The sequence below is a fragment of the Tenacibaculum sp. genome (assembly GCF_048269885.1).
Lineage (GTDB): Bacteria > Bacteroidota > Bacteroidia > Flavobacteriales > Flavobacteriaceae > Polaribacter.
On the sequence record NZ_JBLWTZ010000002.1, the window covers coordinates 173014 to 288356 of the forward strand.

105 protein-coding genes, 2 tRNA genes, 1 pseudogene and 1 riboswitch (1 of these 109 running past the window's edge) are annotated in these 115343 nt (G+C 32.7%); of the genes and pseudogenes, 52 read left to right on the forward strand and 56 right to left on the reverse strand.

Annotated elements, in window-relative coordinates; genetic code table 11:
• The 3 genes in view from ACN0WY_RS02110 to ACN0WY_RS02120 are tightly spaced (at most 2 nt apart) and all read right to left on the reverse strand, a layout consistent with a single transcriptional unit that may run on beyond the window.
• Positions 1–588, reverse strand: the 5' portion of a protein-coding gene (locus ACN0WY_RS02110; RefSeq protein ID WP_330487522.1) for a LytTR family DNA-binding domain-containing protein. The gene continues 147 nt to the left of window position 1, outside the view; 588 of the gene's 735 nt are visible here — the first part of the coding sequence; the start codon lies at positions 586–588; its stop codon lies off the left edge, out of view.
• 2 nt (positions 589–590) lie between these two features.
• Complete coding sequence (locus tag ACN0WY_RS02115) at positions 591–2780, reverse strand: tetratricopeptide repeat protein (protein WP_417799401.1); 2190 nt, start codon at positions 2778–2780, stop codon at positions 591–593.
• Positions 2773–3486, reverse strand: a complete 714-nt coding sequence (locus ACN0WY_RS02120; protein ID WP_417799402.1) for a hypothetical protein — start codon at positions 3484–3486, stop codon at positions 2773–2775. Before ACN0WY_RS02120 ends, ACN0WY_RS02115 begins: the two co-directional genes overlap by 8 nt.
• A gap of 242 nt (positions 3487–3728) precedes the next feature.
• On the opposite strand from ACN0WY_RS02120, the gene ACN0WY_RS02125 reads away from it, so the two are divergent.
• A complete protein-coding gene (locus tag ACN0WY_RS02125; protein WP_417799403.1) occupies positions 3729–4859 on the forward strand; it encodes a hypothetical protein in 1131 nt (376 codons plus the stop codon).
• Positions 4860–5034: 175 nt separating this feature from the next.
• On the opposite strand, the gene ACN0WY_RS02130 is transcribed toward ACN0WY_RS02125, so the two are convergent.
• From ACN0WY_RS02130 to ACN0WY_RS02140, 3 genes are read right to left on the reverse strand one after another with little or no spacing between them, the layout of a single operon-like run.
• Complete coding sequence (locus ACN0WY_RS02130; protein ID WP_417799404.1) at positions 5035–5829, reverse strand: glucosaminidase domain-containing protein; 795 nt, start codon at positions 5827–5829, stop codon at positions 5035–5037.
• Positions 5829–6770 carry a 1-aminocyclopropane-1-carboxylate deaminase/D-cysteine desulfhydrase gene (locus tag ACN0WY_RS02135; protein ID WP_417799405.1) on the reverse strand — a complete coding sequence of 314 codons (942 nt, stop codon included), beginning with the start codon at positions 6768–6770 and terminating at the stop codon, positions 5829–5831. Before ACN0WY_RS02135 ends, ACN0WY_RS02130 begins: the two co-directional genes overlap by 1 nt.
• 32 nt (positions 6771–6802) lie before the next feature.
• A complete protein-coding gene (locus ACN0WY_RS02140) occupies positions 6803–7666 on the reverse strand; it encodes a response regulator transcription factor (RefSeq protein ID WP_330487528.1) in 864 nt (287 codons plus the stop codon).
• Between the two features lie 291 nt (positions 7667–7957).
• On the opposite strand from ACN0WY_RS02140, the gene ACN0WY_RS02145 reads away from it, so the two are divergent.
• Positions 7958–8620, forward strand: coding sequence for an AbiV family abortive infection protein (locus ACN0WY_RS02145; protein ID WP_417799406.1), 663 nt, complete (start codon positions 7958–7960; stop codon positions 8618–8620).
• Positions 8621–8718: 98 nt separating this feature from the next.
• Here the strand turns inward: ACN0WY_RS02145 and ACN0WY_RS02150 are convergent, their stop codons facing one another.
• The gene (locus ACN0WY_RS02150; protein ID WP_417799407.1) at positions 8719–10635 is read right to left on the reverse strand and encodes an ATP-binding cassette domain-containing protein; all 1917 of its coding nucleotides are present in this window, start codon (positions 10633–10635) and stop codon (positions 8719–8721) included.
• A 119-nt stretch (positions 10636–10754) separates the two neighbouring features.
• Between ACN0WY_RS02150 and ACN0WY_RS02155 the strand changes: the two genes are divergently transcribed.
• On the forward strand, positions 10755–11150 hold the full coding sequence (locus tag ACN0WY_RS02155) for a DUF983 domain-containing protein (RefSeq protein WP_330487532.1): 396 nt from the start codon (positions 10755–10757) through the stop codon (positions 11148–11150).
• 57 nt (positions 11151–11207) lie between these two features.
• Here ACN0WY_RS02155 and ACN0WY_RS02160 read toward each other — a convergent pair whose 3' ends face one another.
• The 7 genes from ACN0WY_RS02160 to topA all read right to left on the reverse strand — a co-directional run bounded on the left by ACN0WY_RS02160 (position 11208) and on the right by topA (position 20668).
• Entirely contained in the window at positions 11208–12257 is a 1050-nt protein-coding gene (locus ACN0WY_RS02160) for an NAD(P)/FAD-dependent oxidoreductase (protein WP_417799408.1), read from the reverse strand.
• A gap of 77 nt (positions 12258–12334) precedes the next feature.
• The gene (gene gldN / locus ACN0WY_RS02165; RefSeq protein ID WP_330487534.1) at positions 12335–13195 is read right to left on the reverse strand and encodes a gliding motility protein GldN; all 861 of its coding nucleotides are present in this window, start codon (positions 13193–13195) and stop codon (positions 12335–12337) included.
• Positions 13196–13214: 19 nt separating this feature from the next.
• Positions 13215–14750, reverse strand: coding sequence for a gliding motility protein GldM (gene gldM, locus ACN0WY_RS02170; RefSeq protein ID WP_330487535.1), 1536 nt, complete (start codon positions 14748–14750; stop codon positions 13215–13217).
• 43 nt (positions 14751–14793) lie between these two features.
• Positions 14794–15435 (reverse strand): gliding motility protein GldL, encoded by a 642-nt coding sequence (gldL, locus tag ACN0WY_RS02175; RefSeq protein WP_330487536.1) that lies wholly within the window; start codon positions 15433–15435, stop codon positions 14794–14796.
• 51 nt (positions 15436–15486) lie between these two features.
• Entirely contained in the window at positions 15487–16866 is a 1380-nt protein-coding gene (gene gldK, locus ACN0WY_RS02180) for a gliding motility lipoprotein GldK (RefSeq protein WP_330487537.1), read from the reverse strand.
• A gap of 96 nt (positions 16867–16962) precedes the next feature.
• Positions 16963–18123 carry a formimidoylglutamase gene (locus tag ACN0WY_RS02185; protein ID WP_417799409.1) on the reverse strand — a complete coding sequence of 387 codons (1161 nt, stop codon included), beginning with the start codon at positions 18121–18123 and terminating at the stop codon, positions 16963–16965.
• Positions 18124–18181: 58 nt separating this feature from the next.
• Positions 18182–20668 carry a type I DNA topoisomerase gene (gene topA / locus ACN0WY_RS02190; RefSeq protein WP_330487539.1) on the reverse strand — a complete coding sequence of 829 codons (2487 nt, stop codon included), beginning with the start codon at positions 20666–20668 and terminating at the stop codon, positions 18182–18184.
• 199 nt (positions 20669–20867) lie between these two features.
• On the opposite strand from topA, the gene miaB reads away from it, so the two are divergent.
• The 8 genes from miaB to ACN0WY_RS02230 all read left to right on the forward strand — a co-directional run bounded on the left by miaB (position 20868) and on the right by ACN0WY_RS02230 (position 28677).
• Entirely contained in the window at positions 20868–22322 is a 1455-nt protein-coding gene (miaB, locus tag ACN0WY_RS02195) for a tRNA (N6-isopentenyl adenosine(37)-C2)-methylthiotransferase MiaB (protein ID WP_417799410.1), read from the forward strand.
• 74 nt (positions 22323–22396) lie between these two features.
• On the forward strand, positions 22397–23629 hold the full coding sequence (locus tag ACN0WY_RS02200) for a sigma-54 dependent transcriptional regulator (protein WP_330487541.1): 1233 nt from the start codon (positions 22397–22399) through the stop codon (positions 23627–23629).
• 46 nt (positions 23630–23675) lie between these two features.
• Positions 23676–24182, forward strand: a complete 507-nt coding sequence (locus tag ACN0WY_RS02205; RefSeq protein WP_330487542.1) for an LptE family protein — start codon at positions 23676–23678, stop codon at positions 24180–24182.
• 4 nt (positions 24183–24186) lie between these two features.
• Positions 24187–24930 carry a hypothetical protein gene (locus ACN0WY_RS02210; protein ID WP_417799411.1) on the forward strand — a complete coding sequence of 248 codons (744 nt, stop codon included), beginning with the start codon at positions 24187–24189 and terminating at the stop codon, positions 24928–24930.
• Complete coding sequence (gene secG / locus ACN0WY_RS02215) at positions 24931–25278, forward strand: preprotein translocase subunit SecG (RefSeq protein WP_330487544.1); 348 nt, start codon at positions 24931–24933, stop codon at positions 25276–25278. It begins immediately after the preceding gene.
• A 163-nt stretch (positions 25279–25441) separates the two neighbouring features.
• A complete protein-coding gene (locus ACN0WY_RS02220; protein ID WP_330487545.1) occupies positions 25442–25717 on the forward strand; it encodes a co-chaperone GroES in 276 nt (91 codons plus the stop codon).
• Positions 25718–25816: 99 nt separating this feature from the next.
• A complete protein-coding gene (groL, locus tag ACN0WY_RS02225; protein WP_330487546.1) occupies positions 25817–27451 on the forward strand; it encodes a chaperonin GroEL in 1635 nt (544 codons plus the stop codon).
• Positions 27452–27696: 245 nt separating this feature from the next.
• Positions 27697–28677 carry a lipase/acyltransferase domain-containing protein gene (locus ACN0WY_RS02230; protein WP_330487547.1) on the forward strand — a complete coding sequence of 327 codons (981 nt, stop codon included), beginning with the start codon at positions 27697–27699 and terminating at the stop codon, positions 28675–28677.
• 63 nt (positions 28678–28740) lie between these two features.
• Here the strand turns inward: ACN0WY_RS02230 and ACN0WY_RS02235 are convergent, their stop codons facing one another.
• Complete coding sequence (locus ACN0WY_RS02235; RefSeq protein WP_330487548.1) at positions 28741–29718, reverse strand: polyprenyl synthetase family protein; 978 nt, start codon at positions 29716–29718, stop codon at positions 28741–28743.
• 61 nt (positions 29719–29779) lie between these two features.
• Here ACN0WY_RS02235 and ACN0WY_RS02240 point away from each other — a divergent pair, with 61 nt between their 5' ends.
• On the forward strand, positions 29780–30298 hold the full coding sequence (locus ACN0WY_RS02240) for a hypothetical protein (RefSeq protein WP_417799413.1): 519 nt from the start codon (positions 29780–29782) through the stop codon (positions 30296–30298).
• On the opposite strand, the gene ACN0WY_RS02245 is transcribed toward ACN0WY_RS02240, so the two are convergent.
• From ACN0WY_RS02245 to ACN0WY_RS02325, 17 genes are all read right to left on the reverse strand, one after another.
• Positions 30285–31499, reverse strand: a complete 1215-nt coding sequence (locus ACN0WY_RS02245; RefSeq protein ID WP_417799414.1) for an NAD(P)/FAD-dependent oxidoreductase — start codon at positions 31497–31499, stop codon at positions 30285–30287. The genes ACN0WY_RS02240 and ACN0WY_RS02245 overlap by 14 nt on opposite strands.
• Positions 31500–31502: 3 nt before the next feature.
• Positions 31503–32258 carry a hypothetical protein gene (locus ACN0WY_RS02250; protein ID WP_417799415.1) on the reverse strand — a complete coding sequence of 252 codons (756 nt, stop codon included), beginning with the start codon at positions 32256–32258 and terminating at the stop codon, positions 31503–31505.
• Positions 32259–32262: 4 nt separating this feature from the next.
• A complete protein-coding gene (rlmN, locus tag ACN0WY_RS02255; protein WP_330487552.1) occupies positions 32263–33303 on the reverse strand; it encodes a 23S rRNA (adenine(2503)-C(2))-methyltransferase RlmN in 1041 nt (346 codons plus the stop codon).
• Between the two features lie 67 nt (positions 33304–33370).
• The gene (queA, locus tag ACN0WY_RS02260; protein WP_417799416.1) at positions 33371–34420 is read right to left on the reverse strand and encodes a tRNA preQ1(34) S-adenosylmethionine ribosyltransferase-isomerase QueA; all 1050 of its coding nucleotides are present in this window, start codon (positions 34418–34420) and stop codon (positions 33371–33373) included.
• A 67-nt stretch (positions 34421–34487) separates the two neighbouring features.
• Positions 34488–35717 (reverse strand): 3-phosphoshikimate 1-carboxyvinyltransferase, encoded by a 1230-nt coding sequence (locus ACN0WY_RS02265; protein ID WP_417799417.1) that lies wholly within the window; start codon positions 35715–35717, stop codon positions 34488–34490.
• Positions 35718–35722: 5 nt separating this feature from the next.
• Entirely contained in the window at positions 35723–35971 is a 249-nt protein-coding gene (locus ACN0WY_RS02270) for a hypothetical protein (protein ID WP_330487555.1), read from the reverse strand.
• Positions 35972–36298: a nucleotide pyrophosphohydrolase gene (locus ACN0WY_RS02275; protein WP_073182681.1), complete on the reverse strand. Its 327-nt coding sequence runs from the start codon at positions 36296–36298 to the stop codon at positions 35972–35974.
• Between the two features lie 47 nt (positions 36299–36345).
• A complete protein-coding gene (locus tag ACN0WY_RS02280) occupies positions 36346–36723 on the reverse strand; it encodes a VOC family protein (protein ID WP_417799418.1) in 378 nt (125 codons plus the stop codon).
• Complete coding sequence (locus ACN0WY_RS02285) at positions 36714–37931, reverse strand: MDR family MFS transporter (protein WP_417799419.1); 1218 nt, start codon at positions 37929–37931, stop codon at positions 36714–36716. The genes ACN0WY_RS02280 and ACN0WY_RS02285 overlap by 10 nt, the downstream gene beginning before the upstream one ends.
• Before the next feature lie 236 nt (positions 37932–38167).
• Positions 38168–38917 (reverse strand): cyclase family protein, encoded by a 750-nt coding sequence (locus ACN0WY_RS02290; RefSeq protein ID WP_417799420.1) that lies wholly within the window; start codon positions 38915–38917, stop codon positions 38168–38170.
• A 12-nt stretch (positions 38918–38929) separates the two neighbouring features.
• A complete protein-coding gene (gene hemW / locus ACN0WY_RS02295) occupies positions 38930–40054 on the reverse strand; it encodes a radical SAM family heme chaperone HemW (RefSeq protein ID WP_417799422.1) in 1125 nt (374 codons plus the stop codon).
• A gap of 1 nt (position 40055) precedes the next feature.
• Positions 40056–40349 carry a hypothetical protein gene (locus tag ACN0WY_RS02300; protein WP_417799423.1) on the reverse strand — a complete coding sequence of 98 codons (294 nt, stop codon included), beginning with the start codon at positions 40347–40349 and terminating at the stop codon, positions 40056–40058.
• A gap of 66 nt (positions 40350–40415) precedes the next feature.
• Positions 40416–42173: a KAP family P-loop NTPase fold protein gene (locus ACN0WY_RS02305; protein WP_417799424.1), complete on the reverse strand. Its 1758-nt coding sequence runs from the start codon at positions 42171–42173 to the stop codon at positions 40416–40418.
• 23 nt (positions 42174–42196) lie between these two features.
• Entirely contained in the window at positions 42197–42754 is a 558-nt protein-coding gene (gene ruvC / locus ACN0WY_RS02310; RefSeq protein WP_417799425.1) for a crossover junction endodeoxyribonuclease RuvC, read from the reverse strand.
• 8 nt (positions 42755–42762) lie between these two features.
• The gene (gene ade / locus ACN0WY_RS02315) at positions 42763–44385 is read right to left on the reverse strand and encodes an adenine deaminase (RefSeq protein ID WP_417799426.1); all 1623 of its coding nucleotides are present in this window, start codon (positions 44383–44385) and stop codon (positions 42763–42765) included.
• A gap of 90 nt (positions 44386–44475) precedes the next feature.
• On the reverse strand, positions 44476–46068 hold the full coding sequence (gene pckA / locus ACN0WY_RS02320; RefSeq protein WP_417799427.1) for a phosphoenolpyruvate carboxykinase (ATP): 1593 nt from the start codon (positions 46066–46068) through the stop codon (positions 44476–44478).
• A gap of 86 nt (positions 46069–46154) precedes the next feature.
• Positions 46155–46535: a DUF423 domain-containing protein gene (locus tag ACN0WY_RS02325; protein ID WP_417799428.1), complete on the reverse strand. Its 381-nt coding sequence runs from the start codon at positions 46533–46535 to the stop codon at positions 46155–46157.
• 80 nt (positions 46536–46615) lie between these two features.
• Here ACN0WY_RS02325 and ACN0WY_RS02330 point away from each other — a divergent pair, with 80 nt between their 5' ends.
• The 6 genes and pseudogenes from ACN0WY_RS02330 to ACN0WY_RS02355 form a co-directional block, all read left to right on the forward strand.
• Positions 46616–47986, forward strand: coding sequence for a saccharopine dehydrogenase family protein (locus tag ACN0WY_RS02330; RefSeq protein WP_417799429.1), 1371 nt, complete (start codon positions 46616–46618; stop codon positions 47984–47986).
• A 110-nt stretch (positions 47987–48096) separates the two neighbouring features.
• The gene (locus tag ACN0WY_RS02335) at positions 48097–48666 is read left to right on the forward strand and encodes a Crp/Fnr family transcriptional regulator (protein WP_330487566.1); all 570 of its coding nucleotides are present in this window, start codon (positions 48097–48099) and stop codon (positions 48664–48666) included.
• Positions 48667–48748: 82 nt separating this feature from the next.
• The gene (locus tag ACN0WY_RS02340; protein WP_417799430.1) at positions 48749–50023 is read left to right on the forward strand and encodes an NAD(P)/FAD-dependent oxidoreductase; all 1275 of its coding nucleotides are present in this window, start codon (positions 48749–48751) and stop codon (positions 50021–50023) included.
• A gap of 7 nt (positions 50024–50030) precedes the next feature.
• Positions 50031–50786 (forward strand): DJ-1/PfpI family protein, encoded by a 756-nt coding sequence (locus ACN0WY_RS02345; protein WP_417799431.1) that lies wholly within the window; start codon positions 50031–50033, stop codon positions 50784–50786.
• 111 nt (positions 50787–50897) lie between these two features.
• A riboswitch (cobalamin riboswitch) is annotated at positions 50898–51085 on the forward strand.
• Positions 51086–51270: 185 nt separating this feature from the next.
• Complete coding sequence (gene metE, locus ACN0WY_RS02350) at positions 51271–53595, forward strand: 5-methyltetrahydropteroyltriglutamate--homocysteine S-methyltransferase (protein WP_417799432.1); 2325 nt, start codon at positions 51271–51273, stop codon at positions 53593–53595.
• Positions 53596–53660: 65 nt separating this feature from the next.
• Positions 53661–54041 (forward strand): annotated as a pseudogene (locus ACN0WY_RS02355) (acyl-CoA thioesterase); the annotation flags it as partial.
• Between the two features lie 86 nt (positions 54042–54127).
• Here the strand turns inward: ACN0WY_RS02355 and ACN0WY_RS02360 are convergent.
• From ACN0WY_RS02360 to ACN0WY_RS02375, 4 genes are all read right to left on the reverse strand, one after another.
• Entirely contained in the window at positions 54128–54847 is a 720-nt protein-coding gene (locus ACN0WY_RS02360; RefSeq protein WP_417799433.1) for a tRNA1(Val) (adenine(37)-N6)-methyltransferase, read from the reverse strand.
• Between the two features lie 216 nt (positions 54848–55063).
• Positions 55064–55723: a tRNA (5-methylaminomethyl-2-thiouridine)(34)-methyltransferase MnmD gene (gene mnmD, locus ACN0WY_RS02365; protein ID WP_417799480.1), complete on the reverse strand. Its 660-nt coding sequence runs from the start codon at positions 55721–55723 to the stop codon at positions 55064–55066.
• A 7-nt stretch (positions 55724–55730) separates the two neighbouring features.
• Positions 55731–56150, reverse strand: a complete 420-nt coding sequence (locus tag ACN0WY_RS02370) for a hypothetical protein (protein WP_330487571.1) — start codon at positions 56148–56150, stop codon at positions 55731–55733.
• Positions 56150–56662, reverse strand: coding sequence for a DUF4920 domain-containing protein (locus ACN0WY_RS02375; protein ID WP_330487572.1), 513 nt, complete (start codon positions 56660–56662; stop codon positions 56150–56152). The genes ACN0WY_RS02370 and ACN0WY_RS02375 overlap by 1 nt, the downstream gene beginning before the upstream one ends.
• Before the next feature lie 120 nt (positions 56663–56782).
• Between ACN0WY_RS02375 and ACN0WY_RS02380 the strand changes: the two genes are divergently transcribed.
• Both ACN0WY_RS02380 and ACN0WY_RS02385 read left to right on the forward strand, forming a co-directional pair.
• Positions 56783–57832: a branched-chain amino acid aminotransferase gene (locus ACN0WY_RS02380; RefSeq protein WP_417799434.1), complete on the forward strand. Its 1050-nt coding sequence runs from the start codon at positions 56783–56785 to the stop codon at positions 57830–57832.
• A gap of 67 nt (positions 57833–57899) precedes the next feature.
• Complete coding sequence (locus ACN0WY_RS02385; RefSeq protein ID WP_417799435.1) at positions 57900–58835, forward strand: TlpA family protein disulfide reductase; 936 nt, start codon at positions 57900–57902, stop codon at positions 58833–58835.
• A 46-nt stretch (positions 58836–58881) separates the two neighbouring features.
• Here the strand turns inward: ACN0WY_RS02385 and ACN0WY_RS02390 are convergent, their stop codons facing one another.
• Genes ACN0WY_RS02390 through ACN0WY_RS02400 form a run of 3 tightly spaced genes read right to left on the reverse strand, consistent with a single transcriptional unit; the run spans position 58882 to position 60690 of the window.
• Complete coding sequence (locus ACN0WY_RS02390) at positions 58882–59268, reverse strand: nucleoside triphosphate pyrophosphohydrolase family protein (RefSeq protein ID WP_330487575.1); 387 nt, start codon at positions 59266–59268, stop codon at positions 58882–58884.
• 10 nt (positions 59269–59278) lie between these two features.
• Complete coding sequence (locus ACN0WY_RS02395; RefSeq protein ID WP_417799436.1) at positions 59279–59959, reverse strand: HAD family hydrolase; 681 nt, start codon at positions 59957–59959, stop codon at positions 59279–59281.
• Positions 59959–60690 (reverse strand): SDR family NAD(P)-dependent oxidoreductase, encoded by a 732-nt coding sequence (locus ACN0WY_RS02400; protein WP_417799437.1) that lies wholly within the window; start codon positions 60688–60690, stop codon positions 59959–59961. The genes ACN0WY_RS02395 and ACN0WY_RS02400 overlap by 1 nt, the downstream gene beginning before the upstream one ends.
• Positions 60691–60729: 39 nt before the next feature.
• Between ACN0WY_RS02400 and ACN0WY_RS02405 the strand changes: the two genes are divergently transcribed.
• A complete protein-coding gene (locus ACN0WY_RS02405) occupies positions 60730–60942 on the forward strand; it encodes a hypothetical protein (protein ID WP_299009581.1) in 213 nt (70 codons plus the stop codon).
• A 2-nt stretch (positions 60943–60944) separates the two neighbouring features.
• Here ACN0WY_RS02405 and ACN0WY_RS02410 read toward each other — a convergent pair whose 3' ends face one another.
• The 3 genes from ACN0WY_RS02410 to ACN0WY_RS02420 all read right to left on the reverse strand — a co-directional run bounded on the left by ACN0WY_RS02410 (position 60945) and on the right by ACN0WY_RS02420 (position 64593).
• Positions 60945–61865, reverse strand: a complete 921-nt coding sequence (locus ACN0WY_RS02410; RefSeq protein ID WP_417799438.1) for an ion channel — start codon at positions 61863–61865, stop codon at positions 60945–60947.
• 87 nt (positions 61866–61952) lie between these two features.
• Positions 61953–63986, reverse strand: coding sequence for a dipeptidyl-peptidase 3 family protein (locus tag ACN0WY_RS02415; RefSeq protein ID WP_330487579.1), 2034 nt, complete (start codon positions 63984–63986; stop codon positions 61953–61955).
• Between the two features lie 46 nt (positions 63987–64032).
• The gene (locus tag ACN0WY_RS02420) at positions 64033–64593 is read right to left on the reverse strand and encodes a DNA-3-methyladenine glycosylase I (RefSeq protein WP_330487580.1); all 561 of its coding nucleotides are present in this window, start codon (positions 64591–64593) and stop codon (positions 64033–64035) included.
• A gap of 99 nt (positions 64594–64692) precedes the next feature.
• Between ACN0WY_RS02420 and ACN0WY_RS02425 the strand changes: the two genes are divergently transcribed.
• Complete coding sequence (locus tag ACN0WY_RS02425) at positions 64693–65127, forward strand: DUF6146 family protein (protein ID WP_330487581.1); 435 nt, start codon at positions 64693–64695, stop codon at positions 65125–65127.
• 65 nt (positions 65128–65192) lie between these two features.
• Positions 65193–66938, forward strand: a complete 1746-nt coding sequence (gene sppA, locus ACN0WY_RS02430; RefSeq protein WP_417799439.1) for a signal peptide peptidase SppA — start codon at positions 65193–65195, stop codon at positions 66936–66938.
• A 55-nt stretch (positions 66939–66993) separates the two neighbouring features.
• Here the strand turns inward: sppA and ACN0WY_RS02435 are convergent, their stop codons facing one another.
• A complete protein-coding gene (locus ACN0WY_RS02435) occupies positions 66994–67758 on the reverse strand; it encodes a hypothetical protein (RefSeq protein ID WP_417799440.1) in 765 nt (254 codons plus the stop codon).
• A 242-nt stretch (positions 67759–68000) separates the two neighbouring features.
• Positions 68001–69254, reverse strand: coding sequence for a methionine adenosyltransferase (gene metK, locus ACN0WY_RS02440; RefSeq protein ID WP_330487584.1), 1254 nt, complete (start codon positions 69252–69254; stop codon positions 68001–68003).
• Positions 69255–69572: 318 nt separating this feature from the next.
• Between metK and trxA the strand changes: the two genes are divergently transcribed.
• The 13 genes from trxA (at position 69573) to ACN0WY_RS02505 (ending at position 81008) form a co-directional block, all read left to right on the forward strand.
• The gene (trxA, locus tag ACN0WY_RS02445) at positions 69573–69890 is read left to right on the forward strand and encodes a thioredoxin (protein ID WP_125068953.1); all 318 of its coding nucleotides are present in this window, start codon (positions 69573–69575) and stop codon (positions 69888–69890) included.
• A 76-nt stretch (positions 69891–69966) separates the two neighbouring features.
• Positions 69967–72537 (forward strand): M1 family metallopeptidase, encoded by a 2571-nt coding sequence (locus tag ACN0WY_RS02450; protein WP_417799441.1) that lies wholly within the window; start codon positions 69967–69969, stop codon positions 72535–72537.
• A gap of 68 nt (positions 72538–72605) precedes the next feature.
• Positions 72606–73526 (forward strand): DUF58 domain-containing protein, encoded by a 921-nt coding sequence (locus ACN0WY_RS02455; RefSeq protein ID WP_330487586.1) that lies wholly within the window; start codon positions 72606–72608, stop codon positions 73524–73526.
• A gap of 55 nt (positions 73527–73581) precedes the next feature.
• A tRNA-Asp gene (locus ACN0WY_RS02460) sits at positions 73582–73655 on the forward strand.
• 42 nt (positions 73656–73697) lie between these two features.
• Positions 73698–73771: transfer RNA gene (locus ACN0WY_RS02465), tRNA-Asp, on the forward strand.
• Between the two features lie 264 nt (positions 73772–74035).
• Positions 74036–74860, forward strand: coding sequence for a prephenate dehydratase (locus tag ACN0WY_RS02470; RefSeq protein ID WP_417799442.1), 825 nt, complete (start codon positions 74036–74038; stop codon positions 74858–74860).
• Positions 74857–75999 (forward strand): pyridoxal phosphate-dependent aminotransferase, encoded by a 1143-nt coding sequence (locus tag ACN0WY_RS02475; protein WP_417799443.1) that lies wholly within the window; start codon positions 74857–74859, stop codon positions 75997–75999. The genes ACN0WY_RS02470 and ACN0WY_RS02475 overlap by 4 nt, the downstream gene beginning before the upstream one ends.
• Entirely contained in the window at positions 75999–76865 is an 867-nt protein-coding gene (locus ACN0WY_RS02480; protein WP_330487589.1) for a prephenate dehydrogenase, read from the forward strand. The genes ACN0WY_RS02475 and ACN0WY_RS02480 overlap by 1 nt, the downstream gene beginning before the upstream one ends.
• A gap of 11 nt (positions 76866–76876) precedes the next feature.
• Entirely contained in the window at positions 76877–77959 is a 1083-nt protein-coding gene (locus tag ACN0WY_RS02485; RefSeq protein WP_330487590.1) for a bifunctional 3-deoxy-7-phosphoheptulonate synthase/chorismate mutase type II, read from the forward strand.
• Between the two features lie 78 nt (positions 77960–78037).
• Positions 78038–78790 (forward strand): DUF5995 family protein, encoded by a 753-nt coding sequence (locus tag ACN0WY_RS02490; protein ID WP_417799444.1) that lies wholly within the window; start codon positions 78038–78040, stop codon positions 78788–78790.
• A 41-nt stretch (positions 78791–78831) separates the two neighbouring features.
• On the forward strand, positions 78832–79773 hold the full coding sequence (rsgA, locus tag ACN0WY_RS02495; RefSeq protein WP_330487592.1) for a ribosome small subunit-dependent GTPase A: 942 nt from the start codon (positions 78832–78834) through the stop codon (positions 79771–79773).
• A 72-nt stretch (positions 79774–79845) separates the two neighbouring features.
• The gene (gene dtd, locus ACN0WY_RS02500) at positions 79846–80298 is read left to right on the forward strand and encodes a D-aminoacyl-tRNA deacylase (RefSeq protein ID WP_417799445.1); all 453 of its coding nucleotides are present in this window, start codon (positions 79846–79848) and stop codon (positions 80296–80298) included.
• A 65-nt stretch (positions 80299–80363) separates the two neighbouring features.
• The gene (locus tag ACN0WY_RS02505; RefSeq protein WP_417799446.1) at positions 80364–81008 is read left to right on the forward strand and encodes a YceI family protein; all 645 of its coding nucleotides are present in this window, start codon (positions 80364–80366) and stop codon (positions 81006–81008) included.
• 47 nt (positions 81009–81055) lie between these two features.
• Here the strand turns inward: ACN0WY_RS02505 and lipB are convergent, their stop codons facing one another.
• Positions 81056–81760, reverse strand: coding sequence for a lipoyl(octanoyl) transferase LipB (gene lipB / locus ACN0WY_RS02510; protein WP_330487595.1), 705 nt, complete (start codon positions 81758–81760; stop codon positions 81056–81058).
• Positions 81761–81847: 87 nt separating this feature from the next.
• On the opposite strand from lipB, the gene ACN0WY_RS02515 reads away from it, so the two are divergent.
• Positions 81848–85519: a reprolysin-like metallopeptidase gene (locus ACN0WY_RS02515; RefSeq protein WP_417799447.1), complete on the forward strand. Its 3672-nt coding sequence runs from the start codon at positions 81848–81850 to the stop codon at positions 85517–85519.
• Between the two features lie 47 nt (positions 85520–85566).
• Here the strand turns inward: ACN0WY_RS02515 and ACN0WY_RS02520 are convergent, their stop codons facing one another.
• The 3 genes from ACN0WY_RS02520 to ACN0WY_RS02530 all read right to left on the reverse strand — a co-directional run bounded on the left by ACN0WY_RS02520 (position 85567) and on the right by ACN0WY_RS02530 (position 90174).
• Positions 85567–88353, reverse strand: coding sequence for a carboxypeptidase regulatory-like domain-containing protein (locus ACN0WY_RS02520; RefSeq protein ID WP_417799448.1), 2787 nt, complete (start codon positions 88351–88353; stop codon positions 85567–85569).
• A 34-nt stretch (positions 88354–88387) separates the two neighbouring features.
• The gene (locus ACN0WY_RS02525; RefSeq protein WP_417799449.1) at positions 88388–89245 is read right to left on the reverse strand and encodes a GLPGLI family protein; all 858 of its coding nucleotides are present in this window, start codon (positions 89243–89245) and stop codon (positions 88388–88390) included.
• Positions 89246–89331: 86 nt separating this feature from the next.
• Positions 89332–90174 carry a GLPGLI family protein gene (locus ACN0WY_RS02530; RefSeq protein ID WP_125343368.1) on the reverse strand — a complete coding sequence of 281 codons (843 nt, stop codon included), beginning with the start codon at positions 90172–90174 and terminating at the stop codon, positions 89332–89334.
• Between the two features lie 120 nt (positions 90175–90294).
• Between ACN0WY_RS02530 and ACN0WY_RS02535 the strand changes: the two genes are divergently transcribed.
• The 6 genes from ACN0WY_RS02535 (at position 90295) to ACN0WY_RS02560 (ending at position 95512) form a co-directional block, all read left to right on the forward strand.
• A complete protein-coding gene (locus ACN0WY_RS02535; RefSeq protein ID WP_417799450.1) occupies positions 90295–91872 on the forward strand; it encodes a sensor histidine kinase in 1578 nt (525 codons plus the stop codon).
• Positions 91865–92545 (forward strand): response regulator transcription factor, encoded by a 681-nt coding sequence (locus tag ACN0WY_RS02540; protein WP_417799451.1) that lies wholly within the window; start codon positions 91865–91867, stop codon positions 92543–92545. The genes ACN0WY_RS02535 and ACN0WY_RS02540 overlap by 8 nt, the downstream gene beginning before the upstream one ends.
• Before the next feature lie 90 nt (positions 92546–92635).
• Positions 92636–93250, forward strand: coding sequence for a deoxynucleoside kinase (locus tag ACN0WY_RS02545; RefSeq protein ID WP_125069014.1), 615 nt, complete (start codon positions 92636–92638; stop codon positions 93248–93250).
• A 354-nt stretch (positions 93251–93604) separates the two neighbouring features.
• Positions 93605–93829 carry a hypothetical protein gene (locus ACN0WY_RS02550; protein ID WP_417799452.1) on the forward strand — a complete coding sequence of 75 codons (225 nt, stop codon included), beginning with the start codon at positions 93605–93607 and terminating at the stop codon, positions 93827–93829.
• Between the two features lie 141 nt (positions 93830–93970).
• Positions 93971–94198, forward strand: coding sequence for a hypothetical protein (locus tag ACN0WY_RS02555; protein WP_330487602.1), 228 nt, complete (start codon positions 93971–93973; stop codon positions 94196–94198).
• A 78-nt stretch (positions 94199–94276) separates the two neighbouring features.
• A complete protein-coding gene (locus ACN0WY_RS02560) occupies positions 94277–95512 on the forward strand; it encodes a radical SAM protein (protein ID WP_417799453.1) in 1236 nt (411 codons plus the stop codon).
• Between the two features lie 5 nt (positions 95513–95517).
• On the opposite strand, the gene ACN0WY_RS02565 is transcribed toward ACN0WY_RS02560, so the two are convergent.
• The gene (locus ACN0WY_RS02565; protein ID WP_330487604.1) at positions 95518–96252 is read right to left on the reverse strand and encodes an RNA methyltransferase; all 735 of its coding nucleotides are present in this window, start codon (positions 96250–96252) and stop codon (positions 95518–95520) included.
• Positions 96253–96323: 71 nt separating this feature from the next.
• Here ACN0WY_RS02565 and ACN0WY_RS02570 point away from each other — a divergent pair, with 71 nt between their 5' ends.
• From ACN0WY_RS02570 to folK, 6 genes are all read left to right on the forward strand, one after another.
• A complete protein-coding gene (locus tag ACN0WY_RS02570; protein ID WP_417799454.1) occupies positions 96324–98777 on the forward strand; it encodes a BamA/TamA family outer membrane protein in 2454 nt (817 codons plus the stop codon).
• 94 nt (positions 98778–98871) lie between these two features.
• On the forward strand, positions 98872–99930 hold the full coding sequence (gene fbaA / locus ACN0WY_RS02575) for a class II fructose-bisphosphate aldolase (protein ID WP_330487606.1): 1059 nt from the start codon (positions 98872–98874) through the stop codon (positions 99928–99930).
• 50 nt (positions 99931–99980) lie between these two features.
• A complete protein-coding gene (gene accD, locus ACN0WY_RS02580) occupies positions 99981–100838 on the forward strand; it encodes an acetyl-CoA carboxylase, carboxyltransferase subunit beta (protein ID WP_330487607.1) in 858 nt (285 codons plus the stop codon).
• 130 nt (positions 100839–100968) lie between these two features.
• Complete coding sequence (gene rpsO, locus ACN0WY_RS02585; RefSeq protein WP_047788611.1) at positions 100969–101238, forward strand: 30S ribosomal protein S15; 270 nt, start codon at positions 100969–100971, stop codon at positions 101236–101238.
• Positions 101239–101425: 187 nt separating this feature from the next.
• Complete coding sequence (locus ACN0WY_RS02590) at positions 101426–103678, forward strand: polyribonucleotide nucleotidyltransferase (protein WP_417799455.1); 2253 nt, start codon at positions 101426–101428, stop codon at positions 103676–103678.
• Between the two features lie 279 nt (positions 103679–103957).
• A complete protein-coding gene (gene folK, locus ACN0WY_RS02595) occupies positions 103958–105088 on the forward strand; it encodes a 2-amino-4-hydroxy-6-hydroxymethyldihydropteridine diphosphokinase (RefSeq protein WP_417799456.1) in 1131 nt (376 codons plus the stop codon).
• Positions 105089–105116: 28 nt separating this feature from the next.
• Here folK and gldC read toward each other — a convergent pair whose 3' ends face one another.
• Both gldC and gldB read right to left on the reverse strand, forming a co-directional pair.
• Positions 105117–105455 (reverse strand): gliding motility protein GldC, encoded by a 339-nt coding sequence (gene gldC, locus ACN0WY_RS02600; protein WP_330487610.1) that lies wholly within the window; start codon positions 105453–105455, stop codon positions 105117–105119.
• Positions 105455–106417 (reverse strand): gliding motility lipoprotein GldB, encoded by a 963-nt coding sequence (gene gldB, locus ACN0WY_RS02605; protein ID WP_417799457.1) that lies wholly within the window; start codon positions 106415–106417, stop codon positions 105455–105457. The genes gldC and gldB overlap by 1 nt, the downstream gene beginning before the upstream one ends.
• A 91-nt stretch (positions 106418–106508) precedes the next feature.
• Here gldB and nadE point away from each other — a divergent pair, with 91 nt between their 5' ends.
• Complete coding sequence (gene nadE / locus ACN0WY_RS02610; protein ID WP_330487612.1) at positions 106509–107297, forward strand: NAD(+) synthase; 789 nt, start codon at positions 106509–106511, stop codon at positions 107295–107297.
• Positions 107298–107511: 214 nt separating this feature from the next.
• Here the strand turns inward: nadE and dnaG are convergent, their stop codons facing one another.
• Positions 107512–109521, reverse strand: coding sequence for a DNA primase (dnaG, locus tag ACN0WY_RS02615; RefSeq protein ID WP_330487613.1), 2010 nt, complete (start codon positions 109519–109521; stop codon positions 107512–107514).
• A 128-nt stretch (positions 109522–109649) separates the two neighbouring features.
• Between dnaG and ACN0WY_RS02620 the strand changes: the two genes are divergently transcribed.
• Positions 109650–110573, forward strand: coding sequence for a leucine-rich repeat domain-containing protein (locus tag ACN0WY_RS02620; RefSeq protein WP_417799458.1), 924 nt, complete (start codon positions 109650–109652; stop codon positions 110571–110573).
• Positions 110574–110645: 72 nt separating this feature from the next.
• On the opposite strand, the gene clpX is transcribed toward ACN0WY_RS02620, so the two are convergent.
• The 4 genes from clpX to ACN0WY_RS02640 all read right to left on the reverse strand — a co-directional run bounded on the left by clpX (position 110646) and on the right by ACN0WY_RS02640 (position 114518).
• Positions 110646–111884, reverse strand: coding sequence for an ATP-dependent Clp protease ATP-binding subunit ClpX (gene clpX, locus ACN0WY_RS02625; RefSeq protein ID WP_330487615.1), 1239 nt, complete (start codon positions 111882–111884; stop codon positions 110646–110648).
• 43 nt (positions 111885–111927) lie between these two features.
• A complete protein-coding gene (gene clpP / locus ACN0WY_RS02630; RefSeq protein WP_330487616.1) occupies positions 111928–112587 on the reverse strand; it encodes an ATP-dependent Clp endopeptidase proteolytic subunit ClpP in 660 nt (219 codons plus the stop codon).
• 129 nt (positions 112588–112716) lie between these two features.
• The gene (tig, locus tag ACN0WY_RS02635; RefSeq protein ID WP_330487617.1) at positions 112717–114039 is read right to left on the reverse strand and encodes a trigger factor; all 1323 of its coding nucleotides are present in this window, start codon (positions 114037–114039) and stop codon (positions 112717–112719) included.
• Between the two features lie 131 nt (positions 114040–114170).
• Entirely contained in the window at positions 114171–114518 is a 348-nt protein-coding gene (locus tag ACN0WY_RS02640; protein ID WP_330487618.1) for a phage holin family protein, read from the reverse strand.
• A gap of 198 nt (positions 114519–114716) precedes the next feature.
• Here ACN0WY_RS02640 and ACN0WY_RS02645 point away from each other — a divergent pair, with 198 nt between their 5' ends.
• A complete protein-coding gene (locus ACN0WY_RS02645; protein WP_417799459.1) occupies positions 114717–115283 on the forward strand; it encodes a Crp/Fnr family transcriptional regulator in 567 nt (188 codons plus the stop codon).
• Positions 115284–115343: the final 60 nt, after the last annotated feature.

The window sequence follows — 115343 nt, forward strand, 5'->3', positions numbered from 1 at the left end:
AAAAGAACTATCTTTTAAAGCTTTTTCAAAATATTTTAGTGTTTTACTGACTAATTTTTTAGAATTCTCAAAATAGATTTCGGTATAATTATCATCTGCTTTACAAAACAAAATTTCATTCACCGCAACTACTTCAAATCCATCTTGTTGAGGAATCGTAATTTTACCATTTACTTGATGTGTTATTTTTGGAGTTAACACAGCTGCTTCTAACTCATTTTCTCTCTCTTTTATTTCAGTTACAATGCCTACTGCTTTAATCAATTCGTCTATTGAAATTGGCTTTAACAAATAATAAGTTGCCTGATTGTTTAACGCCTCAATAGCGTAATGATCATAAGCAGTTACAAAAACCGTTTCAAAAGTTTGGTGTGTTACTTTTTCTAACAAATCAAAAGCATTTCCAAAAGGCATTTCTACATCTAAGAACACCAAATCTAATTCGTATTTTTCAATTAGTTTTTGCGCTTCTTCAATATTACTTGCTTCCCCTAACAACTCAACATTGGGACAATATTTAGCTACATAATTTCGTAGTATATCTCTACTTATTTGCTCATCTTCAACTATAATTGCTTTTATGTTCATCGCTACTTTTCGTCTTTTTTTAGTGTCAATTCAACCTTAGTTCCGCTTCCGTCTTCAAAAGCATCTGAAACCACCACTGATATTTTATCTTGATACATATCATTTAAAATAGCAATTCTATTTTTAATGGTACTCATTCCTTTTGATTTCTGTTTGAGTTGGTTCTTCGTCTTCATTTCTATTGACTTCTCTCTACCAATCCCATCATCTTTAATTAAAATAGTAATAGAATCATTGTTTTTGGGAAGCATTGAAATTTGAAGTTTTCCTTTTTCTTTTTTGTATCGAAGCCCATGCCAAATGGCATTTTCTATATACGGTTGCAATAACATTGGTGGAATTGAGTATTGTTCTAGCGGTATACTTTCTTCAATATGGATGTTATAATCGAACTTGTCTTTAAACCGGTTGTACTCTAACCTTACATACAATTCTAATAACTCTATTTCTTTCGTTAATGAGATAAAATCTTCATCTGAATTTTCTAACACCGAACGCATCAATGCTGAAAATTCTGACAAATATCGATTAGCGCTTCGCTCATCATTTACTGCGATAAAGCTATTCACAGAGTTCAGTGCATTAAAAATAAAGTGCGGATTCATTTGTGAACGCATCGACTTCAATGCCAGTAAATTATTAGCTAACTTTTGTTGTTTATTCGTTCTAAACATAAAATACACTAACAAAATCATTAATAAAAAACTCCCGATTAATGAATAAATAATCCATTTTTGACGCCTGTTACTTTCCGCTACTAATTGCTGATCTTTATAGGCTAAATTAATTTTACTGTCAGCTAATTTTTTATCCTTCTCTAGACTTACTATTCTATTTTGATTATCTAAAATACGTTTACTAAAACGTTTTACTTGTTGGATTTCTTGTTCTTTTCGTGAATATAAAGTATCTACTAATTGTACATAGCTTTGATAAGCTTCAAGCGCTTCTATATAATTACCTACCTTTTCATATGCTTCAGAAAGCCTACGAGTAGCATCTTTTCCTATAATTAAATCCTTATTTTTATCAGCATCCTCAATACTTTTTTTCAAATATGGAATTGCTTCTTCATATTCAGATTTTTGTAAGTATGCACTCCCTATTTTATAGTTAATCTTTTGCGAGGTAATTGAATCGACCAAAGATTCGTTATTTTCCGCTTCTATAACTATGTCATCTGCTTCTTTTAAACTTTCTTTTCGCAACTGAATTTCTTCATCATATCGTTGATATCTATTATAAAAATCAGCCACTTTTTGTTGCTCTTTTAACGATCGTTTTTTGTTTTCTTCGGATGCTAATTTTAACGAGTTTTTAAAATAACCATCTGCTTTTTGAGTGTTTCCTTCTGCCGCAAAAACTTCTGCTAACTTAGAGTTTAGATCTGTTATTTTTGGAGTAATTAAATTCTTTTTTGCAATTTCTAGTGCTTTTTCGTAATTGGACTTTGCTTGATTGTAATTCTGCTGTGCTAAGTGTACATCTCCCAATCCTTGATAAGCAGTTAAACGCAAATAATTATTAAGCACTCCGCTTTGTAAGCTTTGTAAATAATTTTGTTCACTTTTGTTATAATCTTCTGATAAAAACGCTGCTTTTGCCAGTTTCAAACGAACCCTAGGTGAATTTACTTCTTGCAAAGAAATTTGATAATTCTCTATTGCCAAATCGTATTGCTTCCAATAAAGATATACATCTGCTAATTCTTTGAATACATTAGCTCTTTGACTTTTACTTGGATTCGTTAACAAAGTCTTTTCAACAAAAGACAAGCTTTTATCAATATCTTTCTTTTTATAAAACTGAACAGAATCTAAATATTGTAAATATAAGCCTGTTTGTTTTCTTGCACTATAAGAACTTCGTTTTGATTTTCTTTTAGCTGTAAAGCCTTCTACTTCCACCTTTATATCTTCATCATCTTTAATTGTATAAAAAACACGATTAAAATTAGGGTGCGACACTTCTAATTGGCTTCCTGCTGTAGCTTTTACAGTATAATTTCCTGTTATTTCAGAAAACTGAAAAGTTCGTCCGTTTACTTCTACTATTGCATCTTTAATAGGCTGGCGCGTTTCTCTACTCACCACTTGAACTTTTACTGAAAATTCTTTCGGCAATTCTTTATCTACTTGAGAGAAGACTCCCAAAGACAGAAAAAGAAATAATATGTATATTTTTTTAATCATTTACAGGATAATATTCAATGGCTTTAAATCTTTCATCTGTCAAATCAATATAAAAATAGTGTATTTTCTCTTCATTTTTTTCTGACTTTACATTATGTAGTGTTTTAAAATACAACCTATTATTTACCTCTACTAACTGTGTGTTTAACAGCTTTTGATTTGGTCGTGAGATCTTCTTAAATCCAGAACCATTAATTTTACTAATATACAAACTAGTATCATCCTCTAAACCTAACTTCTTATCATCATTTGTATCAGCATCAATAACTTTATATAAAAGAATTTGCTGTTTTGTTTTATCAAAAATAGTTCTTAAAAACTCTACAGAAGAAATTTTAATATTCTCTCTAGTTAAAGAGGTTAATACATCTGAATCTATTTTTTGAAACTTTAGATTTGTCATCATTCCATTAAGCTGATTTTCATAGGAATTAGTCAAATGATAAACTCCTTCACTACTTGAAGACTTTAAGAAATAACTTTTATCCATATTACTTTTTACATATCCTATTGGATGAATAAGATACAATGTGCTATCAATATGAAATGGTAAATCGGCCACTCTTATTAGAGTTGTATCAATTTTAATCTCTTTTCTGTTTTTATCTAAAACGGTTACTTCTTTAATTTCATTTTTAGCATTCTGCTTACAACTAACAAGTAAGACCCCCAAAAAAAGGAATCCCAAAATCGTTTCTTTTTTCATACTTATTAACTTTTATTTCTGTAAACATACTTACTAAAAACCACACAAAAAAACGACTATCACACCAGAACATTATAAAAAGTAGTCAAAAAATGGAGCTTACTCATTTAGTTAACCTTTTTCCTAAATGAAATAACCCGTTCACTCATTTTCGATTTTTTAAGAAGAAAGTTGGAAGTAGTTTTGAGTAGAAATTAACACCAATCAAACTTTTACCCAATTAATAACTAAAAACAAAAATCATGAAAACGCACACATTAAAAGTATTTTTCTTTTGCTTAGTACTACTAACGACAACTACGTTTGCTAATGAAAATCAACCTGCAAAAAAAGCTAAAAAGCAAACTGTAAAAGTTGCTTTATTACTGGATACAAGTAATAGTATGGACGGACTTATCAATCAGGCAAAAGCACAATTATGGGAGATTGTAAATGAATTATCGTTTGCTAAATGCAGCGGTATTACTCCTAACTTAGAAATTGCTTTGTACGAATACGGAAACTCTAACTTATCTTCTAAAGAGGGGTATATCCGACAAGTTTTACAATTTACTAGCGATTTAGATGAAATTTCTGAACATCTTTTTTCTTTAAATACTAATGGTGGAAGTGAATATTGCGGGCAAGTAATACAAACTTCTTTAAACGAATTAGATTGGGGAGCTAATAAACGTGATTTAAAAATGATTTTTATTGCGGGAAACGAACCTTTTACACAAGGAAAAATTAATTATAGAGATGCTATTACCAATGCCAAAGAAAAAGATATTACTATAAATACTATTTTTTGTGGTGATTATAACCAAGGGATTACTGGAAGATGGCAAGATGGAGCTATTTACGGAGGTGGTGATTATATGACTATTAATCAAAACAAACACATTGTACATATTGTAACACCTTATGATAACGATATTATTATTTTAAACAAACGTTTAAATGACACTTACATTCATTATGGTTCTTACGGATATTCTAAATACAGTAACCAAGCAAAACAAGATATGAATGCTGAAAGTTTAGATGAAGCTGTAGTAGTAAAACGTGCCGTAACTAAAAGTTCTAAACTATATAAAAATGCTGAATGGGATTTGGTGGATGCTTCAGAAGAAAAAGAAATTGATTACAGCGCATTAAAAAAGAAACAACTTCCTAAACAGTTACAAAACAAATCTACCAAAGAAATTAAAGTGTATGTTGAAAAGAAACGTAAAGAACGTGCTGAAATTCAGCAAAAAATTCAAGAGTTAAATAAAAAAAGAAAGGCTTATGTAGCTAAAAAACAACAGGAAAGTTCTAAAAAAAATGAGTTAGAAAGTGTTATGATTAAAGCCATCAAAAAACAAGCAAAAAAGAAAAATTACTCTTGGTAGTTTTGATTGGGGTTTGGTTAGTTGAAGCGGAGTAAAACTCCGCTTTTTTTATGTCATCATTCCGACCAACGAGAGGAATCTCCTTCAAAGAAACAGTAAATATTTTTAATAAATAGCATCAAAGCCTTTCAAATTTCTCACTTTCGTTACACTACAGTTCGAAATGACATTTCGTTTATTTTACTAGCAAATCTTGACCAATACTAATGTTATTATCACTTAGTCCATTTACTTCTTTTAATCGTTGTACCGAAATATTGTATCGTCTCGATATAGAATACAACGTATCACCTTTTTGAACTTTATGAGAACTTGTTTTATAAGTTGGTGTTTTCGCTGCTAGAGAACCGTCTCGTCTTACTCTATCGTATTTATCTAGATTATACTTTCTTATAATAGAAATTAATTTTTGAGGATATTTTTTGTCCGTTGCATATCCTGCTCTTTTTAATCCATAGGCCCAACCTTTATAGTCTGTATGTCTTAATCTAAACAGGCTTGCATATCGTTTACGGGTTAATAAAAACTGCGAGTGGTCTTCATACGAAGTTTCCGGATATTTGTATTTTCTAAAACACTCTCCTTTTTCATCATCATCATGAGTTACACTATATCCTTGCCAACCTCTATGGCATTTAATTCCGAAATGATTATTAGATCTAAGGGCTAATGGACTTCTTCCACTACCTGATTCTAACACTCCTTGCGCCAAAGTTATACTAGCTGGTATACCGTGTTCGTGCATTTTCTTAACTGCAATTGGAGCAAACTTTTGAATATATGCCTCGGTATGATTCGTTGTAGTTTTTAATGGTTTCTGTATTTGTTCTAACTGAGGTAACTCAGGCACTTTTTCTTCTCTGGGCTCTAAAACCACCTCATTCGGTGTATTTTTTACTACATTTTTACCTGATCCACAACTTGTCAATATTACAGCACACACTGCTAAAAAAACTACCTTTATTCTCATTAAACCTTTATTAACTCTTGTTTTTTATTTTTTAATTTCTGATTTACTCCTGCAATACCTTGTAAACCCCCTGTATGTATTGCTAATAATTTACTACTTATAGGAAATGTACCTTTTGCTACTAAATCCAAAATTCCAAACAACATTTTTCCTGTGTAAATAGGATCTAGCAAAATACTTGTTTGTTCATTAAATTTATTTATAAAACGGATTAGCTCCTCATTATATTTTCCGTAGCCTCCAAAATGATACTCATTTTGTATACTCCAATGCTCATTTTGATTTATAAAAGGTTTGATTTCATTTACTAAAAAATCGCCTTTTAACGCAGGAAAACCAATTACTTTTTGATGTTTTTTTGCGGTATTTATCAATCCAGAAATGGTTCCTCCAGTACCTACTGCACAACAAATATAATCGAATTTTTCATCTTCATTTGTTAAAATCTCTTCACAACCTTTTACCGCTAATGCATTCGTTCCTCCTTCTGGAACTAGATAAAAATCACCAAACTCTTTTTTTAACTGATTGATGAATTCTTCAGAAGTTTTGTTTCGGTAGCTTTCTCTTGTAATAAACTTAAACTGCATACCATTCTCAAATGCATTTCTCAAAGTTTCATTTTTGGAAAGCGTCTTTGCTACATCTTTTCCCAGTTCATCACCTCTGATAACTCCAATAGTTTTAAATCCCGCTATTTTCCCTGCAGCAGCAGTAGCTGCAATATGATTTGAAAAAGCGCCTCCAAAAGTCAGCAAGGTTTCTTTCCCCTGTCGTTTTGCTTCTTCAATATTGTATTTCAGTTTTCTGAACTTATTCCCTGAAACAAATGGATGGATGGTGTCTTCCCTTTTTACAAAAAGCTCAATTCTTTTTGTTTTTAAAATAGGCAAATCAATTTGTTGATTCTCAGGAATAGGAATTTCTAGTTGAAACAGCATTTTTAAAAAATTATCAACGCAAAAATAAGTCTTTAATCTATTTCTAGCTTATACCCTACTCCGTGAATATTAGTTATTTTTATAGAAGTATCGTCTTGTAACTTTTTACGAAGTTTAGAGATATAGGTATCTAAGCTTCTTCCAACAACCACTCCGTTATCTTCCCAAACTCTTTTGGTTAATTCTTCTCGTTTTATAATCTCGTTAGGTCTGCTGATAAAAATTTCTAACAACTCGCATTCTTTTTTAGATAAACTGATTTCTACAGCTTGTTTTACTAACTTGTGTTGCTCTGGGTAAAACTCAAAAATCCCTAAACTTACTACATTCGTTAGGTTATTAGTTGTCGCTGTTTTATTTTTCCTCTTTTTTTGATATACAACACCTACAAGTACAATTATTAAAAACAGTAATCCATAAAAAATAAACTGATTATTATTTGACGTGCTTGTTTTAAGAAATTGAACTTCTATAAAATAACAGTTAGTAGGCAACGTTCTTCCTTTGCAAGGGATGATTGCTTTTTCTTCTTTTTTTTGCATTTCGTAGCTATACACTACTTCCTCATCATCACAATTTTTAACCTCTAAAATGTAATTTGTTGGAAAACTTGACTTTTTAAAACTCCTATTCACTAAAGTTACCAAACCACCTGGTTCAATCTCCAAATTGTTCTGAAAACTTAGCTTAAAGGTTGATTTACTCAACTGTTGCACAGGTAAAACTAATGAGGTAGTATCTTCATTGCTTAGCAATAACTGGTGTCCTACATTTCGAAGTGAAACTTTTACACGTTCTGAAAAATTTTTGTTAACAGTACACGAAGTAAACAGTGTTATTACAACAAATAAGGAGACACTTATTTTGTTAGTTATTAAATTAGAATTCTTACTCATACTGTTTACAAATATCCTACTTTTCAATCGCTTTAAGCAATAGTTGACATTTCTTTTACACTTTTTTGACATTTTTCACTCTGTTTTTCCGACCAGAAGGAGGAATCTTATTAAAATCAGTAACTCACGATTTTAAGATTTCTCCCTTCGTTCGAAATGGCATTATTTTTTTATATTTAAACTAAAAAATTGAAATAGGATAAAATTGCTGAAACTTTAGTTTGACCTGACCTTAAAGAAAATAACAGTAATTTTATTTCTTGTATAACGTGTTAGCCACAACTTAATAAAATGTCCGAAAAATTATCAAAATATAAGTTCAGAAAGTTATCTACCGAGGCCTTTAAAAATGGTTTAAGATTACATTTTGATTCTATATTATTATTCAATAACAAATCGTATCCTTCTGCATTTCAACTCTCTGTTCTCGCGATGGAGGAGTTTTCGAAATCTAATTGGGTAGAACACTATTTTTGGACCTCTATAACTAATGATGGATTCCCTGATGAAAAATTCGAACAGGAATGGTTAAAGTTACTTTACTTTCACCCCCGAAAACAAAAAGCCTTTTTTGGATGGCGAATGGAATTAGATTACTCTCCGAAATTTGTGAAATTCGTTCGAGATAAGAAACTAGAGGCAAAAAAACAACATGCCACATATGTAGGGCTTGAGAAGAACAAGTCAAAAATCAATGTAAAAAGCAGAATTAGTACCCCAGCAAAAATTAAGGAATTAGATGCTAAACAAATGATAGCCATGATGAATGATTATCTATCTGAAATATGTAATATGAAATTAATTCAGGAATGCTATTTTGATTTAGAAGAAAAAGATGAGCTTATTACGCTAGAGCTTCAAGAACGATTGAATGAGTGGAAACCTAAATCTGGCCTCCGTTCAAAAAGATGGTTTACAGAATATATTAATAAAAATAAGAAACATAATAGTTAACACATATAAAGATAATATGGGTTTTGCACAAACCTCTTTATGTTTATTATTGTATTGTCTTTTACTTATTTTAAGCTGACTAAGTTCATACAAAAACATTAAAAACCAGACACCTGTTCTTCTACTTGCTCCCACTCTTCCATTAACTCATCAACTTTTGCTTTTTTGGCTTTGTAGTTTTCAAAAAAGTTAGGGCGTGCAGAAACCTCTTCGTAATTCTGAGCTAGTTCTAAATCTATTTTTTCAATTTCAGCTTCTAAATCCGCTATTTTATTTTCTATTTTATTGAGTCGGTTTTTTAACTTTTTCAGCTCTTTTTCTTGCTCTCTCGATAATTGATAGGCTTCTTTTTTAGACGTATCTTTTTCTTTAGTTACTACGGTTCTTTTTTCAGCATCACGTAAATTTTCCATTTTGTGTTGCTCTAAGAAATAATCGATATCCCCTAAATATTCTTTTATTTCTTGGTCTTTAAATCCGTAAACCGTAGTGGTTAATCCTTGTAAGAAATCACGGTCGTGAGATACTACGATTAAGGTTCCGTCAAAATTTTGCAAGGCTCTTTTTAGTACATTTTTAGAAGCTATGTCTAAGTGGTTGGTAGGCTCATCCATTATCAACACATTGAACGGTGATAACAATAACTTGCACAATGCCAAACGGTTTCGTTCCCCTCCTGATAGTACTTTTGCTTTTTTATCTACCGCTTCTCCGCCAAACAAGAAGGCTCCTAACATATCTCTCACTTTTACTCGGTTGGCATCGTTAGCCGCATCTTCCATGATTTCCAATACGGTCTTCTCTGGTGGCAATTCTTCAGACTGGTTCTGAGCAAAATATCCTATCTCAACATTATGTCCTAATTTTAGGTTTCCTTCAAACGGAATTTCCCCTACCATCATTTTCGCTAAAGTAGATTTTCCTTGCCCATTTTGTCCGACAAAGGCAATTCTACTATTACGCTCAATCAATAAATCAACCCCCTTTAACACTTCTTTTTCGCCATAACTCTTAGATAGATTTTCAGCTTCTACAATAATTTTACCTGGCTCTTTCGAAATAGCAAAACGAACATTCATTACCGCGTTATCATCTTGATCAACTTCAATGCGCTCAACCTTATCAAGCTTTTTAATTAATGATTGTGCCATCGAAGCTTTGTTGGCTTTCGCTCTAAACTTTTCAATCAGCTTCTCTGTGTGTTCTATTTCTTTTTGCTGATTTTTTTGTGCTTGTAGTTGCTTTTCTTTGATTTCGGTTCGCAACTTTAAAAACTCTGTATATGGCTTTTTATAATCGTAAATTTGTCCTAACGAAATTTCTATCGTACGGTTCGTTACGTTATCTAAAAACATCTTATCGTGCGATACTAGCACGATGGCGCCTGCATAATTTTTTAAGAAGTTTTCTAACCAAATAATCGATTCGATATCTAAGTGGTTGGTAGGCTCGTCGAGCAATAATATATCATTATTCTGTAACAGTAGTTTTGCTAATTCGATACGCATACGCCAACCTCCAGAAAACGTATCTGTCAGTTTATCAAAATCTTCTCGTTGAAACCCTAATCCTTGTAAGATTTTTTCGGTTTCTCCCTGATAATTATACCCTCCTAATAATTCGTAACGTTCAGTTTTTTCATTTAAATCGATAATTAACTGATTGTAAGCTTCACTTTCATAATCGGTTCTTTCTGCTAACTGTTGGTTTATTTCGTCTAACTCTAACTCAATTTCTTTTATTTCAGTAAATGCTTGGTAGGCTTCTTCTAGAATAGTTCTTCCTTGCACAAAATCGATATCCTGACGTAAAAAACCAATGCGTACGTCTTTATCAAACGCTAAGGTTCCTCCACTACTTTCAACATCTTTAGAAAGTACTTTTAATAAAGTTGATTTTCCAGCTCCATTTTTTCCAATCAATCCTATTCGGTCTCCTTTTGTTAATTTAAAGGTGATTCCTGAGAACAAATCTGTTCCCATAAATGAAACTGATACATCGTGTACGTTTAACATATTTTTAGCAAATTACTATGGTTTTGTAACTAGAGTTACAAACGAGAGTTTTATTTTTGTTGAAATTTGTGCAAACTTACAAAAAGCAAATAGTTAATCGAACTTAATACCCAGAAGAAATGTTTGGAAAAGGAAGTAAATTATATAGTATTTTTAACAGTAAATGCCCTCGTTGCCATGAAGGTGAGTTTTTTAAATACAAACTTAACTTCAATCCTAAAAAGGTAACTACTTTGCACGAAAACTGCCCTAAATGTAATTTAAAATACATGATGGAACCTTCTTTTTTCTTTGGTGCCATGTATGTAAATTATGCTCTTGCTGTGGCTCTTTTCGTTGCTATTTTTATTATTGCTAAGGTATTTATTGGCCTCTCTATTTTACATAGTTTTATAGCAATTGTGGTCGTTTCTCTAATTTTAACACCTATCACATTACGCCTTTCAAGGATTATATGGATTAACCTTTTTGTAAGTTACAAAAAGGATGCTAAAGTGTTACAATCGGAAAAGTAAGCTTTTTAAGAAATCGAACTATACTTTCTTAAAAGTACAACTATATAAAAAGGTTCGTTATTCAACGAACCTTTTTATATTTATTTCTTTATCTAATTCTTCATTATTTTCAAGGTGATTGAACAAGTTTTCAGCAACGGTTGGTGCAATCATTACACCTCGTGTTCCTAAACCATTTAAAATAGCTAATCTGGAATGTTCTGGATGTACTCCTACCAAAGGTCTCCTGTCTTTTACAGTAGGACGTATTCCTGCTGATTGTTCAATCACGGTATAGGGAACTGCTATTATTTTTTGTAGCTTTTCTTCTAGTTCTTTTTTACCTTGTTCTGTTGGAATCGATGTTTTGTCTGTCCAATTAAAAGTAGCTCCTACTTTGTATGTATCGTTCCCTAAAGGCATTACAAAAACACTTCCTTTTAATAAAAAATCGATTTGTAATTGAGGGGCGTGAATTGTTATCGTTTCTCCTTTGGTGCCATTTAACGGTAAGTAGTTAAAAAATGGATTTTTCTTTAAACCAAACCCTTCACTAAACACTATTCTTTTTGCATTGATCTCTTTGTATATAACTTTATCTTCTAAAATCTCTACTTTCGAATGGTCAAAAGCTTGTTCTACGAGACTTTTTAATGACTTGATATATTCTTTATAGGATTTCACTAACAAAGGCGTATCAATCCTTCCTGTACCCTTAAGCTCTCCAAATCCATAATCCCCTATAATTCCTTTGATTTTTTCTTTTGTTATCTTTGGATTCATATAGTAAGACAACATCGGTTTATCTGAGGCTATAAACCAATTATTTTCGTCTCCTACACTGGTAAATACTTTTTTAGTGGTAAATTTATAATCTAAGGTAAGTTGTAACTTCTTCTCTAGTTCTTGATAAAAAGGGATGGCTTTTTCTAGTTGTTCATGCCCATTCCAAACCGGTGTAAATCGTTTTAAAATGACAGGGTTGTATACTCCACCAGCCACAACTGAAGATACTTGTGAATCATCTTCAAAAACGATAAAGCTTTTATTATTTTTAATTAGCTGTTCTGCAAAAGCTATTCCCGATAAGCCTAAACCGACAATGATGTAATCTACCTCTGTATTCATGCTTCAAAAATACTATTTATTACAATAAAAAAGAGCTTGCAATGCAAGCTCTTTTTTATTGTATTTGAAAGGGAATATTAATAATTCCACATATCCATTTCTCTATTGCGAATACCTTCTTTAATTCTATTTGCTTCTAACAACTGAAATAAAGAGTTTCCTCTGATATAGTCAGATATTGCTCTGTCTCCGTAAATATTTTCTTCTCTTAATATTGTAGAATTGAAGCGTCGAGCGTTTAACAAGTTGTCATAAGAAAGTGGTTGCGCTGAATTTTCAGGATTGAATACTTTAGAGTTGTGTAAAGTTTCTCTTGCATCGGGAAAAAATACCCAAAAGAGCTCATATACATTTTCTTTGTCATCAATCTCCTCAACTCCCATAACCTGTACATCTGGTCCCATAGGAGCTAATGCTAATAAACGATACTTTAATTCGCCTTGGCGTTTGTCAAAATACCACAGTCCTTTTAACATATAACCTCTAATATCTTGAGATTGTACATAATAAGGATCTACGTAGTCACCGTTTTGACGCTCGTTATAGGTCATCAGCTTAACTTCGTCCATTCCTATTTTTGTGGTAAAATAAGAGTCGTTATACACTTCTTTTATTTCTCCATTTTTAATACCTTTTAGTAACGTATCAAATAAAGAACGTCTTGTTAACCCAGCATTGGTAGTATCAATTGGGAAATAGTAAGGCAGATTAATTTTTTGGTTTAAATCTACATACTCCCACACCACTTTAGACCACAACACATCTCTATCACTAATATAGCCATAAGGAAGTGGTTTGTCATCTTCTGAAGCAATTTGAGCTTCAGATTTAACTCCAATTTCATCTACCTTTTTAGCATTTAAAAGGTTAGCCTGTGCATTTGCATAGCTTGTTGCTGCAAACGCGAATAAAACCATATAAAAACGCTTCCAATTCATACTTTCTTGTTTTTACTTATTAATTTGTAATTTCTATAGCAACAGGCAGTACCTTTTTTATGCTATAATTAGAGCCAGATACGGATGCTTTGATGTCAAAAATAGTCACTACATCGTTTCTCCTTGCTTTAGTAATAGCTGCTTTTGCTCTTGCATTTAAGGTTCTTCCGTTCACAGGAATTGCAACTTGACCTGGTACTTTAATTTTAAAACTAGATACATTTAATTTTAAATCAAATAAGAAATCAGGTAGTCCGGCAGCAACACTTATTCTTCCTAAACTTGCTTTTGGCATTTTTACGGTACCATATTGACCTCTTACCATACCTACCGCTGGTGGTATGTCTTTAATTCTAAATTTCTTTACAGAACGTACCCCTTTTGATGCACCTGTTGGAGTTCCTGTAACGACGATATTTACTTCGCTTCCTTTACCTGGACTCATTACATATTTGTCTCCTTTAACTCTTCTTAATCCTGGTGCTTTTGCAGTAACTTTGTTTCCTGGTACTCCTGGAATAGAGATTGTCATTGGGTTAGATAAACCACGGTATACAACATTCATTTTATCTGCAGCTACTAATGCCTCATTAGGTCTAGGAATAACGGCATAAGCTCCTTTGATATCTATCTTTACAATAGAATCTCCTTCTTTAAATTGGAACTCACCTTTTAACTCCTTATCTCCTACATTTCCAGCTGGACCGTCTAAAATAACCTGACCTGCTTGAATTTTCTCTTGTTCAACTTCTTTATCGTTAATAATAACTTTCTCTGCAGTTAAATTAGGATCTTTTTTACCTAATACAATTCTACCAGATAAGTTTTCTCCTGGATAGTAAGCACTTTTATCAAATACAACCATAGCTTCATACTTGGTCATAGACACAGCACTTTGTAACTCTCCTTGTAATAAAGCGGTTAAAGCATCAGATTCAGTAGCTTTAATATCTGCTTGAATTTGTGTTAACTTAGTTAAAGATGCGATTAAAGGAAATCCTTCAAAGTGATATTTTAACCAGTCAATTTTCTTACCATCTTTGTTCTCTTCTTTATCTGTACTAAAGCGAGCAGCGATTACACCTGCAACCTCTGTACCTTCTAAAGCGGCTACAGCATCATTTCTAAAGGCATCAATTTTAGCAACAAACTCTTGTCCTTTTTTTGATATTTTACCTCCTTTAAAGAATAACTCATCTAAAAACTTAGACTTATCCATTGTTTCATATGCTTGCTTGTCTTCTAAATCACCTGTCATTTGGCTCTTTAATTCTCCAACATATGCATATAATTCATCCGCAGCTACTTTTAACTTGTCTGTTTTCTCCTTAGCCTCACCATATTGTTTAGCTTGTTCTGCTGCTTTTTGAGCTAACGTTTCGTAAGCTATTTTATTTTTTTCAGTTGCCTTTTCGTTTGCTACTGTTAACTTTTCATTCATTAATCCAAAGGCTGATAACACCTCTTTACTCATGTTCATTGCTAACATTGCAATAAACACTAAGTACATAAGGTTAATCATCTTCTGCCTTGGTGATAGTTGTCCTCCTGCCATATTAATTAGTTTGTTTAGTTAATAAATTAGATAAACTAATTAATTATTTGTTAGACATTGCAGTTAACATCCCTCCATATACTCCATTTAATGAAGATAAGTTTGTTGCTAACGACTGCATTTGCTCTTGTAAACGTTGAGAATTTTCTACCATAGCAGAATTTAAATCAGCTTGTTTACTAGCATTTTCTACTTGTGTTTGATATAAACTATTTAAAGACTCCATTTGAGCCGCTGCTCTAGACATTTGCTCATTGTAGCTATTGGTAGCTGAAATTGACTGAGATGCTGAAGCTAAAGGCTCTACTGCTCCTTGGAAGTTTTTAATACTATCCCCTAAACGAGATACTAATTGAGCATCTAATTTAGCCTCACTTAAAATGTTATCTAACTTTTGAGACAACATGCTTTGTGCTTCTTCTGGAGATGCTTCTTTACCTTTTTTATTACCTAATGATTGACCATCTGCTAACTCTGGGTATACTTTTGTCCAATCTAAATCGTCTTCAACTGCTTCAAACGCTGACAATGCGAAAACTGCTGCTTCAACAATCATACCTACCATTAATACTTCATTTCCAAAAGGCCAGTGTAAAATTTTAAATAATGCTCCAATGATAACTACTGCGGCTCCTAAACCGTAAGCCATATTGAACATTTTCTTAGTTGATTTTGATTGTGCCATAATTCTTGATTTTTAAATTTTGGGGATTAATATTTATTCTTGTTTTCTTATTTAATTACTTTTATTAGTACCTAAGTAGTCTTGTACAGTTCTAAATCCGATATAACTTCTTGCTGTGTCTGCATATTCCCAATCACGAGAACTTACTTCTAAGAAATATGCTACGTCTTTCCAAGACCCTCCACGGATAATTTTTCTTCTATTTTCTTTAATCTCAACGTTAGGGTTCATTGTAGACCCCATGTAATAAGACATTTGGTTGTAAGCTGTATTGGTCCATTCAGAAACATTTCCTGCCATATTAAACAATCCGTACTCATTAGGATTGTAAGACATCGCCTCTACAGTGTATAAAGCTCCATCTGCTGCATAGTCTCCACGAACTGGTTTAAAGTTTGCTAAAAAACATCCTCTATCACTCGTAGTACTAGGACCACCCCAAGGATACTTTCCATAATCTAAACCTCCTCGAGCTGCATATTCCCATTCCGCTTCTGTTGGCAATCTAAAAGCGGGAACCAATCCTAACTTCTTTCTTGATCTTTGATAATTATTTTTTGTTTGAGTTCTCCAGTGACAAAAAGCTTTTGCTTGATTCCACGTTACACCTACAACTGGGTAATTTTCGTAAGCTTTGTGCGCAAAGTACTCTTGGTGCATTGGATCATTGTACGAATAATTAAAATCCTTAATCCATACAGTAGTATCTGGATATACATTGATTACCTCGTCTTTTAAGAAATCCTTTCTATTCTTTCCTATTCTTGCTGCAGCCTCATTATCAAACCAATAATACCTATAGTTTAATAATTTCGTATTAAATGTTCTTATTCCGTTTAAAGCCTCTTCTTTTCTTAAATATAAAGAGTCCATTACTTCCACATAATCAGCATCTGGATACTCTTGAGAATCCCAAATAATTTCTTCTCTCCAATTCAAAGGTTTTAAAGAGTCTAGCCCTTCTCCTAACTCGTAGTAATTTTCACGCATGTATTTTTCATACGGCGTCTCATTTACAGTATCTTTTGACGCAAAAGCATATAATTGAATTCCTTGTGCATTTTTGCCTACATTTACTGCATCATCTCCACCTAAAGAGGCAAATTCAGCTTGGTAAGCTAATTTAGTTCTTGTAATAGAATCTCTTACCCAATAAACAAATGCTTTGTACTCACTATTTGTTATCTCTGTCTCATCCATATAAAATGGTTGTACTGTAACAGTTTTTGTTGGAGCATTCATAGCTCCCATAGGGTCTTCATCTTGTTTACCCATTGTGAAAGATCCTCCTGGGATTTTAGCCATACCATATGGTTTTTCAGCAAACCATTTTCTTTTTGACTTAACTCCTACCAATTCTCCTCTATCTCCACTTGAACCACAAGAGTAGATGATAGATGCTAACAATGCAAGTACTGTTATTTTTTTCATATTATATCTTTCTTATAAAAGAGGCGTAAACCTATTATTTTTTTTATTAAAAAACAATTACGAGTTATTATTTTTTACAGAACACACAACTTTCTTTTAAACAAGCTTTTGTAATGCTTTGTACCACCTCTCTGGTGTTTTTTGCTGCAACGCCTGTTCATAATCTCTATAGTTACATGGTATTAACGCATGTCTTTTGTGTTTATTATTCGATATTAAATTTATTTCCATCCACCAACGCCCACTTTTATCGCTCTTGTAAAAGTTAATTGGGTCATCATCATTCAAAAGCACCGTAAACTTTTGGTAGCTTTCTTTTGTAACAAATGGGTAATCTTTGGCTCTAGAATTTACTCCTTCTATGAAGTACCAAATTACTTGAGCAATTAAATTGGCCGTTTGACTATTAGAGTCTAACTTACTGTTATATTCATATATCCCAAAGGATGTTACTTTATCACTAATTCCAGCGTAACGGGCTATTGCACATATTTCTTCTCCGTAAAAGCCATTTGGCGAGGCATTTCTATTTGCCGGTGCTTCACTTTGTCGAATACAACCAATATCTATACTTACTACATCTGCATCACGCATTATAGGCTCTACTAAAGTTACATCTTTCACCTGTCCTAACCGGTAAGCATCAAAATATAGTTTATCTAATAAGCTTATCTCTTCTTGAGAATTAAAATACGTTTGATAGCCTATATTACTAAAATTGAAAAGGTTGTTAGGTTGCTCCATAACAATTCTACTCATATAGGATCTAGAGCTCAGCTCATCTTCTAGTGTTCCCAAATCAAAACGGCTATCCACAGCTACTAAGTTAACTGTTTGTTCTAATTCATCATAAGCTCTGTAGTTTGCATAAGTTAAATCTTGTCCTCCTCCAATTATTACTGGAAGTATATTTTTTTTCAGTAAAAATGCTACTGATGATTTAACAGCAAAATAGGTATCTTCTAATGTATTTCCTTTTTCTATGTTTCCTAGATCTGCAATATGGGTATGCCAATTCCCAGGGAATAATTGGTACAAGTGCTTACGAATTTCGTGCAACTCTATACCACTACCAAAATTACCTACTGCACCTCTATCATCTTTAACCCCTAGAATTGCGATAGTCACTTCTGTTAACTCTGGAAAACCATCTTGAACAGTATGAAGCTGAATAGTTCTTCCCAATACAGAAGAAGGCTGTAAAACCACATGAGCAGCTACAACATCTTCAATAGGTGTAAAGAAGTCTATATTCATTATAAGGGGGAATTTAAGAGTCGCAATATACTAAACTATTTTTTTTCTGAAAGCTTCTTTATTTTTTTTTGGTTGCTTTCTTTTTAGCTGCTTTCTTCTTAGGTGTTTTTGCCTCTATCATTTTAACAGCCTCTTCTTGTGTTAGTTTTTCTATTTCTGTTGTTTTAGGAAGCTCAACTTTTATTTTTCCTTTTATTACATTAAAACGTCCCCAACGTGCTTTTTCTACACGAATCCCTACTTCTTCAAAGTTGTGAAGTAACTTTTCACGTTCTTTTCGTTTTTTATCTTCTATTAATTCTTCTAAATCTGCTTGACTTAAATTATCAAAATCGTACTTTTTATTTACGTTAATAAAAATAGCATTCCATTTAATAAACGGACCAAAACGTCCTACTCCTTTTTGAATTGGCATACCTTCGTATTCTCCAATAGGAGCATCTGCTTTTCTTTTTGCTTCTATCAACTCAATAGCTCTATCCATATCTACCGACATTGGATTTTCTCCTGTATCTAACGAAACATATTTACCATCGAACTTAATATAAGGACCAAATCTTCCATTGGCTACAACCACTTCTTTATCTTCATAATCTCCTAAGGTTTTTGGCAACTTAAATAAGTCCATTGCTTCTTCATAGGTAATTGAGTTCATTGTTTGGTCTCCTTGTAAGCTTGCAAAACGAGGCTTCTCTTCATCAGTTGCCTCTCCAATCTGAACCATCGCTCCGTAACGTCCTAAACGCACATACACATTCTTTCCGCTTTCTGGATCAACTCCTAACAAACGTTCTCCTTTTGCTCTTTCTGCATTGGCTGCTACATCTTCTACAACAACATGAAAATTGTTATAAAAATCTTTAATCATCGCTATCCAGTCTTCTTTACCTTCTGCAATATCATCAAATTCATTCTCTACTTTGGCTGTAAATCCATAATCTAGAATAGTATCGAAATTAGCTACTAAGAAATCGTTTACTATATTTCCTATATCAGTTGGCACTAATTTTCCTTTATCTGAGCCTACTCTTTCAGTCAAAACTTGCTCTGATACTTCTTGATTTGCCAAACTTAACTGTGTATAATTTCTTTCTTTCCCTTCAACAGTTCCCTTTTCAACATACTCTCTTCTTTGTATTGTTGAAATTGTTGGCGCATACGTAGAAGGACGACCAATTCCTAGCTCTTCTAATTGTTTTACTAACGATGCTTCTGAATACCTTGCTGGTGGACGCGTATAGCGTTCAGTTGCTGTAATTAATTCGTTTGTCAAGTGCTCTTTCACCTCCATTTTAGGCAACATTCCTGCTTGCTCTTCCTCCTCATTATCAGTACCTTCTAAGTATACTTTTAGAAAACCTTCAAAAGTAATTACCTCTCCATTTGCAGTAAACTGCTTTTTGTTTTTATCGTTATCAATTTTTACAACGGTACGTTCTAGCTGAGCTTCACTCATTTGTGAGGCTAATGTACGTTTCCAAATTAAGCTATATAATCTTGTTTGGTCATACTCTCCTGTAATCTCATGATGCTCCATATTCGTCGGACGAATCGCCTCGTGTGCCTCTTGTGCTCCTTTTGATTTAGTCGCATAATTACGTGGCTTGCTATACTCTTCTCCATAAGAAGCTATAATTTCTGCTTGTGCAGCATTTTTTGCGTCATCAGATAAATTTACGCTATCTGTTCTCATATAGGTTATCAACCCTGCTTCATACAAACGTTGTGCAACCATCATGGTTTTGGCAACAGGAAACCCTAATTTTCTTGATGCTTCTTGCTGCAAAGTAGAGGTTGTAAAGGGAGGCGCTGGAGATTTTTTTGCTGGTTTTTTTTGTAAATCAGCCACAGAAAATACCGCTCCTAAACAAGAGTTCAGAAAATCTTCTGCCTCTTTTTTGGTTGAAAAATTCTTTGCTAGCTTTGCTTTAAACTTTTTCCCTTCTGCATTTACAAACTCTGCATCAACTCGGTAAGAAGCCACTGCTGTAAACCCTTCTATTTCTCTTTCACGTTCAACGATTAAACGTACAGCCACCGATTGCACTCTACCTGCTGACAATCCAGGTTTTACTTTTCTCCATAAGACAGGAGATAATTCATATCCAACAATTCTATCTAACACTCGTCTTGCTTGCTGCGCATCAACAAGATTATAATTAATGGTACGTGGATTTTCTATTGCTTTTAAAATTGCTTTTTTAGTAATAGAGTTAAAAACAATACGTTTGGTATTTTCTTCTTTTAACTTCAACTGCTCCGCTAAGTGCCATGCGATAGCCTCTCCCTCGCGGTCTTCATCGGATGCTAACCAAACAGTCTCTGCTTTCTTTGCTAAGTCTTTCAGCTTTTTTACCACCGCTTTTTTATCGGTAGAAACTATGTATTTCGGTTTAAAATCTCCTTCTACATTTACCCCTAACTCTTTAGATGGTAAATCTGCAATGTGTCCAAAACTCGATTCAACCTGAAAGTCTTTTCCTAAAAACTTTTCTATTGTTTTCGCCTTAGCAGGTGACTCAACTATTACTAAATTTTTTGCCATACGTCTTATATCTCTTATCTCATTTTACACCTTAATAATATAGGTATAATTCAGTTTGCAAAAGTATATAGTTTTTTTTTAATGGGTCGTTTTTAACAAAATTTTACTTTTTCTTAAAAAAACTATCCATGTCAATTTGTCACAAATTACACTTTTTGGTTGTATCTTTGCAGCCTATTTTAGTACGATTTAAGGATTTATGGAACACGTAGAGAAAGTAATTGATGAGAACAAACAAGGAAAAGCCCTTGTTACAGAACACAAAGAAGGAAACAACAAAAAACTTTTTATAGAAAGTTATGGTTGTCAAATGAATATGAACGATAGCGAAATTGTGGCGTCAATTTTAGCTGAACAAGGTTTTAATACTACACAAAGTCTGGAAGAAGCTGATTTAGTATTGGTAAATACCTGCTCCATTCGTGAAAAAGCAGAAACTACGGTTCGTAACAGACTTCAAAAATACAACGCCGTAAAAAAAACAAATCCAACGATGAAAGTTGGAGTATTGGGTTGTATGGCTGAACGATTGAAAGAGAAATTTTTAGAAGAAGAAAAAATCGTTGATTTAGTTGTAGGTCCTGATGCTTATCGTGATTTACCTAATTTAATTGAAGAAGTTGATGCGGGTCGAGATGCTGTAAATGTAATTTTATCAAAGGAAGAAACGTATGCTGATGTTTCTCCTGTTCGTTTAAACTCTAACGGAGTTTCTGCTTTTGTTTCAATTACTCGTGGCTGCGATAACATGTGTACATTCTGTGTGGTTCCTTTTACTCGTGGTCGTGAGCGTAGCCGTGACCCTAAGAGTATTATCGAAGAAATTCGCAGTATGCAAGAAAAGAACTTCAAAGAAATTACTTTACTAGGTCAGAATGTAGATTCTTACTTATGGTATGGTGGCGGATTGAAAAAAGATTTTAAAAAGGCTTCAGAATTGGCACAAGCAACCGCTGTAAATTTTGCACAATTATTAGATATGTGTGCTACTGAATTCCCAAAAATGCGTTTTCGCTTTTCTACCTCGAATCCGCAGGATATGACTTTGGATGTGATTCACGTGATGGCAAAACACCAAAACATTTGTAAATACATTCACCTACCTGTTCAAAGTGGAAGTAACAATATGTTAAAAGCTATGAATCGTCAACATACACGCGAAGAGTACATGGCTTTAATAGACAATATTTACAAGATTGTTCCTGAAATGGCTTTAAGTCAAGATATGATTGCTGGTTTCTGTGGAGAAACTGAAGAAGACCATCTTGATACTTTAGATATGATGAACTATGTAAAATATAGCTTCGGATTTATGTTTGCCTACTCGGAAAGACCAGGAACCTTAGCCGCTAAAAAGATGGAAGATGATGTTCCTTTAGAAACGAAGAAACGTCGTTTACAAGAAATCATTAACCTACAACAAGAACATAGCTTATATAGAGCTAAAGAACATGTAGGTAAAATTCAAGAAGTTTTAATTGAAGGAACTTCAAAGAGAAACGAAAACGAATGGAAAGGTCGTAACACACAAAACACCGTTGTTGTTTTCCCTAAGGAACACTATCAAATGGGTGATTTTGTAAATGTAAAAATTGAAGATTGTACTTCTACTACCTTAAAAGGTACGGCTGTTGGATATTCTGACAATAATTAATTTATAGAGAAGAGAGTCAAGAGAAAAGACTGTGTCTTTTCTCTCTATTCTTTTTTCGCTATTCTAAAAAAGAAATGGAAAATTTACAAGCTATAAAACAACGCTTTGGCATTATTGGTAACGATGTGCAACTAAATCGCGCCATTGAAAAAGCGATTCGTGTTGCTCCTACCGATATTTCAGTACTCGTTACTGGTGAAAGTGGTGTTGGAAAAGAAAATATCCCTAAAATAATTCATCAATTATCCCATAGAAAACACGCAAAATATATTGCAGTAAACTGTGGGGCGATTCCTGAAGGAACTATTGACAGTGAGTTATTCGGGCATGAAAAAGGAGCTTTTACAGGAGCCACGCAAACCCGTAAAGGATATTTTGAAGTAGCAGATGGAGGTACTATTTTTTTAGACGAAGTTGGTGAATTACCCCTAACAACTCAAGTACGTTTACTACGTGTACTCGAAAATGGAGAATTTATAAAAGTTGGTTCGTCTCAAGTGCAAAAAACAAATGTTCGTATTGTAGCTGCAACCAATGTAAATATGCATGAAGCTATTGCTAAAGAGAAATTCCGTGAAGATTTATATTATCGTTTAAGTACTATCGAAATTCCGCTACCTCCTTTAAGAGAACGTGGAGAAGACATACATTTACTATTTAGAAAGTTTGCTGCTGATTTTGCACAAAAATACAGAATGCCAACTATCAGATTAGATGAAAATGCTGTAAAAGTCTTATTAAATTATCATTTTCCCGGCAATATTCGTCAATTAAAAAATATTGCCGAACAAGTATCAATAGTTGAAGAAGACAGGGTGATTACTCCTGAAAAACTAGTTCAATATTTACCTGAAAACCGCAGTAATTTACCCGCAATTGTTGGAGGTAAAACTACTGCTCAATCCGATTTTGCTAACGAACGCGACATTATGTATAAAATCTTGTTTGATATGCGTAACGATATTAACGACTTGAAAAAACTAACGTTAGATTTAATGCAAAACGGCGATTCTGAACAAGTTCAAGAAGATAACCATCGCTTGATTGAGCGCATCTATCAAGACCAAGATTTATCGGAAGCGTCAAATATTGAAGTTGTACAAATTCCGAAATCACCTTCTCTCCAAAGTGCTTATGATTATGCTGAGACCATTGAAGAGGATGAAAGTTTATCATTACAAGAAAAAGAAATTGAAATGATAAAAAAGTCTCTTGAAAAAAATAACGGCAAGCGCAAATTAGCCGCTAAAGAGTTAGGAATATCTGAAAGAACTTTATATCGAAAAATAAAACAATACGACTTATAGCACCCTTAACACACTATTAAACCTTGAATTGATTACATTTGACTTTATGAAAAAACTAATTTACATTGTTATTTTTATTACTTCCACGCTCGTAATGTTAGGCTGTGGGGTATATTCTTTTACCGGGGGAAACACAGGAGATGCTAAAACAATTCAAGTTGATTTTTTCTCTAACCAAGCACCTTTGGTTGAACCAATACTCAGTCAAAGATTTACACAAGACTTACAAGATTTATTCACACGTCAAACTAATTTAACCTTGGTGAATTCTGGCGGTGATTTACATTTTTATGGTGAAATAGTTGACTACCGTATTACTCCAATGAGTGCAACAGCACAACAAACTGCTGCTCAAAACCGATTAACAATTGTTATAAATGTAAACTTCATAAACACTCTTAAAGAGAAAGATAATTTTGAAAAACGTTTTTCTTTTTACGCCGATTATGGAGCCAATCAACAATTAACAGGAGAAGTTTTAGAAGTAGCTTTAAATAAAATTCTAGGTCAGATTACGCAAGATATTTTTAATGCCTCAGTGGCAAAATGGTAATTTTTTGAATACGAATTCTTACATACAATTATTAGAAAAACCTGAATTGATTTCGCAAGAACATCTTTCAGACATTGCTGCTATTATTCAAGAGTACCCCTATTTTCAATCTGCTAGGGCACTTCGTTTAAAAATTTTAAAAAACCAAGAAAGCTACAAATACAACAACGAGTTAAAAACAACAGCAGCTCACACGAGTGACAGAACTGTTTTATTTGACTTTATTACTTCTAAAGCATTTAAAAAAGCGCCTAAAAAAGAAGAAAAAACTAGCTTAAAAAACAAAATTCTTTCCAAAAGAAAACAGCCTAAAGCTTCAACAGTAGAGGAAGAGTTAGCTATTGGAAAGCCATTTTCTTTCACACAAAACGAAACTTTTTCTTTCAATCAATGGTTACAGCTATCGTCAAAAAAAGCCATTGTTAGAACTTTGGATAGTGAAATTTCAGAAGAACAAACAAAGAAAACCCCAGTTAAATCTGAACACGAAGCTATTATTAATCGTTTTATTGAAACGGCTCCTAAAATTTCTCGTCCTAGCAAAGCAAATACTTTGGATATAAAAATATCCGAAAACCAACAAAATAATCAATTAGCTACCGAAACCTTGGCTAAGGTATATTTAGAACAAAAGAAATATGACAGTGCAATTCAAGCATATAAAATATTAAGTTTGAAATATCCAGAAAAAAGTAGTTTCTTTGCAGACCAAATTAAAAGAATACAAATTTTACAAAACAATAAATAGATGACAACGTATACTTTACTTTTAGTTTTAATATTGATTGTTGCAATAGCATTAATCTTAATTGTAATGGTTCAAAATCCTAAAGGTGGAGGATTATCTTCATCATTTGGAGGCGGTGGAGCTCAAAATATTGGAGGTGTACAAAATACAAATAGCTTTTTAGACAGAACTACTTGGACATTAGCTATTACTATGTTTGCTTTAATTTTATTAGCAAATTTCGCTATTCCAAGAGGTAATGCCGCAGATGCTCCTCAATTAAATGAAACATTAAACAATATTGAAACTACGACAACAACTCCTGCTACTCCAGCAGCGACAGATACTGCAAAAGACAGCGCACAGTAGTTTTTAAAAAATAGAATATAAAATGCCAACGTTAATGACACGTTGGCATTTTTTTTATTTACTATCCTAATCTATTAGAAAAATTGTCAGCAAAAATCTAATGGCATAATTTCTGACAAAACTTAACCAGTAAATATTAATTTAATCAATCAAAATATATAAAATGGGATTAAACATTAAACCTTTAGCAGACAGAGTTCTTGTTGAACCAGCTGCAGCAGAAACGACTACAGCATCAGGAATCATCATCCCTGACAACGCAAAGGAAAAACCACAAAAAGGTACTGTCGTTGCTGTAGGTAACGGAACAAAAGATGAGCCTTTAACTGTAAAAGTTGGTGATACTGTTTTATACGGAAAGTACGCTGGTACTGAGCTTAAACTAGAAGGAAATGATTATTTAATTATGAGAGAAAGCGACATCTTCGCTATTATCTAAAACTTCTTTGCTTTTAGCTTTTTGCTATTAGCCCACTAAATAAAAACTAAAAAACCAAGCCAACAGCAATAAGCTAACGGCTAAAAAACGAAAACAAACATGGCAAAAGATATAAAATTTGATGTAGACGCTCGCGACGGATTAAAGCGCGGGGTAGATGCATTAGCAAATGCAGTAAAAGTAACTTTAGGACCTAAAGGACGTAACGTAATTATTTCTAAATCTTTCGGAGCTCCTCATGTAACCAAAGATGGAGTTTCTGTAGCTAAAGAAGTAGAATTAGAAGATGAGCTAGAAAATATGGGAGCTCAAATGGTAAAAGAAGTAGCTTCTAAAACTAACGATTTAGCGGGTGATGGTACCACAACTGCAACAGTATTAGCGCAAGCTATCGTAAAAGAAGGATTAAAAAACGTAGCTGCGGGTGCAAACCCAATGGATTTAAAACGCGGTATAGATAAAGCTGTTACTGCTATTACTGAAGATTTGAAGAAACAAGCTAAAGAAGTTGGCGATTCTTCTGAAAAAATTCAGCAAGTTGCTTCCATCTCTTCTAATAATGATGCCGTAATTGGTAACTTAATTGCTGAAGCATTTGGTAAAGTTGGCAAAGAAGGTGTTATTACCGTTGAAGAAGCAAAAGGAACAGATACCTATGTTGATGTTGTTGAAGGAATGCAATTCGATCGTGGATACCTATCTCCATACTTTGTTACAGATGCCGATAAAATGATTGCTGATTTAGAAAACCCATACATTTTACTATTCGATAAAAAGATCTCTAACCTACAAGAAATCTTACCTATTTTAGAACCAGTAGCTCAATCTGGGAGACCTTTATTAATTATTGCTGAAGATGTAGACGGACAAGCTTTAGCTACTTTGGTAGTAAACAAATTACGTGGTGGGTTAAAAATCGCTGCTGTAAAAGCTCCTGGATTTGGTGATCGTAGAAAAGCAATGCTAGAAGACATTGCTATTTTAACTGGTGGTACTGTAATTTCAGAAGAAAGAGGTTTCTCTTTAGAAAATGCCACTTTAGACTTATTAGGAACTGCTGAAACAGTTACTATCGACAAAGACAATACTACCATCGTTAATGGTTCTGGTGACGAAGCACAAATCAAGGCACGTGTAAATCAAATCAAAGCACAGATTGAGACGACTACTTCTGACTACGATCGTGAGAAATTACAAGAGCGTTTAGCTAAGTTAGCGGGTGGAGTTGCTGTACTATACGTTGGTGCCGCTTCTGAAGTAGAAATGAAAGAAAAGAAAGATCGCGTAGATGATGCTTTGCACGCAACAAGAGCCGCTGTAGAAGAAGGTATCGTAGCAGGTGGTGGTGTTGCCTTAGTACGTGCTAAAAAAGTGTTAGAAACTATCACTACAGAAAACTTAGATGAAACTACAGGTATTCAAATTGTAAACAGAGCAATTGAAGCTCCTTTGCGTACGATTGTTGAAAACGCTGGTGGAGAAGGTTCTGTAGTTATCAATAAGGTATTAGAAGGTAATCAGAACTTTGGTTATGACGCTAAATCTGAAACATATGTAGACATGCTTGAAGCTGGTATTATCGACCCTAAGAAAGTAACTCGTGTAGCTTTAGAAAATGCTGCATCGGTTGCTGGTATGATCTTAACTACCGAGTGTGCTTTAGTTGACATTAAAGAAGATAATCCAGGTGGTGGAATGCCTCCAATGGGTGGTGGAATGCCAGGAATGATGTAGTCGATAAGCTCGACACCTAAATATTTAAAAACCTCGAGACAAGTCTCGAGGTTTTTTATTATCAAAAGTCTCACTTTATCAATAATATCTTCAAAAGCCTGAAAATACAACAGAGAAAAACCTAATTAAAACAACAACAAATACACAAAACATAATAGTCTGATTTATAATTTCTTACATTTTAAAATTTACAATACGCTTCTTGTGTAAATTGTGCATGTAAAAACCTCAAAAACGAATTAATTATGTTAAAAAAGTATGGTTTTATTGTTTTTATTTTTTCTGTTTTTTTAGTGGCGTGTTCTAATGAAAATGAAGACGAATTAATAGAAGGTAATAGTTCTTATGAAACTCAATCAATATTAAGTAAAAGTGCTGGTACATTCCAAATTACTAGTCACTTTGATAATTGGCTTCAACAAAACGGGTATGGCTCTTATAATTTTAAGGGAAGTGCAGGGTATAGTTATGGAGGTAAAACTTCAAATTCTAGCACGTTAAATAATCAACCTGTAATTTTTATACATGGTAATAGTGACAAAGCTGATGGTTGGGAAGATTCCATCAACTATTTTTTAAATAACGGATACAACACTAACGAGCTTTATGCTTTTACCTGGGGAGATGCAAATCCTTACAACGCTTCTTCGAACTATCATAGCAAAGATTTTTTACAAAGAGTTAGAGCTTTTATACAAGCTGTAAAAAGCTATACAGGAGCTCAAAAAGTGGACGTAATAGGCCACTCAATGGGAGTTACATTAGGTAGAAAGGCAATAAAAGGAGGTAGTGCTTACGACCAAAATTATGGCTCTTATAACTTGGGCAGTTCATTAAGCTATGTAGATACTTTTGTAGGAATTGCTGGTGCGAACCGAGGTTTAACTTCATGCTATTATTCTGGTACGGGAATACCAACTTGTAATGATGTTAACGGTTTTTATCCTGGATATCTTTTTTGGGGAGCTGGTCCTTATGGTGTTTCTGACTTTTTAACTGAATTAAATAACAACCCAGCAAAGGAAGCCAATAATGTGTATTCTATATGGAGTTCTGCTGATCAAGTTGTTGGTTATGGTTGTATTGTTTATGGAAAAAATACCTGTAGAATTAATACACAAGATGGAGAAAAATATTATAGTTCTGCTCCTTATGGACATTTTGGTGTAAAAAACTTATCAGGATACTATCAATTACAAATGGTAAAATATCACAGTACTTATTAAGTAATTAATTTGTTAACCAAAAACCTTCGAGATAAAAATTCTCTCGAGGGTTTTTATTTATTTTTAAATTTTACGCTCCACAACATAATCAATCATTTGACGTAAGGAGCTTTTATATTCTGAATCAGTAAAATTATCTAAAATAGCCAATGCCTTGTTTTTATAATCGTGCATTTTGGCTGTTGTATATTCTAACCCACCATTTTCTTTTACAAAAGCAATAACTTCTTTTACTCGTTTTTTGTTTTTGTTATGCTTCTTAACCGAATTGATTAGCCACGATTTTTCTTTGGGAGAACAAGTGTTCAATGTATAAATCAATGGAAGTGTCATTTTCTGTTCTTTGATGTCAATTCCCGTTGGTTTTCCTATTTTGTCTTCTGTATAATCGAACAAATCATCCTTAATTTGAAAAGCGATACCTATATATTCACCAAACTTACGCATTTGTTGTACTGTTTCATTATTGGCACCAACTGATGCTGCTCCTATACCACAACAAGCTGCAATTAATGTTGCTGTTTTTTGACGAATAATTTCAAAATACACTGCTTCTGTTATATCAAGTTTACGAGCTTTTTCAATCTGTAACAACTCTCCTTCACTCATTTCTCGAACTGCTATGGAGATGAGTTTTAACAAATCGAAATCTTCATTATCTATCGAAAGCAACAATCCTTTCGACAGTAAATAATCTCCTACTAAAACAGCTATTTTATTTTTCCAAAGCGCATTGATCGAGAAAAATCCACGTCGTCGGTTACTGTCGTCAACTACATCATCGTGTACCAATGTTGCAGTATGAATTAACTCTACAACTGATGCTCCTCGATACGTACGTTCATCGAAACCTCCATTAGACACCATTTTCGCCACCAAAAACACAAACATTGGTCGCATTTGTTTTCCTTTTCTACGAACGATATAATACGTAATTCGGTTTAATAATGGAACTTTAGACAACATCGAATCTTTGAACTTGGTTTCAAAGAGTTCCATTTCTTTAGCAATCGGAAGTTTTATTTGCTCTACTGGCTTCATCTAAACATCAAAAGTAAGAAATAATTAGGATTTGGTATCTTTGAAAAAAACAATTCTTTTAATGAAAAACCTTTTCTTTTTTTGTAGTCTTTTTTTACTGATTTTCTCTAGTATTGCTCAAGAACAAAGCGTCTCTTTTCCCAACGACTTTTTAGGGGTTTATAAAGGTACTTTATACATTCATTCTGCTAAAGGGCAACAAGAAATCCCCATGGAATTTCATATGAAACAATCGGACTCTCTACTCAAGTTTGAGTATACATTAGTTTATAATAACCAACCTAGAAATTACACCTTGATAGTAAAAGATAAAAAGAAAGGTATTTTTGAAATTGATGAAAATAATGGAATTATTTTACCTGCCAAATTAGCAAATAATACCTTGTACAGCTTTTTTGAGGTACAAGGAAATTTACTCAGTTCTCGTTTAGCTTTTTCTAAAAATCAATTAGATTTTGAAATTTTATTTACAGCTACTACATACAAGACTACAACAGGTAAAGGAACCAAAGAAATTCCGTTTGTATATGGATACCCTATTTCTGTTGTTCAAAAAGCTCTTTTAACTAAGCTGCAGTAAAAGAAAGTTTTGTTTTTATTTTTTTCCATACGTAAGAGAACACTCTTCTGAATAGGTTTGTAAACTTAAATTCAAAAACAATATCAACTAATTGATCTACATCTACTAGTTTCTTGTACTTTCTAATTTTTTCGTCAATAATTGCATCAGAAAAATCATAATAAACAGTATCTGATAAAAACAAGCATAATTTCCAAGTAAAAAGATATTTCTTTCGCCACCTTCTTCTATAGGTACTGAATGTATTTTTATCTTTTTTTACAAAGTTTACAACATGAGGCGTTACAGCATTAGCGCATCTTAAAGCATACCTTATCCCTTCACCTCCTAAAGGGTTTATTGTTGATACAGAATCACCTATAGCTACTATTCTTTCTTTATAAAAAGCTTCTGAAAAATTTCTGGTAGTCCTAACTGCTCCGCCATGAACATCTATTATTTTATAATCTGTAGCATTCATATAATCAGTTATAATTCTCTCAGTAATTTCTTTGAGAGATTCCGCTGATTTTTCATGAGTTTTATAAAGTAATTTAGCCGACCCTACTTTGAGAGTATTTTCTTTCATAGGAAATATCCATGAATACCCTTTATAGCTCCATTTATCTCCTAAAAAGAAAAACAAATCGTCTTTAAATTTATCATACACAACATCATCTACCTTTATCAAATACTCTACACCAGCACTGGTTTCCATTTCTGGTTGTTCTTTTAGCGTATCGTAAATAACTTTTCTCGCAGGACCTGTTGCATCTACTAAAAGCTTGGCTTTAAGAGTTATTTTCTTGTCTTCCTTTTTTGAATAAAAGTGAGCAATGACACCATCGTTAGTATAGTCTTTTGAGATATATGAATACCCCATTAAAACGTCACCTCCGTTATCTTTACACTCATCAGCCAAAAAAGTTCTAAGTTTAGCAAAATCTAAAACCACTCCTTTATTAGCATCTCCTTTCCATTGAGCTAGTTCATTGGAAGTTTGAATTGTGAAGTTTTTCCAATACCTTCCCACAATACTTTCAGGAAAGTTAAATTCATTAAAACCATCAAGCGACATCCCTGCACTAGAAAAATCATTATCATAAAAAGAATGATACCTTTCTACAAGCAACACACTAAGGCCTTTCTTTGCAAGATTTCTAGCACACTGTCCGCCTGCAGGACCAGCCCCCACTACAATTACATCGTATTCTTTTCTCATTATTTAAACTTTTAAGCTAATTGCTCTAATTTGTTTTAATCTATTCCACTCTTTCTTATGCCTTCGTTTATATATTGACATTGTGCCTCTATCCAATCCAAAATAAAAAAAACTAATTCCTATTGGTGGATTTGCGCTTGGTAAAAAACTAAATTTATCAAATGCTATTGGCGGCCACTCCCAACAATTAAAAGCGGTTCCTATAATTTCTGTATATACTACAAAAACGTACATTGTTAAATAAAACAATTTTTCTTTTGGGTGTTTTCTTAAAAAATAAAAAACCAACACTGTTAGTAAAAAGCCATAAATATCATTTTTAACTACCAAAAAAGATATGGCTAGAATTACAATAACAATTGTGAGTACTTTTTCTATGGAATGGCTGTGCTTTCTTACTTCTGATTTTTTGCAAAAATTATAGACTAATAAAAAAACAACTGCATGGCCTGGGGGAATATAGTGTGGAATATTTTCTAATCGATATGTATACATTCCTAAAAATTTAGAAAATACATACTCTCCAACTATGGCTATAAGAAAAGCATAAATAAGTTGCTCTCTTGTTCTTCTTGGTGATTTCAAATACAAGAAAATAAAGAGTATAACAACTAGTACATTATTAATCCATTGCGCATGCTCATAATAGCTTTTAGCTACAAATTCGCTATCTAAAAACAGGCCTACAAGCATCACTAACATCAATACTCCTATTGTTTGCAATGTTTGACCTAAAAGAGATTTTGACAAAAACGACATAGGGTTACGACTTATTAGCTAGCTGCCCACAAGCTGCATCAATATCTTTTCCTCTAGAACGACGCACATTTACCACAATATCATTCATTTCAAGATTAGAAATATAATTGTTTAAAGCCCTATCAGATGCTTGTTGAAATTCTCCGTCATCTATAGGGTTGTATTCTATCAAATTAACTTTACACGGAACATACTTACAGAATTCCACCAACGCATCAATATCTTCTTTTCGATCGTTAATACCGTTCCAAACAACATACTCATACGTTATTTTTCGTTTAGTTTTTTCATACCAATACTCTAACGATTCTTTTAAATCTTTTAACGGAAAGTTAGCATTAAACGGCATAATAGATGTTCGTACCTCATCTATAGCCGAATGTAACGAAACGGCTAAATTGAAGCGCACTTCATCGTCTGCCATTTTCTTAATCATTTTAGGCACACCAGAAGTTGATACCGTTATTCTACGAGCTGCCATTCCTAAACCTTCTTCCGATGTTATTTTATCGATAGCTTTAATTACATTATTGTAATTCATTAAAGGTTCTCCCATTCCCATAAAAACAATGTTAGACAATTTATGGTTATGGTATAACTTACTTTGTTTGTCAATAGCGACAACTTGATCATAAATTTCATCTGCATTCAAATTACGCATACGTTTTAAACGAGCTGTTGCACAAAATTTACAATCTAAACTACATCCTACTTGACTAGACACACAAGCTGTAGTACGTTTTTCAGTGGGAATTAAAACTGATTCTACAATTAATCCATCATGAAGTTTAATTGCATTTTTAATTGTACCATCATTACTACGTTGCATAGCGTCAACTTCAATATGATTGATTACAAAGTTCTCATCAAGCATTTTCCTTGTTGCTTTGGATAAGCTTGTCATATCCTCAAACGAATGCGCTGCTTTGTGCCACAACCACTCATACACTTGGTTACCGCGAAAAGCCTTGTCTCCATTATCCACAAAAAAAACACGGAGTTGTTCTTTGGTTAATGCACGTATGTCTTTCTTTTTTACTGTCATCAGGTACAAAAATACACAAAACCTCACAAGTAGCTTGTGAGGTTTTGTAAATGGTTAAAAAACTATTTTATAAAATTAACATCGCATCTCCGTACGAATAAAACTTATATTTTTCTTTAATTGCTTCATGATATGCCTCCATAACAAAATCGTGTCCTGCAAATGCAGAAACCATCATTAATAATGTAGATTTTGGCGTGTGGAAGTTTGTCACCATACAGTTCGCTATACTAAAATCATATGGCGGAAAAATAAATTTGTTTGTCCACCCTTCAAAAGCATTCAATTGCTTGCTTGAAGATACAGATGATTCAATCGTTCTCATTACTGTAGTACCTACAGCACATACTCTCTTCTTGTTAGCAATAGCATTATTTACCATATCAGCACTGACTTGAGGAATGATAATTTGCTCAGAGTCCATTTTGTGCTTTGATAAATCTTCTACTTCAACTGGATTAAAAGTACCTAACCCTACATGCAATGTTGTTTCAGCAAAGTCTACTCCTTTAATTTCTAAACGCTTCATTAGATGCTTAGAAAAGTGCAATCCTGCTGTTGGTGCTGCTACTGCTCCTTCGTGCTTAGCGAAAATAGTTTGGTAACGATCTTCGTCTTCTGGCTCTACCTCACGCTTTATGTATTTTGGCAATGGAGTTTCTCCTAACTCAATTAATTTTTTTCTAAATTCATCGTAAGGGCCATCAAATAAGAAACGTAATGTTCTTCCACGTGAAGTAGTATTATCAATAACTTCAGCTACTAAACTTTCATCATCTCCAAAGAATAATTTATTCCCTATTCTTATTTTTCTTGCTGGATCTACTAAGACATCCCACAAACGATTTTCAGCATTTAATTCACGTAATAAAAACACTTCAATACGAGCTCCTGTTTTTTCTTTGTTTCCGTACATACGGGCTGGAAATACTTTCGTATTGTTCAACATCATTACATCTCCTTCATCAAAATAATCGATTAAATCTTTAAATAGTTTATGCTCGATTTTTTGTGTGTCACGGTGCAATACCATTAATCGTGCTTCATCTCTGTGCTCTGAAGGATATTCTGCCAATAATTCTTTTGGCAATTCAAAATTAAAATTTGATAATTTCATTTGTAAAATTTTCTTAACGGTGGCAAATATACAATTTCAACATAGGGGTTGTCAAGCGATTGCTCTATTATTTTATGGTAACATTCTGAATTCCTACATTAAGCATATCTTTCCAAAAATTTCTATAGGATTTGGTTACTACTTCAGCTTCTAAAATTTCTATGGAAACTTTTAAAGCTAACGGAGCAAATGCCATTGCCATTCGATGATCGTTATAAGTAGCTATTTGAATATTTTCTTTAATTTTTAAAGATGGTTTTAAGTGTAAACTTTCATTAGTTACAGAAATATCTGCCCCTAATTTTGTTAACTCTTCACGCAATGCTTCTAAGCGATCGGTTTCTTTAATCTTTAACGTGTGTAACCCTGTTAAATCACAAGCAATACCAAGCCCAAAACACGTAACTGCTATGGTTTGAGCAATATCTGGTGCATTTTTTAAATCTTCTTTTAATACAGCTAAACTATGTTCTCTTTCTTTAGTTAGAAGAATTGAGTGGTCTTTAAAAGTGGTCGTCACTCCAAAATCTTTATAAATTTTTTCCAAGCAACTATCTCCTTGCAAACTATCTTTTTTATACGCTGATAGTTTCACAGAAGAACCTACTTTGCTCAACGCTATAATCGAATAAAAATAAGATGCAGAGCTCCAATCAGACTCAACTACAACTGTTTGCTTTCTTACAGTTGCTTTTGGCTCTATTTTAATAAGCTGCCCTTCAAATTTAGCTTCAACTTCTAATTGAGCTAATAATTTTAAAGTCATATTGATATAGGGAACCGACGTAATTTTTCCGACCAATTCAATTTCCAATCCTTTTTCTAAGCTTGGAGCAATTAGCATTAATGCTGAAATGTATTGACTACTTACATTTCCATTAATTAAAACTTTCTCTTTTGTTAGTTTTCTTCCCGATATTTTAAGCGGGGGATATCCTTCTTTTTCTACATAATCTATAGCTGCTCCTAAATCGCGAAGCGCATTAACCAAGATTTCAATTGGTCGATTGTGCATGCGGTCTGATCCTTGCAATACTTTTGTAACACCTTCTTGGGTTGCAAAAAAAGCAGTTAAAAAACGCATTGCTGTTCCTGCATGTCCAATGTCTGCAATCGTATTATTAGAAGTTAACGCTCCTTGTAAATGATGTGTATCATCAGAGTCTGATAAATTTTCTATCTGCAAATCTGGATATAATTGCTGTAAAATCAACAATCTATTTGATTCACTTTTTGAACCTGAAATGGTTATATGAGTACCTGAATTAAATTCTTCAGTTTTTAGTCTTAAATCCATAAAAACTACTTCGTTTTTTTATTTACAATGTATATGCTATAAATAAGTGCGATTACAATCTTGCTCAGCCAAAAACGAATCCACTGTTTATTTGCAAAGTGCACATTGTATACGGTTTCAAAGTCTCCTGAAAAAACAGCCCCTCCCGTTTTAAACAATAAAGAAAAAACAGCTACGATTAGTAAAAATGGGGTTCCTACTTTTAAAACATTAATCCAAAAACTTCCCTTTTGTATATTTTTAATGAGACTCATTTATTGTAGTTTTTTATTATTGTGATGACGATCGTGATCCCTTTTAGTTTTAATATCTAACTTCTTATCAAAGGCTTCTTGTAAATTTACACCTGTTTGGTTTGCTAAACACAACACGACAAACATTACATCTGCTAACTCTTCTCCTAAATCTTTGTTTTTATCACTTTCTTTTTCACTTTGCTCTCCATAACGACGCGCAATAATTCGAGCTACTTCTCCAACTTCTTCTGTTAGTTGCGCCATATTTGTTAACTCGTTAAAGTAACGTACTCCGTGATTTTTAATCCAATCATCTACTTGTTTTTGTGCGTCTTGTATATTCATGTTTTCTGCTTTCTTATTAAACATTCAAAGATAAAAACTTCTATTTCTTAATCGATTCGCCAAAGCGGATTTTTTCTGTGTTCTCCTGCTTTAAACAGAATTAATTTATTACCATCTGGATCTAACAAATGGGCTTCTCTCCATAACCATGTTTGCTCTTTGGGTAATTGGGTGAATTGAATTCCTTTTTCTTGTAGCTCCCTTACTAATTCATCTAAATTCTCGTCTTCAAAATACAATGTAATCCCTTCTCCTTTAGATAACTTCTCTACTTGATGAATTGAGAAGGTTGCATCTCCATCAGGCACTTCAAATCGGACATACCTAGGGCTTGCATCTACAATAAGATGCAAGCCTAGTTTTTTATAAAATAGTACAGATGCATTTACATCTATAGACGGAATTGTTACTTGATTTAAGTCCATGCGATTACTTTCTCTCTTTTCACAATTCGTATTAACATTAATAAAAACAACACTCCAATTCCTGATAATACAATCATAAAATTCCATGTATTATCAAATCCAATATTATCTATTAATTGCATTCCTGAATTGTGTCCAAATATATGTGACATAGAAAATGCAATACTGTAATATGCCATATACTCTCCTTGATTTCCTTTTTTTGCACGTTCCATTACAAAGGCATTTGAAAAAGGAAATGCAATCATCTCTCCTATGGTCATCAATAACATTCCTATAATTAAAATTCCTACCCAACCAGTTAAGTTAATTACTACAAAACTTAATCCTGTTAATAGTAAACCCAAAAACATTAAAAATTCTTTAGTATACTTACTTTTTTCTAACCAAGTAATGAGTGGCATTTCTAACAGGAAAATGAAAAATCCGTTCATCCCCATCAACAAGCCTATTTCTAACTCTGTTAAATGATGAACATCTTTGTAATACAAAGGCATTGTTGAGAAGTATTGCAAGAAGATAAATCCGAACACAAACATCCCTACAAAAAACACCCAAAAAGCCTTATCTGAAAAAACCGACTCTGGATTTTCTACTTTTATTTCATCCAACACTCTTGCTTTTTTAGGATGTAACACATTTATCAATAATATAGTTGCTAAAATACACGTAACTCCATCCACCCAGAACAATCCACTATACCCCATTGAAGTAATTATTAACCCTCCAACAGCTGGACCTGCTGAGAAACCTAAGTTAATTGCCAGACGAATTAAGGTTACTGAACGTGTTTTATTTTCTGGTTTACTGTAAGTATTCAAGGCTACAAACATAGCGGGTCTAAACGTATCTGCTACTAACATCACCAAAAAAATACCAACACAAAACCCCCAAAAAGTATTAACAAACTGTAAGACTATAAAAAGGATTCCAGTCAAAAACAAACTTGTTTTCATCACTTTGTAAAACCCTATTTTATCAGTTAACTTTCCTCCCAACCAAGATCCTCCTACAGACCCTAATCCAAAACAAGTCATAATCCAACCTACATCATTTAAAGAAAAATGCAAACTTTCTCTCAAATACAATGACATAAACGGAATTACCATGGTTCCTGCTCTGTTTATCAATGTTATTAAAGCAAGCCACCATACTTCGCTCGAGAGCCCTTTAAAAGTGTCTAAATAATTAAAATAGAGTTTTTTCATTTGGTTTGGTTTTAGTGTTGATTGTTGATATAAAAATAAAAAGTCCGACTTTGCAGTCGGACTTTTTATTATCGTTATATTTTATATAAACATAATTATAATACATACATCGCCCGATCGTTTCTGTGTCTTACCACAGTCGATTTACATTGCTTATATGTATTAAAAATTGTCATTATTGTTTCTTGATTGAGCTGTAAAACTAGTAAAAAAAGAAATATACCCACAAAAAAGTTTTAAATAATTTCGTAAAGTGTGGGTTTACTAGGTGTAGCGTCGTTTTCAAATGGTGCTACCATCAAGTTCAAAAAGTAAGTTCCGTCCTTTATTTTATTAGACACATAAATAAATTCAGTAATTGTTGCTTTCATTCTGATTTCTCCTTGTGTATTCCAAAAAGCATTATGAGCTAACAATTTTCCTTCGTCTTTTTCTTTGTCTACCGATGGTAAATCAATTAGTAAATGTTCTATTCCTTTCTCTTTTAAATATACAGCAGCTTCTTCTAACAAATAGGTCGGATTTGTATTTGAATAACGCATCGATTTTTTGTCTGATAGGTTCGGTAAGGTTCTAATTACAATTGCATCGCGCTTTTTGTTTCCTAAAACATTTTGTAATTGTTCTTTTGAAATTACAAAGTCCTTATTTTTTAACTGTTCTGGAGCAATCGTCACTACTTCAGCTAAGAAGAAAAATTTTGATAGTTCTTTGTTTACTGAATAAACTTCTTCTGTAATATGTCCCACACATTCGGTATGTGTAATATGTGAGTGCGGATTAAACTGTATGTTATTAAAGTTTACATCAGCGCCTTTTTGTACACTCCCTATCCAATTGCCATCAGAAACAGGAAAAATCTTAGGATCGTCTAAATACCACGCATTTACATTTTCTTTTGAGGTATCAATAGCTATTGAAATGTCTAGTGGTTTTGATAAATCAATCTTGTATTTTCTTGAGTTGTATTCAATTGTTGCGATCATACTCAAAGATACTTAAATAATAAATAATTCGGAAGCCAATCCATCTGCTAAGAACTTTCCTTTTTCTGTAGTCTTCAAAACTTCATTTGTAATGACTAATAGCCCTTGTTGGATAAACTTCTCAGCATTTTTAAGGAGACTTTTTCTAAATTCTTCCCCGAAATCCTCCTCAATTTTCTCTAACGACACTCCCCAAATGGTTCTTAATCCTGTCATTAAATATTCATTAAACTGATCTTCCTTAGTGAGTTTCTCTTGCTCCAAAGGGAGATTTCCTTCTTGAATTGCTTTGATATATTTTGCATTGTTAGCTACATTCCAGCTACGATGTGTTTTGTTAAACGAATGTGCTGAAGGACCAATGCCTATATACTTTTTCCCTAACCAATAACTGGTATTGTGCTTTGAGAAATAGTTTGGTTTTCCAAAGTTGGAAATTTCGTAATGAACAAATCCATTTTTAGCGGTTTTTGCTACCAAAATATCAAAATGCTCTTTGGCTACTGTTTCGTCAACATCAGGATATTTTCCTTGCTTGATAAATGAATCTAATGCTGTTTTAGGTTCTACCGTTAACGCATATGATGAAATATGATTGATACCGAAATCAAAAGCTATTTGCAGATTTTCTCTCCAACGTTCATTACTCATATTCGGGACTCCGTAAATCAAATCAATGGTAATATTATCAAAGTAGCGAGTGGCAGCTGACAGACATTTTTTTGCTTCTTGTGCATTATGAGCTCGGTTCATTAACTGTAAATCTTCTTCAAAAAAAGATTGTATCCCTATACTTAAGCGATTAACCGAAGTTTTAGATAATTCTATTATTTTTTCTTCTGATAAATCATCTGGATTTGCTTCTAAGGTAATTTCTGGATTTGCTATTACAACATAGTTTTGATAAATAGTATCAATCAACAATTGTAATTCTTCAATCGACAATAAACTCGGGGTCCCTCCCCCAAAATAAATAGTTTCTATTTCTTCATTTTGCAGTTCTTGCTTTCTTAATTCTAGCTCTTTCAACAAGCAAGCAACTAACTGTTCTTTCTTTTTTAAAGAAGTAGAGAAATGAAAGTCGCAATAATAACATGCTTGCTTACAAAATGGGATATGTAGATAAATTCCTGCCAAATTAATTTAATAAATCGTTTTCTTTTTGATACCAATAAATGAACTGTTGTAAATTTTTATCTTCTGATACAGTTTCGTCAACGAAAATATCTATGAGGTTGTCTATTTTTAGTAAATCAGGTTCTAGGCTTTTTATTCTATCATAAAGTTTTTCAACATCAACAAGTTCTTTCATGTATTGATAGTTTTGCTCTTCCAAGTTCCCATGATACTCATTATTCCAAAAAGCTGGGAAGTTTCTAATCAACTTTTTAACACCCTCCATTGTATCAATATTATGCTCTATATAATTCATGAAAGACTTATTTTCATGCATTTTCCAATAAAACATCACCATTTTGATTGATTGATTTTCAATCTATTAGTAAAATGGTATACTTTTTTCTATAAACTCTCCTTCTGCTTTTTTACCTATTGATTTATTTAAATCTTCCCTAACTTTACTTTTTATCTTTATTTTTCTAGTAAAATAACATAAATCAGAAACATTTAGCTTTTCAGCTAAACTAACAATATTAATCTCATCTTCTTTCTTATCCAATATAGAAGCTATTAATTCAATTATTCTTAATTGATAAGATAACCCAAAAACATCAATTTCTGTTTCAGGTAATAAATCCAAATTTGAAAGTAAAAAATCATAGAAGAAAATATAATCAATTTCTTGTTCGTTAATTAAATCTTCTACTAAACCGTAGAAATGATGGACCTCTATATATCTATTATCTCTCACATAAACAAAATTTTCCTTTAACCTTCCTACATCTTTATCTCTTATATTTTGAATTATTTTTTTCCTTTCTACATTAGAAATTTTTCTGATTGTATGATACGAAAAATACTTCTCAAAATGCTCTCTAGAGTTTATTCTTGATTCCTTTTGTACTAATTTTACATACCCTTCATCCTCCTCTAGTTTTTGCTTTAATACATCATTATACCTATCAGGAAATAAAAAACCAACTATTTCACTTGATTCTTTTCTGAGCATCTTATAATCAGTATTTAAATCCCCTATTCCTCTAAATAAACTAGCTTTAACAATTAATCTTTTGTTTATATTGTAATGTATATATTCCTTAATATGATTATAAACTTCAGCGTCTACTATCTTTAAATAATCCACCCAAAACAAATCTCTTAAATTGACTTCTTCTCCTATCGCAAAAGCACTTAGAAAAAAACTATTTAATACTCTTATAATCTCACGTGCATTCTTAAAATAATAATATTTAAATTCTTGTCTTATTTCCCCAATCTCTTCTTCTCTTTTAGATAGGTTTAAATTATCTACAACTTCCTTTAACTTTATATTAAAAAAAAGTTTATAATCTTCCTTTTCTATTTTAGGTAGGTGTACAGGGATATTAATAATTTTTTCTAAGAATAATTTTCCATCTTTTTCTTCGTCCCCATATCGTGTTTTTATAGCTTTTGAAACATAATCTTGATCCATGGCTATTATATAGACAAAATTGTTAAAACTAGCATTTAATTTTATCAACTTTAAAATAGTATATATTTCATCTTTATCTAACCTATCAACATCATCTATAAAAACAACTACTTTATAATCCGATTCATTTAGCTTTTGATTAATGTCTTCAATTAGATTTACTAAGGTTGTTTCTTTCCCTATAAAATCTTCTCCCATAGCTTTCATTATTTCACTAATTTCAAACGTGGATCCAATTTTATTACTAGAACTTAAACCTACTGAGGCAGAAACCTTAACTGCTTTTACATATCTACTATATTTAACTAACTGTTTTCCTATTTTCTGAAGTGTATTTTCCTTTTTTAAAAACATTAATTTAGAAAGCCCGTCAAAAAAATCAAATAACATTTCATCTTCTGAACTATATCTCCAAGGGTTAAAATGATATTTTAAAATTCCTTTCTGATTTTCCTTCTTTTCCTTCCATACATCAATTTGCTTTTCTAAAAGATTTAAAAAAGAAGTCTTTCCTTCTCCCCACTTCCCATAAACACCTACCGTAATAGGCTCTATATTATTAGAATTATTCTGAAGTATTCTTTGAACTTTTTTAGCATAATGACTAAAATTGAAAAGATCTTCGTTTTTACTCTTTATCGGAGAAAACTTAATAAAATTCATTCTTCTTTTTCTTATACGATTAATTAGCTTTTCTTTATTCTACTTTCATTCTGCTTTACAAACGCTGCCCAACCTGTATAGTTCTTACCTCCTACTTTTGTTCCTGAATTATAGTAATGACATACCGCGGCTGCCAAACCATCAGTCGCATCTAGATTTTTAGGCAACTCTTTTAAGTTTAATAGCGATTTTAGCATAAGCGCTACCTGTTCTTTACTAGAGGTTCCTTTCCCTGTAATGGCCATTTTAATTTTCTTGGGCGCATACTCGGTTACTGGTATTTGTCTTGACAATCCTGCTGCCATCGCCACTCCTTGTGCGCGTCCTAATTTTAACATCGACTGTACATTCTTTCCATAAAAAGGAGCTTCTAAGGCTATTTCATCTGGATTATAGGTATCAATCAACTCAATAGTACGTTCAAAAATGATTTTTAATTTCAAGTAATGATTGTCATATTTTTTTAAGAGCAGTTCGTTCATTTGAACAAATTCCATCTTTTTCCCTACTACCTTTATAATTCCAAACCCCATAATAGAAGTTCCTGGGTCAATCCCTAATATAATTTTTTCTGTCTTCAAACTCTCGTTTATTTAACTTCTAAAGAAGTAAATTTAAATGTATTTCCATCAAACAAGCCTTTGTCTGATAGCTTTAAGGATGGAATTACCAACAACGCCATAAAAGATAAGGTCATGTACGGAGCTCGTAATTTGCTACCTAGTTGTTTTGCCATGGTATCCAATTCTGCGTAGGCTTTTCCTATTTCAACCGCCGGTTTTTCAGACATGATTCCTGCCACAGGAAGTGGAACCACTTTTTCTTCAGAAGAGGTTACAGCGCAAACGCCTCCTCTATTTTCAATCAGTAAGTTTACTGCCTTACAAATCAATTCATCCGACACTCCAACTGCTATAATATTATGAGAATCATGACCAACTGAACTCGCTATCGCCCCTTCTTTTAATCCGAAGTTCTTAATAAACGCAATAGAAGGTTCTGCATTTTGATAACGGTTTACTACGGTCATTTTTAACACATCGTTTGCTACATCAGAAACTAAACTTCCATCTTTTATCAACGAATCTGCTTCTATTTCATTTGTCACTAATTCTCCGTCCAAAGCCTCAATAACTCGAATCTTTTCAGATGCTGAATGGAATTCAAAATCGGAAACGTTTTTTGCATCAGTGTCAAAATTATTCAACACTTCAAAATCTACATGTGCTACAAATGACCTTCCATTTTCAGCCACTAATTCTCCATTAATATACGTTTGTAGTACTTCAAACTTTTGTAGGTCTTTTACCACAATAAAATCAGCGTCATCTCCTTCGTTTAAAGTTCCTACATCCAGTTTGTAATGCTCTACTGGATTTATACAAGCAGCTTGCAATACTTTGAATACATCTATTCCTTTAGCAACAGCACGCTCACATAACTGGTTGATATGTCCTAATAACAAATCATCTGGATGCTTATCATCAGAACAAAACATCATGTTCTCATAATATTCAGGAAGTAAATCAATCAGCGCTTCAAAGTTTTTCGCTGCGCTTCCTTCTCTAATGATGACTTTCATTCCTTTTTGAAGCTTTTCTAAACCTTCTTCATAGGTAAAACATTCATGATCGGTATAAATTCCTGCTGCTATGTATTTGTCTAAATCTTCTCCTCTTAATCCTGGTGCATGTCCATCTACTGGCTTATTATAATGTTTTGCCCAAGCTATTTTTTTCAACACTTCTTCATCCTGATAAATAACCCCTGGGTAGTTCATCATTTCTGCTAAATACTTGATATCAGGGTTCTGCATCATTTTTTTGATATCTTCTGAATCAATCACAGCTCCAGCACTTTCAAAAGAAGTCGCTGGCACACAAGATGGTGCTCCAAAATTGAATTTTAACGGAACTTTCTTTCCGTTTTCAATCATAAAATCAACTCCTTTCACCCCTAGCACATTGGCTATTTCATGTGGATCGGATACGGTTGCTACCGTACCATGTGTTACGGCTATTTTAGCAAATTCTGAAGGAACTAACATCGAGCTTTCAATATGAATATGCGCATCTATAAATCCAGGTAAAATATAGTTTTCTACAGTATGTTCTACTGCTATAATTTGTGTAATCTTTCCTTCTTTAACCTCAACTTCTCCTTTAAAGATTCGTTTATTTTGTATGTCGACTATATTTCCTTGTACAATCATGCTAAAATTTATTTATTGCTAAAATACTGAGTATTTTTCACAAAAAAAGCATCCGTTATGGATGCTTTCTTAGTATTTATGTTTTAAAGGTTACGCTATTGGCCCACCTTTAATAATTTCCTCGCTTGCCATTTCTTCAAACTGAGCAAAGTTCTTTCTGAATGAATTTGCTAATTCCATAGCTTTTGCATCGTAAGCCTGTTTATCTGCCCATGTTTGCTTTGGGTTTAACACTTCATCAGGAACATTTTCACAAGTAGTTGGCATTGATAATCCGAAGATTGGATGTTGTACAAATTCAACATTTTCTAAATTCCCTTCTAAAGCTTCAGTAATCATAGCACGAGTGTACTTTAATTTCATTCTGCTACCAGTACCGTAAGCACCACCTGTCCATCCTGTATTAATTAACCAAACGTTTACACCTGCTTCTTGCATTTTCTTGCTTAACATTTCAGCGTAACGCGTTGGGTGTAACGGCATAAATGGAGCTCCAAAACAAGCTGAAAAACTTGGTAATGGCTCGTTAATTCCTGCCTCTGTACCTGCTACTTTAGCAGTATATCCAGAAATAAAGTGATAAGCTGCTTGTCCTGGTGTTAACTTAGAAATTGGAGGCAGTACTCCAAAAGCATCTGCTGTTAAAAAGAAGATGTTCTTTGGGTTTGCACCTTTTGACGGTGTTTGAATATTTTCAATGTGATAAATAGGGTAACTTACACGTGTATTTTGTGTAATTGATGTATCAGCAAAATCTACCTTTCCTTTATCGTCCATCACGATATTTTCAAGGATTGCTCCTCTTTTAATTGCTCCGTAAATCTCTGGTTCTTTCTCTTGAGATAAGTCGATTACTTTTGCATAACAACCACCTTCAAAGTTGAAGATTGTGTTTTCAGCAGTCCAACCATGCTCATCATCACCAATTAAACTACGATTTGGATCCGTAGATAAGGTCGTTTTACCTGTACCTGATAACCCGAAGAAAATAGCAGTATCTCCATCTTTACCAACGTTTGCAGAACAGTGCATTGGTAAGGTATTTTTAAATACTGGTAAAATAAAGTTCAACGCAGAGAAAATACCCTTTTTAATTTCTCCTGTATATCCTGTACCACCAATTAATGCTACTTTTCTAGTAAAGTTTAAGATAGCAAAGTTGTGTTGGCGTGTTCCATCTATTGCTGGATCTGCCATAAAACCTGGAGCGTTTACTACTGTCCACTCTGGAGAAAAGTTTTTCAACTCTTCAGCTGTAGGACGTAAAAACATGTTGTATGCAAACATGTTACTCCAAGGATATTCGTTTACAACACGAATATTTAACTTGTAGTCTTCATCTGCACATGCATAACTATCACGCACAAACACCTCTTTGTTTGATAAATAGTTAGTTACTTTATCGTATAGCTTGTCAAATTTTTCTGAATCAAAAGGAATGTTGATATCTCCCCACCAAACTTGGTCTTCAGTTATATCGTCTTTAACGATAAAACGATCCATTGGAGAGCGACCTGTGAACTCACCTGTTTTAACAGCTAATGCTCCAAAACTGGTTTCTTCTCCTTGTTCTTTTTCAATAGTGATGTCGTGTAACTCGTCTGAAGTTAATTGATAACGAACCGTAGCGTCTTTTATGCCTAAGTTATCTAACGATATCGTTTTCGTATCAAGATTTGTCATCTTAAAAGATTTTAGTTGTGTTTAATTTTGGACAAAAATAGTTCTTTTTGATTAAAAAGATGAATCATACAAAGATTTTATCAACTTTAACTTTTAATAACTTTTTTAAAAAAGCGATATGCTAATAGGCTCCAACCCATAATTAATAGCATTCCTCCTAAAGGTGTAACAAACCAAATGGCTTTTGCAGGAACGTTTGCTAAGTAAATTAAATAAATGGATCCTGAAAACAATAAAATTCCAGCTATTAAAAAATAACTAATCCTGTTCTTTTCTTTGTTTGTAAACTCAGCAAACATGTTTACTAAAAGTAATAATAGCGCATGAAAAACCTGATAACGTACAGCAGTTTCAAAACTTTCTAAAGCTTCCGGTGCTAGTCTTGTTTTTAAGGCATGAGCTCCAAAGGCTCCTAAAACAACAGCAATTCCTCCTAAAATCGCTGCTATTGTTAAATTTTTATACATTATTTTAGTTTTTGTTTAAATTTAAACTTTTTTAGCGATATTGTCGCCTCAAAATTTAGTGATAACAAAAATACATTATAATGAGAAATATATTGATAATTGGTGCTGGTAGATCAAGCTCTTCACTTATAAAATATTTAGTAGATAAATCTTCAGAGGAAAGCCTACACATAACTATTGGTGATGTTTCATTAGAAAGTGCTCAATCTAAAGTTAACAATCATTCTAATGCTACAGCAATACAGTTAGATGTTTTTAATACAGAAGAACGCTCAAGTGCAATTCAAAAAGCAGATATCGTTATTTCAATGTTACCCGCTCGTTTTCATATTGAAGTAGCTAAAGATTGTATTACTTACGGAAAACACATGGTTACCGCCTCATATATTTCTGATGAAATGAAAGCGTTAGATGAAGAAGCTAAAGCAAAAGGATTAGTATTTATGAACGAAATTGGTCTGGATCCAGGAATTGACCATATGAGTGCGATGCAAGTTATTGACCGCATAAAAGAACAGGGAGGTAAAATGCTATTATTTGAATCTTTTTGTGGCGGATTAGTAGCTCCTGAAAGTGATACTAATTTATGGAACTATAAATTTACTTGGAATCCTAGAAATGTGGTATTAGCAGGTCAGGGTGGAGCTTCAATGTTTATACAGGAAGGAACCTACAAGTACATTCCATATCAAAAATTATTTAGAAGAACTGAATTTTTAACTATTAATGGTAGTGGAAGATTTGAAGCATACGCTAACCGTGATTCTTTAAAATACAGAAGTATTTATGGTTTAGAAGATATTAAAACTATGTATCGCGGAACAATTCGTAAGGTGGGATTTTCTCGTGCTTGGAACGTATTTGTTCAATTAGGAATGACTGACGATACATACACGATTGAAGATTCAGAAAATATGAGTTATCGTGATTTCACAAACCTTTTCTTAGCCTACTCTCCTTCAGATTCTGTTGAGTTAAAGTTTCGTTCGTATACAAAGATTGATCAAGATGATTTAATGTGGGATAAATTTGTAGAGTTAGACATCTTCAATCCGAATAAAAAAGTAGGATTGAAAAACGCTACTCCTGCTGAAATTTTACAAAAAATATTGATGGATTCTTGGACTCTTGAAGCTGAAGATAAAGATATGATTGTAATGCATCATATTTTTGGATACCAATACAAAGAAGACAAGTATCAAATTGAAAGCAGCATGGTAATTAAAGGTGATGATCAAACCTACACTGCCATGGCAAAAACGGTTGGTTTACCTGTAGCCATGGCTACGGTACGTATTTTAAATGGTGATATTACAACTCCTGGCGTACAATTACCAATCAACAAAGAAGTGTACGAACCAATTTTAAAAGAATTAGAAGACTACGGAATTAACTTTATTGAAAAAGAAGTTCCTTATTTAGGTTATAACCCTGAGAGTGTAAAGGGGTAAAAATTTCAAATAACGAATAAAAAGGCATCTAAACAAGGGTGCCTTTTTTTTAGCTAAAAAGAACTCATTTATAAAGTTCGTATTTTTACATTTCAATACTACACTAACAAATGGTCGAACGTATTTTAACAGAGCATATTAAAGGATACACTTCTTTTTCTGAAGAAGAGTTATCAGAAATAGCAACATTTTTCGATCATCAACCTTACAAGAAAAAAGAAACTTTATTATTTACTAACCAACGATGTGATAAACTATTTTTTGTTGCCAAAGGTTGTTTACAATTATATTTTATTGATGATTTAGGCTATAAAAAAACTACACAGTTTGCTTTGGAGAATTGGTGGTTGACAGACTTTTTAGCGTTTCAACACCAAAAACACGCTAACTTTACGATAGAGGCAGTTGAAAACTCTATAGTTTTATCAATCTCCTTTTCGAAATACAATGAATTATTAAGCAAATTCCCATTACTAGAAAAATATTTCAGAAACATATACGAAACAGCTTACGGAGCTGCTTTAATGCGTTTAAAATACATAAACAGCTACTCTAAGGAAGAACTGTTTTTTAGGTTTAGAGAAGACTTTCCTGAGTTTGTGCAACGAGTACCTCAATATTTATTAGCTAGCTTTTTAGGCTTAACTCCTGAATATTTAAGTGAAATTAAAAGAAAATAACATTTCTTAAGCTAGTTTATTTTTTACTGAAATCTTCTTAACTACCTTTGTACTTATATTAATTTAAGGGCATAATAGCATTATGAAAAATATGAAAAAACTTGTCGTTGTTGGCGGCGGGTTTGCTGGATTAGAACTTATAAAAGGATTAGGAAATTCAGAAAATTATCAGATTATTTTAGTAGATAGTAATAACTACAACTTCTTTCCTCCTTTAATCTATCAAGTATCTACAGGTTTTATGGAACCATCTGCAATTAGTTATCCATTCAGAAAAATATTAAGAAAGTTTAAAAACGCTCGTTTTCGACTCGGTACTCTTGAAAAAGTTGTTCCCGAAGAAAACAAAATAGTGGTAAGTAATGGAGAAATAGAATACGACATCTTAGTAATGGCTACTGGAACAGAAACTAACTTTTTTGGAAACAAAAACATTGAAAAGTACAGTTTACCTATGAAAACGATTAGTGATGCCTTATCTCTTAGAAATGTTATCTTAACTAGATTTGACCGAGCTACTAGAATTCACAATCCAGAGGAAAGAAAAAAATGTTTAACTTTTGTAATCGCTGGCGCAGGTCCTACTGGAGTTGAGCTTTCAGGAATTTTATCTGAAATTAAAACGTCAATTATCATAAAAGATTATCCTGAGTTAGATGAAAACGACTTTGGAGAAATTCACCTTATCGATGGTCAAAGCTCTGTGTTAGCTCCTATGTCTAAAAAAGCACAAAAATACACTTCTAAAAAGTTAAGTGAGCTCGGAGTTAGATTAACGATGAATACTATGGTTAATGACTTTGATGGTGAAACTGTGTACTTATCAAACGGAGAAAAAATAGAAACCAAAAACCTTATTTGGGCAGCTGGTGTATGTGCAAAAACATTTGATGGTTTTTCAACAGAAAGCTTTGGTCCCGGTAGAAGATTAAAAACAAATTCATTTAATATAGTACATTCATATGATAACATTTATGCTTTAGGAGACTGCGCCTTAGTTTTAGGCGATGAGAACTATCCTAATGGGCACCCGCAATTAGCCCAACCAGCATTACAACAGGCAAAGAACTTAGCTAAAAATCTTAATAGGAAAAACGATAACTGGAAGACTTTTCAGTACAACGACAAAGGCTCTTTAGCTATTATTGGACGAAATAAGGCTGTACTTGACTTTCCTGGTCAAAAACAATCCTTAAAAGGTTTTGTTGCATGGTTAATTTGGATTTTTGTACATATCATGGGACTTGTAAACTTTAAAAACAAAGTAAGAACTCTATACAACTGGTTAGGCTACTACATATACAAAGACCAATATTTTAGAATGATTATTAAACCTACTCAAAGAGATACTAAATAAAATACGCATGAAAAATTTAAGCATTGTAACACTACTAATTTTTACAATTATTACTGTTAGTTGTAATTCAGAAAAATCGAAAACAGATAACAAAACTGAAGAAGTTGAACAAGTTATATCTCCAACTGACACCCTAACTAAACACCTAAAACCTTTTAATCCCGATCTACCAACAATTGGACTTTTAATGTTTAACGGAGTTTTACAAGGAGAAGTTATAGCAACGTCAGATGTTTTTGGTAAAGTAGACAAAGATGGTAAACAACTTTTTAATGTAGTAGCAATAGCTGAGACTCCTAAACCCATTACTACCGAAGAAGGAATGCATTTTGTTCCTGATTATACTTTTGACAACTGTCCTAAGCTAACAGCTTTATTTGTACCAAGCGCTTACGATATGTATGCTCAAGTACATAATAATAAAGTGGTAAATTTTATAAAAACAAAAAATCAAGAAACCCAATACACTGTTAGTAATTGTGCTGGGGCAAATTTAATTGGTAAATCAGGTATAGCAGATGGTCATAAAATTGTAACATGGATTGGTGGTGGTGAACAACTACAAAAAGACTATCCAAATTTAAAAGTGCAAAACGACAGCTTGGTGACTTTTGTTAAGGACGGTAAGTTTTTATCTTCAAACGGAAATTTAGCTAGTTATATTTCAGCATTGGAGCTTCTTGAAATTATGACAAATACAGAACACAGAAAATTTATTGAAAGTTACTTATACCTAGATCAACTTAAAAAATGGGAACAGTAAACATTCACTATCATTGCTCTTTTTCAAACATAAGCATCAATTAATTGATGCTTTTTTTATGCTCTTTTCTCAAAAAATAATACCTACATTTACCCCGATAAGTTCTTTACATACTTCATCAACCGAAAAGGTTTTACTTAGCTGTAGATTAATAGGGAATCGTGTGCAAATCACGAACTGTCGCGCAACTGTAAGTAACACACCAAAAGTTTTTATCCTAGCATATCCACTGCCAAAAGCGGGAAGGATGATAAAAGCTGTTATAAGTCAGGAGACCTGCCTATTCGGATATTGACAATGCTTTCGCGATTTGAAGCTTTTGGGTCATACCGATGTTATATTTTAACGCACACTTTCTTTTATAGAATGCCGTGCTTGTTTTGGTATACCATTATTTTTCCTCAAACATCTTATCGTTTTTAGCATTGCGAAGCATCTAAAAGAGCTTTTAAATTATTGTTTAATTATAAAAGTTTAAAAGAAAATGCAAACGCACATTCTTGGCTATCCGCGTATTGGTAGCAACAGAGAACTCAAAAAAGCCTGCGAGCAATATTGGTCGGGCAAAACTAGTTTACAGGAACTTCTTGAAACAGGAAGAAACATCTGTCAACAAAACTGGGAAACACAGCAAAAAGCAGGCATAGACCTCATTCCTTGTAATGATTTTTCTTATTACGATCAGGTGTTAGATATGACACTTACTGTTGGTGCAGTTCCTAAACGTTACAATGAAGTAGCTTTAAAAACTTCAAACTCTGAACTGGATCTTTACTTTGCTATGGCAAGAGGATATCAAAAAGATAACCTTGATATTACTGCTATGGAAATGACCAAATGGTTTGACACCAATTACCATTATATCGTTCCTGAATTTTATAGAGATCAAGAGTTTAAACTGTTTTCCAACAAAATTGTTAATGAGTTTGTCGGGGCAAAACAAGCGGGAATTAATGCCAAACCTGTAATTATTGGTTTGGTTAGCTACCTTCTTTTAGGAAAAGAAAAAGAAGAAGGTTTTGACAAATTAGATTTGGCCTCAAAACTACTTCCTGTGTATCTTGAAATTCTACAAGAGCTTCAAACACATGGCGCTGAGTGGATTCAGTTTGACGAACCTTTCTTAGCATTAGACTTGAGTGAAAAAACTAAAGAAACCTATCAATTTATCTATAATGAGATTAGAAAAAAGTTCCCTAAACTACAATTTATAGTGACTACCTATTTTGAAGGACTAAAAGATAACCTTTCGTTGGCCAATATTCTCCCTATAGATGCACTACATATCGACTTAGTTCGCTGCGAAGAACAATTAGATGATGTATTGAACACATTTACTGAAAACAAAATTTTATCATTAGGTATTGTAGATGGTAGAAATATTTGGAAGAATGATTTTGAAAAGTCCTTGCAACTTATTCAAAAAGCTACTGATAAATTGGGCTCTGACAGAGTTTTTATAGCTCCTTCTTGTTCCTTATTACATTCCCCATGTGATTTAGACTTAGAGACATCTTTAGACGGCCAAATTAAACAATGGCTTGCCTTCGCTAAACAAAAACTTACCGAAGTAAGCTTATTAAAAAAGTTATCTAAAAGCACTAGTGATAAAAGTGTTTTAAATGCTTTTGAAGAAAACAAAAAAGCTATTGAAAACAGAAAATCTTCAACATTAATTCATCATAACGATGTAAAACTGCGTGTTGATGCCGTTACTAAATTAGATTCTCAAAGAAAAAATGACTTTTCAGTTCGTCAAGAAGCACAAAATAAAGTATTGAATTTACCACTATTCCCTACCACTACCATTGGCTCCTTCCCTCAAACCAAAGAAGTAAGAAGCTGGAGGGTTCAGTATAAAAAAGGAAATTTAAGTAGTAAAGAATATAAATACTTACTTAAAAAGGAAACTCAAAAGACCATTCAATGGCAAGAAAAAATAGGTCTTGACGTATTAGTTCATGGTGAATATGAACGAAACGACATGGTAGAGTATTTTGGTGAGCAACTTGCTGGGGTTACTTTCACTAAAAAAGGTTGGGTTCAAAGTTATGGTAGTCGTTGTGTAAAACCTCCTATCATTTATGGCGATGTTTACCGACCTCATCCAATGACTGTTTACTGGTCGCAATACGCGCAATCTTTAACTGACAAATGGGTTAAAGGAATGCTTACAGGCCCTGTTACCATTTTACAATGGTCTTTTGTGCGTGACGATCAACCTCGTAGCATTACTTGTAAACAAATTGCACTGGCTATACGTGATGAAGTTAAAGATCTAGAAAATGCTGGTATTCGAGTTATTCAAATTGACGAACCTGCTATAAGAGAAGGACTTCCTCTTCGAAAATCAGGTTGGAATGATTATCTAAAATGGGCTGTAGAAGCTTTTAAAATTTCATCATGTGGTGTAGATGACGCTACTCAAATACATACACATATGTGTTATTCAGAGTTTAATGACATTATTCAAAACATTGCTGATATGGATGCCGATGTGATTACTATTGAATGTTCACGCTCTCAAATGGAGCTATTGAATGCCTTTGCCGATTTCAAATACCCGAACGAAATTGGTCCTGGAGTTTACGATATCCATTCACCAAGAGTTCCTTCAAAAGAAGAAATGGTTGAGTTACTACAAAAAGCACAAAAAGTTATTCCAGCTTCTCAACTTTGGGTAAATCCGGATTGCGGTTTGAAAACCAGACATTGGGACGAAACAGAAAAAGCATTACTCGCTATGGTTTCCGCTGCAAAAGAAGCTTCATTAAGCTACAGTACTAACACCTTAGAAACTGTAAACTAATAATGGTTTAAAAAGTGCCTGAATACTATCATGTTCAGGCACTAATCATACTAAAGAAATAAAAAATGACCACAGAAGAAAAAATAACTCAATCTGAAACACGAATTTTCAAAGCCGTATTTCCAAATACAACCAATCATTATGATACACTGTTCGGAGGAACTGCCATGCAATTAATGGATGAAGTTGCTTTTATTACTGCAACACGATTTTGCAGACAAAAAGTAGTTACTGTAAGTAGTGATAAAATTGATTTTAAAAAACCCATTCCAGCTGGAACTATTATTGAATTAATTGGACGAGTGAGTTATATAGGTAATAAAAGTTTACAAGTTACTGTTAAAATTTTCACTGAACACATGTATTCGCATCACAGAGAAAAAGCCATTGAAGGGGAGTTTACCTTTGTAGCAATTGATGAAAACAAAAATCCTATTGCAGTAATAAAAAATAGCGCTGAAGAGCTACATTACTCACAACAAGAATATCTTAAAACTAAACAGAAATTTTGATAATATAACCTCATAACAGGTTACATCTTTAAATAAAAATCTTTCGTCAAATTAATATAGGCATCAGTATACTGGTGCCTTTGTGTTTCTATAATTAATTCTTCTTCTTGTATAGAACTTTCAGTAAACGACAGCTCTAATAAACTACGCTTGGTTTCAGTAGTAGGAGTTCCTTTTACTCGGCAAACTCTGTTTAAGTATAAATTATACTTCTTAGCTAGTTCGATAAAACTTTCTTCTTCTTTAAATGGGATAATGGTTGAAAATCTTCCATTTTCAGATAAAATTTCACCCACTCCTTTTAACAACTCTTTAAAAGACAATGAACTCGTAAATCGTGCTTTATTTCTCGCAACATCTTCTGTTTCGTAATTATCGGTATAAAATGGTGGGTTGGATACAATTATATCATACTCTTCTTCTTCCTCAGACATTTCTGCTGCAAATTCCACAAAAGAAGCATTGTAACAAAAGAGTCTATCCCCCCAATCTGATTGCTCAAAATTCTCTACAGTTTGTTCATAAGCATCTCCATCCACCTCTACTGCATCAATCGTCATGGCATCACTTCGTTGTGCTAACATTAATGAAATAACACCTGTACCAGAACCAACATCTAGCATTGTATCTGGATAATCTCCTAAATTACACCATGCACCTAACAATACTGCATCGGTACCAACTTTCATTGCAGTTTTATCTTGATGTACCGCAAACTCTTTAAATTGAAATGGTTTCATTTATAAAAATCTCCCAAGAATTTTTTCTGCATTGAAAAATAAATACAATACAACAATTAATAAAATCACTAAGAATACCCCTCTTTTAGGATTTCCTTTTTTTCGATTACCGAAACGTCTTTTAAACTCCATTTGTTTGTTTTCTAATTTCTATATTAATTACGTAAAATATTATTTCCTAACTTTTGTTCTCGTAACATTTAGCTACGCTGAATATTACTCGCCTACTTTCGTAGCTCGTAACATTTCTCTTTTCCCTGGAGGCCCAGGTAAACGTTCCACCTCAAAACCTACTGCTTGCATTGCTCGTCGTACACTTCCCTTTGCTGAATAGGTTACTAAAACCCCTTCTGGTTTTAACGCAGCAAACATAATTTTAAAAATATCTTCCGTCCATAAATCGGGTTGTACTCTTGCTCCAAAAGCATCAAAATAAATTAAATCGAAGTAATTCTCATCGGTAATTTCGGCAAAAAATTGCTTGCGTTTAGTCAATGAAAAATTAGGAGTAATCTTGTGCTTTTCTTCCCAAGAAACTTCGTGAATTTTATCAAAAAGGTCTTGTTTATCACCTGCCTCTAACTCCGTAACATAATTCAATTTTACTACTTCTTCCTTGGCTACTGGATAAGCTTCAACACCAACGTAATCAATATTTATATCTGCTTCTAAAAGCGTAATAAAACAATTGAGTCCTGTACCAAAACCTATTTCTAAAATAGAAACACTTTTGGTATCTACATATTTTAGTCCATTTCTAATAAATACATGATAGGCTTCTTGTATTGCTCCGTGTTTAGAATGATATTGTTCATTCCATTCGGGTAAATGAATGGTGGTGGAACCATCGGACGTTATGATAATTTCTCGTTTGATAACTAAACTATTTAATCAGTAACTTTTTAATTCTTGGTATTGGCCCTGTGCAAGTTGTTTTATGACAAGCAATGCAACTGTTTACTGCTTGGTTAAAATTTTGTTTTAAAGAATCTTTTGATCCCGAATATACTCGCTGTAAATTTTGAATATACTGTTTTGAAAAAGCTTCAAAACTTACATTCCTATCTGCTGGATCCGTTAAAACAGCAGTATGAATATTCAGATAAGTTTCTGGAAAATCACCTATAGATGCTCCTTCTAAAATCTTATTCTTAATGGTCATATTTCCTTCGTACATAGCATTCATTAAAGCTGCCATTTCGGAAGATTGATACATAATAAGTTCCTCTTTTGGTTCTTTTTTTTCCTCTTTACAAGAAAAAAACACCAAAGACATCAATAAAACAACAATTAATTGTTTCATTATTTCTTCATTAATACTCCATCTGCTTCAAAAGCATAGGTGTATTTTGGTTCTGTAATGTTTGCTATTTCTTCTTCAGATTTTCCTGCATCCTTAGCATAATGTTGTAATTCATCTACAGAAATCTCAGTAACAAAAGCTTTACCATTTACTACCACTTCTTTATGATCTGCATTTAAAGGCATGAAGAAACCGTAATCTTTAAAACGTACCATTGATTCTTCTTCTTTTCCTAAATCTAACTTCATCCAACATCCTTTTTTCTTACATACTTCATTTATTGTTGAAGCAAATTTTATATTCAAGGTATCTCCCTTTTTTAAACTTTTGAATTTAGCTCGCATTTCTTCAGCAGAAATAGCATCGATATCTGTAATCTCATTTCCAAACGATGCATACGCTATTTTTTGTTCTTTAGTAGTGCTTATAGTAGATGTCTCATCTTTCTTTTCAACTTTACAAGCTACAAACCCTATACTTAAAACCGTAGCAAAAACCAATAGTCTTTTCATTTTCAAAAATTTAAAATTAACATTCAACAAATATACTTATATTTCCCTAAGCAAGGAGCTAGACTCAAAATATACCACTAGATTTTGTATCTTCGTAGCACTTCTAAAAACAACAACACAATGAATATTGATATTGAGCTTATACAAGAGTCAAAAATAGACACCGTAGATTTTAATAATTTAACTTTTGGTCGCACTTTTACTGACCACATGTTAGTTTGTGACTTTGCCAACGGAGAATGGAAAACACCTAAAATTATGCCTTATGGACCTTTATTGTTTGAGCCTTCGGCCAGAGTTTTTCATTACGGGCAAGCTGTTTTTGAGGGAATGAAAGCTTACAAGGATGATAATGATGAGGTGTTTTTATTTCGTCTAGATGAGAATTTTCATAGAATTAATACATCTGGCGCTCGTTTAGCAATGCCTCCAGTTCCTGAAAATGTATTTTTTGAAGGGTTAAAAAAGCTGCTTGAAATAGATGATGCATGGATTAAGAAAGGAATTGGAAATTCATTATACATCCGTCCGTTTATTATTGCTTCTGAAGGTGCCATTGCTGCGTCTCCTGCTGAAGAGTATAAATTTATAATTATTTGTTCACCTGCTCAGTCATATTACGCTGGTGAAGTAAGAGTTATTTTTGCTGAAGAGTACAGTCGTTCTGCTGATGGTGGTGTTGGTTTTGCTAAAGCCGCTGGTAACTATGCAGCTCAATTTTACCCTACTAGTTTAGCGCATAAGGAAGGCTATCAACAAATTGTTTGGACTGATGCCAACACTCATGAATACCTTGAGGAAGCAGGAACAATGAATATCTTTTTTAGAATAGGAGACAAACTTGTAACCGCTCCAACCAATGATCGTATTTTAGATGGGGTTACTCGTAAATCGATTATTCAACTTGCTAAAGATTACAAAATAGCTATTGAGGTAAGAAGAGTTTCTGTTGCTGAAATTAAAGAGGCCGCAAGACAAGGTGAACTAAAAGAAATCTTCGGTTCTGGTACAGCAGCTGTTATAAACCCTATAAAAGGTTTTAAACATCAAAATGATACTTTTGAACTGCCTGAGATAAGTGATTCTTATGCCTATTTCTTTAAAGACAAACTACTTAACATTCAGTATAACAAGTTAGAAGACAAGCACAACTGGAGAGTTAAAATTTAATCGTTTCATTAAAAAAAGCTATATTAGTGAACAGAATTAAGTTATTTTAACAAAAAATTCTAAAGAAATGAGAGATATTATACCTACTTTATTATCAATAGGAGTTGGTTTTGCTATTTCATTTTTTGGATTAGATTTTTATTCTGATTCATTAAAAAATGAAAACAAAATCATAGCCCAAAGCAATGAGGTTACTGCTCCTATAGAAACTGTAGAAACCTCTTCGAAAGAAGAAGTACTTCCTAAACCTGTTAGTGAAAATGACATGCCTAAGGAAGCTATGACTGCTGAAGAACCTTCAACTGGAGCCACCTCTATAGAGGTTGAAGATATTCAAAAAAGCTTTGATAATTGGGAGGCTTACACAAAAGAAAACATTGATTTGATGGCTACTTTTACGCCTTTAGACAATGAAGGAACAGCTATGGAGAAAGGGATCTTTTTAACGCTACTTCGCACAGGTGCATACATCCCTATCAAGTCTGAAAAAGATGGCAAACTACAATATCAACTAACAAATATTGATGAATCTGCAGATGAAAAAATTAAGAAATCAATTGTTAGTAAAGCTTCAATAGCCCATCAGTATTTTAAAATGGAAGGTAAAAAACTTCCCAATTACAATTTTGTTGATTTAAAAGGAAAAGCTCATAATAAAGCAGATACAAAAGGAAAATTACTCGTATTAAAATGCTGGTTTATTACCTGTAAGGTATGTGTTGAAGAGTTTCCTGAACTAAATGAATTGGTTGATAAATATAAGGATGACAAAATAGAGTTTGTTAGCTTGGCTTTTGATAAAAAAAATGAACTTGTTGAGTTTTTAGAAACTAAAGAGTTTAAATACCCAACCATTCCTGAACAAAAGGATTATATGGCGAAAAAGCTAAAAGTAAAACAATACCCTACTCATTTAATTGTAGATGCTAATGGTGTTATTATTAAAATGGTTAGTAATGTTAAAACATTAACATCAGAATTAAAAAGAATTATGGGTAAATAAATAGAAAAACAAAATGTAAAAAAAGCTCCTCAATAAGGAGCTTTTTTTATTTATCTAAAATTTCTTTAATGTTTGGCTTAAAGTAATTAGGTCCTTTCAACACTTTGCCATCTTCACGATAAATTGGCTTACCGTCTTCTCCTAACTTGCTCATATTACTTCGTTGAATTTCATTGAATACTTCTTCTATTTTATGTTGCATTCCATGTTCTATGATAGTTCCACATAAAATATACAGCATATCTCCTAAAGCATCTGCTACCTCAACCAAATCATTATTTTGAGCAGCCTCTAAATATTCTTCATTCTCTTCTTTCATTAAATTATAACGAAGTAAATTTCTTTCTTCACCTATGTTAGCTGTGGGTTTATTTTTAATTCCTAACCCGAATGCACTATGAAATTCATGTACTGCTTCAATTCTTTTTTTCATTCTATATGACTTATGTGATTTGTAATTCTGTTTTTACTTTTTGAAAATTAAATTGTGTCCAATCTTGAATATGACTCTTAATTCCTTCTTCTTTAAAATCTGATAAATTTTTATTTCTGATACCTAAAAAATTAACTCCTACGTTTTTTGCAGTTCTTAAATCCCAAATACCATCCCCTACCGAAATAATATTTTTAAATTCTTCTACTTGAAAATAACTTTTTGCTTTTTGAATTGCCGAGTTTACAATTTCTTCTCTTGTGAATAAATTATTTGATGCTTCTACTAAATTCGGAACAAAATTTATACCTGCTTGTTCTAATTTAATTAATGCTGGTTTTAACAGTGATCCGGTTGCAAAACAAATGGCATAATCAGTTTCTTTCATAAAAAAATCGACGACTTCTCCTGCACCTTGTATTTCTTCGGTTTTTGTTAAAGACAATAGTAGTTCCGTCATTTTTTCTTCAAACTCAGGAATAAAAGAAAAACTAAAAGTTGTATTAAAATTAACTTCATAGTTTCTTTTTAAAATATAACTATCCGTCATGTTTTTATAACTTTTCCAGTCTTGGTTTACTTTAGTTATTCCAAAACTTTTCATTGCCTCTACATACGCTTCTTGATGTTGATTTTCACTTTTAGTTAGTGTGTCATCAATATCAAACACTATTAAGTTTTCTTTCTTCATTATGTTGCCATTTTTAAAACTCTTGCTGGTACTATTTTTAATACCCAAGCTATTAACCTCCATCTTTTTGAGATATAAGCTACTCGTTTTTTTCGTTTTATTGCTGCATAAATTTGATTAACTGCTTTTTCTAAAGGAACCATCCAAAAAACGCCATCACCTAATGCCATTGCGGTATCAACAAACCCCGGACGGATATCTGTAATAAAAACTTTTTTTGTTTTAATAGATTTTGTTTTGATATACAGGCTCTCTAAATACGCTTTTTGATATGCTTTAGAAGAGAAATAATCTGGTGCTGCTCTATTTCCACGTAGTGAAGCGATAGAAGAAATACCGACTAAATGACCAAAACCTTGTTTTTTAAATAACTTATAAGCTAAAGCATAAAGTTTTGTTACTCCTAAAACATTCGTGTTTATAGTTTGCTCTTGTTTATCCCAATTCAACTTTGGGTTTACAAACCCCACTCCTGAAGATTGTATCACCAAATGAACTTCTCCTAATTCATTTACGAACTCATTAAACACTTTCTCTACCTCTTCAACTTGCTGAATGTCATTTTGTTTGGCGAGTATTTGGTTCGAATATTTCCCCTTTAACTCTTCTAGTTTTTCGAGTCTTCTCCCCGTTACCGCTACAATATAATTTTCTTGTATTAGTTTTTCTACAAGTCCTTTTCCAATACCAGAAGTACCTCCAAAAATAATTGCTGTTTTAGTTTTCTCCATTCTAAAATCATTCTTTAACTTTGCTAAAAATACAATTTTATGTTTATACTTATTGCTGCTAAAATGTTTACTACAGGCAGAATCATTTTTGCGAGTTTATTTGTTATAGCTTTTATTATTTTGATGTTTTTTAGCTACAAAAAGGATGCTAAAAACAACAAGAAATACTATCAAAATGCAGCTATTTATGTAGCTATAGGAATTGCAGTAGTAATTGCACTGTTATTCTTGTCGAAACTACTAACGAAGTAATTCTAATTTATTTTTGATATTTCACTTAACCTAGAGTGATCTAATACGGTATTACCTGCTTCATCAAAATAAAACGATGACGTATATTTCACATCTACTTCAAGAGAAGAAAAATTGTACGAAGTAATTTGATATACTTTTTGCCCGAAAGATTCTTCATGATATTGCATTAAAACATAAAGAATTCCATCTAACTTACTTAGTTCTTTATTTGAATATTTATATAACGGACTTTTCTCATCTATTTCATGTACAACTGTCCAAACAGTTGGTAAATACATAATTTTATTCCTTTCCAATGCTAGTTCATAAAATTGTCGTTTGTATTCTCCTTTAGATGCTTTCTCTGAAATCGATAAGGTTACTGTTATTTCAGGTTCTATCATTACTGTTTTTCGGCGATTCATTAACCGAAACATTAAAGCTCTATGATCTTTAAAATCTCTTAAAATTAAATTTTCACTAAAACGAATAGCTGCTTTTGCTTTTGAAAAACGCCCATACAACAATCCTGTAATAAATGAAAAACTCAACAAACCTATCATAGCTTCGAAAGCTGCAATAACATTTGCTGCAATACCTTTAGGGGCAATCCCTCCATACCCTACCGTTGTTAGGGTTTGTGCACTAAAGAAAAATCCATTTAAAAGATCGTCTAAAAAATTTCCTTTTGAAAGTGTTATTTGTTCTATCCCTATAAACACATATACAAATGCAAAAAGAATATTTAATAATGAATACCCAATGAGGATAAATGCAAAAAATTGCCACCACGGTAATTCTATAAAAAAAGTATACAAATCATCAGCCCCAAACTTTCTATTGGCATGCACTACGTTAGAAGTACCATCTGCGTTAATTACACTTTGTGCATTACGACTTGAACCATAACCTAAACCAGGGTCTTTTACTTTTTTTGCCATGTATCATTTATTAATCTCTCTAAAAGTACAAAACCGATTCTAATTAGAATCGGTTTTGATTTTTTACTATTGCTAAAACGGAGCTTCTTAATTTTTAACAGGTAAGAAGTTATAATTTTTAGCATAGAATTTCATTTGCTCTTCAAATGTTTCTGCTTGTTTAACTGTAATATCTGTAATATTTCCGTCAGCATCGGTCACTGGTTCTAATACTGGATTTACAAATCCACTATAAGGAGCAGATGTAAACTGAGCATTACGATCTAAAACTTCTTTATGAATATCTTGATCTACTTTTACTCCATAACCTTCTACTAATGCTTTTGCCGCTTCAAAATCTCCTTCTGATTTAATTCTTTGTGCTTCTTTTAATAAACGACCAAAAATCTCACGAAGCTTTTCGTAATCATTGATATTATAAAACGTTTTTCCATCTCTGGTAACTTTTTCAATTACATTATCTTTCGCTCCTTGTTCAAAAGCCCACGCTGAAACCCATTGACGGTTTACCATATGATCTTCTTCAATATCATCTCCTAAGTTAATTCTGATTAACTGCGTCATTAATCCGTTTCTGATATATCCATCATAAGCAGCTTTGCCTACTTTTTGCCAATCATCAACTAAACCTAATTCTTGTAACTTAGGATCCATTAAGTAATACAAACCAACTAAATCTGCTCTACCCTCTTCCATTGTAGAAGCGTAGTTTTTCAAAGTTTCTTTTGGTTGCCCTATACCGTCATTAATAACCCCAGAAGCATGACCAATTACCTCGTGTAATGCTGTGTGTAATTTATCAGCTAGCTTACCATATTTAATCTCTAAATCGATTTCTTCTTGATCATTCGCAAATTCTTTTAAACGTCCAGTTCCTCCAGCATTGTTATAAGAACCTATAATATTTCCTAACGATACCGATTTAGAACCGTGTTGTTGACGAATCCAGTTATTGTTCGGTAAGTTCACTCCAATTGGTGTACTTGGAGATGCATCTCCTGCTTCACCAGCGACATTTACTGTTTTATACGAAACTCCTACCACATCTTTCTTTTTGTGAGTTGGATCTAATGGAGAATTATCTTCAAACCATTGAGCGTTGTCTGATAATACTTTCATCTTTTTAGACATATCGAAGTCTTTGATCTGTACAATTGTTTCGTACGAACCTCTGTACCCTTTAGGATCATTATATACTTCAATAAAACCATTAATCCAATCAATATTTCCTTCGGTAGATTCTACCCAAGCAATTGCATATTCGTCCCAAGTATGTAAATCTCCTGTTTTATAGTATTCGATTAACAGCTCTAATGTTTTTGCTTGCTTTTCGTTTTCTGCTACTTCTTTAGCTTTTTCTAACCAATAAACAATTTTATCGATTGCTTGCCCGTACATTCCACCAGACTTCCAAACTTTCTCCACTAATTTTCCTTCCTCACGAACTAACTTCGAGTTTAATCCAGCCTCAATTGGTTGTCCTTCTGGGCCTTTATCAGCTTTAGCATAAAAATCTTCTACATCTTTACTTGTAATATCTGCTCCGTAAAAGTTTACTGCTGATGCTAATACATTATCTACCCCAGCTTTTTTGTTTACTTTTTTAGCATCTTTATCATTAAAAATAACGTCTAATGCTTCCGTAGATAACTCAGTATTAGTTTCTTTTAACAACGTTTCTAAATACTCTTTAGAAAAGGTAGGTTTTAACTTATCGTTAGAATAATGGTGGTGGATTCCGTTTGAAAACCATACTCTTTTTAAATAAGTAGTGAATGCTTTAAAATCTTCACTTTCCTTATCTCCTTTAAAGTTATTATGAATGTTTTCTAAAGCAGCTCTAATTTCAAGATTGTGACGGTAGTTTTGATCCCACATAATATCACGCCCAGATAAACCAGCTTGTGTTAAATAGTACACTAATTTTTTTTCTTTTAGTGTTAACTCATCAAACCCAGGAATTTGATAACGTAACACTTTTATATCAGCAAATTGCTCAACAACATATTCAAACTCTTTTGCCTTTTTTTCTACTACTTTAGGCTCTTTTTTTGCATCTACACCACAAGAAGTTAATACTCCTGCTGCTGCAAATGCACAAAGCATTTGTTTTAGTTTCATTTATATAGTTTTAAATTTATTTTTTTGAATGCTAAAATTACGAAATTTAAACTTCATGATATCGAAAACAGTCGGTTGTATGGTCGTTTACCATTCCCGTCGCTTGCATATGTGCATAAATTACAGTTGAGCCAACAAACTTAAACCCACGTTTTTTTAAATCTTTTGAAATCGCATCTGAAAGTTCTGTTGTTGCTGGTACTTCTTCTCTCTTTTCAAACTTGTTTACTATCGGCTTTCCGTTAGTAAAATCCCAAATGTATTTTGAAAACGTCCCAAACTCTTCTTGCACCTTCATAAAAGCCTGAGCATTAGTTATAGTAGCTTTTATCTTCAGCTTATTCCTTATAATTCCAGCATCCAAAAGCAATTCTTCATATTTATTTTCAGAGTATTTTGCTATTTTTTTATAGTCGAAATTATCAAATGCTTTTCTAAAGTTTTCTCTTTTCTTTAAAACTGTAATCCAACTTAAACCTGCTTGGAAGGTTTCTAATATTAAAAACTCAAACAATTTATCATCATCATATACGGGCACTCCCCACTCATGATCATGATACTCAATATATAATGGGTCATCACTAACCCAAAAACACCTTTTCTTCATTTTCTATTATTTAATGCTGAAAATTACTGTTAAACAAGTTAAAAATCAATTAAAAACGGAATAATTTTTGCACTTTTATAATTACAAATCATACTGATTATGAAAACCTTACAACACATTATATTTCTTAGTATTATCGGAGTTTTGTTATGGTCTTGTAGTTCTACTCCTATAAAAAATGCTTCAAACACTCAACAAAAAGAGGAACCTGTTGTAATTGCTAATGACAGTTTAGAGTATGAAATTATAATTATTGACCCTGGTTTTACTGCCTATTTAAACAGCATTGCTAAACCAGAAGGCTTTTACTCACAACAATACCTAGAAAATAAAAACCGGTTGTATGTAAACACATGGAATTATCGAGCTAGAAACCCTCTACAATTTAATTCAACCATTTATGAAAACGTAATCGACTACGGTTCGCATATTGATTATGGTTACGAAGTAAACTATAAATTGTTTAATTATTTTGAGTTTGCTCAACGAAAATACCGCATAAACTTAGGGATTGGTATAAATCGTTGGAACTAGCAATCTCATCATAAAAAGCGTCTTTCGAAAAACTGTATATTTGCTCAAAAAATTAACCATACAACATGAATTTTTTAAGAAATTTGCTCGCCTCGATTCTAGGCTTTTTCACTGCCCTATTTTTACTGTTTGTTTTCTTTTTTGTAATTGCTTCTTTTATTGGAGCTGAAGAGAAAATTGTTGTCAAATCAAACTCGGTTTTAGAATTAGATTTATCAACTCCTATTAAAGATTATGCCCCGAAAGAAAACAATCCTATTGCAGAAGCTCTGGAGTTAACAGATGAAAAGTTAGCTTTAAATAAAATTATCAATGCTATTGAGAATGCTAAAACTGACAATAAAATAAAAGGAATAAGTATTAAAACAGCCTTTATAAATGCTGGTATTGCGCAAACACAAGCTATTAGAAACAAAATTGAAGAGTTCAAAGAGAGTGGTAAATTTGTGTACGCTTACAATGATATTTATACTCAAAAAAATTACTACTTAAGTTCTGTTGCCGATAGTTTATTCTTAAACCCAGTAGGCGCTATTGACTTTAGAGGATTATCTACCGAAATTTTATATTTTAAAGACTTTGAAGACAAATATGGTATTAAAATGGAAGTAGTACGCCATGGAAAATACAAAAGTGCTGTTGAGCCATTTTTAGAAAATAAAATGAGTGATGCAAATCGTGAGCAAACTACTTCATTTTTAAAATCTATTTGGTCAGAAATCACTGAAGATATTAGTAAAAGTAGAAACATTTCTATTGAAAAACTAAATCTTATTGCTGATAATTCTAACGGAAGAAATGCTGAAATAGCTTTAAAAAATAACCTTATTGATGCTTCTATTTATGAGGATGAATATCAAGAAAAACTAGCAGGGAGTTCTGATGAAAAAACAAACACCATTTCTATTAAAGACTACATAAACTCAGGAAAAGGAAGAATTTCTTCAACTTCTAAAGATAAAATTGCTGTAATATACGCACAGGGAGATATTATCTACGGAGAAGGAAGCGAAGACTATATCGGACAAGGAATTATTAATAAAGCGATTAAAAAAGCTAGAAAAGATGATAATGTAAAAGCTATTGTACTTCGCGTAAATTCACCTGGAGGTAGTGCTTTAGCCTCTGAATTAATTTGGCGCGAATTGGAATTGACTAAAAAAGAAAAACCTTTAGTAGTTTCTATGGGTAATTTAGCTGCTTCTGGTGGTTATTATATTGCTTGTAATGCCGATAAAATTGTTGCAGAGCCTACAACAATTACAGGATCGATTGGAGTTTTTGGTGCCATTCCTAACTTTAGTCAATTTACCGATAATATTGGTATTAATGCAGAGCAAGTATCTACTAACAACAGTGCTTCTTATAGTGTTTTTGAGCCGATGAACCAGAAATTTTACGATGTAACTAAAGAAGGCGTTGAACAAATCTACACTACTTTTGTTAACCGTGTTTCTGCAGGGCGTAACATGACTTTTGAGCAAGTAAACGAAATTGCACAAGGTAGGGTTTGGACTGGTAAAGAAGCTATTGAAAATGGGTTAGTTGACCAACTAGGTGGATTAAATGATGCCATTAAAGCTGCCGCTGAATTAGCAGAAGTTCAAAATTTTAGAGTTCGTAATTACCCTAATTACAAAACTGACTTAAAAGAGGCTCTAAAATTCTCTCCATTTATGAAAGCTTCAAAAGAAGAAATACTTAAAGAAACTTTAGGTGATGAAAACTACCAATTATACCATAATATTCACAAAATGAAAAACCTAAAAGGAATTCAAGCTAGAATACCTTTTGTATTTCAAGTGAAATAAAATCAAAAAAAAACCTCGACAATGTCGAGGTTTTTTTTTGATTTTATAGTTTAGTTTATTCATAGCTATAAGTAGCATTTATAGCAATTGATTCCTTACTACCAACAGCTAACCCTTTCCCCGTTAAAGGATACCCATCTGAATCATAAGTATACTCTACAGTTAAGGTACCTACAACGTTATCATCCGCATCTTTATAAATAACCTTCGTTACGTTATTTAATGCTAATAATTTCCTAGCTTTTATTATTTCTGAAGCTTGAGGGTTTACACCGAAACTAACATCAACACCATCTAAAATTTCTATAACTCCTGCGGCTTCTAAAGTAGAAAAATACATATTTGGCTTATTGTCATAAAACATTTCAGCGGTATAACTTTCAATAACATTCATTTCAGTTTCCCAGTCATAAACCTCTACTTGAAATAAAACTTTACTAGGATTTTTGTTAGAATCATATTCTAATGTTATTCCTGTTTCATAAATATTATATGGTGATTGATACAACTCCTCTATTGAAAGACTTTCTGAAGGATCGCTATCTGCAGTTACTTTGATAGTACTCCCATCATTGTTATAGTTTATTAAAGTAGCGTCTGTTCCATTTGTTCCAGAAATACTTACCAATTCTTTTTCAGCATTATACATAAACTGAGTAGTAATTGTTTCATTTTCTTGGTTTGTCGCTGCAACAGTTTTTAATCTTTTCTTTTTAGCTTCTCCGTTAACTTCATCAAAATCGTCTGAAGCAGAGCTATTACATGAGGTTAATAATGCCACTCCTAATCCAATAGCAAAAACATACTTTAATTTTTTCATTTTTTGTGATTTTTAATGAACTTATTTTTATTTTTTAAGTAAAAACTAAGCATTCCTCTTACATAAAGTTTTTAAGACAATAAAAAATGAGTAAAAGAAAAAACAGCAATTTTTAGCAATTTGAAAAATATAAAAACAAGTTCGGTTCATATTGTTTTTAAATTTCACACAAAAATAGCTGTATAAAAAAATACCTGCAATAAAAATTACAGGTATTTTTCACTATGTTTTTGTTTCGTTTATTACAAACCGAAACTCTCTTTTACTTTAGACACATAATCTAATTTCTCCCAAGTAAACAATTCAACTTCTATTGTTTTACTTTCTCCATTAGGTTGTGTAAATGTTTTAGAAACTACTTCATTTTTTCTTCCCATATGTCCATAAGCTGCAGTTTCGCTATACATTGGATTACGTAACTTTAAACGATCTTCAATAGCATGTGGACGCATATCAAAAATTTCAGAAACTTTTTGAGCTATTTCACCATCAGTTAAACCAACTTTTGATGTTCCGTAAGTATCCACAAAAATTCCCATTGGCTCTACTACCCCGATCGCATACGATACTTGTACTAGCACCTCATCGGCAACTCCAGCAGCTACTAAATTCTTTGCTATATGTCGTGTTGCGTAAGCAGCAGAACGATCTACCTTACTCGGATCTTTTCCAGAGAATGCTCCACCACCGTGTGCTCCTTTTCCTCCATAGGTATCTACAATAATCTTACGACCTGTTAATCCAGTATCTCCGTGTGGTCCTCCAATTACAAACTTTCCTGTTGGGTTGATATGGTACTTGATATCATCATTAAACAATGCTTGAATTTCTGGAGTTAACTGTGCTTTAACTCTAGGAATTAAAACCTCAACAATATCTTTTCTAATTTTTGCTAACATTGTTTCGTCATCAGCAAAATCATCGTGCTGTGTAGAAACAACAATTGCTTCAATACGTTGTGGTACATTATCATCAGAATACTCAATAGTTACCTGACTTTTAGCATCTGGACGTAGATAAGTTATCTCTTTATTCTCTCTTCGAATTGCTGCTAATTCTTTTAAAATTATGTGCGACAAGTCTAACGCTAATGGCATGTAATGCTCTGTTTCGTTCGTTGCATACCCAAACATCATTCCTTGGTCTCCTGCTCCTTGCTCTTCTTTAGACGCTCTATCTACCCCACGGTTAATATCATCTGACTGCTCGTGAATTGCAGACAATACTCCACAAGAGTTCCCGTCAAACATATACTCACCTTTCGTGTATCCAATTTTATTAATTACCTCACGAGCAATTTTTTGAACATCTAAGTAAGTAGAAGACTTTACTTCTCCTGCTAATACAACCTGACCAGTGGTTACCAATGTTTCACATGCTACTTTAGAATCTGAATCAAAAGCTAAAAAATTATCTATCAAAGCATCAGATATTTGATCTGCTACCTTATCTGGATGTCCTTCAGAAACACTTTCTGAAGTAAAAAAATATGACATAAATACTTCTTTTTAAAATTTAACTAAAAGGAAAACTTGGATTGCTGAGTCGCTAAAAGGAGTAGAAAATTACTGCTTTAGCATTTTTATTCTGAACCTTGGTTCAATGAGGTTGCAATCAGTCAAATTTTTCCTCAAAAAATATTCGACAAAGTTATCAATTATTTTACACACTTAAAAACAAACTTACAAGTAAATAGAAAGTATTGATATTATGATAATAAAAAGTAATTTCTGTACAATTGTATTGGTAAAATATTTGTTTACATTTGTAAGTGAATAAACAAGAAAATAACTTTAGATAAAAACATAAATAAAATGGCATTAGAAATTACAGATGCTTCTTTTGAAGAAGTAGTATTAAAATCTGACAAACCAGTATTAGTAGATTTTTGGGCAGCTTGGTGTGGACCTTGTAGAATGGTATCTCCTATCGTTGATGAAATCAGTAGCGAGTATGAAGGAAAAGCTGTAGTTGGTAAAGTAGATGTAGATGCAAATCAAGAATTTGCTGCTAAATACGGGGTAAGAAACATTCCTACCGTATTAATTTTTAAGAATGGTGAAGTTGTTGACAAGCAAGTAGGTGCTGCTCCTAAAAAAGCATATACTGATAAAATTGATGCTGCTTTATAACATACAAATAGTCTTTTAATTTGAAATAATAAAAAAGGTTTGGCAATTGCCAAACCTTTTTTATTATTTTGAGCTAATGAACAAACAACTAAACTCCATGTATAAATACCTCCTATTTTTTTGTTTACTTTTAAGTATCGCTTGTAAAAAAGAGCAAAATCAACTTCCAAAAATTACTCCTGGCATTTCTTTAGAACTTGCTCAGTTTAGAAAGCAACAAATATCTAACGTAGTATACAAACTTCATTTTTCAATTCCTTCACAAAAGGAAAATGCTATTCCTTCAGTACTTGAAATTAGTTTCGACCTTACCAATGCTGAAAACGATTTAATTTTAGATTTTAATGAGAAAACAAATCATTTAAAAAAAATACAAGTCAATGCCATAAATACCCCTATAATACATACTAAAGAGCATATTATTATTGATAAAAACTTATTAAAATCGGGGAAAAACATTATTGACATAAATTTTGATGCTGGAGAACTTTCATTAAACAGAAACAAAGAATATTTATATACGCTATTAGTTCCTGATAGGGCTAGCACTTTATTCCCTTGTTTCGATCAACCTAATATTAAAGCTCTTTACAATCTTACTATAACTGCCCCCAAAGACTGGAAAGTTTTATGTGGTGCTTTTGAAAAACAGCAACTAGAAAAAGGTGATTTTATTGAACATCAATTTAAACAGACAGATAAAATGAGTACGTACCTATTTTCTTTTGTCGCTGGTAAATTTAAGGAAAACAATACCAATCCTGGTGCTTTTAACATGCGCTTGTTATATAGAGAATCAGATAGTATAAAAATTAAAGAAAGTTTAGCTACAATTTTTAACACACATCAAAATTCTTTAGCCTTTTTAGAAGACTATACTCTGTATAAATTTCCGTTTCAAAAAATGGACTTTGCTACGCTACCTCCTTTTCAATACGGTGGAATGGAACACACAGGAGCAATACAATATAGAGAAAGCTCTCTTTTTTTGGACGAAAATGCAACACAAACTCGCAAGTTAAATCGGGCTAAATTAATTGCTCATGAAACTTCTCATATGTGGTTTGGTAATTTGGTAACCATGCGTTGGTTTAATGATGTTTGGATGAAAGAAGTCTTTGCCAACTTTATGGCTGACAAAATTATGAACCCTGTGTTTCCAGATATAAACCACAATTTAGGTTTTATGATGTCTCACTATCCGAGCGCCTATTCTGAAGACCGGACCAAAGGTTCAAACCCTATTAGACAACCCTTAGACAACTTGAAAAATGCAGGGGCTTTATACGGGCGCATCATTTATAACAAAGCCCCTATAATGATGCGTCAACTCGAACTTTTACTGGGTAAAGAAAACTTTCAGAAAGGAACGCAACACTACATTGCTACCTACGCTAATGACAATGCAGACTGGAACGATTTGGTCGCTATTTTTAACGATTTGTCTCCTAAAGACATTACACAATGGAGTCAGGTTTGGGTAAACTCTCCTAGTCGTCCAATAATTTCTGATGCTATTAGTTATAATGACGGAAAAATAAACGCTTTTAACATCTATCAAAAGGCAGAAGACAAGTCCAACAATATATGGGAACAATCTTTTTCTATTGGTTTAGTTTATGAAGATGAAATAAAAACAATTCATGTTAACCTAAACAAGCAAGAAAATACTATCAACGAAGCAATTGGTTTCCCCAAACCTAAAGATATTATTTATAACTATACTGGTTTGGGCTACGGAATTTTTCCTTTAAACACAATCGACATTCATTTAATTAAAGACGATGTTGCAAGAGGGCATTCTTATATAAACCTTTACGAAAACATGCTTCACGGTAATATTACCCCTTTGAATACTTTTAACTTATTTTTAAAAGGAATTCAATCTGAAAAAAACGAATTAATTGTTAACTATTTATCTGGAGGTATTACTGCCATTTTTTGGAAGTTTTTATCAAAAGATCAACACAATGAGCTTTTAAACACTACTGAAAGTGCCGTTTTTGAATTGCTTCAAACAGAGCTTCCCAAGAATATTAAAAAAACACTGTTTAACCTATACAGTAATCTTGCCTATAATGAAAATGGAAAAGAGAATCTATTTCAATTATGGAATAAAACTCTTGTAATAGACAACTTAACTTTAAATGAAACTGATTTAACTAAGCTGGTAACGAAGCTTTCTATCTACAAACATGTTAAATCAGAAGAAATAAATAAGCAGCAACTTGAAAACATTACAAATAAAGACAAAAAAGAACGCTTTTTATGGTTGCTTCCAGCGTTATCTAATAATGAAAAGTTAAGAGATGATTTTATGCTTTCATTAAAAGAAGCCAAAAATCGTGAAAAAGAATCTTGGGTAGAAGCTGCCTTAACTGCTATACATCACCCTTTGCGTCAACAATCTTCAATCAAGCACCTTAAACTCTGCTTAAGTTTATTAGAAGAAGTACAACTTACAGGGGACATTTTTTTTCCTAAAAACTGGTTAACGAGCTCTCTTGGAAACTACACTTCCAAAGAAGCTAACGCAATTGTGCAAGAATTTTTAAACAATCATAAAAACTACAATCCTATTTTATTGAAAAAATTATTAATTGTAGTAGATGATATGGACAGAGTCCAACATACAATTAAACGATAAACCAATTTCTTTTTTTATTATACAAAAGGTTTGGCTATTGCTAAACCTTTTGTTATTTTCGATACTGTATGATTGATTTAAACAGTACTACTTCAAGAATAAACAACCTAGAGCTACTTGCTAAACAAGTGGTAGAAGGTTTTATCACAGGTATGCATAAAAGTCCGTTTCACGGATTTTCAGTTGAATTTTCTGAACACAAGCTATACAATAAAGGTGAAAGCACTCGCCATATAGATTGGAAGTTGTTTGCTAAAACAGAAAAGTTGTATACCAAGAAATACGAAGAAGAAACAAATCTTAGATGTCATTTAATTGTCGACAATTCTGCTTCTATGCATTATCCTATAAGTAAGAATCAATCAATAGATGATTTAAATAAAATTGGTTTTTCTGTTGTAGCTGCGGCTTCATTAATGGATATTTTAAAACGACAACGAGATGCTGTTGGATTAAGTATCTATTCAGATACCTATGAATACTATGCTCCTGAGAAAGGAAGTGAACGTCACCGCAAAATGCTTTTAAATCAATTAGAGCTGTTATTATCTTCTAAATCAAATACCACAACAGAAACCTATCAATACTTACATGAAATAGCTGAAAAAATTCATAGAAGATCTTTGATTTTCTTATTTACAGATATGTTTCAGACTCGTAAAAATGAAGAAGAGCTTTTGAACGCTTTACGACATTTAAAATTTAACAAACATGAAGTAATCTTATTCCATACCTACGATAAGAAAACAGAATTTTTGTTTGATTTCGACAATACTCCCAAAAAATTTGTGGATGTTGAAACTGGCGAAGAAATAAATTTATACGCAAAAAACGTACAACAAAAATACCAAGAACTAAGCAGCTCCTACTTCAATAACCTAAAAAACAAATGCTTACAATACAAGATTGATTATGTTCCTGTAGCTATAAATGAGGACTATGATAAAGTCCTTAGCTCTTATCTTATCAGTAGACAGAATTTTTTATAAAATAACTCTTTTTTATTTAAAAAAAGGTTATATATTTGCATCCGCTTAGAGCAACGGTCTGGTAGTTCAGCTGGTTAGAATACATGCCTGTCACGCATGGGGTCGCGGGTTCGAGTCCCGTCCAGACCGCTAAAGTTTCTCTAAAACATACAATATATTGCTTCAAGCAACGGTCTGGTAGTTCAGCTGGTTAGAATACATGCCTGTCACGCATGGGGTCGCGGGTTCGAGTCCCGTCCAGACCGCAAAAAGCTTCTCATTTTTTGAGGAGCTTTTTTTATTTTCTGTTTTTTTTAAAAAAAAGTTTGGTTTAGTTAAATTTATTTCTAAGATTTGTCCCGTACAAAAAACACAAATACAATGATGTTACAAAACGTATGGCAAGGTTTTTATTTTTACTTTTACTTTTTTAGTAAGAGACGAGACTTTGTACCGTATTGTTAAACTAACAAAAAATAATATATCCAATCAAAGTCTCGAATTTATCGAGGCTTTTTTTTTGACTTTAAATGAAAAAAATAGCCATTCAAGGAATTCAAGGAAGCAACCATCATATTGTTGCAAACAACTACTACGGAGAAAACATCAACCTACACGAATGTTTATCTTTTGATGTATTAGTTGATAGCCTGTTAAGCTCAAAAACTGAGCAAGCAGTCATGGCGCTAGAAAACACTATCGCAGGGTCAATTATTCCTAATTACGCCCTAATTGACAAGTATAATTTACATATTTCTGGCGAGTATTATCTACCCATACATCATCACTTGATGGCCTTAGCAAACCAGAAAATTGAAGATATTACTGAGGTTTGCTCACATCCGATGGCTTTATTACAGTGTAAAGAGTTTTTTAAACAACATAAACACATAAAACTCATTGAAGATGTAGACACTTCTGCGGTAGCTAAAAGAATTACAGAACAACAACTAAAAGGAGTTGCGGCAATTGCTCCCAAAATGGCAGCTGATATTTTTGGTTTATCAATTATTGAAGATGAAATTCAAACGATTAAAAATAATGCAACTCGTTTTGTCTTTCTTCAAACAAGCCTTCCTAAAAACGGTAAAAATGAAATTAACAAAGCTTCTTTAAAATTTGAATTAGATCATAAAAGAGGCAGTTTAGCAACGATGTTAAACGTAATGAGTGATTGCAAGTTAAACCTTACCAAAATACAATCGTTACCCAAAATTGAAACCCCTTGGAAGTATGCTTTTTTTGTTGATGTAACCTTTGACAAATATGAAGATTATGAAAAAGCAAAGGCTATAATTCAAATTATGGCAGAAGAATTTAAAATATTAGGTGAATATAAAAACGGAAGATTATGATACAGTTTGCTAACAGACTACAAACCGTACAAGAGTACTACTTCTCAAAAAAATTACAAGAAGTACGTCAGTTAATTTCAGAAGGCAATCCTATTATCAACATTGGAATTGGCAGCCCCGATTTACAACCTCCAACATCTGTACTGAAAGCTATTCAAGATAGTTTACAAGATACTGGAGCACATAGCTATCAGAGCTATCAAGGCTTACCTGAATTTAGACAAGCTGTTTCAAATTTTTATCAAAACCATTATAAAGTTGCAGTTAACCCCACCAATGAAGTACTCCCTTTAATGGGAAGTAAAGAGGGAATAATGCATATTTCTTTAGCTTTTTTAAACGAAGGAGATCAGGTATTAATTCCTAATCCAGGGTACCCAACCTACAGTTCTGTTACTAATTTACTAGGAGGAAACCCTATTTTTTACAATTTAGATGAAGCTACTAACTGGCAACCTGATTTTGAAGCTTTGGAAAAACTAGACACCTCAAAAATAAAGTTGATGTGGGTAAACTACCCGCATATGCCAACAGGAGCAAATGCAACTATAGAAACCTTTCAGAAGTTGATTGACTTTGGTAAAAAACACGATATCGTTATAGTAAATGACAATCCGTATAGTTTTATATTGAACGAACACCCTCAGAGCATTTTACAAATTAAAGGCGCTAAAGATATTGCTCTCGAGTTAAACTCGGTAAGCAAATCTTTCAACATGGCCGGATGGCGTGTTGGGATGTTATTAGGCAAACCTGAATTCTTAACCGAAGTTTTAAAAGTAAAAACGCAAATGGATTCTGGTATGTTTTACGGAATTCAAAAAGGAGCAACCAAAGCATTAGAATTGAACAAAGATTGGTTTACCCAACTAAACGACAACTATAAAAAAAGACAAAAATTAGTTTTTAAACTAGCTGATAAGCTAGATTGTACATACGATAAAAACACCTCAGGGATGTTTGTTTGGTGCAAACTTCCAAAAGGAAAAACATCAGAAAAAATGATTGATGATTTGTTATACAACAAACACATCTTTGCTGCTCCTGGAACCATTTTTGGCAGTCAAGGTGAAGGATACATTCGTTTTTCATTATGCGTTCCAGAAGAAAAAATTAACGAAGCAATCAACAGCATATAATGAACATATTTATCATAGGACTAGGATTAATCGGCGGCAGCCTTGCTTTAGATATTCAACAAGCATTTAAAAACGCTACCATCTATGGAATTGACTCTAACGAAGAGCATGGAAATCTTGCCATAGAAAGAGGTATTATTCATCAAAAAGCAACATTTCCAGCGTTGAAAAATGCAGATATGGTAATTATTGCCATTCCCGTAGACATTTCACAAACAGTAATTTTAAAAACCTTAGACACTATTTCAGATACTTGTTTGGTTTTCGATGTAGGTTCGACTAAAGAACTGATTTGCGACGCTGTTAAAAACCATCCTAAAAGAAGAAACTTTTTAGCAACACACCCTATTGCAGGAACCGAGTTTTCAGGACCCAATGCTGCGTTGACAAATTTATTTAGAAGTAAAACCAATATTATTTGTGAAGTAGAAAAAACAGCATTCAAATTACAGGAAAAAGCATTAGACTTATTTTCAAAATTAGGAATGCGCATACGATATATGGACCCAAAATCACATGACAAACACATTGCTTATGTATCGCATTTATCACACATCAGCTCTTTTATGTTGGGTAAAACCGTTATTGAAAAAGAGAAAAACGAGCGTGATATTTTTGATATGGCCGGTAGTGGGTTTGCATCTACCGTACGTTTGGCTAAAAGTTCACCCGCAATGTGGACTCCTATTTTTGAGCAAAATAAAGAAAATGTAATTGAATCTTTAAATGAATATATTCATAACTTACAACAATTCAAGACCTTATTAGAGAACAACGATTTTCCAGAAATATATGCAGAAATGGAAAACACCAATCATATAAAACAAATATTAAATGGAATTTTAGAGGGAGCACCTCAACAATAAAAAATATCAACATGGAGAATACAAAAGAATTAAAAACATGGTTAGATGCTTTCGGATTAGGGCATCCATTAGTAATCGCAGGGCCTTGTAGTGCCGAAACAGAAGAACAAGTATTACAAATTGCACACGAATTAAAAGACACGGATGCTACAGTTTTAAGAGCTGGAATTTGGAAACCTCGTACCAGGCCAGGTAATTTTGAAGGCGTGGGGGCTTTGGGCTTAAAATGGCTCCAAAAAGCAAAACAAGAAACAGGAATGTTAACTGCTACTGAAGTAGCTAACAAAGATCACGTAAAACTTGCAATTGAACATGACGTAGATATCTTATGGATTGGTGCCCGCACTACTGTAAGTCCTTTTATTGTTCAAGAAATTGCCGATGCTTTAGAAGGCACAGATAAGATTGTTTTAGTCAAAAACCCTGTAAACCCTGATTTACCATTGTGGCTAGGCGCCATAGAACGTTTATATGCTAAAAACATTAAAAAACTAGGAGTTATCCATAGAGGTTTCTCTACTTACGAAAAAACAAGGTACCGCAACAATCCTGAATGGCAAATCCCTATTGAATTGCAAAACCGTTTCCCCGATTTACCATTAATTTGTGATCCGTCACACATCGCTGGTCGTCGTGATATTATTTTTGATGTTTGTCAAACTGCCTTAGATTTAAACTTTGATGGCTTAATGGTTGAAACTCATTATGATCCAGATAATGCATGGAGTGATGCTGCACAACAAATTACTCCTAAATCATTAATTCAAATGATGATTGATTTAAAAGTTAGAAAAGCTACAGATACAGAAACTGAATATAGAAACGCATTGAACACCCTACGTACTCAAATTGACGTAGTGGATCATCAATTAATTGAAATGTTAGGTAAACGTATGAAAATAGCAGATTCAATTGGTCAATTGAAAAAAGAGAAAAATGTTGCCATTTTACAAACCAAACGATGGAATGAGATACTAGGTAAAATGATTTTAGAAGGTGATGAACGTGGTTTAAGCGAAGAATTTGTACTTAAAATGTTCAAAGCAATACACCAAGAAAGTATCAATCATCAAGAGAAAATTATTAACAGTTAAATATCTAAAAGACCGCTACAAAATAGCGGTCTTTTTTATTCTATTTATTGTATTTTCATCCTACCAAACTTTAACTAAATGAAACCTATTCATACAATTGATGAGGTTATAGATATACTACAAGATATAATTAACGAATCTATCAACAACAAAAGTCCGTTAGGATATTTTGCAGCTTTATACCAAAAAGTAACAATCAAGGTAAAAGAAGGCATAAAAAGCAATTATTTTGATGATAACCAACGAATAGAAAAACTCGATATAATTTTTGCTAAAAGATATATAGAAGCTTATTACAATTACCAAAACAATATACCTATCACTTCCTCTTGGGAAAAAGCTTTTGGCATAGCTAATAAATATTGGTATATAGTTTTACAACATTTACTAGTTGGCATGAATGCACATATTAATTTAGATTTAGGAATAGCGGCCGCAGAAGTTTCTAAAGAGCAAAATATCCAAAACTTACATGGTGACTTTAATAAGATTAATAAAATTTTATCCTCTTTAGTTAATGATGTTCAAGATGACTTAGCCAAAGTATATCCTTTTTTAAAGAAAATTCTTATCTGGACTAAAGATGTTGATGATTTTTTAGTTGACTTCAGCATGGAATTAGCAAGAAACGGTGCTTGGGATTTTGCTGTAGAATTAGCCAATACACCAGCTATTGATTTTAACAATACTATACATAAAAGAAACATTGAAATAACCGAAAAAGCAGACTTGGTTATTTCTCCAGGTTTTATCCCAAAATTAATTTTTATGATTATTAGAGTTTCAGAAAGAGGAACAGTAGCTCAGAAAATTAACGATTTAACAGATTAAACAATACTATAACATTCAATTTTTATTCTCATCTTTGTTCTATGACAGGAACGGTTTATAAATCTACAGGAAGTTGGTATTGGGTAAAGTCTGAAGGCGAACTATATAAGTGTCGCATTAAAGGAAAATTTCGCATCAAAGGAATTAAAAGCACCAACCCTATCTCTGTAGGTGATATTGTTGATTTTTCATTGGAAACAAAAAATGATGAAGAAACGGGGTTAATTACCAATATTCACGAACGTAAAAACTACATTGTTCGTAAATCGGTAAATCTATCAAAGCAAACTCATGTCATTGCTTCTAATATTGACCAGGTATTTTTATTGATTACGATAGACAACCCTCCTACTTTTACAACATTTATCGATCGTTTTTTAGTCACTGCTGAAGCCTATTCAATCAAAACCATATTGGTTTTTAATAAAATTGATTCGTATGAAATTGAGCAACGTGCTGAAATTTTGTATCTAAAAGACATTTATGAAGCCATCGGTTATGAATGTATTGAAGTTTCTGCTATCCAAAACATTAATATCGATAAAATTAAAGCGTTAATGACTGGCAAAGTAAGTATGTTTGCGGGGCATTCGGGGGTTGGAAAAACCACCTTAGTTAACGCTATTGAACCTTCTTTAGACCTAAAAACAAAAGAAATTTCTGAACAACACAAACAAGGGCAACACACTACTACGTTTGCTGAAATGTTCGATTTAAGTTTTAATGCTCGTATTATTGACACTCCTGGAATTAAAGGTTTTGGTGTAGTTGACATGGACAAAGATGAATTAGGCGACTATTTTCCTGAGTTTTTTGCTTTAAAACAAGACTGTAAATTCAACAATTGTATTCATATTAACGAACCCCAATGTGCAGTTAAAGAAGCCTTGGAAAATGAAGAAATAGCTTGGTCTCGTTATAAAAGTTATTTACAAATTTTAGAAGGCGAAGACGAACACTACAGAACCGACATTTGGGAGTAACAAAATTTTTAGTCTAATCTCCACCAAGGTTCAGAACATCCAAATATTTAAAAATTCAACAATTTATATAAAATGAAAATTGTCATTCAACGCGTTTCAAAAGCTAGCGTTACTATTGAAGGTGAAAGAGTCGCTAACATACAAAAGGGACTTTTAATTTTACTTGGAATTGTTAATGAAGATACTCAAGAAGATATTCAGTGGCTGTCTAACAAAATAACAAACCTTCGTATTTTTAATGACGATGAAGGCATTATGAATAAATCGATTAAAGATATCAATGGAGATATCATTACCGTAAGTCAGTTTACCCTACATGCTTTTACCAAAAAAGGGAATCGTCCTAGCTATATTAAAGCTGCCAAACCAGAGATAGCGATTCCTTTGTATGAAAAATTTATCCAACAAGTTGAACTTGACTTGGGAAAGAAAGTTCAAACTGGTCAATTTGGTGCCGACATGAAAGTAGAGTTATTAAATGATGGCCCTGTAACCATTATTATCGATTCTAAAGATAAAAAATAATTTCCATGGGAATTATTTTTAGTTATATTTGTACTTGATTAATAATCATTATTAAAAACACAAAAATGAAAAAAACAATTTTAGCTATTGCTTTTATTGCAATCGGAGCAGTTTCTTGTAAGACAGAAAAAAACAAAGCTGCTGTTAGCGACGAAGTTAAAGAAGTTGCAAAAACAGAAAACATTATCAATACTTATAAAGCTAATGTTGCAGAATCTACTGTAACTTGGAAAGGGAGCAAGCCAACAGGTTCTCACAACGGTGTCGTTAGTTTAGAAAAAGGAACTTTAGAAGTTGAAAACGGAAACGTAAAATCTGGAGAGTTCATTATCGACATGACTACTATTGTTTGTCAAGATTTAGAAGCTGGAAACGGTAAAGAAAAATTGGAAGATCACTTAAAAGCAGGGGATTTCTTTGATGTTGAAAAATTCCCAACTGCTAAGTTTGAAGTAGCTAGTTCTGAGTTAAAAGACGGAAAAGCTCACGTTACTGGTAACTTAACTCTTAAAGATGTTACAAAGAGCATTACTATTCCTGCTACTGTTACAGAAGCTGATGATATGTTAACTTTTAAAAGTGATGTTTTTAGTATTGACAGAACTGACTTTGGTGTTACTTATAAATCTAAGAAAATTGATGCTGCTTTAAAAGACAAGTTTATCAATGATTTAATGGAAATTTCTTTTGAGATTAAAGCTAAAAAATAATTTTAGTTTTTAAGCATAAAAAAGGGGCGACAATTGTCGCCCCTTTTTTATGCTTTTATAAATTCTTCTACTTCAAATAGCTCTTTAAAGTGCTTTATAATTTTCTCTTTTACTTCTTCTTCTGATATTTTTCTTCCTAACTCAACCTCCATTGAAGTAACCGCTTTCCCACGAATTCCACAAGGAATGATATTATCGAAATACCCTAAGTTAGCGTTTACATTCAAGGCAAAACCATGCATGGTAACCCACCTGCTTGCTCGAATACCCATGGCACAAATTTTTCTTGCAAATGGTGTACCTACACCTAGCCACACCCCTGTTTCTCCTTCACTCCTTTCACCTTCCAATCCGTATTCTGCAATTGTTAAAATAATTGATTCCTCTAACAAACGTAAATATTTATGGATGTCAGTAAAAAAGTTTTCTAAATCTAAAATTGGATAACCAACAATTTGCCCCGGTCCATGATAAGTTATATCTCCTCCTCTATTAATTTTATAAAAAGTAGCTTCTTTTTCTTTAAGCTTCTCTTCGTTCAATAATAAATTATTAATATCTCCCGATTTTCCTAGGGTATATACATGTGGATGCTCAACAAATAAAAAATAATTGGGGGTTTCAATTTCACTTTCTCCCTTCCTTCTTTCTCTTTTTAATGATACTATTTCATCTAAAAGGCTTGTTTGATAATCCCATGTTTCTTTGTAATCTTTTCTTCCTAGATCACTAATTCTTATTTTTTTATTCATAAATTGTACCGCTAAACTGCCTTACAAAGGTAGGGAAATTTAAAGTTTTACTGTTTATAAACTAAACCTATATCAATTCCAGAAATTATGTTTAAAAAAAGTACCCTTCCTTTTTTATTTGCTTTTTATTTGTCTATAGCCAACTTGTTTTCACAGCAACTATGGACCAAAGTTCATAAAGAGGCCATTACTCAACAAAAAAAAGAGGTTTTCAACACCAATTCTTTACCAAAACAATACGTTTTGATGAGTTTGAATTTAGACGGTTTTAAAAATACATTGCCTAATCTACAATCTAAAAGCACTTCAAATTCGAAAATAATACAACTTCCAAATGCTAATGGGCAACTAGAAAGGTTTTCTATAGAAGAAACTTCTTATCTAGCTCCTGCTTTAGCTGAAAAATTCCCTATGATTAAATCTTTTTCGGCTCAAGGAATAGACAATCCTTCGTCTTCTGCTAAGATAAGTATTGGTAATGATGGAGTTCACGCAATCATTTTTTCAGCAAACGAAGGCACTTCCTATATAAACCCATACACCAAAGACTATAAAGAATACATTGTTTATAAAAAGAGCAGTTTACCTCCTACTAAAGATGAATTTTCATGTACGGTAGAAGACACAGTACAAAAGAAAGACAAATTTACTTCTCAAAGAAAAAACGCTAACGATGGAAATTTAAGAACCTATAGAATGGCCATTGCTTGTACAGGTGAGTATGCTCAGTTTCATATAAACAACCAAGGAGTATCATCATCGGCTAGTGAAGCAGAAAAAAAAGCAGCTGTACTGTCTGCCATGAACACTACTATTACTCGTGTGAATGGAGTTTATGAAAAAGATTTAGCTGTTAGAATGGTTCTTGTAGACAATAATGATGCATTAATTTTCTTAGATGCCAGCACAGATGGCTTAACCAATGATACTGCCAGCATTTTAATTGATGAAAGTCAGGAAAAATGCGATAATATTATTGGCAATGCTAATTATGATATCGGACATACCTTTAGTACTGGAGCTGGTGGACTTGCGCAACTAAATTCTGTATGTGTTACAAACTACAAAGCTCAAGGAGTTACAGGTAGGGGTCAACCTATTGGTGATACCTACGACATAGACTATGTTGCTCACGAAGTTGGACATCAATTTGGAGCAACTCATACCTTTAACAATTCTTGTGATGGTAATAGAAGTAGTAGTACAGCCGTTGAACCTGGAAGTGGTTCTACAATTATGGGCTATGCCGGTATTTGCTCACCGAATGTACAAAGTGTAAGTGATGATTATTTTCATGCGGTTAGTATCGCTCAAATGTGGAGTCATGTTCAAGGATCTGGAAGTTGTGCTTCTACCACAAATACAGGGAATAATGCTCCTACCGCTAACGCTGGAAACGATGTAAGCATTCCTAAGTCTACTCCGTTTGTTTTAAAAGGAGAGGCTACTGATGCAGAGGGGCCAAGTTCTTTAACATATACCTGGGAGCAAATTGATAATGAAATTGCAACAATGTCTCCATTAGCTACAAATACTGAAGGCCCTATGTTTAGATCATTACTTCCATCTTCTTCTCCTAATAGATACATCCCGGCACTATCTACTGTATTAAGCGGTAATACTGCTACCACATGGGAAGTTTTACCTTCAGTAGCACGAGAATTAGATTTTGCACTTACAGTTAGAGACAATCATTCTGGAGGTGGAAATTCAGCTAGAGATGATATCAGAGTAACGGTTACAGAAGCTGAAGCTTTTACTGTAACTAGCCCTAATTCTGCGGTATCTTGGGGAGTAAACTCAACTCAAACTATTACTTGGAATAAGGGAACTACAGATATAGCTCCTATTAACTGTGCTACCGTAAACATAAAACTTTCAACAGACGGCGGTCTTAGCTACCCAATTACTTTAAAGAGCAACACACCAAATGACGGTTCTGAAGCTGTTATTATACCCGATACTCCTACTACTAATGCTAGAATACTAGTAGAAGCGGCAGATAATATTTTTTATAATATAAATAATACCAACTTCTCCATTTTCCCAACAGCTCCTACTTATTCAATAACTAACAATACAGGAGATGTATCTGTATGTAATGTAGCTACAAATGAACAAATTTTTGATTTTGACTACAATGCTTTATACGGCTTTAATGAAACTGTAAATTTATCTTATTCAGGAGCTCCTACTAATTCTACAATAACATTGAGTAGCTCTTCAATAAGTAGCAGTGGTAAGTTTAGCTTAACCGTAACCAATCTTACCAATGTTACCAAAGGAGATTACACAATTACAGTTACAGCTACATCAGGCTCTATAACTAAGTCTGTTGACATCCTTTTAAACGTAAACGATAGTCTTTGTAACTCTACTGGTAATATGGCCTCACAGTTAAGCATTACAAATGTTACTTTTAACAGTATAAACAACAACTCTACCAAAACAACAGGGTATTCTGATTTTACTAGTCAACGTACAGATGTGGTTAGAGGTGAAAACTATAATTTAACGACCACTATTCATCCTGACGGAAATAGTAATGTAAAAACAATTGCATGGATAGACTGGAACCAAAACTGTGTTTTTGACACTAATGAAACTTATGACTTAACCTCTACTGGTTCTATTTCAATTACTGTTCCAGAAGGAATCCCTACAGGGGCAACATTAATGAGAGTTTCGACAAGGTCAAACGCAAACCCCGATTCTTGTAGATTGGGCTTTAACGGCGAGGTAGAAGATTATACTATTACAGTTCTAGAACCTACTTTTTCTATTTCGAATAGCACAGGAGATTTATCGGTATGTAAACAAGCTACAAATGAAATTCGCTTTGATTTAGATTATACCGCCCTATATGGTTTTAATGAAACTGTGAACCTTTCTTATTCTGGAACGCCAACAAACTCAACTATTACGTTAAATCCTACGAGTATAAATAGCAGTGGAAAATTTACCTTAACAGTCACTAACTTAACTGATGTAGCTATAGGAGATTATACAATAACTGTTACCGCTAATAGTACCTCAATGACCAAGTCGGTAAATATACTTTTAAATGTAAACAATAGTCTTTGTAATTCTTCTGGAAATACTGAGTCACAATTAAGCATTACAAATGTTACTTTTAACGGTATCAATAATAATTCTGATAAAACAAATGGTTACTCTGATTTTAAATCAGTAACAACTCAAGTGGTTAGAGGGGAAACCTACGAGTTAACAACCACTATCAATACAGCTGGAAATAGCGACATAAACACAGTTGCATGGATTGATTGGAACCAAAACTGTACATTTGACACCGATGAAGCTTATGATTTAACTTCTTCAAACACTCTTTCGATTTCTGTTCCTGAAAATGCTTCATTAGGTTCTACAACTATGAGAATTTCTACAAAAACAAATAGTGACCCTAACTCTTGTGGATTAAATTTTAACGGTGAGGTAGAAGACTATAGCATTACTGTTGAAGAAAGCTTTGCTACAGACAACACTTTATTTGATGATTTACTAGCGTACCCTATCCCTTCAGATGGAGCATTAACAGTAAGTTTTAAAGTAAAAGACAAAGAATCTACAATTATAAGACTTTTTGACTTTAGAGGGAGATTGATTGAAACACAAAAATTCTCCACTATCTCTAGCCAGTTTAATGAAAACATACAACTAACTAAAGCTGCTAGCGGACTTTATCTTTTACAAATTGAAAATGCAGGCAAACAAGTAACAAAAAAAATAGCGATTAAATAAATAACTTTAAGCTTACCATAAAAAGCAACCCAAAAGGGTTGCTTTTTTTATAAATTATACTTTACTGTAAACATGGCTATTCTAGGTTGAATTACGTACGAAGAATTACTCACATAAATATCATTGCTACTATTCTGGTTCAACCCTGTTGAATTTAACAAATTGGTAACTCCTACTTTATATTCCCATTTACTCCCTTTTTTCTCATACGTAAGATCGGCTCTTAAAAAACCATAACTATCTATTGTTTGTCCATTATTAAGCACGTTGTTATAGGCGTACTTTGATGTAAAAATAAATTCTTTTAAGAAAAAGGCATCAACGTTTATATACGGACTATGTGTTGTAAAAGTGTTTTCAACTCCTCCAATATCTGAGTTATTAATAGATACGTTATAACCGACATCGAAATTCGGAGCTTCTTTAAAGTTTGTACTAAATTTTGAGGTATAGGTTTGTGAAAATGTTTTCGCCAATCGATTTCTTGTTTCATTCGTTTGGCGATCGGTAATTAAACTATTCGATTTTCCATAAGATATATTCCCTCCTAATCGTAACTTAAACTTTCTGAAACTCTTTTGAAAGTTTGCCCTCGCAGAAATGGACTCATCAGGAAAAGCAGAGTTTACCGAAGTTCTTACTTGGTTAACATCAATAAACTCTGTATTACTCTTAATTTCTTGAATGCGTTTACTATAGCTAATTGCTCCAAAAACATTGGTATAATTAAACATATTAAAACTAAAATAATTCAAATTTATATTATGGTATAATGAGTTATCAAGAGTTCTATTTCCTGAATATAAACTATTGTAATTATTAAAAACATACCCTTCCGCTAATTTATTTACATCAGTAAAACTAGTTTGCATGGCATAGTTTAAACGTAGTGTTTCCGATTTTTTTAAATTGATTTTTACCGAAGCATCTGGTAATAATTTGATGAAATTAGCTTCATAAACAGCACCTAATTGGGTGTTTTTAGATACGTAGTTATGTAATGTAAAACCTTGGTTAAAGGTAAAAATACCTGTTATGAATTTATAATGTAGCCCCATATACAAATCATCAAAAGAAAAAGCTACGTCGTTAACTGTGTTTGGCTCAGTAATTTCATTTTTATTTCCTTCTAAAATTTCAAAAATAGTAGTGTTAAATTGTTGATTACTTAGGGTCGCTCCCAAAGTCATATTTAAATTACTTTTAGAATTTAGTACATAATAGTAATCTAATTTTGCATCTAACTTGTTTGTTTTTATTCTTTTATTCTGACTTACATTAAATAAATTATGGTCTCCTGGGTTTGGATTAACATTGGTTAATGACAACAAGTTATAAAAAGATAACTTTTCTAGTTCAGCATTGTAAAACGGGTCTTCATTTTGCCATAAATGTTGCGCCTCAAAAGCAAAAATATTTTTATCATTTAAGGTATAGTAATAATTTAAGTTTTGATTGATTGAAAACGGGCTTTGCTCTGAAACTTGATGAATAGGCACTACCTCATCATCTGCATTTAAATATGTTCTTGATGACAATGTTGTTTGTCGTTGCTGTTGTTGTGAAACCTTAGCAAAAATATCATAATCGAGTTGGTTGTTTGCGTTTGACTTATAACTTGAACTCAATTTAAACAAGCCCAAATTACTTGTTTGATTTGTTACATCTTGTGTTTGTTCGGTATCAATATACTTTATTGAAGACGGGGTATTCTCATCATACGGAGGTAGGCTATTGCTATCAACCTCTGCATTTGAATACACACGTTGAGTTGTTTCTTCCATGTCAGTTTTATTTCCTGAATAGATAGCAAACCCACTAATATCCCAAGTTTTCTTTGGAGAATAACTAAAGTTTAAAGCACCAAATTTTGACTCAATTTCTTTCGCTCTATTATTTCTTAAAGTTAAAAAAGCAATATCGTTAGACCCTACATTAAAGTTTGTTCCGTTATTGTCTCCAAATTGCCTAAAACCTCCCGTAAATTTAAAATAGTCTCTAATTGTAAAAGGTACTTCTCCAATATTATTTACATCGGTTATAACATTTAAGCTGTATTTCGGACTATAATAAAACAACTTAGGATGCACTATGTATCGACTATCTAACATCCCTAACCCTAAACCAGCAGCAACTTCTCCAAACCAAAAATTCTTTTTCCCTTCTTTTAATTTAATATTTATCACAACATTATCCTCGTTATCGGTAACACGACTCATTTGTCCTACTTCACTATGATTTTTAAGTACTTGAACTTTATCTATTGCATTTGCAGGAATATTTTTTGTAGCTAATTTAGAGTCTCCGTCAAAAAAGTCTTTTCCTTCCACCATTACCTTTTTTACAGTTTTCCCCTCTACTTCAATTTCACCATCGTCGTTTACTTCAACTCCAGGTAACTTTTGAAGTACATCTCCTAGTTTTTTTTCCGTTCCACTTTTAAAACTATCCGCATCATACACAATTGTATCACCTTTAACAGTTACTGGCATTTTATACGTAATATTTACTTCATCTAAACGATCATCTTCTTCTAAAACAAGGTCTTTAAATAAATTAACCTCGTTGGTTTCTACATCAACTTCTGCTGTTTTCAGTCCTATATAACTTACCTTTATGCTATAGCTTGTATTTTTAGCTAGGTTTAATTTATAGTTCCCTTTAGCGTCGGTAAAACCATAAGAGTCTAGTTTTTTGGTCGCTTTGTTTACGGCAATTACGTTTGCCATTTCTAAAGGAGTTCCAATGCTATCTTTTACAACTCCTCTCAGTGTAATTTGAGCATTAGAAGTCCAAGTAGCTATGCAAATAGCTATGAATAATATTTTTTTCATTATGTGATTTTCTTATTAGGCGAGTTGTTGTCGTTTAATGAAAGCCTCTTCCCTCTCTATTTCCTCCACGTCTGTTTCTAAATCGCTCTCTCATTTCTTCCATTTTTTCTTTTACAACCTTATTGTATGCTTCTCTTGTTATTTTTTTTCCTTTAACAGGTTCTTTTATTTCTATTTTCTCAGAAGGGTTCATTATGATTTCTGAACACAGTATAGTGGTTCTACCTTCGTTAACTTCTAATATAAGACCGGGTAATCCCCAATAACTCCCTGGTCCGCTACTTATAGGCACTTGCGGTGTATACCAAGCCGTGACTAAAGTTTCTTTGGGAGCTTCAAGATTTTCAGTTTCTTTTTTTACCGTAGAAGTATCTCGCTTTACTTTGGAATCCCTCTCTCTTCTTCGCAAATTTCTCCAATCAAAACCTGTCGCTTTCTTTACCATGGTTGCTTTGAAACAAGTATAATTACCAATTTGTTTTGTTTCCTCTCCAAGTTCCCATTTGGGTAGTTCTTTGTTTTCAGAAATCAAAAATTTCTTTCCGAAAAACTCTGTAGACTCAAGTATTTTCCCCACTTTAAAATCCTTGTAAACCGTCCCTCCACCAGCAAAACCTCCAAACCGAAATCCTCTACTAGCTCCAGGAGTTTCGAGCTTTTCTTCCTCCTTATAAATAGATTTACTTCTGGTAAAATTTAAAACGTATGTTTTCTCTAACATGCTTTTCATACGTTGTAAAATTTGTTTCTTTCGTTCTTCGGATAGTTGTCGCCCTCCAAAACTAGGATCTATAGCTGTTTTTGATTGATAAATTGCTTTTCCTTGAAAATTAGTTTGTGAAAAAACAGTCATGGAAACACTTAAGAGAAGAGCTGTAACTAAACCTTTCATTACTTTCGTTTTTAAATGATACTTATACCTTTTTTGTAGTATAAGAATTAGACTTTCAAAAACACAAAAGGTTTAACACGGTTTAACTACCCTTGTATTTCTATTTGAAAAGAGTTTCCGTCGTTACTTTTTCGTCTGTTTTTAAAACGCTCCATCATATCTTTAGTATGTTTATCCATTACAGTATCGAATTCTTTTTGAGTAACCTTTTTACCTTTGGTCGGTTCTTTTATCTCTATTTTTTCTGACGGATTTAAAACAATTTCGGTACATGCAATTGTTTGTTTTCCATCTTGTACTTCTAAAATCAATCCTGGCAACCCCCAAAACTGTTCTGGGCCATTGCTAATAGGAATTTCAGGAGTATACCAAGCCACTGTTTCAATAGTTACTTCTTCTTTTTTCTCCTCAGTTTCTCCATCTGTCATAGACATTGATGTTCTGGTTTCTTTTCTAGTTTTAGTTGCCTTATAACAAGTGTAATTTCCAATATTCTTAGTTTCTCCCGTCATTTTCCAATCATAGTTTTCTAACTTGTCTTTTATTAAAAAACGTTTACCACTTATCTCTGTCTTGTTCACATACCTTTTATCTTTTATGTTTTTATACAACACATCTGTTCCTCCACCATTGCCCATTATTTGAATTTGCATTCCTCCTGTTTGAACTTGAGGCGAAGAAAGTTTCTTATTTTGTTTGTAGGAAGATGTTGATTGATCAAAATTTAACGTGTAGGTTTGTTGAAACTGCTTCATTATTTGGGCTTGTATTTTTTTTTGCATTTCAGCATTTGGGGCGCCCTTACCCTTTTTATCATTATCTATTTTAAGGTCAATCTTTCGATGAGTCTTATAAGTGGCTTTCCCTTGAAAGTTTTGCGAAAACATTGAGGCACTCAGCAACAATATGAATAGTGTGATATTTCTCATTTCTTTAGTTTTTAAATTCAACACTACAAATATGCTTAGCTATATTATCTTTTTGAGTTAATGAGTGTTAACGAGTGTTAACCGTGTTTTTTATTCGCTTTAACACTTTATCTTTGAAACATGAATACAAAAAAACATCGCTGGATACTATATTTAATTAGTACGACAATTGTTGTTACAATTCTGATACAATTTTATTGGAACTATAAAAACTACCAACAAAACAAGCAACGTGTTATAAATGAAATTCAATTAAGCTTGGATAATGCTGTTGAAGAATATTATGCCGCTTTAACTAAGCAAAACTTTTTTGCCATAGTAGAATCTGGTAAAACATCTTCTAAAAATAATATTTGGAAAGAAGTCTTCTCTTCACAAGTTGATAAAAAAAAGGACAGTATAGAATTTAAAATTTCTTCTTTTGATATAAAAACAGACGATCCAAAAGAGTTTAAAAAGATGAATTCTTATTTTGTTGACTCACTTCTTAAAAATATGAAGCATAAAATTAGCGACTCTATACCTAAGAAGTATTCTAAAATCACCCAGATTACTCAATTTAGTAAAAATCATACATCTGGTATTCATCTCGATTCTTCAGGAATTAAAAAAGTAAAAGTTTTTAAAGGAAAGAGAGCTACCGATAGCTTAAAACTAATAAAAGGATTACAAACCATATTTATTTCTGTCCAAAATGATGCTTTAGATCATGGAAAGCTAGATTCAATTATAAAAAAACAATTAACAGCTAAAGGCATTCCTACTCCATTTTACTTAAATCATTTTAAACACGATACGCTGTTTTATTCCTCAAAAAAAGAAGGCACACCTACACTACACCTACAAAGCGATGCTAAGTCTACTTATGTTAAAAGTGATGAAAAGCTAACCCTATTGTATGAGAACCCATCAAGTGAAATTCTTAAAAGAAGTTCAACAGGAATTGTACTATCTCTTTTACTTTCATTGGCCGTGGTTATCAGTTTATTTTACTTGTTAAAAATCATCAATCAGCAAAAGGAACTAGCTGAAATTAAGAACGATTTAATTAGCAACATTACTCACGAATTCAAAACTCCTATAACTACTGTTTCAACTGCACTAGAAGCTATTAATAATTTTAATGCTATAGATGATAAGGAAAAAACCAAAAAATACATTTCCATTTCATCTGTACAAATAGAAAAATTACATTTAATGGTAGAGAAGTTATTAGAAACAGCTACCCTTGATAGTGAAAAATTACTTTTAAAGAAAGAGCCTGTCAATTTAGTTGAATTGATAGAAAACAACACTAAAAAACATCAGTTTACCAACTCAGAAAAAACAATTCAATTTTCATCAAACAAACCTGAAATAATCACAGGTATTGATATATTTCATTTTGAGAATGCCATTTCAAACTTATTGGATAATGCTATCAAATATGGTGGGAATAAAATAGAAGTACACATTAACCAAGTGTTAAACGCTATTGAAATAACTGTAGCAGACAACGGTAAAGGAATTGATAAAAATCAACAAGAAAAGATATTCGATAAGTTTTATCGTATTCCTAAAGGAAACACCCATGATGTAAAAGGCTTTGGAATAGGTTTATACTACACCAAAAAGATTATTGAAAAACATGGTGGCGCTATCTCGTTAACTTCAAAACCCAATAATACCCTTTTTAAAATTATTTTAAATAATGAGTGAAATTATTAAAGTACTGTTAGCTGAAGACGAACCTAGTTTAGGGCAAATTGTAAAAGAAAGTTTAGAAACTAGACGTTTTGAAGTATTTCATGCTCTTAATGGAGAAGAAGCTTATAAAATTTACCAAGCAAGCTCTCCTGATATTTTAGTTTTAGATGTAATGATGCCTAAAAAAGACGGTTTTACTCTTGCCAAAGAAATACGACAGGAAAACAAACACCTTCCTATTATTTTTTTAACTGCAAAATCGCAAGCTAAAGATGTTGTGGAAGGCTTTGAACATGGCGGAAACGACTATCTAAAAAAACCATTTTCAATGGAAGAATTGATTGTTCGTATTCATGCCCTATTGAATAGAATTGAGTTAAGAAAAAACCACGAGGCAATTAAGATTGGTAATTATATTTTTAACTACACCAAACAGGTTTTGTCTTTTAATGATGATATTAAAAAATTAACACATCGAGAATCAGAATTACTATTTCATCTATCACAAAAGAAAAATGAAATTTTAGACAGGTCTTTTATTTTAAAGAAATTATGGGGAGATGACGATTTTTTTAATGCTCGTAGCATGGATGTCTTTATTTCTAAATTGCGAAAGAAGCTTAAACATGATGAAAATATTCAAATTGTAAACGTAAGAGGCTATGGTTATAAATTGATCTGTTAAATTCTTTATGAATTCCTTTTTTTATGTAATTTTACCGTCCCCTAATCTGGCAGTGCCAGCAACATTAAAAAACATTTTACACAGACAATTATGCACGTAGCAATTGCCGGGAACATTGGCGCAGGTAAAACCACTTTAACAAAATTATTAGCAAAACACTACAATTGGGAAGCTCATTTTGAATCGGTTGATGAAAATCCATACTTAGACGATTTCTATGCAGAGATGGAGCGTTGGTCTTTTAATTTACAAGTTTACTTTTTAAATAGTCGTTTCCGTCAAGTGTTAGAGCTACGTAAATCTGGTAAAAAAATAATTCAAGACAGAACTATTTACGAAGATGCACATATTTTTGCTCCCAACTTGCATGCCATGGGACTTATGACTAACCGAGATTTTAGCAACTATTCTTCGTTATTTGAATTGATGGAAAATTTAGTAACACCACCAGATTTATTAATTTATTTACGCGCAGATATTTCTACATTGGTAGGTCAAATTCACAAACGCGGTAGAGAATATGAAAACTCTATAAGTATTGATTACTTAAGCAGGTTAAATGAACGTTATGAGGCTTGGATTAGTCAATACACCAAAGGAAAATTATTAATTATTGATGTTGATAATTTAGACTTTGTAGACAATCAAGAAGATTTAGGCTATATTATTGATCGGATAGATGCTCAGATAAACGGATTATTTTAAGTTTTAAAAACTTAAAACCACAATAAACAAACCCTTTGTTTTTATACTAGAAAAACAAAGGGTTTTCTATTGTCATATATTTTTCATAAACTTTAAAAGAGCTTTCTTTTAGAACAAACTAGTTATTACTACTTAAAGAGTGTTATAATTTTAAAATTGTACCTCCCTTTTTTATAAATAGTCACATAGTCACCTTACTTTTTCTTATCAAATAGCTAATATTTGTGACAACTTATTCAAGAAATAAGCTTATTAACTTCTATTAGTTTAATCATTTACGGGTAGCTGAACATGTAATCTTTAAACTTAAAGAAGAAATAGAGTAAGTAAGGAATTTACCTAAAATTAATAATTATGAAAAAAACATTTTTCTCTCTTGAAGAAATTGAAAAATTTTCAATCTATCAAATAAGTAACTTAAATACCATTAAAGGGGGAACTATTCAAACTTCTACTAGCTATTCAGCAATTGTTGATCCAGACGAAGATGATGACGATATGGATGAAGATGATGATGCTATTAGAGCAAAGCGTTTATCTTCTGAATCCTCGCTATTAGTTCCAAATCTTACCCCTTAAAATAACACCATAATATTAATTACTCTCATATTCACCTATACATTAAACAAAAATGAGTATGAGTTACTTTTTTCACAGGCAGCTGAAAATGTGATTTTAAACTAAAAAATAGAGTAAGCAATTAACTTAAAATTAATAATCATGAAAAAAACATTTTTTTTACCAAAAGGGTTGGAAAAGTTTTCAAACTTACAAACTGACAATTTAGACCTTATTAGAGGAGGTGCTATTTATATTGAAGAAGAAATTTATTACCCTACTAGTGGTGGAGGAAGAGTATGCCCTGACGGATTAGTTTGGAGTGATAAACTACAAAAATGTGTAAGAATTATAGAAGTTGAAGCTGAAAAAGAGGTCTTTAAATTATAGAATAACTTTATAAAATCTTATCAAGGAAATTATACAATAAGTACAATTTCCTTGTTTTTAATCAATACTTTTCAAATTATGAATTTTAATTCTTTAGCCATAAAAATTGCTAGTAGGTGTAACCTTAATTGCTCATACTGCTTCATGTATAATCTTGGAGATACAACCTACAAAAGCCAGCCAAAGTTTATGTCTACAGAAGTAGTTGATAATATCATTGAAAAAACGAAAAACTACATAAAAAAATATCAGAGAAAAGAGTTCTCTTTTATTTTTCATGGAGGTGAACCTCTACTTGCTTCCAAAGATTTTTTCATAGATTTTATAAATAAGGTAAAAGAAATTAAAAAAGAGCTTACTGATGTTTCGTTCTCATACGACTTACAAACAAATGGTGTCCTTTTAGATAAAAATTGGATAGAGCTATTTAAAAAACTAGATATTTACCCTAGTGTTAGTATTGATGGCACAAAAAAAGCACACGATATGTATCGAGTAGACCATAAAGGAAATGGCAGCTACGATACCGTTTTTGAAAGTGTTAAGTTATTAAAAAATGAAATGAATTTTGCGGATATCGCTTGTGTTATTAACATTAAAGAAAGTCCAAAAGAGATGTATGATAGTTTCAAGAAAATGAATGCTAGCTATGTAAATTTTTTAATTCCAGATTACACACACGACAATTTTCCTTTCGATAAGGATAAAACCTTAATGGCTGATTGGTTAATTAATTTATTTGACATTTGGATTAGCGACTCCAAACGGTTTAAAATCCCACTATTTTTAGGCTTGTTAAACTCTCTTATGAGAGTTAATGAAAAAACAAAAAACGAATCAACTGTTTTAGTTATAGAAACCAATGGAGAAATCGAAGCTATTGACTCTCTAAAAGCTTGTGGTAATGGTTTTACAAAAACGGGACTCAATATTAAAGAAAATAGTTTTCAAGATATACAGCATACATCTTTAGGCAAACTATATTTTAATGATTTTAATACTAAGCTTTGTAAACAATGCTTGGAATGCCCATTAAATGAAATTTGTAAAGGAGGTAGGTTAGTTCATCGTTATAGCAAAAAAAGTGGTTTCAATAATCCTTCAGTTTATTGTAACGATCTAATTAAACTAATAGCTCATATACAAACGTTTTTCATATCATGTTATCCTGAGTTACACAAAAAAGAAAATATAGAACCTATAAAACCTAAGGAAATCACAAATTATCTTTCTGCTTTTTATAAAAGCACTAACTCTCCTTACCAAGAAGAATTAGAATCTTTTTCTAAGGAAAATAAAGCATCGGTTGCTTAGTCAAATTAAACCACTCGTCTTTTAAACTCACTTAATAGAATAGCTGTTGCAGTAGCTACGTTCAAACTTTCTGTTTGTTGTAAATCTCCAAATCTTGGAATAGTTACACTGTTTTTTACAAGTTCTGCAATTTCAGATGAAATACCATTTGCCTCATTTCCCATTACCAAAATAGCCTTTTGAGGCAACGAGGAGGTATATACATTATCACCATGCATATCGGCTGTGAATGTAGGTAGTGAAGTATTTGTTAAAAACTCAGATAAATCAACATATGAAATCTGAACTCTTGTTAACGACCCCATGCTAGATTGCACCACTTTTTGATTATAGCAATCAACTGTATTCTTAGAGCATACCAACTCAGAAACTCCAAACCAATCACACAACCGAATAATTGTCCCTAAATTCCCTGGGTCGTTTATACCATCTAAAGCAACCATAAAGTTACTTTTACTAATCTCTTTTTTCTTCGGAATTTTAAACACTCCCAATACTTTATTTGGTGTCTTTAGAGTACTTATTTTTTTTAATTCGTTTTCAGAAATCAAAGTAACCTCTTTACTTTCTTTGGAAATAAATGACTCATCTGTAGTATATAATTGTTCTAGCTCCAAAGAAGATGCTAACAATTCTTTAACCACCTTTAGCCCTTCCGCAACAAATAATTGATGCTTTTGTCTATACTTTTTTTGCTGTAAACTAGTTATTAACTTTATATTGTTTTTAGATAAACTCATTAAATTGTTTTTAACACTCTAAAACCACTAAAAAATAGTATTTTTGATTCTTAATACGAGGCGTAAAGTTAATGAAAAAACTTTCTTTCTTCTTTTTATTAGTAGTCTTATTCAGCTCTTGTAGCACGATTAAATATGTTAAAGAAAACGAGTTATTGCTAGCCAAAAACACCGTGTATATTGACAGTGTAAAAAACTCAAGTGAAAACATTTCTGAATTGCTATTACAGCGTCCTAATGCAAAGGCTTTGGGTATGCCTTTATCATTACATTTTTATAATTTAGGTAACCCAGAAGCTCCAAAAACACCAAGCGAATGGGCGAAGAAACATCCAAAAACCTATCACTTTTACAAAGATGTCTTTTCAGAAAAACAAAGTATTGCAGTCGCCAAAACATTTATTGGTTTTAACAATTGGTTTTTAACTAGCGGTGAAGCACCTATTATAATTGACGATAAGAAAACGAATAGAACTGTAGATAATTTAAAAGCTTACTTTCAAACCGAAGGGTATTTTAGAGCTAAAGTTTTTTCAAAAAAAGATACCATTGGTAAAAAGAAAGGAAAGATTAGTTACTATATTTCAAAAGGAAAACCTTCTTATCTTGACTCTATAAAAACTTTTATCACCTCACCTGTTCTGGATTCTTTATACCAGCTTACAAAAAACAAAAGTTACTTAAAGTCTGGAGATCACTATAAAAACGACAACTTTATAAAAGAGGCCAACCGACTAGTCAAACTTTTTAGAAACAAAGGAATATATCAATTCAATGAAAATTATATCTCCTTTGAAAATGACACTTTAAAGAATTATGAAAAAACCGATGTAGATATTAATATTTCTGATAAAACTATTCCTTTTCAAATTCAGAAATTAAAAAAAGTAAACGTTTTTACCGACTATACTTATAGCACACGAAATTCTAAGCATAAGGATACTACTACTTATAATGGAATTAACTTTTACGCACTTCGAAAGCTAAAATACAATCCTAAGTACTTATCTCAATCAATATTTATAAAACCAAATACCGTTTATAGTGACTCGTTAAGAAATTTAACTCGTACCCATTTAAGAGGACTGAAAAATTTTAAAGCCACTTCTATTCGGTATAATGAGCTAAGTGAAAATGAACTAGAAGCAAATGTATATTTAACCCCAATAGAAAAATATACGCTCGGTTTTGAATCTGAATTGTCACGTTCAAATATTCGAAACTTTGACATTTCGTTAAAGTTTTCTTTAACAAACAGAAATACCTTCAAAGGGGCAGAGCTTTTTAAGCTATCAACTTTTGGTTCTTATTTTAACTCTAACAATGGCCCTGGTTGGGAAATTGGTTCTGATATTTCATTAGAAGTACCTCGTTTTATGGCTCCTTTTGGACTTAATAAGCTAGTTCCAAAAAGAATGTTTCCTAGAACTAAATTTTATTCAGGAATTGGAATTCAAAAAAATATTGGTTTAGACAAGCAAAACATCTCAGTTGGAATTGATTATAAATGGGACTACAATAAGAAAAAGTCTATTCAACTAGAACTGTTAAATACCCAATATATTAGAAACTTAAATGTTGATAATTATTTTTCAATTTATAATTCAGAATATCGAAAATTAGCAGAAGTTGCTCAAATTTATGACCCTTCTTATACTTTTCCTGAGAACACACCTAACAATTCTAATGAGATTATTAATTTTGTTTCAAATGTGCTTACTGATGCTGATTTTGCAGCTTCAAACCCGAATGAGTTTCAAAATATTTTAAATCTTGCCAACCGATACAATATTGTTACTTCTGACTTTTTAATTCCTGAAATAGCTTATGGTTATACCTACAATAACCAAGAAAATATTAAAGATGCAAGCTTTTCCTTTTTTAAGTTCCGAATCGCTAATTCAGGAAATATTATGGGCCTTTTATCTAAAAAGACCAATAGTTCTGGACAAAAAACAGTATTTAAAATCCCCATTGCTCAATATTTTAAAACGGACTTAGAATATAAAAAGTATTGGGATTTAGGTGATAACAATGTACTGGCTCACAGAACCTTTCTTGGAGCTATTTTTACTTACGACAATTCTGGTGTTCCTTTTTCTCGTAGTTATTTTGCAGGTGGCTCAAACGATATACGTGCCTGGAGAACTTACGATTTAGGGCCAGGTACACGAGCGCCTGTTCTTGAGTATAATATAGGAAGTTTAAAATTTTTAACTAGCTTCGAATATCGTTTTAATGTTTTTGGTTCTTTAAAGTCTGCCTTATTTGTAGATGCAGGAAATATCTGGGATATAACCAATACAGAATTTGTTGATGACCCAGCTAAATTTAACGGTTTTAAGTCATTAAAAGACATCGCTGTAGGAGCTGGTTTTGGGCTTCGTTATGACTTTAAATTTTTAATAGCCAGATTGGATTTAGGGTTCAAAGCACACGAACCGTACCTAACAGATAATAAGTGGTTTCAAAACTTTAATTTCACCAACTCTGTACTAAACATAGGTATTAATTACCCTTTTTAACAAAGTACTTTCTGTTAAAAATTTATCGCAACTTGTATAAAAAAGTGTAGATTTGTTCCATAATTTATGTAACACACTACTAAACAACAAAAAAATGATTAAACCTGGAGTTGCCACCGGAAAAGAAGTTCAAGCAATTTTTGAATTAGCCAAACAAAAAGGCTTTGCTTTACCAGCTGTTAATGTTGTGGGATCAAACACTATTAATACAGTTTTAGAAACAGCTAAAGAGCTTAACTCGCCTGTAATTATTCAGTTCTCTAATGGAGGTGCTCAATTCAATGCAGGTAAAGGCTTATCGAACGACAACGAAAAAGCAGCCATTGCAGGGGCAGTAGCGGGGGCTAAACACATACATTTATTAGCAGAAGCTTATGGAATTCCTGTTATTTTACACACAGATCACGCTGCTAAAAAACTATTGCCTTGGATTGATGGTTTGTTAGATGCTAGTGAGCAATTTTATAAAGAAACAGGAAAACCGTTATACAGTTCTCACATGATTGATTTAAGTGAAGAACCTTTAGAAGAAAATATTGAAATTTGTAAAGAATACCTTGCTCGTATGAGTAAAATGGGAATGACTTTAGAAATTGAATTAGGAATTACAGGAGGGGAAGAAGATGGTGTTGACAATACAGATGTAGACAGCTCTAAGTTATATACTCAACCAGAAGAAGTAGCGTATGCTTACGAAGAATTGATGAGCGTTAGTTCACAATTTACCATCGCTGCTGCTTTTGGAAATGTTCATGGAGTATATAAACCAGGAAACGTAAAGTTAACTCCAAAAATTTTAAAGAACTCACAAGAACACATTACAGAAAAATATAATGTTCCTCACAACACAATTGACTTTGTATTCCACGGAGGATCTGGTTCTACTTTAGAAGAAATTCGTGAAGCAATTAGCTACGGAGTTGTAAAAATGAATATCGATACCGATTTACAATATGCATTTACCGAAGGAGTTCGTGATTATATGAAAGAAAAATCTGCATATTTGCAAGCTCAAATTGGTAACCCAGAAGGAGATGATGTTCCTAATAAAAAATATTACGACCCTCGTAAATGGTTACGTGAAGGAGAGCAAACTTTTAAAGCTAGATTAAAAAAAGCTTTTGAAGATTTAAATAATGTGAACACATTATAATATTTTTTGAAAAAGAAAAACCAAACAACTAAAGAATAAAAAACTAAATTATGGCTTGGTTTAAACGTACAGACAAAGGGATTCAAACCCCTACAGAAGAAAAAAAAGACACCCCAAAAGGCTTGTGGTATAAAACCCCAAGCGGAAAAATAATTGACACTGACGAACTTAAAAAAAACCTATATGTAAGTCCAGAAGATGGCTACCATGTACGTGTGGGAAGTAAAGAATATTTTGAAATATTTTTTGACAATAATGAGTTCACAGAACTTGCTCCTAAACTGTCAGCTAAAGACCCTTTAAAATTTGAGGACACAAAAAAATATCCTGAAAAATTAAAGGCAGCTCAAAAGAAAACAGGTTTAAAAGATGCTGCGCGCGCTGCTGTTGGTAAATCAATGGGGAAAGATTTGGTAATTGCTTCAATGGACTTTGCTTTTATTGGAGGGTCTATGGGAAGTGTTGTTGGTGAAAAAATAGCAAGAGCTATAGATTACTCTATCCAAAACAACGTTCCTTTTTTAATGATTTCTAAATCTGGAGGAGCTCGTATGCAAGAAGCCTTACTTTCTTTAATGCAATTAGCCAAGACTTCTGCAAAGCTAGCACAATTAGCAGAAGCTAAAATTCCATACATATCTTTATGTACCGACCCAACTACTGGAGGAACTACAGCTTCCTTTGCTATGTTAGGAGATATTAACATTGCAGAACCAAATGCTTTGATTGGATTTGCAGGACCACGTGTCGTAAAAGATACAACCGGTAAAGATTTACCAGACGGATTCCAACGTTCTGAATTTTTATTAGAACATGGTTTCTTAGATGCTATTTACGAGCGAAAAGACTTAAAAAAACAAGTAAATTTGTATTTAGATTTAATACAAAACCAACCTGTAAGAGCATAATAAAAAAAGCTGGCGTTTGCTAGCTTTTTTGCTTTCTAACTTTTTCGTTTCCATTCCAAAAAATAATCGTACATTTGCAACTTCAATGTAAAAGCATTGAGTACATAATAATCATTTAAATAATATTGGCATGTATTTAACAAAAGAAGTTAAAGAACAAATCTTCGCAAAACACGGTAAAGGAGCAAATGATACTGGTACTGCAGAAGGTCAAATCGCGTTATTTACGCACAGAATTAACCACTTAACTGAGCACTTAAAGAAAAATCGTAAAGATTTTAACACAGAACGCTCGTTAGTACGTATGGTAGGTAAGCGTAGAAGCTTATTAGATTATCTAAAGAAAAAAGAGATTAATAGATATCGTGCGATTATTAAAGAATTAGGAATTAGAAAATAATTCTACAAGAAAAGAGGCTCTATAAACGTGCCTCTTTTTTATTTTAAACTAAATAGTATTTCTGACTAACAACCAGAAATTTATATATAAAAAGCTCAAAATTACTAACAACAATTTTGATTTTCCATTGGAGCAACAACAACACAACAACAAACAAAAACGAATTAAAATTTAGAAGAATTAATTTATGATTCCAAAAGTATTTAACCAAGTAATAGAACTTGGAGATGGGAGAACCATCACATTAGAAACAGGAAAATTAGCAAAACAAGCAGATGGTTCTGTTGTTGTAAGAATGGGAGATACAATGTTATTAGCAACAGTTGTATCAGCAAGAACTGCAAATCCAGGTATTGACTTTTTACCTTTAACGGTAGATTACCGTGAAAAATTTGCTGCCGCGGGTCGTTATCCGGGTGGATTTATGAAGCGTGAAGCACGTCCTTCAAACGAAGAAATTTTAACAATGCGTTTAGTAGACCGTGTATTGCGTCCGCTTTTCCCAAAAGATTATCATGCTGAAACTCAGGTGATGATTCAATTAATGTCTCATGACGAAGAGGTAATGCCAGACGCTTTAGCTGGTTTAGCAGCCTCTGCTGCCATTCAATTATCAGACATTCCTTTTGAAACACCAATTTCAGAAGTACGTGTAGCAAGAATTAACGGAGAGTTTGTTATTAACCCTAGTTATACACAATTACAAGAAGCTGACATTGATATGATGATTGGTGCTTCTGCCGATTCAGTTGCCATGGTAGAAGGTGAAATGAAAGAAATTTCAGAAGAAGAAATGGCGGATGCAATTAAATTTGCACACGAAGCTATTAAAGTACAATGTGCTGCTCAAGTTGCTTTGGCTGAAGCTGTTGGTAAAAAAGAAACTCGTGAGTATGAAGGAGAAAGAGAAGATGAAGAATTGGCTCAAAAAATTCACGATGCAGCTTACCAAAAATGTTATGATATTGCTAAAAAAGGAACTTCTAAACAAGAAAGAGGATTGGCTTTTTCTGAAGTTAAAGAAGAGGTTACCGCAATGTTTACCGAAGAAGAATTAGAAGAATACGGAGACTTAATTGGTAAATACTTTAGCAAAGCTCACAAAACAGCTGTTAGAGATTTAACTTTAAATGAAGGTTTACGTTTAGATGGGCGTACTACTACAGATATTAGACCTATTTGGTGTGAAGTAGACTATTTACCAAGAACTCATGGTTCATCTATCTTTACACGTGGAGAAACTCAAGCATTGGCTACAGTTACCTTAGGTACTTCTAGAGATGCAAATATGGTAGATTCTCCGACATTACAAGGTGAAGAAAAATTCTATTTACACTATAACTTCCCTCCTTTTTCAACGGGAGAAGCACGCCCTTTAAGAGGAACGTCTCGTCGTGAAATTGGTCACGGAAACTTAGCTCAAAGAGCTTTAAAAGGAATGATTCCTGAAGATTGCCCGTATACAGTTCGTATAGTATCTGAGGTATTAGAATCTAATGGTTCTTCTTCAATGGCAACTGTTTGTTCGGGTACTATGGCATTAATGGATGCGGGTGTTCAAATGAAAAAACCAGTTTCAGGTATTGCAATGGGATTAATTTCTGACGGTGATCGTTATGCTGTATTATCTGATATTTTAGGGGATGAAGATCATTTAGGAGATATGGACTTTAAAGTTACAGGTACTGCTGACGGTATTACTGCTTGTCAGATGGATATTAAGATTAAAGGATTATCTTATGAAATCTTAGTAAACGCATTAAAACAAGCTCGTGATGGTCGTTTACACATCTTAGAAAAATTAACGGACACTATCGCTACTCCTAATGAAGATGTAAAAGCTCATGCACCTAAAATGGTGAATAGAGTAATTCCTAACGATTTAATAGGAGCCTTTATTGGACCTGGTGGAAAACACATCCAAGAGTTACAAAAAGAAACAGAAACTACGATTGTTATTAACGAAGATCCTGTTACAGAAGAAGGAATTGTTGAGATTTTAGGAACTAACCAAGAAGGTATAGATAAAGTTATAGCTCGTATTGAATCTATGATGTTCAAACCTGAAAAAGGTTCTGTATACGAAGTAAAAGTTATAAAAATATTAGATTTTGGCGCTGTTGTTGAATATACAGAAGCTCCAGGAAATGAAGTTTTATTACACGTTAGCGAGTTAGCTTGGGAACGTACAAACAACGTTACAGATGTAGTGAACATTGGTGATGTTATTGATGTAAAATACTTTGGTGTTGACCCTAAAACTCGTAAAGAAAAAGTTTCTCGTAAAGCCTTATTACCTAAACCTGAAGGTTATGTAGCTAGACCACCTAGAGACAATAACAGAGATAACAATAACAGAGATAATAGAGGTCGTGATAATCGTAACCGCGATAATCGTCGTGACGATAGAAAACCTAGACAAGATAAAAAAGAATCGTAAGACTCTATTTTAGATATAAAAAAGCAACCTTAAAAGGTTGCTTTTTTATTTTATATACATCTTTAAAATGAAGAAAGGCTGCCAAATTAGCAGCCTTTAACTTAGAGTTGTTTCAGATCATTCCCCAATAATCATATAAAAATCTTACTCTATAAAGAAATCCACTACTATAACAGTTGAAAAATAAAATACCCTACCCCTTTTTGAAAAATTTATTTAAATAAAAAATCTTTTTTTAGCTTTTGTTTTTTTAGTTTTAGTTTTCTTTGCATCCCATTCATGAAAATACAACGAATCACATATATTTCTATAGGAACCAATCAAGGAGATAAGCTCGCCAATATTCAGCAAGCAATTAACTTAGTTGCCGATAAGGTAGGCGCTGTATTAAAAGTAGCGTCTGTATACGAAACTGCTTCATGGGGGTTTGATAGTAATAATTTTTACAATACATGTATTAAAGTTTCAACGCATTTACCTCCAGAACAATTAATACTTAGACTACTATCAATAGAAAAAGAACTTGGAAGAACTCGAAAAAACACCGATGGGTATTCTGATAGGCTAATAGATTTAGATATTTTATTATTTGATGATGAGATTATCTTTTCTAAAACCTTAATCGTACCGCATCCAAGAATGTTAGAACGCAAATTTGCTTTAGTTCCGTTGGTTGAAATTGCCCGCAATGTTATTCACCCAATAGAAAAAAAGCATTTATATATTTGTTTAGAAAATTGTGCAGACATTTCTGAAATCACCAAATTAGAGGTACAGTTAAAGCGCCCGATTCCTATTACCGAGAAGTATAATTACATTGCTATTGAAGGTAATATTGGTGCTGGTAAAACCTCATTAGCCAATATGATGTCTGATGAATTCAATGCTAAAATTGTCTTAGAACGCTTTGCAGACAATCCATTTTTACCTAAGTTTTACAACGACAATGAACGTTATGCCTTTCCGTTAGAAATGAGTTTTTTAGCAGATCGTTACCAACAACTTTCTGATGATTTGGCGCAGTTTGATTTGTTTAAAAACTTTATTGTTTCTGATTACTACATTTTTAAATCGCTTATTTTTGCACAAGTCACTTTACATAGTGATGAATATAAGTTGTATAGAAAAATGTTCGATTTAATGTACAAAGAAATTACAAAGCCTGATTTGTATGTATATTTATATCAAAACACAGAACGCTTACTAGAAAATATTAAAAAGCGCGGACGCGATTACGAGCAAAATATAGAAGCAAGTTATTTACAAAAAATCCATGATGGGTATAGCAATTTTATCAAAACACAACCTGATTTAAACATTCTAATTGTTGATGTTTCTGATTTAGATTTTGTTAATAACCATGAAGATTACGAAACTATCATTAATAGGATAAAAAACTACAATGCATAAAAAAAGCAGCTTTGAAAGCTGCTTTTTTTTATTTCTGAATTAACTCTAGCTTTTCAGCAAAATAGTCACAAAAATCGCGCATGGTAGCACTCATTTTTTCGTCGTTTGTGGCTCTTTCAAAAGAGTTTGCCATAGATACTAAGGTTTGATGAAAAAACTGCTTCATTTCGTCTACAGGCATATCTTTAGTCCATAAATCCATACGCAAGGTATCTTTTTGTTTATGATCCCAAACAGATAGCATAATTGCTTTTGAAGCTTCATCTTTTATACCTCCGTCTTCTGCATTCCAAGTAATTTGTTCTGGAATTCTGTTTTCGTCTAACCCTACTTTAAATGTTATTGTTGATGTATGCTCTATCGCCATTATCTTTTTGGTTTATATCTTGAGTTTTTGAAGATTTCCTCTTCACTTGTTTGTAATAATGTATGCAAAGATACATCATTCTTTTGCATGTACGAACGTACGATTTGCCAACCAATCCACTCTCCTATTCTTCCTGGTGATTGACTATCTTCTTCCATATAGAACTTAGAAAAAGGAGCTAAATCTAAAAAACGTTTGTCAACATCTTTACTAGTACTGTATAACAAATCTTTTGTTATAAAATACATCCATATTTGCTCTTCATTACTTTTTGCCCACTTTAGTTTTTCTTGTGAATATCCTATTTTTACAGCATCAGGTATTTTGGGTAAATAGGCATCTAGCAAATACATTTTTTTTCCTCGATAAATCATTTTATCGATAAAACTTCTTGCCCTACTTGGCAACATTTGCTTGCTAATTATAGTTTTTGCTACATCAACTACAATATGTTCTTTGGTATTGTTCTGCTTTACATACTCAGGATAATCATTATAAAATTCATGCGTTCTTCCCAAATACGCATCTAAAGAAATGAACAATAAACTATCTGTATATACAACTCTTTTATCATAGTCTATATTCGTTAGGATAGTAATTACTTTCGGGCTCAGAAATCTTGGATTATAATATGTTACATGCTTAAATAATGATGTTAATTGTTCTTTTTCCTCTTCAAAATCTGGGAAAACTTTTTGAGTTTCATCAAACAACTCTTGCTCATCTTTATTGTTTATCTTATTGATCCAAACACTATCTGGTTGAGGAGGAAAAAGCATCGGATATTTTTCCTTTACGTTAGTAAGCTCGTTTGGTTTTGTATTATAAAAATCAACATCAAAACGGTCTAGGTCAATCTTTACGTTAAGATTAGACACATCAACATCTAACTTGTTACTTTCATTATTTTTACATGAAAGACTTATAAAAACTAAGGCAACTAGTGCTAAAATTTTTCTCATGAACTTTAGTATATTTACATTCTAAATTACAACGTCGAAATTACTAAATTAGTTGTTACCTCTTAACTGTAAACTCGTAAAATATCACAAAATGAATACTCCTAAGGTTGCTGAACACATTATAAATTGGTTAAAAGATTACGCTACAAATGCAAAAGTTAATGGTTTTGTTGTAGGAATTTCTGGTGGTATTGATAGTGCAGTTACTTCAACTTTATGTGCTAAAACTGGTTTACCTACCTTGTGTGTTGAACTACCTATTCATCAAGCCAAGAGCCAAGTAAGTAGAGCTAATGAGCATATTAAATTATTAAGAGAACGTTTTAATAATGTAAGTGAAGCTGAAGTAAATTTAACCTCTACTTTTGAAGATTTTAAAACTGTAGTACCGCAAGTTGAACCTTCTGCTAAAGTAGATTTGGCACTCGCAAACACTCGTGCTCGCTTACGTATGACAACCTTATATTATTTTGCTGGTTTACACGGTTTATTAGTTGCAGGAACGGGTAATAAAGTAGAAGATTTTGGTGTTGGGTTTTATACTAAATATGGTGATGGTGGTGTCGATTTAAGTCCAATTGCCGATTTAGTAAAGTCTGAAGTTTATGAATTAGCAGCTTATTTAGAAGTTCCTACATCAATTCAAAAAGCACAGCCTACTGATGGTTTGTTTGGAGATAGTAGAACAGATGAGGACCAAATTGGAGCTTCTTACGATGAGTTAGAATGGGCCATGAAAATGCAAGATGCAGGTAAAACTATAGCTGACTTCTCTGGTAGAGAGTTAGCAGTATATAAAATATATACGCATCTGAATCGCATCAATCAACACAAAATGATTCCGATTCCTATTTGTGAAATTCCTAAAGACTTAAAGTAAGTTAACCGACATCATTTGTCGTTTAATTCTTTGATAGGCACTTTTTTTATGCCCGTTAGAAATATTGAACGGTAACATAACTAGCAACCTAACTAATTCTAGAATTTGTAGCAACTTTCTCATTTTCTTTTAATTTCTTGTTCTTTTTGCAAGTAAAGTTACAAAAAAAATGTTAAGAAGCTTCATTTTTAAAAAAAATAGCAATTTGGTAATCTTAAATTACGCGATTTAGTTTTTCAAAAAGACGTTTTTTCAATCCTGTATAATTACCTATTTCTTCTAAATTGGGTACAGCTTTTTGTTCTTGGCTTTCTTGTAAAATTTCTTTAATTTTTTCTTCAATTAAAACCCTACGTAAGTTTAAAATAGCATCGGTAACTAACTTTGGAAGAATTTTAACGGTTTCCGTTACAAAAACCTCTTTACGCTCCCAATCGCTTAGATTATATTTTTCTTCATCCATTAAAATATTGGTTACTAAACTAGATATTTGCGGATTTTCATGCATCACTAAATGATCTACCTTTATTTTTTCATCTTGATTTAATTGATGAATTAACTCATAATAAGTTAATCTAAAAATTTCGTTAGTAAACTCTATTTCGTCTTCTTGTAAATTTAAATACAGTTCGTTTGATACTGTATTTTGGTATTCTTCTTTTTCTAAAAACGGACGCCCTCTTTCATCAACTGCATCTACCCAATTCACAAAATCAACCACTTCATTTCCATATAGCAACAATATTCTAATGACTTCTTTTTCAAGAATATTTAACTGATTAATGCTTTGTTGTAATTTTCCTTTCCCCCCCTTGATGGCTTCCATGGAAGTTTGTCCTTGCTCTTGAAAATATTCTGGAGGTGGTTGGTTAGGGTCTTGTCCTCCGCTACTCTTTCTCGCTGCTGTTGCTCCCTTTTTTAACAACTGGGCTAACTCACTAAATAGTACTCTTTCAGAAATATCCATAATGCGTGCACATTCTTGTACGTACACTTCACGTTGAATTCCATCAGGAATTTTAGAGATACTCGTAACTATATCTCTAATTAAACCTGCTTTTTTAACAGGATCATTCGCTGCTTCTTTCATTAATAGAGAAACTTTGAACTCAATAAAATCTTGTGATTTTTCTTCTAAGTATTCTTTTAACTCAGCATTCGAATGTGCCTTAGCAAAACTATCGGGGTCTTCTCCTTCTGGAAAAGCTACCACTCTTACATTCATTCCTTGCTCAAGAATTAAATCGATTCCTCGAATTGAGGCTCTAATTCCAGCTGCATCACCATCAAAAAGCACAGTTATATTCTGTGTTAATCGATTTACCAAACGAATCTGATCAGGCGTTAATGCAGTACCAGAAGAGGCCACAACATTCTCAATTCCAGATTGATGAAATGAAATCACATCAGTATACCCTTCTACTAAAAAGCAATTGTCTTCTTTAGCAATTTCTTTTTTAGCTTGGTACAATCCGTAAAGAATTTTACTTTTATGATAAATATCACTCTCGGGAGAGTTTAGGTATTTTGCCGCTTTTTTATCGTTGGTTAGTATTCTACCTCCAAAGCCTAGAATACGACCAGACATACTATGAATAGGAAACATCACACGCCCTTTAAACCGGTCGAACTTTCTCTCTTCTGCTCCTCCTTCTTTTACAATTGTTAATCCTGTAGATTTAAGGTATTTTAACTCATAGCCTTTAGCCAGTGCTGCCTTGGTAAAATTATCCCATTCGTCTTTACAGTACCCTAAATCAAATTTTTCGATAGTATCTTCTCTAAACCCTCTCTCTTTGAAATAAGACAACCCAATTGCTCTACCATTTTGTGTATTCATTAGTACATCGTGAAAATAATCTTTGGCAAATTTCGAAACCAAAAACATACTTTCTCGCTCATTCATCTGTTGCTTTTGCTCATCAGACTGCTCGGTTTCTTCAATTTCTATATTGTATTTTTTTGCCAACCAACGTATCGCTTCTGGATAGGTATAATGCTCGTGTTCCATTAAAAAAGAAATCGCATTTCCTCCTTTACCTGTACTAAAATCTTTCCAAATTTGTTTAACAGGCGATACCATAAACGAAGGGGTACGTTCGTCTGTAAACGGACTTAACCCTTTAAAGTTACTTCCAGATTTTTTTAACTGAACGAATTCTCCTATCACCTCCTCTACTCGGGCGCTTTCAAAAACTCTATCTATGGTTTGTTGGGTTATCATATACTATACAAATACAGCAAACAAATATACTACTAGTTTTAAAAGTTATTTTATTCTTGCAAAAAACTCTGGGCAAATTTAATTTGCTAAAAACATATAATTACATAATTTTGGCAAAAATTCCCCTTATGATGAAAACAATTACCCCCTTTTGTTTGGCAATATTTTTTGCATTGAATACTTACGCACAAGAAACCATTCGAATTCCTGATATTGGTTTAGAAGAATGTTTAATCAATTTAAAAATAGATTCTAACGGTTTAAACGGTAGTATTACAATTAGTGATGCAGAATATGTGACCAACCTAAATGTTAACGATCCTGTTACCAACAAAGACCTTCCTAATGTATACTCTAAGATTAAAGATTTAACTGGTTTAGAGAGTTTTCCTAATTTAAGACGTTTGGATTGTTTTGGCAATGAAATTAAAAAGATTGATTTATCACAAAGTTCTTCTATAAGTTTCTTAAACTGTAGTGAGAACAAAATTGAACGTTTAGATGTGAGTAAAAACCCTAACTTAACCTATATAAGTTGCGATTATAATAAATTAACCTCATTAATACTTGGTGAAAACCCTAACATTCAAAGTTTATACGCTAGTTACAATCAACTTACTACATTAGATGTTTCAAACTGTCCTAACTTAGAAAGTATGGATGTTACTGGAAACAAAATTAAAACTATTATTGTTAGTGAAGAGCAATTAGCTAACATTCCTCAAGGATGGTATAAAGACAAAAAAACTACCTACACAACACGTAGTGGTGTGGCAGCTGACAACAATATTGTTGCAGAAGAAAAGGTTGTTATAGAAGCACAAAAAGCAGTAAAAACCCCTGAAAACAGCAAGTCTAAGGAAGTTAAAAAACCTGTACAGAAGTATGCTGAAAGCTTTATACAATTAGTTGTTTCTGAATATGAAAAAAGCGTATTAAACGAAACCTATTTAAAGCAAATAAGAGAAGACCTTATGTATAAATATGACATTAAAGATGAAGAAATTACTAAATGGATTCAACAATATAGCAAACTTCACAAAGCAGAATAACAGCTTCATTTATTAAAATAAAAACAGCCCTCAATGTATTGAGGGCTGTTTTTATTGTTTTCGATAACGCTTTTAAGAGGCTGCTCTTAATTTCTTTAATGCTGATTTCGTTAATTTCGACTCTGCATATTCTTTTGTTACCTTGAATTCTTTTTCTTCAGAACTTGGCATATCGAACATTGCATCGGTTAAAATAGCTTCACACAACGAACGCAATCCACGTGCACCCAATTTGTATTCTACCGCTTTGTTAACAATAAATTGCAATGCTTCTTCTGTCATAGTAAACTCTACATCATCCATTAAAAACAGCTTCGTATATTGCTTTATAATAGAGTTTTTAGGCTCTGTTAAAATCGCTCTAAGTGTTTTTTCATCTAACGGATTCATATAACTCAATACTGGTAAACGACCAATGATTTCTGGAATTAATCCGAAAGATTTTAAATCTAATGGTGTAATGTACTGCAATAAGTTATCGTGGTCGATTTTATCTTCTTCTACTGAAGCACTGTAGCCAACCGCTTGCATATTTAAACGCTTGCTAATAAACCTGTCTATTCCAGAGAACGCTCCACCAGCAATAAACAAAATATCTTTGGTATTTACTTCAATAAATTTTTGTTCAGGGTGCTTTCTTCCTCCTTTAGGAGCTACATTTACCACAGCTCCTTCTAATAACTTTAGTAAAGCTTGTTGTACTCCTTCTCCAGAAACATCACGTGTAATTGATGGATTGTCTCCTTTACGAGCAATTTTGTCTATCTCATCAATAAATACGATTCCTCTTTCTGCTTTTTCTACATCGTAATCGGCAGCTTGTAACAAACGGCTTAAGATGCTTTCTACATCTTCTCCTACATAACCTGCTTGCGTTAATACAGTAGCATCAACGATAGAAAATGGTACATTTAGCATTCTAGCAATTGTACGAGCTACCAAAGTTTTTCCTGTTCCTGTTTCTCCTACTAAAACAATGTTTGATTTTTCAATTTCTACTTCATCTTCATCATCTCTGGTTTGTAACAATCTTTTGTAGTGATTGTATACTGCTACAGACATGGCTCTTTTTGTTTGGTCTTGCCCTATGATATACTCATCTAAAAAAGCTTTAATTTCTCTTGGCTTTTTTAAGGTAAGGTCTTTCGATAAATCACTTGTTTTAGCTTCAGCTATTTCCTCTTCTACAATTCCATGAGCTTGCTCAATACATTTATCACATATATGTGCATCTAAACCTGCGATTAGTAAATCGGTTTCAGGTTTTTTACGCCCACAAAAGGAACATTGTAAATTTTCTTCTTTCGACATCTTATCAGCTTATTGCCAACAGCTCATTGCTATTAGCTGTTTATTATTTTCTAGTTAAAATTTCGTCTACCATTCCGTAAGCTTTCGCTTCGTCGGCCTTCATCCAATAATCTCTATCAGAATCTTGGTTTACTTTTTCTATTGTTTGCCCCGAATGTTTAGCAATGATTTCGTACAATTCATCTTTTAATTTTAAAATTTCACGCGCTGTAATTTCAATATCAGATGCTTGTCCTTGTGCTCCTCCTAATGGTTGGTGAATCATAATACGAGAATGTGGTAATGCCGAACGTTTTCCTTTTTCTCCTGCACACATTAACACGGCTCCCATAGAAGCAGCCATACCTGTACAAATTGTTGCTACATCTGGTTTAATAAACTGCATGGTATCGTAAATACCTAATCCTGCATATACTCCACCTCCTGGTGAATTGATATAAATTGAAATATCTTTTGATGCATCTACGCTTTCTAGGAACAATAATTGTGCTTGAATCACATTTGCTACTTGGTCGTTAATTCCAGTACCTAAAAAAATAATTCTATCCATCATTAAACGAGAAAAAACATCCATTTGAGTAATGTTCATTTGGCGTTCTTCCATAATGTATGGCGTTAAACTACTCGTTATTTTCCCTAAGTAGTTGCTATTTATTCCGTGGTGCTTAGTTGCGTATTTTTCGAACTCTTTTCCGTAATCCATTTTTAAAATGTTTTTGGGTTATAAAGATGTAAATATAAGAACTATTTCGTTAGTATTTTGTTACAGTTAATGGCTAAAAAAACCTGAATGTACATTCAGGTTTTTATTTATAACATCAGTAGTTAACTGTTATTTGTATACTTCTTTAATGAAATCTTCGTAAGAAACTTCTTTGGTGTCAAAGCTCATGTTTTCTTTATAAAAAGCTAATAATTTTTGAGAAATTAATTGCTCTTGTAAACGACGTGCTTCGTCTTGGTTTTGTAAGATTCTTCCTGCGATATCTTCTAATTCTTTTTCTTCTGGATTCATGTTACCAAACTGTGCCATTTGAGCTCTAATAAATCCTTTTGCATAGTCTACCAACTCTGCATAGTCTAATTTGATATCGTTATCCTTCATAATCTTTCCTTCGATTAATTGGTAACGTAATCCTTTTTCAGACTTATTGTATTCTTCAACAGCTTCATCAGCAGATAATTCTTTTTCACCAGCTGTTTGTAACCACTTTTGTAAAAACTCAACTGGTAAATCAAACTTTGTGTTATCTACTAAGTTCTCAGTAATTGCGTTTAACAATTGTTGATCTGCTTGTTGTTGGAATTGCTTTTCTGCGTCTTCTTTAATTTTATCTTTTAATTCAGTAACCGTTTTCACACTTCCGTCAGCAAATAACTTATCAAATAACTCTTGATCTAATTCAGCTGGTTCTATCTCAGTAATTTCTTCAATAGTAAAGGCTACAGGAATGTCTAAATCGTGAACCTCATCGTGAGATACTCCTAAAGCTCCTTGTAACTTGTGCTCGTCTTCAAATAAGTTTTTCGTTTTTAATTCTAAAACGTCTCCTACTTTAGCACCTACAAACTTTTTTAAGTTTGTTTTTCCTTTAATATCTTTTACAGAAATGGTAGATTTTTTGTTGATTTCTTTCTCTTCGTTTACAAAAGTACCAGTTACGTTAGTTTCTTCAGCAACTTCGTCTTTCGCAGACATTTTACCGTAACGAGATTGAATGTTTTCAACTTCTTTCTCGATTAACTCGTCGGTAGCAACAATGTTATATTGCGTTACTTTGTTTTTTGGTTCTAAGTTTACGTCGAACTCAGGAGCTAATCCTAATTCAAACTCAAAAGAGAATTTATCAGTATCCCAATTGAAATCCTCTTGAACTCTTGGTAACGGGTTACCTAAGATATCTAACTTCTCTTCAACTAAGAATTTGTTTAACGACTCTTGTAAAAGCTTGTTTACCTCATCAATCATTACTGATTTTCCGTATTGCTTTTTCACCATTCCCATAGGTACATGACCTTTTCTAAAACCAGGAATGTTAGCCGTTTTACGGTAATCGTTTAATACTTTTGTTACTTTATCTTGATAATCTTCTGCAACAATATCAACTTTTACAACTGCATTTAATGCATCTACGTTTTCTTTTGTTATATTCATCTTAAAAATCTGTTTCTTAAAAAATCGGGTGCAAAATTACTACTTTATTTATTGATAACCAAGACTTTTAGCCATAAGAATATTATCTTTTTTAGCCCCCTTATTTTCTAGTTTTTAATGTTTTAGGTTACTTATTCGTCTCCTTCATTTAATAGCGAAAACATTAACGATCTGAAAATTGATAGCAATACACTGAACAAGAGCGCTGTAAAAAATCCGCTAACCGCAAATCCCGACACCAACTTATCCGCCAATAATATAATGACCGCATTAATTACAAATAGGAACAGCCCTAGCGTAACAATGGTTGCTGGCAGTGTGAAAAACACTAACAACGGACGTACAAACAGGTTTAACAAGGCAATTACGACTGCTACAATTATTGCAGTTGTATAACTTGCTACCGTTACGCCTGGTAAAATATTTGCCAATACAATTACAGCCAATGCCGTTAGCAATACTTTTAAAAATGTTTTCATATTTCTTTTTTATTTAATGGGTTATGAATTATAAATTTACTCTTTTTCACTGAAACTATTCATTCATAACACTTCATTATACTTTACCACAACCATACCAAAAACAGAAACCTGCTGTTTTGGCAGGTTTAAAACTTTGTTTTAATTTTTGATGGATTTTTCTTTTAACTTCGTCTTATTTTTAACCAAAACAATAAAATGCTCAAAAAACACTTAGCCTCTTATAACATTCTTACTGAAGAAGAAATAGACAACTTTGTAAGTTTAGTTAGCTACAAAAAACTGAACAAAGGAGATTTTTTTATTCAAGAAGGAAACACGTGTAAAGAAGTAGCTTTTATTACTTCCGGTATTTTTAGGTCGTTTTATCATTCTTCAGATGAAAAAGAAGTTACGTATTGTTTTTTATCAGAAAACTCATTTCTTACTGCGTATTCATCGTTTATTTCCCAAACAAAGACCAATGAAAACATTCAGGCACTAACCGATGCGGAACTCTACTGTATTACCAAAAAACAATTTGTAACGCTAGAAAATTCAAGTACTAATTGGTTACGTCTTTTTAAAATTTTTGCAGAGCAAGAATACATAAATCTTGAAAACAGAATTTTTGTATTACAAAATGAAAGTGCTGAAAACCGTTATAAAAAACTACTAGAAACACACCCTAGCTATTTACAAACCATACCTCTGCAATACCTTGCTTCTTATTTAGGCATTACGCAACGACATTTGAGCCGAATTAGAAAATCGGTTTTTTATTAGACAATTGTCCTTTTTAAGCTTCTAAAACCACCCGTACTTTGCTTCCTAATCTTAACTATA

Bases quoted from the DNA above. Each gene is read 5' to 3' on its own strand.
- ACN0WY_RS02115 (WP_417799401.1), bottom strand. From the start codon at position 2,780: ATGATTAAAAAAATATACATATTATTTCTTTTTCTGTCTTTGGGAGTC.
- ACN0WY_RS02120 (WP_417799402.1), bottom strand. From the start codon at position 3,486: ATGAAAAAAGAAACGATTTTGGGATTCCTTTTTTTGGGGGTCTTACTT.
- ACN0WY_RS02125 (WP_417799403.1), top strand. From the start codon at position 3,729: ATGAAAACGCACACATTAAAAGTATTTTTCTTTTGCTTAGTACTACTA.
- ACN0WY_RS02130 (WP_417799404.1), bottom strand. From the start codon at position 5,829: ATGAGAATAAAGGTAGTTTTTTTAGCAGTGTGTGCTGTAATATTGACA.
- ACN0WY_RS02135 (WP_417799405.1), bottom strand. From the start codon at position 6,770: ATGCTGTTTCAACTAGAAATTCCTATTCCTGAGAATCAACAAATTGAT.
- ACN0WY_RS02140 (WP_330487528.1), bottom strand. From the start codon at position 7,666: ATGAGTAAGAATTCTAATTTAATAACTAACAAAATAAGTGTCTCCTTA.
- ACN0WY_RS02145 (WP_417799406.1), top strand. From the start codon at position 7,958: ATGTCCGAAAAATTATCAAAATATAAGTTCAGAAAGTTATCTACCGAG.
- ACN0WY_RS02150 (WP_417799407.1), bottom strand. From the start codon at position 10,635: ATGTTAAACGTACACGATGTATCAGTTTCATTTATGGGAACAGATTTG.
- ACN0WY_RS02155 (WP_330487532.1), top strand. From the start codon at position 10,755: ATGTTTGGAAAAGGAAGTAAATTATATAGTATTTTTAACAGTAAATGC.
- ACN0WY_RS02160 (WP_417799408.1), bottom strand. From the start codon at position 12,257: ATGAATACAGAGGTAGATTACATCATTGTCGGTTTAGGCTTATCGGGA.
- gldN (WP_330487534.1), bottom strand. From the start codon at position 13,195: ATGAATTGGAAGCGTTTTTATATGGTTTTATTCGCGTTTGCAGCAACA.
- gldM (WP_330487535.1), bottom strand. From the start codon at position 14,750: ATGGCAGGAGGACAACTATCACCAAGGCAGAAGATGATTAACCTTATG.
- gldL (WP_330487536.1), bottom strand. From the start codon at position 15,435: ATGGCACAATCAAAATCAACTAAGAAAATGTTCAATATGGCTTACGGT.
- gldK (WP_330487537.1), bottom strand. From the start codon at position 16,866: ATGAAAAAAATAACAGTACTTGCATTGTTAGCATCTATCATCTACTCT.
- ACN0WY_RS02185 (WP_417799409.1), bottom strand. From the start codon at position 18,123: ATGAATATAGACTTCTTTACACCTATTGAAGATGTTGTAGCTGCTCAT.
- topA (WP_330487539.1), bottom strand. From the start codon at position 20,668: ATGGCAAAAAATTTAGTAATAGTTGAGTCACCTGCTAAGGCGAAAACA.
- miaB (WP_417799410.1), top strand. From the start codon at position 20,868: ATGGAACACGTAGAGAAAGTAATTGATGAGAACAAACAAGGAAAAGCC.
- ACN0WY_RS02200 (WP_330487541.1), top strand. From the start codon at position 22,397: ATGGAAAATTTACAAGCTATAAAACAACGCTTTGGCATTATTGGTAAC.
- ACN0WY_RS02205 (WP_330487542.1), top strand. From the start codon at position 23,676: ATGAAAAAACTAATTTACATTGTTATTTTTATTACTTCCACGCTCGTA.
- secG (WP_330487544.1), top strand. From the start codon at position 24,931: ATGACAACGTATACTTTACTTTTAGTTTTAATATTGATTGTTGCAATA.
- ACN0WY_RS02220 (WP_330487545.1), top strand. From the start codon at position 25,442: ATGGGATTAAACATTAAACCTTTAGCAGACAGAGTTCTTGTTGAACCA.
- groL (WP_330487546.1), top strand. From the start codon at position 25,817: ATGGCAAAAGATATAAAATTTGATGTAGACGCTCGCGACGGATTAAAG.
- ACN0WY_RS02230 (WP_330487547.1), top strand. From the start codon at position 27,697: ATGTTAAAAAAGTATGGTTTTATTGTTTTTATTTTTTCTGTTTTTTTA.
- ACN0WY_RS02235 (WP_330487548.1), bottom strand. From the start codon at position 29,718: ATGAAGCCAGTAGAGCAAATAAAACTTCCGATTGCTAAAGAAATGGAA.
- ACN0WY_RS02240 (WP_417799413.1), top strand. From the start codon at position 29,780: ATGAAAAACCTTTTCTTTTTTTGTAGTCTTTTTTTACTGATTTTCTCT.
- ACN0WY_RS02245 (WP_417799414.1), bottom strand. From the start codon at position 31,499: ATGAGAAAAGAATACGATGTAATTGTAGTGGGGGCTGGTCCTGCAGGC.
- ACN0WY_RS02250 (WP_417799415.1), bottom strand. From the start codon at position 32,258: ATGTCGTTTTTGTCAAAATCTCTTTTAGGTCAAACATTGCAAACAATA.
- rlmN (WP_330487552.1), bottom strand. From the start codon at position 33,303: ATGACAGTAAAAAAGAAAGACATACGTGCATTAACCAAAGAACAACTC.
- queA (WP_417799416.1), bottom strand. From the start codon at position 34,420: ATGAAATTATCAAATTTTAATTTTGAATTGCCAAAAGAATTATTGGCA.
- ACN0WY_RS02265 (WP_417799417.1), bottom strand. From the start codon at position 35,717: ATGGATTTAAGACTAAAAACTGAAGAATTTAATTCAGGTACTCATATA.
- ACN0WY_RS02270 (WP_330487555.1), bottom strand. From the start codon at position 35,971: ATGAGTCTCATTAAAAATATACAAAAGGGAAGTTTTTGGATTAATGTT.
- ACN0WY_RS02275 (WP_073182681.1), bottom strand. From the start codon at position 36,298: ATGAATATACAAGACGCACAAAAACAAGTAGATGATTGGATTAAAAAT.
- ACN0WY_RS02280 (WP_417799418.1), bottom strand. From the start codon at position 36,723: ATGGACTTAAATCAAGTAACAATTCCGTCTATAGATGTAAATGCATCT.
- ACN0WY_RS02285 (WP_417799419.1), bottom strand. From the start codon at position 37,931: ATGAAAAAACTCTATTTTAATTATTTAGACACTTTTAAAGGGCTCTCG.
- ACN0WY_RS02290 (WP_417799420.1), bottom strand. From the start codon at position 38,917: ATGATCGCAACAATTGAATACAACTCAAGAAAATACAAGATTGATTTA.
- ACN0WY_RS02300 (WP_417799423.1), bottom strand. From the start codon at position 40,349: ATGAATTATATAGAGCATAATATTGATACAATGGAGGGTGTTAAAAAG.
- ACN0WY_RS02305 (WP_417799424.1), bottom strand. From the start codon at position 42,173: ATGAATTTTATTAAGTTTTCTCCGATAAAGAGTAAAAACGAAGATCTT.
- ade (WP_417799426.1), bottom strand. From the start codon at position 44,385: ATGATTGTACAAGGAAATATAGTCGACATACAAAATAAACGAATCTTT.
- pckA (WP_417799427.1), bottom strand. From the start codon at position 46,068: ATGACAAATCTTGATACGAAAACGATATCGTTAGATAACTTAGGCATA.
- ACN0WY_RS02325 (WP_417799428.1), bottom strand. From the start codon at position 46,535: ATGTATAAAAATTTAACAATAGCAGCGATTTTAGGAGGAATTGCTGTT.
- ACN0WY_RS02330 (WP_417799429.1), top strand. From the start codon at position 46,616: ATGAGAAATATATTGATAATTGGTGCTGGTAGATCAAGCTCTTCACTT.
- ACN0WY_RS02335 (WP_330487566.1), top strand. From the start codon at position 48,097: ATGGTCGAACGTATTTTAACAGAGCATATTAAAGGATACACTTCTTTT.
- ACN0WY_RS02340 (WP_417799430.1), top strand. From the start codon at position 48,749: ATGAAAAATATGAAAAAACTTGTCGTTGTTGGCGGCGGGTTTGCTGGA.
- ACN0WY_RS02345 (WP_417799431.1), top strand. From the start codon at position 50,031: ATGAAAAATTTAAGCATTGTAACACTACTAATTTTTACAATTATTACT.
- metE (WP_417799432.1), top strand. From the start codon at position 51,271: ATGCAAACGCACATTCTTGGCTATCCGCGTATTGGTAGCAACAGAGAA.
- ACN0WY_RS02360 (WP_417799433.1), bottom strand. From the start codon at position 54,847: ATGAAACCATTTCAATTTAAAGAGTTTGCGGTACATCAAGATAAAACT.
- ACN0WY_RS02370 (WP_330487571.1), bottom strand. From the start codon at position 56,150: ATGAAACAATTAATTGTTGTTTTATTGATGTCTTTGGTGTTTTTTTCT.
- ACN0WY_RS02375 (WP_330487572.1), bottom strand. From the start codon at position 56,662: ATGAAAAGACTATTGGTTTTTGCTACGGTTTTAAGTATAGGGTTTGTA.
- ACN0WY_RS02380 (WP_417799434.1), top strand. From the start codon at position 56,783: ATGAATATTGATATTGAGCTTATACAAGAGTCAAAAATAGACACCGTA.
- ACN0WY_RS02385 (WP_417799435.1), top strand. From the start codon at position 57,900: ATGAGAGATATTATACCTACTTTATTATCAATAGGAGTTGGTTTTGCT.
- ACN0WY_RS02390 (WP_330487575.1), bottom strand. From the start codon at position 59,268: ATGAAAAAAAGAATTGAAGCAGTACATGAATTTCATAGTGCATTCGGG.
- ACN0WY_RS02395 (WP_417799436.1), bottom strand. From the start codon at position 59,959: ATGAAGAAAGAAAACTTAATAGTGTTTGATATTGATGACACACTAACT.
- ACN0WY_RS02400 (WP_417799437.1), bottom strand. From the start codon at position 60,690: ATGGAGAAAACTAAAACAGCAATTATTTTTGGAGGTACTTCTGGTATT.
- ACN0WY_RS02405 (WP_299009581.1), top strand. From the start codon at position 60,730: ATGTTTATACTTATTGCTGCTAAAATGTTTACTACAGGCAGAATCATT.
- ACN0WY_RS02410 (WP_417799438.1), bottom strand. From the start codon at position 61,865: ATGGCAAAAAAAGTAAAAGACCCTGGTTTAGGTTATGGTTCAAGTCGT.
- ACN0WY_RS02415 (WP_330487579.1), bottom strand. From the start codon at position 63,986: ATGAAACTAAAACAAATGCTTTGTGCATTTGCAGCAGCAGGAGTATTA.
- ACN0WY_RS02420 (WP_330487580.1), bottom strand. From the start codon at position 64,593: ATGAAGAAAAGGTGTTTTTGGGTTAGTGATGACCCATTATATATTGAG.
- ACN0WY_RS02425 (WP_330487581.1), top strand. From the start codon at position 64,693: ATGAAAACCTTACAACACATTATATTTCTTAGTATTATCGGAGTTTTG.
- sppA (WP_417799439.1), top strand. From the start codon at position 65,193: ATGAATTTTTTAAGAAATTTGCTCGCCTCGATTCTAGGCTTTTTCACT.
- ACN0WY_RS02435 (WP_417799440.1), bottom strand. From the start codon at position 67,758: ATGAAAAAATTAAAGTATGTTTTTGCTATTGGATTAGGAGTGGCATTA.
- metK (WP_330487584.1), bottom strand. From the start codon at position 69,254: ATGTCATATTTTTTTACTTCAGAAAGTGTTTCTGAAGGACATCCAGAT.
- trxA (WP_125068953.1), top strand. From the start codon at position 69,573: ATGGCATTAGAAATTACAGATGCTTCTTTTGAAGAAGTAGTATTAAAA.
- ACN0WY_RS02450 (WP_417799441.1), top strand. From the start codon at position 69,967: ATGAACAAACAACTAAACTCCATGTATAAATACCTCCTATTTTTTTGT.
- ACN0WY_RS02455 (WP_330487586.1), top strand. From the start codon at position 72,606: ATGATTGATTTAAACAGTACTACTTCAAGAATAAACAACCTAGAGCTA.
- ACN0WY_RS02470 (WP_417799442.1), top strand. From the start codon at position 74,036: ATGAAAAAAATAGCCATTCAAGGAATTCAAGGAAGCAACCATCATATT.
- ACN0WY_RS02475 (WP_417799443.1), top strand. From the start codon at position 74,857: ATGATACAGTTTGCTAACAGACTACAAACCGTACAAGAGTACTACTTC.
- ACN0WY_RS02480 (WP_330487589.1), top strand. From the start codon at position 75,999: ATGAACATATTTATCATAGGACTAGGATTAATCGGCGGCAGCCTTGCT.
- ACN0WY_RS02485 (WP_330487590.1), top strand. From the start codon at position 76,877: ATGGAGAATACAAAAGAATTAAAAACATGGTTAGATGCTTTCGGATTA.
- ACN0WY_RS02490 (WP_417799444.1), top strand. From the start codon at position 78,038: ATGAAACCTATTCATACAATTGATGAGGTTATAGATATACTACAAGAT.
- rsgA (WP_330487592.1), top strand. From the start codon at position 78,832: ATGACAGGAACGGTTTATAAATCTACAGGAAGTTGGTATTGGGTAAAG.
- dtd (WP_417799445.1), top strand. From the start codon at position 79,846: ATGAAAATTGTCATTCAACGCGTTTCAAAAGCTAGCGTTACTATTGAA.
- ACN0WY_RS02505 (WP_417799446.1), top strand. From the start codon at position 80,364: ATGAAAAAAACAATTTTAGCTATTGCTTTTATTGCAATCGGAGCAGTT.
- lipB (WP_330487595.1), bottom strand. From the start codon at position 81,760: ATGAATAAAAAAATAAGAATTAGTGATCTAGGAAGAAAAGATTACAAA.
- ACN0WY_RS02515 (WP_417799447.1), top strand. From the start codon at position 81,848: ATGTTTAAAAAAAGTACCCTTCCTTTTTTATTTGCTTTTTATTTGTCT.
- ACN0WY_RS02520 (WP_417799448.1), bottom strand. From the start codon at position 88,353: ATGAAAAAAATATTATTCATAGCTATTTGCATAGCTACTTGGACTTCT.
- ACN0WY_RS02525 (WP_417799449.1), bottom strand. From the start codon at position 89,245: ATGAAAGGTTTAGTTACAGCTCTTCTCTTAAGTGTTTCCATGACTGTT.
- ACN0WY_RS02530 (WP_125343368.1), bottom strand. From the start codon at position 90,174: ATGAGAAATATCACACTATTCATATTGTTGCTGAGTGCCTCAATGTTT.
- ACN0WY_RS02535 (WP_417799450.1), top strand. From the start codon at position 90,295: ATGAATACAAAAAAACATCGCTGGATACTATATTTAATTAGTACGACA.
- ACN0WY_RS02540 (WP_417799451.1), top strand. From the start codon at position 91,865: ATGAGTGAAATTATTAAAGTACTGTTAGCTGAAGACGAACCTAGTTTA.
- ACN0WY_RS02545 (WP_125069014.1), top strand. From the start codon at position 92,636: ATGCACGTAGCAATTGCCGGGAACATTGGCGCAGGTAAAACCACTTTA.
- ACN0WY_RS02550 (WP_417799452.1), top strand. From the start codon at position 93,605: ATGAAAAAAACATTTTTCTCTCTTGAAGAAATTGAAAAATTTTCAATC.
- ACN0WY_RS02555 (WP_330487602.1), top strand. From the start codon at position 93,971: ATGAAAAAAACATTTTTTTTACCAAAAGGGTTGGAAAAGTTTTCAAAC.
- ACN0WY_RS02560 (WP_417799453.1), top strand. From the start codon at position 94,277: ATGAATTTTAATTCTTTAGCCATAAAAATTGCTAGTAGGTGTAACCTT.
- ACN0WY_RS02565 (WP_330487604.1), bottom strand. From the start codon at position 96,252: ATGAGTTTATCTAAAAACAATATAAAGTTAATAACTAGTTTACAGCAA.
- ACN0WY_RS02570 (WP_417799454.1), top strand. From the start codon at position 96,324: ATGAAAAAACTTTCTTTCTTCTTTTTATTAGTAGTCTTATTCAGCTCT.
- fbaA (WP_330487606.1), top strand. From the start codon at position 98,872: ATGATTAAACCTGGAGTTGCCACCGGAAAAGAAGTTCAAGCAATTTTT.
- accD (WP_330487607.1), top strand. From the start codon at position 99,981: ATGGCTTGGTTTAAACGTACAGACAAAGGGATTCAAACCCCTACAGAA.
- rpsO (WP_047788611.1), top strand. From the start codon at position 100,969: ATGTATTTAACAAAAGAAGTTAAAGAACAAATCTTCGCAAAACACGGT.
- ACN0WY_RS02590 (WP_417799455.1), top strand. From the start codon at position 101,426: ATGATTCCAAAAGTATTTAACCAAGTAATAGAACTTGGAGATGGGAGA.
- folK (WP_417799456.1), top strand. From the start codon at position 103,958: ATGAAAATACAACGAATCACATATATTTCTATAGGAACCAATCAAGGA.
- gldC (WP_330487610.1), bottom strand. From the start codon at position 105,455: ATGGCGATAGAGCATACATCAACAATAACATTTAAAGTAGGGTTAGAC.
- gldB (WP_417799457.1), bottom strand. From the start codon at position 106,417: ATGAGAAAAATTTTAGCACTAGTTGCCTTAGTTTTTATAAGTCTTTCA.
- nadE (WP_330487612.1), top strand. From the start codon at position 106,509: ATGAATACTCCTAAGGTTGCTGAACACATTATAAATTGGTTAAAAGAT.
- dnaG (WP_330487613.1), bottom strand. From the start codon at position 109,521: ATGATAACCCAACAAACCATAGATAGAGTTTTTGAAAGCGCCCGAGTA.
- ACN0WY_RS02620 (WP_417799458.1), top strand. From the start codon at position 109,650: ATGATGAAAACAATTACCCCCTTTTGTTTGGCAATATTTTTTGCATTG.
- clpX (WP_330487615.1), bottom strand. From the start codon at position 111,884: ATGTCGAAAGAAGAAAATTTACAATGTTCCTTTTGTGGGCGTAAAAAA.
- clpP (WP_330487616.1), bottom strand. From the start codon at position 112,587: ATGGATTACGGAAAAGAGTTCGAAAAATACGCAACTAAGCACCACGGA.
- tig (WP_330487617.1), bottom strand. From the start codon at position 114,039: ATGAATATAACAAAAGAAAACGTAGATGCATTAAATGCAGTTGTAAAA.
- ACN0WY_RS02640 (WP_330487618.1), bottom strand. From the start codon at position 114,518: ATGAAAACATTTTTAAAAGTATTGCTAACGGCATTGGCTGTAATTGTA.
- ACN0WY_RS02645 (WP_417799459.1), top strand. From the start codon at position 114,717: ATGCTCAAAAAACACTTAGCCTCTTATAACATTCTTACTGAAGAAGAA.